Origin of the sequence: Mesorhizobium sp. M1A.F.Ca.IN.022.06.1.1, assembly GCF_003952605.1 — a bacterium.
Lineage (GTDB): Bacteria > Pseudomonadota > Alphaproteobacteria > Rhizobiales > Rhizobiaceae > Mesorhizobium.
Genome location: NZ_CP034455.1, coordinates 336,226 through 451,110 on the forward strand (window position 1 = coordinate 336,226; position 114,885 = coordinate 451,110).

General features: G+C 64.1%; 96 protein-coding genes and 3 pseudogenes (2 of these 99 cut by a window edge). 29 read left to right on the forward strand and 70 right to left on the reverse strand.

Annotation, left to right across the window (positions count from 1 at the left end; translation table 11 throughout):
• Positions 1-118, forward strand: the final stretch of a protein-coding gene (gene aztC / locus EJ078_RS01710; RefSeq protein ID WP_127215372.1) for a zinc ABC transporter substrate-binding protein AztC. The gene continues 824 nt to the left of window position 1, outside the view; the window shows 118 of its 942 coding nt (coding positions 825-942); its start codon lies off the left edge, out of view; it ends in the stop codon at positions 116-118.
• 144 nt (positions 119-262) lie between these two features.
• The gene (locus EJ078_RS01715) at positions 263-601 is read left to right on the forward strand and encodes a TIGR01244 family sulfur transferase (RefSeq protein ID WP_127215374.1); all 339 of its coding nucleotides are present in this window, start codon (positions 263-265) and stop codon (positions 599-601) included.
• A 77-nt stretch (positions 602-678) separates the two neighbouring features.
• Here EJ078_RS01715 and EJ078_RS01720 read toward each other — a convergent pair whose 3' ends face one another.
• Positions 679-1,146, reverse strand: coding sequence for an Lrp/AsnC family transcriptional regulator (locus EJ078_RS01720; protein ID WP_059187534.1), 468 nt, complete (start codon positions 1,144-1,146; stop codon positions 679-681).
• A 138-nt stretch (positions 1,147-1,284) separates the two neighbouring features.
• On the opposite strand from EJ078_RS01720, the gene hppD reads away from it, so the two are divergent.
• From hppD to EJ078_RS01735, 3 genes are all read left to right on the forward strand, one after another.
• Positions 1,285-2,400 carry a 4-hydroxyphenylpyruvate dioxygenase gene (gene hppD, locus EJ078_RS01725; RefSeq protein WP_127215371.1) on the forward strand — a complete coding sequence of 372 codons (1,116 nt, stop codon included), beginning with the start codon at positions 1,285-1,287 and terminating at the stop codon, positions 2,398-2,400.
• A gap of 66 nt (positions 2,401-2,466) precedes the next feature.
• Positions 2,467-2,694 carry a type II toxin-antitoxin system prevent-host-death family antitoxin gene (locus tag EJ078_RS01730; protein ID WP_095778578.1) on the forward strand — a complete coding sequence of 76 codons (228 nt, stop codon included), beginning with the start codon at positions 2,467-2,469 and terminating at the stop codon, positions 2,692-2,694.
• Positions 2,691-3,065, forward strand: a complete 375-nt coding sequence (locus EJ078_RS01735; RefSeq protein WP_067329839.1) for a type II toxin-antitoxin system VapC family toxin — start codon at positions 2,691-2,693, stop codon at positions 3,063-3,065. Before EJ078_RS01730 ends, EJ078_RS01735 begins: the two co-directional genes overlap by 4 nt.
• Here the strand turns inward: EJ078_RS01735 and EJ078_RS01740 are convergent.
• The 3 genes from EJ078_RS01740 to hmgA form a co-directional block, all read right to left on the reverse strand.
• Complete coding sequence (locus EJ078_RS01740; RefSeq protein WP_127215370.1) at positions 3,032-3,604, reverse strand: DinB family protein; 573 nt, start codon at positions 3,602-3,604, stop codon at positions 3,032-3,034. The genes EJ078_RS01735 and EJ078_RS01740 overlap by 34 nt on opposite strands.
• A gap of 4 nt (positions 3,605-3,608) precedes the next feature.
• Positions 3,609-4,634, reverse strand: coding sequence for a fumarylacetoacetate hydrolase family protein (locus EJ078_RS01745; RefSeq protein WP_127215369.1), 1,026 nt, complete (start codon positions 4,632-4,634; stop codon positions 3,609-3,611).
• A gap of 106 nt (positions 4,635-4,740) precedes the next feature.
• Positions 4,741-6,054, reverse strand: a complete 1,314-nt coding sequence (hmgA, locus tag EJ078_RS01750) for a homogentisate 1,2-dioxygenase (protein ID WP_127847437.1) — start codon at positions 6,052-6,054, stop codon at positions 4,741-4,743.
• Between the two features lie 135 nt (positions 6,055-6,189).
• Between hmgA and EJ078_RS01755 the strand changes: the two are divergent.
• Positions 6,190-6,632 (forward strand): annotated as a pseudogene (locus EJ078_RS01755) (MarR family transcriptional regulator).
• A gap of 81 nt (positions 6,633-6,713) precedes the next feature.
• Here EJ078_RS01755 and tdh read toward each other — a convergent pair.
• The 3 genes from tdh to EJ078_RS01770 are packed head-to-tail and all read right to left on the reverse strand — an operon-like array spanning position 6,714 to position 9,447.
• Positions 6,714-7,748, reverse strand: a complete 1,035-nt coding sequence (gene tdh, locus EJ078_RS01760; RefSeq protein WP_067329829.1) for an L-threonine 3-dehydrogenase — start codon at positions 7,746-7,748, stop codon at positions 6,714-6,716.
• 40 nt (positions 7,749-7,788) lie between these two features.
• Positions 7,789-8,232: an SRPBCC family protein gene (locus EJ078_RS01765; protein WP_127215367.1), complete on the reverse strand. Its 444-nt coding sequence runs from the start codon at positions 8,230-8,232 to the stop codon at positions 7,789-7,791.
• 27 nt (positions 8,233-8,259) lie between these two features.
• Positions 8,260-9,447, reverse strand: a complete 1,188-nt coding sequence (locus tag EJ078_RS01770) for a glycine C-acetyltransferase (protein WP_208721053.1) — start codon at positions 9,445-9,447, stop codon at positions 8,260-8,262.
• 300 nt (positions 9,448-9,747) lie between these two features.
• Between EJ078_RS01770 and EJ078_RS01775 the strand changes: the two genes are divergently transcribed.
• On the forward strand, positions 9,748-11,817 hold the full coding sequence (locus tag EJ078_RS01775; RefSeq protein WP_127403962.1) for an EAL domain-containing protein: 2,070 nt from the start codon (positions 9,748-9,750) through the stop codon (positions 11,815-11,817).
• Here EJ078_RS01775 and EJ078_RS01780 read toward each other — a convergent pair.
• Entirely contained in the window at positions 11,814-12,242 is a 429-nt protein-coding gene (locus EJ078_RS01780) for a MarR family winged helix-turn-helix transcriptional regulator (RefSeq protein WP_095783187.1), read from the reverse strand. The two genes, EJ078_RS01775 and EJ078_RS01780, sit on opposite strands and share 4 nt — an antisense overlap.
• 169 nt (positions 12,243-12,411) lie before the next feature.
• Between EJ078_RS01780 and EJ078_RS01785 the strand changes: the two genes are divergently transcribed.
• Positions 12,412-12,819 (forward strand): hypothetical protein, encoded by a 408-nt coding sequence (locus EJ078_RS01785; RefSeq protein ID WP_127215364.1) that lies wholly within the window; start codon positions 12,412-12,414, stop codon positions 12,817-12,819.
• 123 nt (positions 12,820-12,942) lie between these two features.
• Here the strand turns inward: EJ078_RS01785 and EJ078_RS01790 are convergent, their stop codons facing one another.
• Positions 12,943-13,680 (reverse strand): HD domain-containing protein, encoded by a 738-nt coding sequence (locus EJ078_RS01790; protein WP_127215363.1) that lies wholly within the window; start codon positions 13,678-13,680, stop codon positions 12,943-12,945.
• Positions 13,681-13,784: 104 nt separating this feature from the next.
• A complete protein-coding gene (locus tag EJ078_RS01795; protein ID WP_127403961.1) occupies positions 13,785-15,830 on the reverse strand; it encodes an NADH:flavin oxidoreductase in 2,046 nt (681 codons plus the stop codon).
• 199 nt (positions 15,831-16,029) lie between these two features.
• On the opposite strand from EJ078_RS01795, the gene queF reads away from it, so the two are divergent.
• On the forward strand, positions 16,030-16,491 hold the full coding sequence (gene queF, locus EJ078_RS01800) for a preQ(1) synthase (protein ID WP_067330169.1): 462 nt from the start codon (positions 16,030-16,032) through the stop codon (positions 16,489-16,491).
• Positions 16,492-16,709: 218 nt separating this feature from the next.
• Here the strand turns inward: queF and EJ078_RS01805 are convergent, their stop codons facing one another.
• The 4 genes from EJ078_RS01805 to EJ078_RS01820 all read right to left on the reverse strand — a co-directional run bounded on the left by EJ078_RS01805 (position 16,710) and on the right by EJ078_RS01820 (position 20,784).
• Complete coding sequence (locus EJ078_RS01805) at positions 16,710-17,297, reverse strand: hypothetical protein (protein ID WP_127241729.1); 588 nt, start codon at positions 17,295-17,297, stop codon at positions 16,710-16,712.
• A 4-nt stretch (positions 17,298-17,301) separates the two neighbouring features.
• The gene (locus EJ078_RS01810; RefSeq protein WP_067000473.1) at positions 17,302-17,775 is read right to left on the reverse strand and encodes a DUF3828 domain-containing protein; all 474 of its coding nucleotides are present in this window, start codon (positions 17,773-17,775) and stop codon (positions 17,302-17,304) included.
• 100 nt (positions 17,776-17,875) lie between these two features.
• Positions 17,876-19,525: an ABC transporter substrate-binding protein gene (locus EJ078_RS01815; RefSeq protein ID WP_067329806.1), complete on the reverse strand. Its 1,650-nt coding sequence runs from the start codon at positions 19,523-19,525 to the stop codon at positions 17,876-17,878.
• A 218-nt stretch (positions 19,526-19,743) separates the two neighbouring features.
• Positions 19,744-20,784: a proline racemase family protein gene (locus tag EJ078_RS01820; RefSeq protein WP_127217213.1), complete on the reverse strand. Its 1,041-nt coding sequence runs from the start codon at positions 20,782-20,784 to the stop codon at positions 19,744-19,746.
• A gap of 247 nt (positions 20,785-21,031) precedes the next feature.
• Here EJ078_RS01820 and EJ078_RS01825 point away from each other — a divergent pair, with 247 nt between their 5' ends.
• On the forward strand, positions 21,032-21,715 hold the full coding sequence (locus EJ078_RS01825; RefSeq protein WP_127217214.1) for a GntR family transcriptional regulator: 684 nt from the start codon (positions 21,032-21,034) through the stop codon (positions 21,713-21,715).
• 52 nt (positions 21,716-21,767) lie between these two features.
• Here the strand turns inward: EJ078_RS01825 and EJ078_RS30785 are convergent.
• Positions 21,768-23,317 (reverse strand): annotated as a pseudogene (locus EJ078_RS30785) (trimethylamine methyltransferase family protein).
• Positions 23,318-23,407: 90 nt separating this feature from the next.
• Between EJ078_RS30785 and EJ078_RS01835 the strand changes: the two are divergent.
• Entirely contained in the window at positions 23,408-24,310 is a 903-nt protein-coding gene (locus EJ078_RS01835; RefSeq protein ID WP_067000463.1) for a LysR substrate-binding domain-containing protein, read from the forward strand.
• 45 nt (positions 24,311-24,355) lie between these two features.
• Positions 24,356-26,233, forward strand: a complete 1,878-nt coding sequence (mutL, locus tag EJ078_RS01840; RefSeq protein WP_127847438.1) for a DNA mismatch repair endonuclease MutL — start codon at positions 24,356-24,358, stop codon at positions 26,231-26,233.
• Positions 26,234-26,405: 172 nt separating this feature from the next.
• Here the strand turns inward: mutL and EJ078_RS01845 are convergent, their stop codons facing one another.
• Positions 26,406-27,299 carry a DMT family transporter gene (locus EJ078_RS01845; RefSeq protein ID WP_127404271.1) on the reverse strand — a complete coding sequence of 298 codons (894 nt, stop codon included), beginning with the start codon at positions 27,297-27,299 and terminating at the stop codon, positions 26,406-26,408.
• Positions 27,300-27,389: 90 nt separating this feature from the next.
• Here EJ078_RS01845 and EJ078_RS01850 point away from each other — a divergent pair, with 90 nt between their 5' ends.
• The gene (locus EJ078_RS01850) at positions 27,390-28,316 is read left to right on the forward strand and encodes a LysR family transcriptional regulator (RefSeq protein ID WP_127404272.1); all 927 of its coding nucleotides are present in this window, start codon (positions 27,390-27,392) and stop codon (positions 28,314-28,316) included.
• Between the two features lie 10 nt (positions 28,317-28,326).
• Here the strand turns inward: EJ078_RS01850 and EJ078_RS01855 are convergent, their stop codons facing one another.
• The gene (locus tag EJ078_RS01855; protein WP_127240473.1) at positions 28,327-28,908 is read right to left on the reverse strand and encodes a hypothetical protein; all 582 of its coding nucleotides are present in this window, start codon (positions 28,906-28,908) and stop codon (positions 28,327-28,329) included.
• A gap of 113 nt (positions 28,909-29,021) precedes the next feature.
• Between EJ078_RS01855 and EJ078_RS01860 the strand changes: the two genes are divergently transcribed.
• Positions 29,022-29,255: a DUF2093 domain-containing protein gene (locus EJ078_RS01860; protein WP_067000947.1), complete on the forward strand. Its 234-nt coding sequence runs from the start codon at positions 29,022-29,024 to the stop codon at positions 29,253-29,255.
• Positions 29,256-29,441: 186 nt separating this feature from the next.
• Here the strand turns inward: EJ078_RS01860 and lpxK are convergent, their stop codons facing one another.
• The 7 genes from lpxK to epmA form a co-directional block, all read right to left on the reverse strand.
• Positions 29,442-30,479, reverse strand: a complete 1,038-nt coding sequence (gene lpxK / locus EJ078_RS01865) for a tetraacyldisaccharide 4'-kinase (RefSeq protein ID WP_127404274.1) — start codon at positions 30,477-30,479, stop codon at positions 29,442-29,444.
• 62 nt (positions 30,480-30,541) lie between these two features.
• Positions 30,542-31,858 (reverse strand): lipid IV(A) 3-deoxy-D-manno-octulosonic acid transferase, encoded by a 1,317-nt coding sequence (waaA, locus tag EJ078_RS01870; protein ID WP_095801204.1) that lies wholly within the window; start codon positions 31,856-31,858, stop codon positions 30,542-30,544.
• Positions 31,855-32,631, reverse strand: a complete 777-nt coding sequence (locus tag EJ078_RS01875; RefSeq protein ID WP_127217313.1) for a lysophospholipid acyltransferase family protein — start codon at positions 32,629-32,631, stop codon at positions 31,855-31,857. Before EJ078_RS01875 ends, waaA begins: the two co-directional genes overlap by 4 nt.
• A gap of 5 nt (positions 32,632-32,636) precedes the next feature.
• Entirely contained in the window at positions 32,637-32,882 is a 246-nt protein-coding gene (locus EJ078_RS01880; protein WP_040973997.1) for a DUF4170 domain-containing protein, read from the reverse strand.
• A 75-nt stretch (positions 32,883-32,957) separates the two neighbouring features.
• On the reverse strand, positions 32,958-33,752 hold the full coding sequence (locus tag EJ078_RS01885; RefSeq protein WP_127403889.1) for a 3'(2'),5'-bisphosphate nucleotidase CysQ: 795 nt from the start codon (positions 33,750-33,752) through the stop codon (positions 32,958-32,960).
• 1 nt (position 33,753) lies between these two features.
• Positions 33,754-35,097: a TldD/PmbA family protein gene (locus EJ078_RS01890; protein ID WP_067329776.1), complete on the reverse strand. Its 1,344-nt coding sequence runs from the start codon at positions 35,095-35,097 to the stop codon at positions 33,754-33,756.
• Between the two features lie 218 nt (positions 35,098-35,315).
• Complete coding sequence (gene epmA / locus EJ078_RS01895; protein ID WP_127215900.1) at positions 35,316-36,359, reverse strand: EF-P lysine aminoacylase EpmA; 1,044 nt, start codon at positions 36,357-36,359, stop codon at positions 35,316-35,318.
• Positions 36,360-36,488: 129 nt separating this feature from the next.
• On the opposite strand from epmA, the gene efp reads away from it, so the two are divergent.
• A complete protein-coding gene (efp, locus tag EJ078_RS01900; protein WP_210212263.1) occupies positions 36,489-37,058 on the forward strand; it encodes an elongation factor P in 570 nt (189 codons plus the stop codon).
• A 196-nt stretch (positions 37,059-37,254) separates the two neighbouring features.
• On the opposite strand, the gene EJ078_RS01905 is transcribed toward efp, so the two are convergent.
• The 7 genes from EJ078_RS01905 to EJ078_RS01940 all read right to left on the reverse strand — a co-directional run bounded on the left by EJ078_RS01905 (position 37,255) and on the right by EJ078_RS01940 (position 45,247).
• Complete coding sequence (locus EJ078_RS01905) at positions 37,255-38,499, reverse strand: response regulator (protein ID WP_245457086.1); 1,245 nt, start codon at positions 38,497-38,499, stop codon at positions 37,255-37,257.
• Positions 38,417-38,782, reverse strand: coding sequence for a response regulator (locus EJ078_RS01910; RefSeq protein WP_095783172.1), 366 nt, complete (start codon positions 38,780-38,782; stop codon positions 38,417-38,419). Before EJ078_RS01910 ends, EJ078_RS01905 begins: the two co-directional genes overlap by 83 nt.
• Positions 38,779-41,433, reverse strand: a complete 2,655-nt coding sequence (locus tag EJ078_RS01915; RefSeq protein ID WP_164757347.1) for a GAF domain-containing protein — start codon at positions 41,431-41,433, stop codon at positions 38,779-38,781. Before EJ078_RS01915 ends, EJ078_RS01910 begins: the two co-directional genes overlap by 4 nt.
• The gene (locus EJ078_RS01920; protein WP_164750505.1) at positions 41,399-41,959 is read right to left on the reverse strand and encodes an SCO family protein; all 561 of its coding nucleotides are present in this window, start codon (positions 41,957-41,959) and stop codon (positions 41,399-41,401) included. Before EJ078_RS01920 ends, EJ078_RS01915 begins: the two co-directional genes overlap by 35 nt.
• A gap of 20 nt (positions 41,960-41,979) precedes the next feature.
• Positions 41,980-42,987 carry an ABC transporter substrate-binding protein gene (locus tag EJ078_RS01925; RefSeq protein WP_127215904.1) on the reverse strand — a complete coding sequence of 336 codons (1,008 nt, stop codon included), beginning with the start codon at positions 42,985-42,987 and terminating at the stop codon, positions 41,980-41,982.
• 46 nt (positions 42,988-43,033) lie between these two features.
• Positions 43,034-44,053, reverse strand: a complete 1,020-nt coding sequence (locus tag EJ078_RS01930) for an ABC transporter substrate-binding protein (RefSeq protein WP_127215905.1) — start codon at positions 44,051-44,053, stop codon at positions 43,034-43,036.
• 528 nt (positions 44,054-44,581) lie between these two features.
• On the reverse strand, positions 44,582-45,247 hold the full coding sequence (locus EJ078_RS01940) for a metalloregulator ArsR/SmtB family transcription factor (RefSeq protein WP_127215906.1): 666 nt from the start codon (positions 45,245-45,247) through the stop codon (positions 44,582-44,584).
• A 99-nt stretch (positions 45,248-45,346) separates the two neighbouring features.
• Between EJ078_RS01940 and EJ078_RS01945 the strand changes: the two genes are divergently transcribed.
• From EJ078_RS01945 to EJ078_RS01955, 3 genes are all read left to right on the forward strand, one after another.
• Positions 45,347-46,078, forward strand: a complete 732-nt coding sequence (locus EJ078_RS01945) for an MBL fold metallo-hydrolase (protein WP_127215907.1) — start codon at positions 45,347-45,349, stop codon at positions 46,076-46,078.
• A complete protein-coding gene (locus EJ078_RS01950; RefSeq protein ID WP_127215908.1) occupies positions 46,066-47,307 on the forward strand; it encodes an MFS transporter in 1,242 nt (413 codons plus the stop codon). The genes EJ078_RS01945 and EJ078_RS01950 overlap by 13 nt, the downstream gene beginning before the upstream one ends.
• A gap of 113 nt (positions 47,308-47,420) precedes the next feature.
• Positions 47,421-48,509, forward strand: a complete 1,089-nt coding sequence (locus EJ078_RS01955; protein ID WP_127215909.1) for an acyltransferase family protein — start codon at positions 47,421-47,423, stop codon at positions 48,507-48,509.
• A 39-nt stretch (positions 48,510-48,548) separates the two neighbouring features.
• Here the strand turns inward: EJ078_RS01955 and EJ078_RS01960 are convergent, their stop codons facing one another.
• Complete coding sequence (locus EJ078_RS01960) at positions 48,549-49,187, reverse strand: PQQ-binding-like beta-propeller repeat protein (protein WP_095801191.1); 639 nt, start codon at positions 49,185-49,187, stop codon at positions 48,549-48,551.
• Positions 49,188-49,218: 31 nt separating this feature from the next.
• Positions 49,219-50,439, reverse strand: coding sequence for a helix-turn-helix domain-containing protein (locus EJ078_RS01965; RefSeq protein WP_127403891.1), 1,221 nt, complete (start codon positions 50,437-50,439; stop codon positions 49,219-49,221).
• 135 nt (positions 50,440-50,574) lie between these two features.
• Between EJ078_RS01965 and EJ078_RS01970 the strand changes: the two genes are divergently transcribed.
• Entirely contained in the window at positions 50,575-51,324 is a 750-nt protein-coding gene (locus EJ078_RS01970) for a DUF899 family protein (protein WP_067329733.1), read from the forward strand.
• A gap of 76 nt (positions 51,325-51,400) precedes the next feature.
• Positions 51,401-51,730 (forward strand): hypothetical protein, encoded by a 330-nt coding sequence (locus EJ078_RS01975; protein WP_245322385.1) that lies wholly within the window; start codon positions 51,401-51,403, stop codon positions 51,728-51,730.
• A 4-nt stretch (positions 51,731-51,734) separates the two neighbouring features.
• Here the strand turns inward: EJ078_RS01975 and EJ078_RS01980 are convergent, their stop codons facing one another.
• A complete protein-coding gene (locus EJ078_RS01980; RefSeq protein WP_245459062.1) occupies positions 51,735-52,121 on the reverse strand; it encodes a response regulator in 387 nt (128 codons plus the stop codon).
• Between the two features lie 40 nt (positions 52,122-52,161).
• Entirely contained in the window at positions 52,162-54,840 is a 2,679-nt protein-coding gene (locus tag EJ078_RS01985) for a PAS domain S-box protein (RefSeq protein WP_208721055.1), read from the reverse strand.
• A 276-nt stretch (positions 54,841-55,116) separates the two neighbouring features.
• Between EJ078_RS01985 and EJ078_RS01990 the strand changes: the two genes are divergently transcribed.
• Complete coding sequence (locus tag EJ078_RS01990; RefSeq protein ID WP_127404280.1) at positions 55,117-56,574, forward strand: phospholipase D-like domain-containing protein; 1,458 nt, start codon at positions 55,117-55,119, stop codon at positions 56,572-56,574.
• A 25-nt stretch (positions 56,575-56,599) separates the two neighbouring features.
• Positions 56,600-57,400 (forward strand): endonuclease/exonuclease/phosphatase family protein, encoded by an 801-nt coding sequence (locus EJ078_RS01995; protein WP_082954104.1) that lies wholly within the window; start codon positions 56,600-56,602, stop codon positions 57,398-57,400.
• Positions 57,401-57,410: 10 nt separating this feature from the next.
• On the opposite strand, the gene EJ078_RS02000 is transcribed toward EJ078_RS01995, so the two are convergent.
• The 6 genes from EJ078_RS02000 to EJ078_RS02025 all read right to left on the reverse strand — a co-directional run bounded on the left by EJ078_RS02000 (position 57,411) and on the right by EJ078_RS02025 (position 65,861).
• Positions 57,411-59,408 carry a glycoside hydrolase family 127 protein gene (locus tag EJ078_RS02000; protein WP_127217094.1) on the reverse strand — a complete coding sequence of 666 codons (1,998 nt, stop codon included), beginning with the start codon at positions 59,406-59,408 and terminating at the stop codon, positions 57,411-57,413.
• Between the two features lie 27 nt (positions 59,409-59,435).
• Positions 59,436-60,293, reverse strand: a complete 858-nt coding sequence (locus EJ078_RS02005; protein ID WP_127217093.1) for a carbohydrate ABC transporter permease — start codon at positions 60,291-60,293, stop codon at positions 59,436-59,438.
• On the reverse strand, positions 60,293-61,216 hold the full coding sequence (locus EJ078_RS02010) for a sugar ABC transporter permease (RefSeq protein ID WP_095801185.1): 924 nt from the start codon (positions 61,214-61,216) through the stop codon (positions 60,293-60,295). Before EJ078_RS02010 ends, EJ078_RS02005 begins: the two co-directional genes overlap by 1 nt.
• Positions 61,217-61,701: 485 nt before the next feature.
• Positions 61,702-62,949: a sugar ABC transporter substrate-binding protein gene (locus EJ078_RS02015; protein ID WP_095824811.1), complete on the reverse strand. Its 1,248-nt coding sequence runs from the start codon at positions 62,947-62,949 to the stop codon at positions 61,702-61,704.
• Between the two features lie 65 nt (positions 62,950-63,014).
• On the reverse strand, positions 63,015-64,070 hold the full coding sequence (locus EJ078_RS02020) for a LacI family DNA-binding transcriptional regulator (protein ID WP_127216515.1): 1,056 nt from the start codon (positions 64,068-64,070) through the stop codon (positions 63,015-63,017).
• 321 nt (positions 64,071-64,391) lie between these two features.
• The gene (locus tag EJ078_RS02025) at positions 64,392-65,861 is read right to left on the reverse strand and encodes an NAD-dependent succinate-semialdehyde dehydrogenase (RefSeq protein ID WP_245457138.1); all 1,470 of its coding nucleotides are present in this window, start codon (positions 65,859-65,861) and stop codon (positions 64,392-64,394) included.
• A gap of 164 nt (positions 65,862-66,025) precedes the next feature.
• Here EJ078_RS02025 and EJ078_RS02030 point away from each other — a divergent pair, with 164 nt between their 5' ends.
• Entirely contained in the window at positions 66,026-66,700 is a 675-nt protein-coding gene (locus EJ078_RS02030) for an FCD domain-containing protein (RefSeq protein ID WP_095783156.1), read from the forward strand.
• 185 nt (positions 66,701-66,885) lie between these two features.
• Here the strand turns inward: EJ078_RS02030 and EJ078_RS02035 are convergent, their stop codons facing one another.
• The 6 genes from EJ078_RS02035 to EJ078_RS02060 are packed head-to-tail and all read right to left on the reverse strand — an operon-like array spanning position 66,886 to position 71,923.
• The gene (locus tag EJ078_RS02035; protein ID WP_067329705.1) at positions 66,886-68,217 is read right to left on the reverse strand and encodes an FAD-binding oxidoreductase; all 1,332 of its coding nucleotides are present in this window, start codon (positions 68,215-68,217) and stop codon (positions 66,886-66,888) included.
• A gap of 47 nt (positions 68,218-68,264) precedes the next feature.
• Complete coding sequence (locus tag EJ078_RS02040) at positions 68,265-68,618, reverse strand: cupin domain-containing protein (protein ID WP_127216513.1); 354 nt, start codon at positions 68,616-68,618, stop codon at positions 68,265-68,267.
• The gene (locus EJ078_RS02045) at positions 68,606-69,325 is read right to left on the reverse strand and encodes an ABC transporter permease subunit (protein ID WP_067329696.1); all 720 of its coding nucleotides are present in this window, start codon (positions 69,323-69,325) and stop codon (positions 68,606-68,608) included. The genes EJ078_RS02040 and EJ078_RS02045 overlap by 13 nt, the downstream gene beginning before the upstream one ends.
• Position 69,326: 1 nt before the next feature.
• A complete protein-coding gene (locus EJ078_RS02050; protein ID WP_127216512.1) occupies positions 69,327-70,040 on the reverse strand; it encodes an ABC transporter permease subunit in 714 nt (237 codons plus the stop codon).
• Between the two features lie 54 nt (positions 70,041-70,094).
• On the reverse strand, positions 70,095-70,913 hold the full coding sequence (locus EJ078_RS02055) for a transporter substrate-binding domain-containing protein (RefSeq protein ID WP_127216511.1): 819 nt from the start codon (positions 70,911-70,913) through the stop codon (positions 70,095-70,097).
• A gap of 41 nt (positions 70,914-70,954) precedes the next feature.
• A complete protein-coding gene (locus tag EJ078_RS02060) occupies positions 70,955-71,923 on the reverse strand; it encodes an amino acid ABC transporter ATP-binding protein (protein ID WP_275955131.1) in 969 nt (322 codons plus the stop codon).
• A 468-nt stretch (positions 71,924-72,391) separates the two neighbouring features.
• On the opposite strand from EJ078_RS02060, the gene EJ078_RS02065 reads away from it, so the two are divergent.
• Positions 72,392-73,471, forward strand: coding sequence for a mechanosensitive ion channel family protein (locus EJ078_RS02065; protein WP_127404239.1), 1,080 nt, complete (start codon positions 72,392-72,394; stop codon positions 73,469-73,471).
• A gap of 49 nt (positions 73,472-73,520) precedes the next feature.
• Here the strand turns inward: EJ078_RS02065 and EJ078_RS02070 are convergent, their stop codons facing one another.
• Together EJ078_RS02070 and EJ078_RS02075 are read right to left on the reverse strand one after the other, a co-directional pair.
• Positions 73,521-75,293 carry an SLC13 family permease gene (locus EJ078_RS02070; RefSeq protein WP_208721056.1) on the reverse strand — a complete coding sequence of 591 codons (1,773 nt, stop codon included), beginning with the start codon at positions 75,291-75,293 and terminating at the stop codon, positions 73,521-73,523.
• 157 nt (positions 75,294-75,450) lie between these two features.
• The gene (locus tag EJ078_RS02075) at positions 75,451-76,098 is read right to left on the reverse strand and encodes a class I SAM-dependent methyltransferase (RefSeq protein ID WP_127239982.1); all 648 of its coding nucleotides are present in this window, start codon (positions 76,096-76,098) and stop codon (positions 75,451-75,453) included.
• A 199-nt stretch (positions 76,099-76,297) separates the two neighbouring features.
• Here EJ078_RS02075 and EJ078_RS02080 point away from each other — a divergent pair, with 199 nt between their 5' ends.
• On the forward strand, positions 76,298-76,549 hold the full coding sequence (locus tag EJ078_RS02080; protein WP_281060670.1) for an Hpt domain-containing protein: 252 nt from the start codon (positions 76,298-76,300) through the stop codon (positions 76,547-76,549).
• A gap of 15 nt (positions 76,550-76,564) precedes the next feature.
• Here the strand turns inward: EJ078_RS02080 and EJ078_RS02085 are convergent, their stop codons facing one another.
• The 14 genes from EJ078_RS02085 to EJ078_RS02150 form a co-directional block, all read right to left on the reverse strand.
• Positions 76,565-77,992 carry a glycosyltransferase family 2 protein gene (locus tag EJ078_RS02085; RefSeq protein ID WP_164750416.1) on the reverse strand — a complete coding sequence of 476 codons (1,428 nt, stop codon included), beginning with the start codon at positions 77,990-77,992 and terminating at the stop codon, positions 76,565-76,567.
• Positions 77,989-79,026: a HEAT repeat domain-containing protein gene (locus EJ078_RS02090; RefSeq protein ID WP_127215107.1), complete on the reverse strand. Its 1,038-nt coding sequence runs from the start codon at positions 79,024-79,026 to the stop codon at positions 77,989-77,991. The genes EJ078_RS02085 and EJ078_RS02090 overlap by 4 nt, the downstream gene beginning before the upstream one ends.
• 2 nt (positions 79,027-79,028) lie before the next feature.
• Positions 79,029-80,777, reverse strand: a complete 1,749-nt coding sequence (locus tag EJ078_RS02095; RefSeq protein ID WP_127215106.1) for a YaiO family outer membrane beta-barrel protein — start codon at positions 80,775-80,777, stop codon at positions 79,029-79,031.
• Positions 80,777-81,169: a response regulator gene (locus EJ078_RS02100; RefSeq protein ID WP_127215110.1), complete on the reverse strand. Its 393-nt coding sequence runs from the start codon at positions 81,167-81,169 to the stop codon at positions 80,777-80,779. Before EJ078_RS02100 ends, EJ078_RS02095 begins: the two co-directional genes overlap by 1 nt.
• A gap of 183 nt (positions 81,170-81,352) precedes the next feature.
• The gene (locus EJ078_RS02105; protein ID WP_082980640.1) at positions 81,353-81,739 is read right to left on the reverse strand and encodes a response regulator; all 387 of its coding nucleotides are present in this window, start codon (positions 81,737-81,739) and stop codon (positions 81,353-81,355) included.
• Positions 81,740-81,744: 5 nt separating this feature from the next.
• Entirely contained in the window at positions 81,745-84,186 is a 2,442-nt protein-coding gene (locus EJ078_RS02110; protein WP_127215105.1) for an ATP-binding protein, read from the reverse strand.
• 491 nt (positions 84,187-84,677) lie between these two features.
• Positions 84,678-86,018: an HlyD family type I secretion periplasmic adaptor subunit gene (locus tag EJ078_RS02115; protein WP_127215104.1), complete on the reverse strand. Its 1,341-nt coding sequence runs from the start codon at positions 86,016-86,018 to the stop codon at positions 84,678-84,680.
• Positions 86,015-87,715 carry a type I secretion system permease/ATPase gene (locus EJ078_RS02120; RefSeq protein ID WP_127215103.1) on the reverse strand — a complete coding sequence of 567 codons (1,701 nt, stop codon included), beginning with the start codon at positions 87,713-87,715 and terminating at the stop codon, positions 86,015-86,017. Before EJ078_RS02120 ends, EJ078_RS02115 begins: the two co-directional genes overlap by 4 nt.
• Positions 87,716-87,892: 177 nt before the next feature.
• Positions 87,893-94,333 (reverse strand): VCBS domain-containing protein, encoded by a 6,441-nt coding sequence (locus EJ078_RS02125; protein WP_208721057.1) that lies wholly within the window; start codon positions 94,331-94,333, stop codon positions 87,893-87,895.
• A gap of 413 nt (positions 94,334-94,746) precedes the next feature.
• On the reverse strand, positions 94,747-95,598 hold the full coding sequence (locus EJ078_RS02130) for a patatin-like phospholipase family protein (RefSeq protein ID WP_127215101.1): 852 nt from the start codon (positions 95,596-95,598) through the stop codon (positions 94,747-94,749).
• On the reverse strand, positions 95,595-96,920 hold the full coding sequence (locus tag EJ078_RS02135; RefSeq protein WP_245307551.1) for a pitrilysin family protein: 1,326 nt from the start codon (positions 96,918-96,920) through the stop codon (positions 95,595-95,597). Before EJ078_RS02135 ends, EJ078_RS02130 begins: the two co-directional genes overlap by 4 nt.
• Before the next feature lie 209 nt (positions 96,921-97,129).
• Positions 97,130-98,491: a pitrilysin family protein gene (locus EJ078_RS02140; protein ID WP_208721058.1), complete on the reverse strand. Its 1,362-nt coding sequence runs from the start codon at positions 98,489-98,491 to the stop codon at positions 97,130-97,132.
• Positions 98,492-98,615: 124 nt separating this feature from the next.
• Positions 98,616-99,170 carry a 16S rRNA (guanine(966)-N(2))-methyltransferase RsmD gene (rsmD, locus tag EJ078_RS02145; RefSeq protein ID WP_067325125.1) on the reverse strand — a complete coding sequence of 185 codons (555 nt, stop codon included), beginning with the start codon at positions 99,168-99,170 and terminating at the stop codon, positions 98,616-98,618.
• Positions 99,151-101,229 carry a pseudouridine synthase gene (locus tag EJ078_RS02150; RefSeq protein ID WP_127216137.1) on the reverse strand — a complete coding sequence of 693 codons (2,079 nt, stop codon included), beginning with the start codon at positions 101,227-101,229 and terminating at the stop codon, positions 99,151-99,153. Before EJ078_RS02150 ends, rsmD begins: the two co-directional genes overlap by 20 nt.
• A gap of 181 nt (positions 101,230-101,410) precedes the next feature.
• Between EJ078_RS02150 and EJ078_RS02155 the strand changes: the two genes are divergently transcribed.
• Complete coding sequence (locus tag EJ078_RS02155; RefSeq protein WP_066996659.1) at positions 101,411-101,872, forward strand: nucleoside deaminase; 462 nt, start codon at positions 101,411-101,413, stop codon at positions 101,870-101,872.
• Between the two features lie 92 nt (positions 101,873-101,964).
• On the opposite strand, the gene EJ078_RS02160 is transcribed toward EJ078_RS02155, so the two are convergent.
• The 5 genes from EJ078_RS02160 to EJ078_RS02180 form a co-directional block, all read right to left on the reverse strand.
• Positions 101,965-102,642, reverse strand: coding sequence for a hypothetical protein (locus tag EJ078_RS02160; protein ID WP_208721059.1), 678 nt, complete (start codon positions 102,640-102,642; stop codon positions 101,965-101,967).
• A gap of 247 nt (positions 102,643-102,889) precedes the next feature.
• A complete protein-coding gene (ileS, locus tag EJ078_RS02165) occupies positions 102,890-105,874 on the reverse strand; it encodes an isoleucine--tRNA ligase (protein ID WP_206518432.1) in 2,985 nt (994 codons plus the stop codon).
• Positions 105,875-106,126: 252 nt separating this feature from the next.
• Positions 106,127-106,924: a MipA/OmpV family protein gene (locus EJ078_RS02170; protein ID WP_095778378.1), complete on the reverse strand. Its 798-nt coding sequence runs from the start codon at positions 106,922-106,924 to the stop codon at positions 106,127-106,129.
• 135 nt (positions 106,925-107,059) lie between these two features.
• Positions 107,060-107,272 (reverse strand): hypothetical protein, encoded by a 213-nt coding sequence (locus EJ078_RS02175; protein WP_066996644.1) that lies wholly within the window; start codon positions 107,270-107,272, stop codon positions 107,060-107,062.
• A gap of 23 nt (positions 107,273-107,295) precedes the next feature.
• Complete coding sequence (locus EJ078_RS02180) at positions 107,296-108,846, reverse strand: acid phosphatase (protein ID WP_245457103.1); 1,551 nt, start codon at positions 108,844-108,846, stop codon at positions 107,296-107,298.
• A 143-nt stretch (positions 108,847-108,989) separates the two neighbouring features.
• Between EJ078_RS02180 and EJ078_RS02185 the strand changes: the two genes are divergently transcribed.
• Positions 108,990-109,544 (forward strand): HdeD family acid-resistance protein, encoded by a 555-nt coding sequence (locus tag EJ078_RS02185; RefSeq protein WP_095801162.1) that lies wholly within the window; start codon positions 108,990-108,992, stop codon positions 109,542-109,544.
• A 181-nt stretch (positions 109,545-109,725) separates the two neighbouring features.
• Here EJ078_RS02185 and EJ078_RS02190 read toward each other — a convergent pair whose 3' ends face one another.
• Together EJ078_RS02190 and EJ078_RS02195 are read right to left on the reverse strand one after the other, a co-directional pair.
• Positions 109,726-110,709 carry a bifunctional riboflavin kinase/FAD synthetase gene (locus EJ078_RS02190; RefSeq protein WP_127216135.1) on the reverse strand — a complete coding sequence of 328 codons (984 nt, stop codon included), beginning with the start codon at positions 110,707-110,709 and terminating at the stop codon, positions 109,726-109,728.
• Positions 110,710-110,756: 47 nt separating this feature from the next.
• Positions 110,757-111,617 (reverse strand): TIGR01459 family HAD-type hydrolase, encoded by an 861-nt coding sequence (locus tag EJ078_RS02195; RefSeq protein ID WP_127403377.1) that lies wholly within the window; start codon positions 111,615-111,617, stop codon positions 110,757-110,759.
• A gap of 298 nt (positions 111,618-111,915) precedes the next feature.
• On the opposite strand from EJ078_RS02195, the gene EJ078_RS02200 reads away from it, so the two are divergent.
• A complete protein-coding gene (locus EJ078_RS02200) occupies positions 111,916-113,877 on the forward strand; it encodes a pilus assembly protein (protein ID WP_127217242.1) in 1,962 nt (653 codons plus the stop codon).
• A 26-nt stretch (positions 113,878-113,903) separates the two neighbouring features.
• Positions 113,904-114,885 (forward strand): annotated as a pseudogene (locus EJ078_RS02205) (pilus assembly protein) (it continues 991 nt past the right edge of the window).

Below are 114,885 nucleotides of genomic sequence, written 5' to 3' on the forward strand. Positions count from 1 at the left end.
GGTCGGCGGCACGCTCTATTCCGATGCGCTGTCGCCGCCCGACGGCCCGGCCTCGACTTATATCGACATGATGCACAACAACATCGAGCAGTTCAAAGGCGCGCTGCTCGGAAGCTAAGCGGCATCATCCAACCGGGCTAAAATCGGCCCGGTTGGATTTTCCGCCCCGCACTCTCTATTTGGCAGAGAGATCCGGTGCTACGGATTGCCGCCAATGCCGCGCGGTGGCATGACTGCGGCCAAGGATTGCGAGGACGACGCTATGGAATACCGCCAGATCAGCGAAGACTATTCGGTCTCGGGGCAGATCCAACCCGAGGACATCGTTGCCATCAAGGACGCCGGCTTCAAGAGCGTCATCTGCAACCGGCCGGACGACGAGCAGCCCGGCCAGCCCTCTGCCGACAGCGTCAAGGCGGCCGCGGAAGCTGCGGGGCTCGGCTTCCGCTACATCCCGGTGATCAGCGGCCAGCTCACCATGGACAATGTCGAGGATCAGGCCGAGGCGCTCGACGAGCTCGAAGGCCCAGTCTTCGCCTATTGCCGCTCCGGCGCGCGCTGCACCAACCTCTATGGGCTGATCCAGCAGCAGCGGGGGTGAAAGCTTGCGCATTGGCGAGAGCCAATTCCGCAGGTTCGCGTTCCGTCGCCGTCGCATCCAACAAAGATCTCCGCAAACTAAATCGGCAGCGCGCCGGTCTCTTTCAACGTTTCCAGCACGATCGCTGTCTTGACGTGCTGCACCGATTCATGCGGCAGCAGCACGCCGTTGACGAACTCGGAAAGCGATTTGAGATCGGGCGTCACCACCTTCAGGATGTAATCCATCTCGCCGGTCAGCGCGTGCGCTTCCTGCACCTCGGGTAGCCGCGCCACCAGCTCGCCGAAGCGGCGGGCATTGTCGCGGTTGTGGGTGGCCAAGGTCACCGAAATCACATTGACCAGCGAAAAGCCGAGACGGTCGCGGTCGAGCACGGCGCGATAGCCCCTGATATAGCCATCTTCCTCCAGCCGCTGGCGGCGGCGCGAGCATTGCGAGGCCGACAGGTTCACACGCTCCGAAAGGTCGTTGTTGGTGAGCCGCGCATCGCCCTGCAGGAGCGCCAGTATCTTGCGGTCAAATTGATCAAGGCGCGCATCATCCATGATTTTCTCCCCAATCATGCACAATCTACGCACATGATGGGCATTCCAGGCGGTTGAATGCAAGCACCATGCAGCCGTCCAGCGTTATTATGGTGAAAACTGGCCAAGCACGGCCGCACCAGTTTTCGGAGGACTGCCATGGGCCCCTTCCCGCATGACGCCCCGCCCGCCAAGATCAGCAAGGCGAATCCCGCCGGCACCGACGGCTTCGAATTCGTTGAGTTCGCGCATTCAGACCCGGCAAAACTCGCCGAGCTCTTTGCCCGCATGGGCTATGTCGCGGTGGCGAAGCACCGCACCAAGGACATTACCGTCTGGCGCCAGGGCGACATCAACTATGTCGTCAATGCCGAGCCAGGCTCGCATGCGATGAAATTCGTCGAAAAGCACGGCCCCTGCGCCGCCTCGATGGCGTGGCGCGTGGTCGATGCGAAGCATGCCTTCGACCATGCCGTGTCGAAGGGTGCTGTGCCCTATGAGGGCACCGACAAGGCGCTCGACGCGCCTGCAATCGTCGGCATCGGCGGATCGCTCCTCTATTTCATCGAAACCTATGGCGACAAGGGCTCGGCTTACGATGCCGAGTTCGAGTGGTTGGGCGAGCGCAATCCAAAACCCGACGGCGTCGGCTTCTACTATCTCGACCACCTGACCCACAATGTCTATCGCGGCAACATGGACAAGTGGTGGGATTTCTACCGTGACCTGTTCGGCTTCAAGCAGATCCATTTCTTCGACATCGACGGCAGGATCACCGGACTGGTCAGCCGGGCGATCACCTCGCCCTGCGGCAAGATTCGCATTCCGCTCAACGAGTCCAAGGACGAAACCAGCCAGATCGCCGAGTATTTGAAGAAGTACAATGGCGAGGGCATCCAGCACATTGCCGTCGGTACGGACGCGATCTACGATGCCACCGACAAGCTCGCCGCCAACGGGCTGAAGTTCATGCCCGGCCCGCCCGACACCTATTACGAGATGTCGCATGAGCGCGTGCACGGCCATGACGAGCCGATCGAGCGCATGAAGAAGCACGGCATCCTGATCGACGGCGAAGGCGTCGTCGACGGCGGTATGACCAAGATCTTGCTGCAGATCTTCTCGAAGACGGTGATCGGGCCGATCTTCTTCGAATTTATCCAAAGGAAGGGCGACGAAGGTTTTGGCGAAGGGAATTTCCGCGCGCTGTTCGAATCGATCGAGCAGGACCAGATCAAGCGGGGCGTGATCAAGCTGGATGGCAGGGCGGCGTAGCGCCTCCTTAAGCTTGGTTGCGGCCCGACCGATTATGACCTAAATTATGGTCAGAAAGGTCTAGCAATGAACGTTCCGATGGCGAAAGCGAAGGCCCAGCTCTCTGAGTTGGTGAAGCGTGCTCAAGCTGGTGAAGAGATCCATCTGACCCGGCACGGAGAGATCGTGGCGACCTTGAGCGCTCCCGCCCGGCCTGGCGGGAGCAAAGGGTTGTTCGGGGCTTTGAAAGGCCAGATTCGCATTTCGGATGATTTCGATGAACTCGGTCCCGAATGGGACGAGTACATCAAATGAGCCGCAAATATCTGGTCGATACCCATATTCTGCTTTGGGTTCTCAACGCGGATTCACGCCTTTCGGATCACCATCGTGACATCTTCCTTGCCGGCGAAGATGTCATCGTCAGCGCCATTTCCGTGGCAGAAATCGCCATCAAAAAATCGCTCGGCAAGGTCACGTTCGCAGGCAATATATCGGAAATCTTGCGGTCGAACGGTATTCCGATCCTCAGTGTGAACGAACTACACGCAGAACGGCTCGAGCATCTGCCGCTCCACCATCGCGATCCCTTCGACCGCCAGCTCATTGCACAAGCGCAAATTGAAGGCCTTACGTTGATTTCAGCGGACCGTCATTTTTCAGCGTATGATGTCACGCTGGCCTGATCCGCAATCCCCAGCCGCTCGACTTCCGCCTGCCTGAGCTTCAGATCATAATCGAGCAAAAACTCATCCAATTGCGGTGGGGAGACCGAGGTGCCCGACAGCATCGCGTGCACTTGGCCGCGATGGTGGATGTCGTGCAGGAAGACATGGGCGAGGATGTCGCCGATCTTTTCGGGGATCATGCCGTCCTCGCGTCGATCGGTGAGGACGCGGCGGTCGAGATCAAGCTCGGACAGGCTGTCGCAGAAAGCGACAAGTCTTCGGTCGAAGTCGGCCTGCGCTTCCGCCAGGCTTGACGCATCGTCAAACGGTATGAAGTCGTCATAGGCCGCAGCACCGAGGCCGCCACCGGTCAGAAAATCGAGATAGAGACGATCGACCGCAAGGATGTGGTTGAGCGTCTCCTTGATCGAGGGAAAGAAACTGGTTCGACCCGCCTCGAACTCGCCGGGCTGAAGCTCCAGCACGGCGCGGTAGAGCCGGTCGTTCGACCACAAATTGTTGCGCGCCATCCGGCGCAGGTGCTCGAGCAAGGTCACCCTTTCAGGTTCCTTTCTCCCCCTCGTATTTCTCGACCTTCTGCTCGATGGCGCCGAAGATCGAATGGCCGGCCTTGTCCTTCATCTCGATCCGCACCGTGTCGCCGAAGCGCAGGAACGGTGTCTTCGGCTCGCCGCTCTCGATGGTCTCGATCATGCGCAGTTCGGCGATGCAGGAATAGCCGGCGCCGCCTGCCGCGACCGGCTTGCCTGGCCCATCATTCAGCTTATTGGAGACGGTGCCGGAGCCGATGATGGCGCCGGCGGCGAGCGGCCGCGTTTTCGCGGCATGCACAATCAAGGCCGGGAAATCAAAGGTCATATCGATGCCGGCATTGGCACGGCCGAACGGTCTGCCGTTGAGATCGGCGAGCAGCGGCAGGCTGACCTTGCCGCCGTCCCAGGCATCACCAAGCTCGTCCGGCGTCACCGCGACCGGCGAGAAAGCAGAAGACGGCTTCGAGTGGAAGAAGCCGAAGCCTTTTGCCAGTTCCGGCCCTGTGATGGCGCGAAGCGTCACATCGTTGACCAGCATGATGAGGCGGATGGCCTCGCGCGCCTCAACCAGCCCGGCGCCCATCGGCACATCGCCGACGATGACGGCAACTTCCGCCTCCATGTCGATGCCGAAGGCTTCGTCGGCCATGCGGATCGGATCGCGCGGCGCAAGGAAGGAGTCCGAGCCGCCCTGGTAGATCAGCGGATCTGTCCAGAAACTCGCCGGCATCTCGGCGCCGCGCGCCTTCCGCACCAGCTCGACATGGTTCACATAGGCGGAGCCGTCCGCCCATTGATAGGCGCGCGGCAGCGGCGAATGGGCGTCATGCTCGTGAAAGCGGGCCGAGGGCACCGCGTTGGTCTCGAGCGATTCCGCCATCGCCGCCAGATGCGGCGCCAAGCGCTCCCAATTGTCGAGCGCAGCCTGCAGCGTCGGCACCAGGAAAGAGGCGTCGGTGAACCGCGTCAGATCGCGCGAGACCACGACCAGTTTCCCGTCGCGCGTCCCGTTCTTCAAAGTGGCAAGCTTCATGCGGTTTCCTCTCCTCGCGGGCTTTGTGCCGCTCGTCCCACAACAAGGCCGTCGCGAGTGATCGTCAAGCCACCCGCCGATCTTTTCCTGACTCTGACCTCACCAATCAGGACCAGTCGCCTTCCGGCGTGCCGTTGAAGCGCTTCTTCAGGTCGGCCCAGCAGTCGATGTAGTTCGCCTGCAAGGTGTCGAGTTCGGCGGCGTAGCGCGTCAGCATCTGCGGAAAGCGCGTCTCGAACATGAAGGCCATGGTGTTGTCGAGCTTGACCGGTTTCAAGTCGGCGCGGGTGGCCTTCTCAAAGCCGGAGGCGTCGGGCCCGTGCGCCAGCATCTGGTTATGCAGGCTGATGCCGCCCGGGACAAAACCTTCCTCCTTGGCATCGTACTGGCCGTGGATCAGGCCCATGAACTCGCTCATGATGTTGCGGTGGTACCAGGGCGGCCGGAAAGTGTTTTCGGCCACTAGCCAGCGCGGCGGGAAGATGACGAAGTCGACATTGGCCGTACCCTCCTCGCCGCTCGGCGCCGTCAGCACGGTGAAGATCGACGGGTCCGGGTGATCGAAGAGGATCGCGCCGACCGGCGAAAACGTCGCCAGATCATATTTATAGGGCGCGTAGTTACCGTGCCAGGCGACGACGTCGAGCGGCGAATGGCCAAGCTCGGTGACGTGGAAAGTGCCGCACCATTTGACGATCAGCCGACATGGCGTCTCCTTCTCCTGGAACCACGCGCAGGGAGTCTTGAAGTCGCGCGGATTGGCTAGGCAATTGGCGCCGATCGGGCCGCGGTCGGGCATGGTGAATTTTGCCCCGTAGTTCTCGCAGACATAGCCGCGCGCCTCCTTGTCGGCGAGCTCGACCTTGAAGACGAGGCCGCGCGGCAGCACCGCGATCTCGCCGGGGCGAAGCTCGATGACGCCCATCTCGGTGACAAAGCGCAGCGTGCCGACCTGCGGCACGATCATGAGTTCGCCGTCGGCATTGAAGAAATGGTCGTCGACCATCGAGCGGTTGGCGACATAGACATGCGCCGCCATGCCGGACTGGCCGACCGCGTCGCCGGCGGTGGTCATGGTGCGCATGCCGGAGATGAAGTCGGTCGGCTCGGTCGGGATCGGAACAGGGTTCCATCGGTATTGGCCGAGCGCCAGCTCGTGGTCGCCGACGTTGGGCGCCGTCTTCCACATGGGATAGCTCGCGCCCTTGAAGCGGCCGGTGTGTTTCACGCTTGGACGGATGCGGTAAAGCCAGGAGCGCTCGTTGGTGCCGCGCGGCGCGGTGAAGGGCGAGCCCGAAAGCTGCTCGGCATAGAGCCCGTAGGCCGGCCGCTGCGGCGAGTTGCGGCCCTGCGGCAGCGATCCCGGCAGCGTCTCGGTCTCAAAATCATTGCCGAAGCCCGGCATATAGGAAAAGGCCATCCGATCCTCCCTGATCCCGGGCTGCCGCCCTCAGCGTTGAGGAAGGCTTTCCGGTGATGTTGACCAAACTGGTTTCATTTGTAACCATCGAAAATGTAACTATCAACGCCGAACCCCGCATCGATGGTGCGCCAAATGAAACCGGAAATTCTCGAGCTAGAAAACTTCCTGCCCTACCGGCTCTACCGGCTGGCCGACACCGTGAGCCGCGAATTCTCGCGCATCTACAAGGAGCGCCACGGTCTGACGCGGCCGGAATGGCGCACGCTCTCAGGCCTCGGGCAGCGCGGGATGATGACGGCGACGGAACTCGGCGAGCAGTCGGCCATGCACAAGACCAAGGTGTCGCGCGCGGTCGCCGAGCTCGAACGCCGGCGCTGGCTGACAAGAGCGCCGGACGAGAACGACCGCCGCGTCGAGCATCTGACGCTGACCAAGGCGGGGCTCGCCGCTTACCGGGAAATGGTGCCGCTGGCGAAGGCGTTTGAAAGGGAGCTGCTGGCGAGGCTGAGCGAGGAAGAGAGAGCGGCGATTGTCAGGGGGTGGCAGCACTGGAAGAGGCTTTATCTTCTTCGTAGCGATCCTTCACACCCCTCTGTCCGGCAGGCCAAAGAGGGAGCTGTCCCGCAGCATTGCCAGGATGCTGCTTCAACCAAACCCTACCAGTCCATCACCACTTTGCCGGAACTGCCGCTGCGCATCGCATCGAACCCAACCTGGAAATCGTCGATGCCGATGCGATGCGTGATCAGACCCGAGACATCCAGCGGCCCCTGCACCAGGGCGATCATCTTGTACCAGGTCTCGAACATCTCGCGGCCGTAGATGCCTTTGAGATGCAGCATCTTGAAGATGACCTTGTTCCAGTCGATTTCGAAACCGGTCGGCGCGATGCCGAGGATGGCGATCTTGCCGCCATTGTTCATGGTGTCGATCATGTCGCGGAAGGCGGGCGCGGCGCCCGACATCTCCAGCCCGACGTCAAAACCTTCGGTCATGCCGAGTGCCGGCATCACGTCGCGCAGCTTCTCCTTCGAGGCGTCGACGACATGCTGAACGCCAAGCTTGCGCGCCAGATCCAGCCGGACGGGATTGATGTCGGTGATGACCACCTTCCTGGCGCCGACACACTGCGCGACCAGCGCGCCCATGATGCCGATCGGGCCGGCGCCGGTGACCAGCACATCCTCGCCGACCAGGTCGAAGGACAGTGCGGTGTGGACGGCATTGCCTAATGGGTCGAAGATCGCTGCGATCTCGTCCGGCACGTCGTCGGGGATCGGCACGACATTGTGCTGCGGGATCGCTACATACTCGCCAAAGGCGCCGGGCCGGTTGACACCGACGCCGAGCGTATTGCGGCAGAGATGCCCTCGCCCCGCGCGGCAGTTGCGGCAGTGGCCGCAGACGATGTGGCCCTCGCCCGAGACGCGCTGTCCGACCTTGTATTCGGTGACGGCCGCGCCGAAATCCGCGACGGTGCCGACGAATTCATGGCCGGTCACCATCGGCACCGGCACGGTCTTCTGCGCCCACTGGTCCCAATTGTAGATGTGGACGTCGGTGCCGCAGATCGCGGTCTTCCTGACCTTGATCAGCACGTCGTTGGGGCCGATTTCCGGCACCGGCACTTCTTCCATCCAGATGCCCGGCTCGGCCTTGGCCTTCACCAGCGCCTTCATCATGTTGGACATCGAACACTCCCCAGAAAATCTTCCCCGTCCTGACGGATCATCAACCTGCCGCTTCCAGGATGTTCTTCAGCCGCAGCAGATCGCGGTCGGTCGAACGCCGGACAGCCACGGCTATGAGCGGGGTCATGAGACGGGAAAAGCCGGCCGGCGAGCCGCGATTCCGAAGCGTCATATGCGTGCGGCCCTCGCCGGAATCCCGCCATGTGTAACTCGTCTCCATCGGAAAAGGCCCTTCGGCGGTTCGCATTACAAGCCGTTCGCCCTGCACGAATTCGACAATTTCGTAGGTGTAGACAAGCCGTCGCCCGAGGAACTGGGCTACGAAGGCAATTCTCGAGCCCACCCTGGGCGGCCGCGGCGTCTTCCATTCCACCGACTTGATGTTGACGTACCAGCGCGGAACATTGTCCGGAGCGGAAGAAAAGGCGGCGACGTCCGCGCGCGGCCTGGCGATCTCGATACTGCTCGTCACATCGATCGCCATGGCCCACTTCCATTGCCGGCGGTAGCGTCAAGCGATTACACCCAGTTCCTTCCCGACCTCGCCGAACGCCTCGACGGCGCGATCGATATCGGCGCCGGAGTGCGCCGCCGACATCTGGGTGCGAATGCGCGCCTGGCCTTTCGGCACCACCGGGAACGAAAAACCGATGACGTAGATGCCGCGCTTCAGCATGCGGGCCGCCATCTCCTGCGCAAGAGCGGCGTCGCCCAGCATCACCGGGATTATCGGATGATCGGCGCCGGCAAGCGTAAAGCCGAGCTTGCCCATTTGAGACCGAAAGCGTTCCGCATTGGTATATAGGCGGCGGCGCAGCGCATCGCCATTGCGGATCAGCTCGAAGGCTTTCAGCGAGGCGCCGGCGATCGCCGGCATCAGCGTGTTTGAGAAAAGATAGGGCCGCGAGCGCTGGCGCAGCCAGTCGACCACCTGTTTCTTCCCCGCAGTATAGCCGCCGGACGCGCCGCCCAGCGCCTTGCCGAGCGTGCCTGTGATGATGTCCACCCTGCCCTCGACGCCGCAGTGCTCGGCCGAGCCGCGGCCGTTCTTGCCGACGAAGCCAACGGCATGGCTGTCGTCGACCATGACCATGGCGTCGTATTTCTCGGCGAGGTCGCAGACTCCTTGCAGGTTGGCGATGATGCCGTCCATCGAGAACACGCCGTCGGTGGCGATCAGCCGGAAGCGGCGGTCCTTCGCCTCCTTCAGCCGCGCCTCGAGGTCGGCCATGTCGTTGTTGGCGTAGCGGAAGCGCTTGGCCTTGGAGAGCCGCACCCCGTCGATGATCGAGGCGTGGTTCAGCGCGTCCGAGATGACGGCGTCCTCCTCGCCGAGCAGCGTCTCGAACAGGCCGCCATTGGCGTCGAAGCAGGAGCCGTAGAGAATGGTGTCGTCCATGCCAAGGAAGGATGAGATGGTGGCTTCGAGCTCTTTGTGTTCTTCCTGGGTGCCGCAGATGAAGCGCACCGACGCCATGCCGTAGCCGTAGCGGTCGAGCGCCTGCTTCGCCGCATCGCGCAGCTCGGGGCTGTCGGCGAGGCCGAGATAGTTGTTGGCGCAGAAATTCAGCACCTTCTGGCCGGCAACCTCGATCAGGGCCGACTGCGTGGAGGAAATCACCCGCTCGGACTTGTAGAGCCCGGCCGATTTCAGGCCTTCAAGCTCGCTGTAGATGTGGGAGAGAAACGCTGCGCTCATCGTATGGCCCTATTTTGTTTGATGCGGACTGTCGCGCTGCGGACAAGAAAAATCCATCGCAAAAACGACCGCTTCGGTGGCGTTGTGCAAGCCGCGCCGCAGCTCCTTCAGCGCAGCCGGACAAGGATGTGTTCAAATGCGACGATCTGCGAAAGGACATAATAACCATCCTGTCAGCTTTGTCGCGCCGCCGGCTCCGGCACCGTGCCGGTTTGCCGAGCTGTTAACCCTTTCACGTCAAGGGTTCTGGCGCCGCATATTCATGGCAGGAATCCGTCGATCGGGAGGGGTCACTCAGTTATGTCGCAGCAGCCGGTGCACAGCGTTTCGCGCAAGCTGATTCTGCTGATCAAGAGCGGCTACTGGCTGGCCTTGCTGATCATCGCCGCCATGGTGATGGCTTCCTTCATCCTGCTGCAGCAGTTGATGGCGCAGCAGCAGCACAATGACGCACTGCTCAACATCGTCTCCACGCAGAAAGCGCTGTCGCAGCGCATCGTTTTCCTGGCCAGCGCGACCGGTGCCGCCCCGCGCGACAAGCAGCCGGCGCTGGTCACCGCGCTCAAGCAGGCAACGGGCGAGTTCGAGACCAATTACGACCGGCTGCTCAAGGAGACCGGCGCCGATCCGCTATCGCCGTCACGCAACGATCCGCAATCGATCGAATATGTGCTGTTTAGCAAGCCGTTCCATCTCGACTATTTCTCGGTCGGCCTTATCGCCAACGGCGATCGACTGGTTTCATCATTTGCATCCCAGCTTGGCATGCAAAGCGACGGCTATAAGGGCGGCGGCGAGCGCGTCGGCCTCGACGCCTCAGTCGCCAATGCGACTTTGTCCGGCTATGCCGCGCTCGGCCAGCGCATCAGCGCCTTCGCCACCGAGCGGTCGGATGAGATGCTCAGCCTGCACCGCACGCTGTTCTTTGCCACCATCGGCGTCATCGTGCTGGTCGCGCTATTCATCTTCCGGCCGATGTCCAAGGCCATCCTGCGCAAGACGCATGAACTGGTCGACGCCCGCAATTCGATGGCCTTCATCGCCGTGCATGACGGCCTGACCGGCCTGCACAACCGCACCTTCCTCACCGATCATTTCGACACGCTGATCAAGGGCGCGCATCGTCGCCGCGAGCGGCTGGCGGTGATCCAACTCGACCTCGACCGCTTCAAGCAGATCAACGACACGCTGGGGCATGCGGCGGGCGACTATGTGCTTGTCGTCACCGCGCAACGCATGCGCGATTCCTGCCGCGCATCGGATCTTTGCGCCCGTCTCGGCGGCGACGAGTTCGTGATGATCCTCAACGGCGCCGGCAGCACCGAGGACATCCATGCACTAGCCAAGCGCATCATCGCCAACATCAACGAGCCGATCACCTTCCAGGGCACGACCATAATGCCTGGCGCCAGCGCCGGCATCGCCGTCTATCCAGTCGACGCCGACAACGCGCAGGACCTGCTCGTCCATGCCGATCTCGCCCTCTATTCGGCCAAGAAGCTCGGCGGCGGCAGCTTCTCCTTCTTCTCCGAAGAGCTGCGGCTCGAGCTCGACTACCGCAAGCAGCTCGAGCAGGACATCCGCACGGCGATCGCGGAAAAGACCTTCGAGGTCTATTTCCAGCCTCAAGTGTCGCTCACCAGCGGCAAGATCAGCGGTATCGAAGCACTGGTGCGCTGGAAGCACGCCACGCGCGGCATGATCTCGCCCGGCGAATTCATCCCGGTGGCGGAGAAGTGCGGCTTCATGCCGGATATCGGCCGCATCGTCATCAGCAAGGCGATCAACGAAGCCGCCGAATGGGATCGCGCCGGCATCGATTTCGGACGCATCGCCGTCAATGTCTCGGGCACCGAGCTGCGCGAGCCGGATTTCGACAATTTCCTGTTCGGAACGCTGGAGCGAGCCGGGCTTGCGCCGCAGAAGCTGTCGCTGGAAATCGTTGAATCCGTCATCCTCGACGACGAGAAGACCGGCATCGCCGCCAAGCTCAGGCATATCCGCGCGGCGGGCGTCCATCTTGAGCTCGACGATTTCGGCACGGGCTATGCTTCACTCAGCCATGTCAACCCGAACGAGATCGATCGGCTGAAGATTGACCGCCGCTTCGTCCAGAACATCAACGAGAACGGCGACAACACCAAGATCGTGCGCGCCATCACCGAGCTTGCCCGCGGGCTCGGCATCTCGATCGTCGCCGAGGGCGCGGAAACGGAGGCCGAGCTCGACTCGCTGATGGCGATCGGCTGCGACCAGGTGCAGGGCTATTCGATCGCCTTCCCGATGCCGCAGGACAAGGCGCGCGAATGGCTTACCGCGCGCAGCCCGAAGAAGGCGAAGCTCAAGGTGCTGCAGGGCAGCCGGGCCTAACCTCCCACATTCGCCCGAAGCGCCGCCAGCACCTCGGCGAATTCCGCAAGCCGGTCGTCCGGCAGCCCAGCTCTCAGCCTTTTGTCGAAGGCGACGGCCTCGAGGCGCAACTTCTCGAACAGCGCTTCGCCGGTTTCGGTCAGCGCCACCTGATGCACCCTGCGGTTCTGCGGATCGCGGCGGCGCGTCAGCAGCCCTTGCGCCTCCATGGCGTTGAGGTGATGCGTCAGCGTCGCGCCCTGGATGCCGATCATGCCGGCAAGCTCGCGCTGGTTGGCCAGTTCCTTCGACTTGACCGAGAGCAAGGTCACCCAGACCGGCAGCGTTCCGCCGACCTCCACCAAGGCAGCGTCAAAGGCCTGCGCCACCAGTTTGGCGGTGCGCGCGAGATTCATGCCGATGGGCGGGCGATCAAATGGCGTCATGGCTGGACCCTAAAACAAGCAACGGGTTGGCGAAGCTTCGCATGAAGCGTTGACATCTAACTGTTAGATATCTAACTTTGTCTTATTAACGTTGTCGGACCCAGCCGATAGGCAAACCCGACAGGCAAAGCGTCACACCGGTGGCGGGGCGAACGAGAGGAATGCAGTCATGCAATATGTCTACATCGTCGTCATCGGCCTGCATGTTATGGCCGGCGTCTTCTGGGCCGGCACGACCATTGCGGTTGCCCGTGATCCGGAGATCAAGGCGGAGCGCTTTATCCGGCCGCAACTCGGCGCCTCCGGCATGGTCTTCTTGACCGGTCTGCTGCTCTGGTATTTCTTCCACGAAGGCGCTTTCGGCCCGATGGAAATAGTGCTGGCGCTGGGCATTGCGACGGCGCTGATCGCCGCCGGCGTGCAGGGCGCCCTGGTCGCCTCTTCCAGCAGGCGATTGGCCGGTGCCGATGCGGCGACGCAAACGCAGTTGCGCGCGAAAATGACCAAAAGCGAACGCCTCGCCGGCGGGCTGCTGGTCATCACCGTATTGTGCATGGCCACGGCCAGGATGTTCTGACCCCTCAACGGCTCGCGCGGTACCGGTGCAGGCCGGCGGCCGCGCGCGGCGCACCGGACCAACGCGGCAGGTGGCTCTCCTTGCAGGTCCGGTGCGTTTCCGTGGTGCGGCCGTCACCGGGCATCAGATCACCTCAACGGAACCGCCGCGTAGTTTTTCCCGTCGCAGCTTTATATAGGTCCGCATATTCGGCGCGATGCGAAAACCTTCCAGCCTGACGTCCTGAAGCGCTGCCGCCCAGCCAAGCGCTTCATAACGGCCGCCATATGTTTCGATCGTCGCGGCGAGATCCTCGCGGCCCAGTTGCCTGGCCAGGATGGCGCAGGCCGCGACCCGCGTTTCGATCGAGCGGCCATATTTGGGTGCGAATGCCAAGCCGCCGTCGGCGAGGTCGTCGACCTCGTGCGCAAGCTGCAGGAACAGGATGTCCTCATCGCCGGCCGGCACGCCCTCCTGCAGAAGGCGCTCGGGGTCGCCGGTGTCGAATTTCATGGCGCCGACGCGGGCGACGAGGCCTTCAGCCCTCGGCCCGATCCGCGCCTCCAGCCATTTCCGGTGCGCCTCGCTGCGCCTGCTGGACCTGCCGTCCGGATACTGGCCGCTGTCATAGGCAGCGTGGAACATCGCCGCGAGGACGAAGTCGAGATCCCGTTCGAAATGCGCCACCGACGAGGCGGCGCCTATCGCATGGCAGATGAAGGGCCGTCCCGACTTTCGATAGCGGCCGTTGAACATCGCGCACGCCACGCGATAGGCCTTCTGCACGCGTAGAAGATCGCCCAACGAGTGCCCGGACTCGTGCAATTGGATATAGAGCGCCGTATTGGTCTGGCGCGGAACGAACAGATCTTTTCCGGTCAAGCAAGCCCCCGACTATGCGACCCGGGTTGCAGCCCTCCGAATCCGCGCCCGAAAATTGCAAATAAGATCTGTCAGGTCTAGCCTACCCATTGGAGGACCGAGGTTCAGATCCGGATGCCGAACCTGATGCCGTCATAGATGGCGGCGTGGATGTTGCGCGAGGCGACTGCGTCGCCGATGCGGAACAGAACAAAGCCGCCTTCCGGATTGCGTGGCGGAAAAATGTCGCCGCCGCTTACCAGCCGCTCGTAGTCGACCGCGCCGCCATTCTTCGACAGCGGCTTCAGCGCGAGGTAGAGATCGTCGAGCGGCGCGGTGCCATGCTCGACGACCACCTGGTCGACGCGCCGCTCGCCGCGCCAGCCATCGGCGAAGTCCGACGCCAACTCGGCGATGAGCTGGTTACCCTCGCGTCGCACCGAGCGCAGACGGGTGTTGATGGTGACGGTGACGCCTTTCTCATGGAAAGCGCGCATATAGGGCACGTGGTTCAGGCCGCCCATTTCCGGCGCGAAGAAGCGCTCCGGTGAGACCAGTTCGAGCTTCGAGCCGCTGTTGGCAATCAATTCCGCCGCGCCCATGCCCTGATGGCCGCCATTGTCGTCATAGAGCAGCACGTTCTCGGCCGGCTTGACACTGCCGGCCATAATGTCCCAGCTCGAGGTGACGAGATTGTCGCCCGCTGCCAGCGGCGGGTTCTGCGGCAGGCCGCCGGTGGCGACAATCACCACATCCGGCGCCAGTGCCAGGACATCGTCCTTTTCGGCCCATGTGTCGTAGCGGATCTCGACGCCGAGGCGATCGAGCTCGGCAAGCCGCCAGTCGATGATGCCGATCAGTTCCTTGCGGCGGGGATTTTGCGTCGCGAGCCGCACCTGGCCGCCGGCCTGGCTGGACGCTTCGAGGACCACCACCTGATGGCCCCGTTCGGCGGCGACACGCGCGGCTTCCAGACCGCCCGCCCCGGCTCCGACGACCACCACCCGCCTCTTCGGCCCTTCGCTTTTCGCGATGACATGCGGGATCGTCGCTTCGCGGCCGGTGGCGGCGTTGTGGACGCAGAGCGCCTCACCGCCTTCATAGATGCGATCGAGGCAGTAGGTGGCGCCGACGCAAGGCCGGATCTCGTGCTCGCGCCCTTCCATCACTTTCCTGATGATATGCGGATCGGCGATATGGGCGCGCGTCATGCCGACCATGTCGAGCTTGCCGGAGGCGATCGCATGACGCGCGGTCGCGACATCGGAGATCCGCGCCGCGTGGAAAGTCGGGAATTTCGTCGCCGCCCTCACCTCGCCGGCGAAATCGAGATGCGGCGACGAGCGCATGCCGGTCACCGGGATGACCTTGGTCAGCGCCGCGTCGGTCTCGATCGAGCCGCGGATGATGTTGAGGAAATCGACCTTGCCGGAGCCAGCCAGACGTTTCGCGATCTCGACGCCCTCCTCCTTCGACAGGCCTTTTTCGAAATCCTCGTCGGCGACCATGCGGATGCCGACGACGAATTTCTCGCCGACCGCGGCGCGAACCGCATCCAGCACCATGTTGGTGAAGCGCAGCCGGTTGTCGAGCGAGCCGCCGAAATCATCGTCGCGATGGTTGGTGGCGGGCGACCAGAAGCCGTCCATCAGATGGCCGTAGGATTCGAATTCGATGCCGTCGAGGCCGGCCGCCTGGCAGCGCTGGGCGGCGGAAGCATAATCGGCAACGATGCGCTCGATGTCCCAGTCCTCGATGGTCTTGGGAAAGGCGCGATGCGCCGGCTCGCGCACCGGCGAGGCGGAAAGCACCGGCAGCCAGTCGGCCTTGTTCCAGCCGGTGCGGCGACCGAGATGGGTGATCTGGATCATGACCTTGCAGTCATGCTCATGACAGGCATCCGCAAGTTCGGCGAGCCACGGCACGATGGCGTCGTCATAGACATGCAGGTTGCCGAAGGCGGCCGGGCTGTCGCGTGACACGATGGCAGAGCCCGCTGTCATCGTCAGCGCCATGCCGCCCTTGGCCTTCTCGGCGTGGTAGAGCCGGTAGCGCTCCTTCGGCATGCCGTCCTCGGAATAAGCCGGCTCATGGCTGGTCGACATCACCCGGTTCTTCAGCGTCAGGTGCTTGAGCGGATAAGGTTGGAGAAGCGGGTCGTTGCTGGTCATCGTCTTCCTGCCGTATCAAATTGCGCGGGCGCTGCTCCCGCTTCCATTTCACGCATCGGATTCATCCGAAAACCGCTGCGCGGCTTTCGCTCCAATGCTAATGAGCCGCCAAACACGCCGGGTCCGTTCGATCGCGGCGCACTTTCAACTGATTGCACCTGCCGCCCTTGCAATCATCGGCGGCAGCGAGGAGCCATCGATGACCGACGCCAAAAACCTGACCCAGCTCGGCAAACACGTCGAGACGCCGCAGAGTCCCGAACAGGCAGTCCTGGAAACCGTGCCGTTCGAGCGAGGCGACGGCCCGCCCGCGATCGTGCGCTTCACCTGCCCGGAATTCACCTCGCTCTGCCCGGTCACCGGCCAGCCCGACTTCGCCCACATCGTCATCGACTACGCGCCCGACAAGACGCTGGTGGAATCGAAGTCGCTGAAGCTGTTCATGACCTCGTTCCGCAACCATGGCGCCTTTCACGAGGAATGCACCGTCATGATCGGCCGCCGCATCGTCGAAGCGACCAAGCCGCTCTGGCTGCGCGTCGGCGGCTACTGGTTCCCGCGGGGCGGCATCCCCATCGACGTCTTCTGGCAGACCGGCGCGCCGCCCGAAGGCGCCTGGCTGCCCGACACCGGGGTCGCGCCATATCGCGGGCGCGGGTGAAATTTGTTGCGAAAGGCTGGCGGGACAGCGCCCCCCTCTGTCCTGCCGGACATCTCCCCCACTTGGAGGGAGATCGGACATCACCCCGGCTTTCGCCAATCTCCATCGTGGCAAAGTAGGCGGGTCGCCGAAGCTGCCAATCTTCCCCCTTGTGGGGGAGATGGCCGGCAGGCCAGAGGGGGGCGCGAAGGATCGCCGGCGCCGAAGTTCAATCATATTCATTCGCACTGGTACTGGCTGAGCGCCCATTCGCCGGTGACCGACAGGAGGTCGGAGATCTTCCAGTCGCCGCCGACCTTCTTCAGCTTCCATTCGAGACGGTGCTGGTGGCCTTCGACGACGAAGACGACCACCACCTTGGCCTCGTCACCATTGATCGCTTCGATGGTGCGCAGGCTCTTGTCGATGGCGAGCTTGTCGTAATCGGCATTGTCGAGCGCCATGTTGGGATCGAGGCACTCGCCCTGACCCGAGGCGCGCAGCGCGTCGGCTTTGTCGAGTACGCTCTTCGCCGGATCGCTGAAGTTCTTGCGCTGGCTGGGGTCCAATTCCAGCCCGAGATGCTCGTAGAAGGGCTTCACCACCGCCGTCGGCGATCCGGGCAGGACGGGCGCAGCTGGCGCCGGTTCGGCCAGCTTGCTTTCAGGCGTTGTGGCCGGCGCCGACTTCTCGATCGCCGGCGCATTGTCGCCAGAGGACGCGTTCGGCGGCGGCGAGCCGAACAGTCCTTGCCCGTAGGCGCCGCCGTTCAGCCCCGCGGTCAGCATCGACAAGCTCGACAGCGCGAGGACCAGACGCCGAAGCACGGCGTCACTCCGTCGAGGAGCCGCATTCCAGCGCGCTGAGCGTCCAGTCGCTGGTTTTGGAAGTGATGTCGGCGATCTTCCACTTGCCGTCCACTTTCTTCAGCGACCACACCATTTCGCGTTTGGAGTCATCGCCTTCCGGGAAAAGATTGAAGCTTGCCGTCACCTCGGCGGTGTCGCCATTGACGGCCTCGGCAAGCTTCAGCGTCTTCGACACGGTCTTCTGGTCGAAATCCTGGGCGTCGAGGCCTGGGTCGAAGTCGATGCAGGATACCTCGTCGGGCTTCTCCTTGCGGGCCTTGTCGTTGGCTTCGAAGAGCTTGGTGACCGGCTCGGTGAAGCGGTCGCGGTATTTCGCGTCCGCCTCGAACTTCACTTCAGGCACATAGAAGAACTTCACGGCGTTGGAAGCCGGCCCGGCGAGTGCCGCGGCAGGCAAGGCGATCGAGATGGCAACTGCCAGCATCATCGGTCTCATGCAGGATCTCCGGATGGTCGGCGGCGTGGTGGCACGATCACCACCACGCATCCTGCATATCGGCTTTTTCACGGCGCATGAAGTCCTTGCGCTGCGCGCCTTAAGCTTCCAGCCAGACGTTCTGGAAGTCCATTTGATAGGTCTGGTGCATGGCGTAGTTCTTCACCTTCTTGTTCATGTGGCAGTAGAGCTTCTGCCAGAACGGCTGGATGATGACGCCGGAGTCCTGCAGGATCTGCTCGACGTCCTTCATCACCTCCTTGCGCTTGGCGACGTCGATCTGCGACAGCGCCTCCTTGAGCTTGGCGTCGAAATCCGGGTTCGAGAACGCGGTCTCGTTCCAGGCCTCGCCGGTACGGTAGCCCAGCGCCAGCACCTGCACGCCGAGCGGGCGCATGTACCAGATGGTCATGGAATAAGGATATTTCGTCCAGTCGTTCCAGAAGGTCGAACCGGGCAGCACCGTGCGCTTCACCTTGATCCCGGCATCGCGCAACTGGCCGGCGATCGCGTCGCCGGTGTTCTTCTGCCATTCGTCCTCGACCGTGATCAGCTCGTGCTCGAAGTCGGCCTGCCCGGCGTCGGCCATCAGCTTCTTGGCGCCCGCCGCGTCCCGTTCCTTCTTCGGCAGCGGGTAATATTCCGGATGGATCGGGCTGACATGGTGGTTCTCGCCGACCGTGCCGCGGCCGGCGTAGCCGAGCTGCATGACCTGGTTGTTGTCGACCGCCATCTGCAGCGCATTGCGCACCCGTTTGTCATCGTAAGGCTTGTGGGTGATGTTGGTGCGCGCAACGAGCGTGGTCGCCGTCGCGACTTCCGATTTCACCAGCTCCATCTTGTCTAGGGGGTCGATGAAGTCGGCCGGCGTCTCGAAATCGAGATCGATCTCGCCGGAATCGAAGGCATTCAGCGTGGCGTTGAAGTCGGTGCCGTAGTCGATGAACTCGACCCCGTCGAGCGGCGCTTCGCCGCCCCACCACTTGCCGTTCTCGCGGCGCTTGACCACGGCTTTCTGGCCCACATCGTAAGACACCAGCTCGAAAGCGCCGGTGCCGATCGGCTTCTTGATCGGATCGGCGCCATCCTTGTCGAAGTTGCGATGCACGACCAGCGCCGGATAGTCGGTGAAGCCCGGGATGATCGCGATATCGGCTTCGGACAGCTTCAGCTTGACCGTATGGTCATCGACCTTGGTGATCGCGCCATCCCTTGCCTTGCCGGTCTTGGCGTCGACCAGCGCGCCGACGCGGGCGGCCATGGAATTGCCGGAAGCCCCCTTCTCGCACCAGCGATTGAGGTTGAAGACGACGTCATCGGCGTTGAAGGCATCGCCGTTGTTCCAGGTGACGCCTTTGCGCAGATGCAGCGTGTATTCGGTGGCGTCGTCGTTGACGTCCCAGCTTTCGAGCAGCACCGGCTCGAAGGTGAACTGGTGCGTGTAGCGCACGAGCGGCTCCAGCCAGGTGCGGGTGACGTTCGCCATCTCCGTCCAGTCATAGGTGCGCGGGTCCTTCTGCGCCTTGACCGACATCGCGACATGCAGCGTTCCGCCTTTCTTCGGCTCTTGCGCCAGGGCTTTTGTCGGCGCGGCAAGGCCAATCATGCCATAGGCGAACGCCGTCGACGCGCCGAAGGCGCTTGCCAGCGCCAGGAATTCGCGCCGGTCCACGCGGCCCGCGCGCGCTTCTTTAGCCATCGCCTCGATGGCGGCAGGAACGCGATCACCGTTGCTTTTGAAGATTGTCATTTTTTCCTCCCATGTTGCGAAACATTGGCCATCCTGGTGCACTTTTTTTCAGCTGTAGATGGCGCCTGCAGCGTGAGCGTGCGTCCAGACGCTGCCTTGCCTGAGATAGTGAGAACTCGCTCCATCCTGCGGCATTTCGAATATCGTATACGAGCCTTGTTGAGCGTCAAGCTTCTTGGGGCATGAGCTGGAGAAAGATGCCGGGCGAAGAACCACCTTCACACCTTCGCACGCTTCATCGGCCAGGTGTCCGCCACGCGATAGCCCGCCGGCCAAGGATCTTCAGGATCCAGCATGTGCTGATGGATGCCGGTGATCCAACCGCGACCGCTGATCTGGGGGCGTATTGCGGGCATACCGACAACCTGCGTGGTGCCGAGAATCTTGCCGTGAAATTCTGACCCGATGATGGACACACCGGTGAAGCAATCCTCGGCTGTCATTTGACCCTTCGCGTGCAAGAGCGCCATGCGGGCCGACACCGCCGTTCCGGTCGGCGATCGGTCGAGCTTGCCAGGTTTTATCGAAACGACCGATTTTGCGCGGAGGCGGTTGCCATCCTGGGTGATGGCGCCGGCAAAAAGACAGAACGAATGGTGGCGCCAATCGGGACGCTCAGGGTGGGAGAACGCCATTTGTCGATTGGCCGCATCGGTGATGCGCACCCCAAGTTCGGCGAGATCACGAGCCTCGTCGGTTTCAAGCGCTAACCCTAGGGCAGGTGCGTCCACGACGACGAAACTGTCGCCTCCATAGGCCGTGTCGACCGTGATGGTACCGAGGCCATCGACCTCAAGCGGCACACCGACCCTGTTGGCGAATGATGGTACGTTTTCGACCGTGATGCGCTGGGCTTTTCCTCCGGCACAGTCGGCCCGCACGCGTACCAGACCGCCCGGCGCCTCGAGCACCATTTCGGTTACCGGCTCCTGCATGGGGATGATCCCGGTGTCCAGAATTACCGTCGACACGCAGATCGAATTGGAGCCGGACATCGGGGGCGTATCTTCCGGTTCCATTATGATCCAAGCCATCTGCGCATCGGGATGCTTCGGAGGGACCAGAAGGTTGACGTGCCGGAAGACGCCGCCGCGCGGTTCGTTAAGAACGAAGTTACGAAGTCGGTTGTCTTCTGCGATCCATTTGCGCTGGTCCCAGACAGTGGCTCCCGGCGGAGGAGACACCCCGCCAACGATGACATCCCCGACTTCGCCCTCCGCGTGGCAGGAAACAACATGGATGACTTTCGTGCTTCGCATTCGGGAGTCCCCAGAGCCGCGGCTTCCAATTGGATATCGTATACGATCTTCGGCTCTCGTCAAGGCTCGATTGAGGGGAAATGCGCCAGTCGCTGCTGATCGGCCGGGCTCAAAAGAACCCACGCCGGACGGCATCTCAGGCCATGCAGACACTCGGGTTGAGCAGAATCGCGAGCGTATTTGATCGCGAACATCGTCTACGATATCTATGTTTGCAGATCTGACGCTCCGTGCGGAGACTCTACACGTGCCATTTGCATTTGCCGACATTCCCGATTTGGGTGCCGCCCCCACCGCTTCCGACGTGGTTTTGAAGTTCATCCGCGGAGCAATCATATCCGGGTCGCTTGATGAGGGCGAACCGATCAGGCAAGACGACGTCGCCCGCATGTTCAACATCAGCAAGATTCCGGTGCGCGAAGCTTTGAAGCGGCTCGAGGCAGAGGGATTCGTGGCATTTCAGCGAAACAAGGGCGCAATTGTCGCCAGCATGTCGGAACCGGAGATCGTGCAGATTTTCGAGGTCCGAGCGATGCTGGAATCGAACGCAATTCGGCTTTCCCTCCCCCACATGAACGAGAAGACCTTCGATAAGGCGCAAGCAAGTTGCGACTCCTTTGCGAAGGAAACCGACGTCGGCCGCTGGGTGGAACTAAATTGGGAGTTCCATTCCAGTCTTTATCTAGACGCCGGGCGACCATATCTCCTCCGCATGATCCGGTCGGTTAACGATCGCATCGAACGCTATCTGCGAGTTCAGCTGACGATTTCCGGCGGTCATGAGCTTGCGGATCGAGAACATCGCGAAATCCTGGCCGCCTGCCGCGCTGGCGAGACCGAACAGGCCGCAAAGTTGGTCTACGATCATATTATGAACGCCTGTCAATCGCTTCAGAAACACCTTGCGATCGGCAAGGTGCGCGCTGGCTGAGCCACTGGCTTGCTGTCAGTCACGATTGCCGACGGCCTTTGCCCATATTTTGTCAACTAACGGTATCAGGCAGCTTTTCCTCGCGCCGCGCGATCAAATCCTTGAGACCTTCGGCGATGCCGTCGTCGAGCTTCGGCTCCTGGTAGTCGGCGAGCATGTTGCGCGCCCTTTCGCGGCCGCGCGTGTCGTGATCCTTCGCGCCCTCGGCTGTCCATTGTTCGAAGGAATTGAAGTCCATGATGCTCGGCATGAAGAAGGCGCGCTCGAAATGCTCGAGCGTGTGCTGCGTGCCGAGAAAATGCCCTTGCGGACCGACCTCGCGGACCGCCGCCATGGCCTCCTTGAAATCGTCGAAGGGAACGCCGCCGGCATATTTGTACCAACCGACGAGCTGTTCGCAGTCGGTGGCGAATTTCGAATAGCCGCAGGTAAGGCCGGCTTCAAGCCAGCCGGCGGAGTGCCAGATGTAATTGGCGCCGGCGAGGATCGCGGCATGCATAAGCATGTTCGCCTCGTAGCCGGCCTGGGCGTCGTTGAGCTTGGAGCCGACGTGGAAGCCCGAGGTGCGCCACGGCAGTTTGTATTTCCGCGCCAGCGCACCCATCAGATACATCATCTGCGCGGCCTCCGGCGTGCCCCCATCGGGGCGCCGGTCTTCATGTCGACGGTCACCATGAACTGGCCATAGATCTGCGGCGAGCCGGGACGGATGAGCTGGGTGAAGGCCACACCGGCGAGCGCCTCGGCATTCACCTGCGCGACCGCGCCGACGGCGGAGGCCGAGGTCGAGGCGCCGCAGAGCGCAAACGGTGCCAGGATCAGCGGCTGGTTGTGGCGGGCATAGACCCGCATGGCGTCGAGCATGGTGGCGTCCCACACCAGCGGCGAATTGCAATTGGTGATCGCCACCAGCACCGGATTGTCGCGCACGAACTCCTCGCCGAACACGATCGCAGCCATCGCCATCGTGTCTTCGGCCCGCTCCTTCGACGTCACGATGCCCATGAACGGCTTGTCGGAGTGCTTGAGCGCCGAATGAATGATGTGGAGGTGCCGCTTCGGCACCGGGATCTCCATCGGCTCGCAGATGATCGAGCTCGACGAATGCAGCGTCGGCGCCATGTAGGCGAGCTTGTGGAAATTGTTGAGGTCGTTAAGCGTGCCGTAACGCCGCTTGTTGTCGAGGTCGCGCACATAAGGCGCGCCATACATCGGCACGAAGATCGAGTTCTTGCCGCCGACGCGAACCGTTCGCTCGGGGTTGCGCGCATTGAGCGTGAATTCCGGCGGGACCTTCGAGACGAGCTCCATCAGCAGCGCGCGATCGATGCGGACGCGTGTGTCCTTGACGTCGGCACCCGCCGCCTTCCAAAGCGCGATCGCTTCGTCGTCGCGGAACTCGCAGCCAACCTCCTCGAGGATTTTGAGCGACTCCTCGTGGATCAGCTCCACCGCCTCGTCGGGCACGATCTCATAGGCTGGAATCTGGCGAACGAGCGTCGGGAAAGACGCGACCGGCGCGCTTCTCAGCGCCTTGCGCCCAAGGCGGCCGCCGCCGCGACGGTGGGTCGGCTCAGTCAATTCAGCGGCCAGTGCGTTCATGTTGTCTCCTTCATCCCGCCCGACCAAGTTAGCGACACGAAATATGGATGTGACGCTGGAAAATCCTGATCTCTTGTATAAGCTGCGCTTATGCGAAGCCTGCGCCACCTCCTGCCCTCGGCCGGCAGCCTCGTCGTCTTCGAGGCGGCAGGCCGGCTGTCGAGCTTCACCGCGGCCGGGCGCGAGCTCGGCATGACCCAGGCGGCCGTCTCCTATGCGGTGCGCGGACTGGAGGAACAGCTCGGCGCCAAGCTGTTTCAGCGCCGCCACCGCCAGGTGCTCCTGACCGAGGCCGGCGAGCGCTTCCACGCGGACGTCTCGCTGGGGCTGTCGCATATCCGCAAATCTGCCGAGGACCTTCGCCTGCAGGCGACCGGCGGCCATGTCACCCTTGCGGCCTCGACCGCCTTCGGCTCGTTCTGGATGATGCCGCGCCTGCAGCAGTTCCGCGACCAACTGCCGGGCATCGATCTGCGCATCCAGACCGCCGACCGCGACCTCGACATCATTGCGGAGGGTATTCCGCTCGGCGTGCGCGGCGGTGTGCCGCGCGACTGGCCGGACTATCACTCGCTGTCGCTGTCCGACGAAGAGATCTTCCCCGTCGCGGGACCGAGCTATCTCGCCAAATTCGGCATGCCGAAGACGGTCGAGGAACTGGCCACGCACCGGCTGATCCATCTCGAGGAGCCCTATCGCGAGGCGCCGAACTGGGACGAATGGTTCGCGTCGGCCGGAACCAGCCTGCGCAATGCCGAGCGCGGCCTGCGCATCAACGACTATGCCCTGGTGATCCAGGCGGTGATGGAAGGGCAAGGCATCTCGCTTGGCTGGCGGCATCTGGTCGAGCGGCTGGTGGCATCAGGGCTGCTGGTGCCGGTGACCGACCATGTGATGAGGACCGGCATCGGCTTCCACGTCATCTGGCCGAAGAACCGCGAGCTCAGCGACAACGCGCGCAAGGTCAGGGACTGGCTGGTGGCGCAGGCATGAAGTAGCCCCTCCCCCACACCGTTCGAATCCGCCTATAATCCTCGGATGCCCATTCGCCAGCTTTCCGAAACGATGATCAACCAGATCGCCGCCGGCGAGGTCATCGAGCGTCCCGCAAGCGTGGTGAAGGAGTTGGTCGAGAATGCGCTCGACGCCGGCGCGTCGCGCGTCGAGATCGTCACCGCCGGCGGCGGGCTCTCGCTCATCCGCGTCACCGATGACGGCTCGGGCATTCCCGAGCGCGAACTGGCGCTGGCAGTTGCCCGACACTGCACGTCGAAGCTGTCGGACGATATCCACGACATCCGCTCACTCGGATTCCGCGGCGAGGCGTTGCCGTCGATCGGCTCGGTGGCCAGGCTTTCGATCCGCTCGCGCACGGCCGCCGGCGACAGCGCGGCCGAGATCAGCATCGAGGGCGGCCGGGTGTCGGCCGTCAAGCCGGCGGCGGCCAACCGCGGCACGACCGTCGAAGTGCGCGACCTGTTCTTCGCCACGCCGGCACGGCTCAAATTCATGAAGGGCGAGCGCGCCGAATGCTCGGCCACCGGCGACGTGGTGAAGCGCATCGCCATCGCCTTCCCCGCCGTGCGCTTCACGCTTGCCGGTTCCGACCGCTCGACGCTGGAGCTGCCGGCGACCGGCGGCACGCCGGAGGGCCGGCTCGCCCGCATCGCGCAAGTGATGGGCGCCGACTTTCCCGACAATGCCATTGCCATCGATGCCATGCGCGACGGCGTGCATCTTGCCGGTCATGTCTCGATCCCTTCCTACACCCGCGCCAACGCGCTGCAGCAATATGCCTATGTCAACGGCCGGCCGGTGCGCGACAAGCTGATCGCCGGCGCGATCCGCGGCGCTTTCGCCGACGTGCTGCCGCGCGACCGGCATGCGGTGACCGTGCTGTTCCTTTCGCTCGATCCGGCAGCCGTCGACGTCAACGTCCACCCGGCCAAGGCCGATGTGCGCTTCCGCGATCCGGGCCTGGTGCGCGGGTTGATTGTCGGCGCCATCCGCGAGGCGATGGCCGGCGCCGGCATCCGGGCCGCGACCACCGGCGCGGCCGGCATGATGGCGGCTTTCCGGCCCGGCGCGGCGTCCTATTCGCATCCCGGACCGGCCAATGGCCACCGCAGCTATGAGGCCGCTTTTCGCGCCTCCGGCTCCAGCTTCGACCACGGTTCGAATTTGGCGCGCTCGCCGCAGCGGCCGCTCGACATGGGCGAAGCGCGGCCGGCGCGAGGCGGCTTCGCCGAGAACGATCAGGCTGCCTTCGACACCGGGCCGCTGGCAAGCGCCGACGCGCGGGCGGGCATCGCCGAGCCGGCCGAGGCGCTGCTCGGCACGGTGCTGGGCGCGGCGCGCGCTCAGGTGCATGAGAACTATATCGTCGCCCAAACCCGGGACTCGCTGATCATCGTCGACCAGCATGCCGCACATGAGCGGCTGGTCTACGAGGCCTTGAAGCACGCGCTGCACTCTCGCGCCGTGCCTTCGCAGATGCTGCTTTTGCCCGAGATCGTCGACCTTCCGGAAGAGGATGCCGAACGGCTGGCGATGCATTCCGAGACACTGGCCAAATTCGGCCTCGGCCTGGAGCGCTTCGGCCCGGGCGCGGTGGCGGTGCGCGAGACGCCGTCGATGCTCGGCGAAACCAATGTGCAGCAACTGGTGCGTGACCTCGCCGACGAGATCGCCGACAACGACACGGTCGAGACGCTGAAGGAACGGCTGGACAGAATAGCCGCGACCATGGCCTGCCACGGCTCGGTGCGCTCGGGCCGCCTGCTCAAGGCCGAAGAGATGAACGCGCTGCTGCGCCAAATGGAGGCGACGCCCGGCTCCGGCACCTGCAACCATGGCAGGCCGACCTATATCGAGCTGAAACTCGCCGACATTGAAAGATTGTTCGGGCGAAGGTGAGCGCACCAAAGCCCTCACCCAGCCTCCGCTTCACTTCCGCTGACTTCTCCCGATGGGAGAGGAGACCTTCAGCGCCAGCACCAACCTGTTCTCGTGGCCGCGTAGCGGCCAGATAAAGGTCCGCTCGAGGCGGCGCTTTTCTTGAGTCAGGAACCGGCCTCAACCCTTTGACTTACCGCTTCAAATTCACCACGATCACACCGCCGAGCGCCAGCGCGCCGCCGAGCATGCCGAAGAGTGTCGGCACTTCGCCGAGCCAGAAGAAACCGATCAGAGCGGAGGTCGGCGAGACCAGATAGAGGAAGTTCGAGGCGCGCGCGGCCGGCAGGCGCGACAGCGCGGTGGCCCAGGCGGCGTAGGCGATCAGGCTGGGCACAATGCCCAGATAGATGGCGGCGCCGAGGCCGGCCATGTCGGCGACCGCGGCCTGCGAAAACGCTTCCGCCAGGAAGGGCGACAGGCAGAGCGCGCCGAGCACCATGTTGGAAGCGGCGATCGTCAGCGGATGGTGGCGGGCAAAGAGCGGCTTCTGGACGATGGTGTTGACGGCCGAGCAAAGGGCGGAGCCCAGCACCAGCAGCGCGCCGGTGTTGAAATGCAGGCCATGGCCGTCCGCCACCGCGATGATGCCGATGCCGGCAAACGAGATCACCGTGCCGAACCAGGCCATGCCGGAAAAGCGCTCGCCGAGCAGCGCCATGGCCATGATGGCCGTGAAGATCGGGCTGACATTGATGATGAAGCCGGCGGCGCCCGCCGAGACGGTGAGCTCGCCGAAATTGAGCATGGCGGTGTAGAGCGCGACGAAGATGGCACCGCCGAAGCCGAAACGCCACAGCTCATCGATCCTCGGCACCGCCGGACGCTTGACCGCAAGGAAGATCGCTGCCGGGACGGCCGCGATGGCGAAGCGCAGCGCCCCGAGCTCCAGCGGCTGGAAGGCGGCGAGGCCAGCGCGGATCGCCGGGAAGGCAGACGCCCAGCCGACCACCGTCAGCGCCACCGCGATCGCGGCCGTGGTTTCCATGCGCTGTGTCTCATTCAACGTGCCGGTGTAAGCGCTCATTGCCGAATCCTCGTCTCTCAGTGCCACAGAGAGAGAAAACGCCATTGCCCGCCGATTGACAAACGAGCAATTCGAGGGTCAGCTGTGAGCATGCCTCACAGCTCTGACCAGCTATTGCCGCTCGAGACTTTGCGCGCCTTCGACGCGGCGGCGCGGACCGGAAGCTTTTCCGCGGCGGCCGAAAGGCTCAACCTCACCCATGGCGCGGTCAGCCGTCAGATCGCCAAGCTGGAGGACTGGCTCGGGCTCAAGGTGTTCGAGCGCAATGCGCGCGGCGTCACGCTGACCAATGAGGGCAACCGGCTGCACCTGCGCACCACCGAGGCCTTCGCGCTGATCTCGGTCAATTCCGATCGCTGGGTCGAGCCGCGCGGCACCGCGGTGGTGCGGCTGGCTTCGATCCCTTCGGTCAGCGGCCTTTGGCTGATGCCGCGCATGGCGGCGCTCGAAAACAACCCGACCCGGCTGCGCATCGTGCTCGACGTCGACAACCGCCAGGCGGACCTTGCCGACGAAGGCATCGACCTTTCGGTGCGCTGCGGGCGCGGCCGCATCCCGGGCCGCGTCTCGGTGCAGCTTTTCGAGGAGCACATTTTCCCGATCGCCTCGCCGGAGCTGGCGAAGGAGATCGGGCAAGGCGACCCGGCTCGGCTGCTCAAATTCCCGCTGATCAACGATTCCGACGCGTCCGCCTGGCGCGCCTGGTTCGCGGCACAGGAGGTCGATTATCGCCCGCGCCCGCAGGACCGGCGTTTCGAGGACTACAATCTGGTGCTCGACGCGGCGGCGCATGGGCTCGGCATCGCGCTGGCGCGGCCGCCGCTGACGGCAGACCAGTTGAAGTCGGGCCGGATTGTTCCCGTTGACGAGCGGGTCGCGCTCAATCCGGTGTCCTACTGGCTCGACCGCCCGGTCGGCCGGCCGCGCGCGGCCGCCGCCGATCTCGCCCGACGCATCGCCGAACAGGCGGGGCTGGCGCCGGAGAAGCTCGAAGCCTTCCTGCAGGACGAGGACTAGATCGCTCGGATCAGCGAAGCAGCATCAGCACGATCGTGGCGGTCGCAGCCGAGACGACGGCCGTCACGATCGATATCATCCACAGCGGCGTCTGGCCGGGTTCGGATCGCGGGGCATGGCCGGGGCTGCGAACGCCGCCGCGCGGCGGCGCATTGGCGTTGGCCGCTACCAGCACTCCGGACGCAAGCACCGGCGAGAACGAAGAGGGCGCCGCCACGACCCTTGCGGTGCCATCGGCGGCCGGCGGTGGAACCTGGGGCAGCGCCCGCGAAAGCTGATCGGCGTCAGCCGCCGACCTGCCAACCGGAGACTTCGTCGAGGCGCCATCAGGGCCGGCATCGGATTCCAGGACGGCTCTGTAGGCGTTCTCGATCTCGGCCGAGGACAGACGCTGAGTTGGTCGAGCGGCCGGCAACGTGCCGTTCAGCGCCTGCGCGGCCACTTGTGCGGAGGACACGACGGAGGGCGCCGGCGGCTGGACGAGCGCCTTGACCAGCGCCGCGGTCGCAGGTTCGGCCTTGGGCGACGGCACCGGCTGCGGCGCCAGCGCCTCTTTCAGCAGCGACGTCACGCTGGCATTGGTGATGTCCATGGCGCTTCCCGACAACCATTGTGCCAACCGGCATACTACATGAGCATTGCGCCAAGCTTGACCTTGCCTTCGATTTGTGGCGATTGAACCCCTATGAACCTATGCGCCATTCCATGATGAACCGTTTTGAAGGCCCCGGCGGCAAGGAAGCGCGCATCCGCTATCTCGACGGCGACTTCCAGGTGACGAGCCCCGGCGCGTTCGTGCGCTGCGCGGTGACCGGCGAGAGCATCCCGCTGGACGAGCTCAAATACTGGAGCGTCGCCAGGCAGGAGCCATATGTGAACGCGGCAGCGTCGCTGCGGCGTGAGATCGAGGCGCATCCGGAGCTGCGCAAGCGGGGGTAGAACCCCCACTTCGTCATCCCAGGTCGGAGCAGGAGCGAAGCGGCGTCGCGGAGATCATGGACCGTGAGCGCGCAGCAGTGCTCCGACGGCTGAGAATCGCTTACCGCGATCGCGTACCTCTTGGCTTTGCTGCACTTCGCCGACTGCGGCTTGGATCCTATGGCCTGCGCTCCGCTTCGCGTCGCGCTAGGCTAAGGACGGTCTCATCTTGCGCTGCCGCCATGCATCCAGCGTCTCATTGATGATGCGCTCCGGCACGTGGTCGATCTCGAACACGGCGTCGATCTCAAGCACGTCGAGCTGCTCCAGGAAGCCGGCGGGTGCGGCGCCGTGGCGAAGCCGCGCGGCATCCTTTGCCGTGGTGACAAGCCGAAGCCCCTCGCGCTTGGCAAGCGCCGCCAGATCGGCAAGCTCGTCCGCGGCGTAGAAATGATGGTCGGGAAAAGCGCGCGACAGCGCGACCTCGCCGCCGGCGCCGCGCAGCGTATCGAAGAATTTTTCCGGATGGCCGATGCCGGCAAAGGCAAGGAAGCGCCCGCCGGCAAAGCGCGCCGGGTTCGCCGGCTCGACATGGGCCAAAAAGATCGGCCGGCCGGCGCGCGCCGCCTGGCGTACCACCGTGTCGGCCGCGCTCCCCTCGCCCATCTTCAGCAAGCCGCCGGTGAACACCAGCTGATCAACGATCTTTGCCCGGAGCGGCCCGCCCGGAATGACGCGGCCATTGCCGATGCCGAAACGCGCATCGACCACGACCAGCGCGTAGTCGATATGGATGCGCGCCGACTGGAAACCGTCATCCATGATCAGCAAGTCGCAGCCATGCTCTGCCATCAGCAGTTTGGCGCCGGCGGCGCGGTTGGCCGTCACCGCGACCGGCGCATGTTCGGCAAGCAGCAGCGGCTCGTCGCCGACATGCTTGGCCGCGTCGTGATGCGCATCGACGACATGCGGCTTGGCGAAGGAACCGCCATGGCCGCGCGACAGGAAGCCGGGCGTGAGCTGCATGCGCTTTGCCTGTTTAGCCAGCGCGATGGCGACCGGCGTCTTGCCGCTGCCGCCAACGGTGAAGTTGCCGACGCACAGCACAGGTGCCGCGACCTTCTCGCGCGGCGCGTGCCGCATGCGGCGCCCAGCCACCATTCCATACATCGCGGACACCGGCGAAAGCGCCAGCACGCGCCAGTCCGGCTTTTCCCACCAGAAGGGCGGCGCTTCGCTGGTCATGGCGCGACTTCCATGGCGCATGACCCTTTCCAAAGATCGGATCCGAGTTTTTGGGCCATGCGCTAGCGCCCGTTGGCGCCTTTCAGGCGCGCCTTGACGACCAGCGGCTGGATGTAGGGTTCGAGCGACTTCAGCGTGCGCTGAAGCGCGCCGCGCATCTCATCGACGGTCGCTGCACCCGCCGCCATCATCTCGTGGCGCACCGCCTCGTTGCTCAAAAGGAAATTGACGGCGCCGGCCAGCATGTCGCGGTCGCGCACCAGCTTGGCGCCGCCGCGATCGAGCAGGCGCTGATAGGCTTCGCGGAAATTCTGCACGTTGCGGCCGGCCAGCACCGCCGTGTCGAGCATCGCCGGCTCCAGCGGGTTCTGGCCGCCCTCGGAGGTCAGCGAGCGGCCGACGAAGGCGATCTCGGTCAGCCTTAGATAAAGTCCCATCTCGCCGATCGTGTCGCCGAGCAGGATATCGGTGTCGGGCGTGATGCGGTCGCCCTTGCTGCGGCGCGCGACCTTCAGCCCCATGCCGGAGATCTGCGCGGCCAGCGCGTCCGCGCGGTCGGGATGGCGGGGCACGACGATGGTCAACAGTCCAGGGTGGCGCTTGTGCAAGGTCGCATGGACTTCTGCCGCGGCGACCTCCTCCCCGTCATGGGTCGAGATCGCCGCCCAGGTCGGGCGCAAGCCGATCTGGCGCTGCAGGATCGCCAGCGCCCGCTCGTCGACCGGCGGCGGGTTGGTGTCCACCTTGAGATTGCCGGAAACGGTCACCGGCCGGGCGCCGAGGACGCGGAACCGCTCGCCGTCGACATCCGACTGGGCAACGACATGGGCAAGATTCTCGAACAGCGCCTCGGCGACGCCGGCGCGCTTCTTCCACGACCGGAAGGAACGGTCCGACAGCCGCCCGTTGACCAGGACCTGCGGCACGTTGCGCGCGCCGAGTTCCAGGATGGTCATCGGCCAGATCTCCGATTCGGCTATGATGGCCAGCTCCGGCAGCCAGTGATCGAGGAAGCGGCTTACCGCGGGCTTGAGGTCGAGCGGCACATATTGGTGGATGATGCGACTGCCAAGCCGCTCGTCGGCGACCTTGGCCGAGGTCACGGTGCCGGTCGTCAGCACGATGTTGACGCCGTAATCGAGAATGCTTTCGACCAGCGGCACGACGGCGATCGTCTCGCCGACGCTCGCGGCGTGAATCCAGATCACCGGTCCTTCCGGACGCGGACGGCCGGCGACGCCGTAGCGCTCGCGACGGCGAACGCGGTCTTCCTTGCCGCGCGAGGCGCGCCAGGCGACATAGGGTCCGATCAGCGGATAGGCGACGGCCCCGGCGTAACGATAGGCGGTCAGGGCCGCGCGCGCCCAGCGCTCGCTCATTTGTCGCCGTCCACGAGGCGGTAGGCCTCGGCGGTCGCGGCGTTGAGCGAGGCGGTGACTTCCTGGCGCTTGCGCTCCATCTCGGCGTCGTCGGCGTTGGCCGGCACGAAGACCGGCTGTCCGACAATAACGGCGGAGCGGCCGAACGGCAGGTTGATGGTGGTCTTGTCCCAGCTCTTTTCCAGCACCTTGCGGCGGCTGGTGGCGATCGCCGAGGGCAGGATCGGGCGCCCGGAAAGCCTGGCCAAAAGCACGATGCCCAGCCCCGCGTCGCGCGGCGTGCCATGCGGAATGTCGGCGATCATCGCGACATTCTTGCCGGCCACCAGCGCTTTCTTGAGCGCAATCAAGGCTTTCGCGCCGCCTTTGTCGAGATGCCTCGAACTGTCGCGGCCACCCGAGCCGCGCACCGCCTCGATGCCGAATCTGTTCAGCATCAGCGCGTTGAGCTCGGCGTCGGCACTGCGCGAGACCATGGCGACCAGCGGCCGGCCCTTGGGATAATAAGCCGGCGTCAAGAGATGCTGGCCATGCCACAGCGCGATGATGCCCGGTTCGAGATGCGCATAGGCGCCGCCGGCGACCTGCGTCGACCCTTTCACCAGCGGGCTGGTGATGCGAATCAGCCGCACGAACCAGGCGAACAGGCTAGCGATGAAATTCTTGACGAATCGCGACTGGGCGAGCGGCTCTCGGATGCGGCGCCACAGCGTGCGAGTCCCGCCCCGCCCGGCGGCACGCCCCGTCGCTCCTTTCACCGCTTCATGTTCCATCGATGTCAACCGGCTGCCTTTGTTTCCGGGTCGAGCAACCGGTGCAGGTGAACGACGAAATAGCGCATATGGGCATTGTCGACGCTGGCCTGCGCCTTCGCCTTCCACGCGGCGTGCGCCGATTGATAGTCGGGGTAGATGCCGACGATGTCGAGCGCATCCAGATCACGGAACTCGGTTCCACCCAGCTTTTTCAGCTCGCCGCCGAACACCAGGTGCAAAAGCTGTTTCTTTCCGTCTTCCACGGCCATGCCGATCCTTCGCAGATTCATGAATTTTGTGAAACGTTTAGACCAAAGCCGCCGATTTTGAAACCGTGGGCCGACTCACCCTTGGTCAGCTCCGGCAATGACGCCGGCCAGGACACCCAGCAGTTCGCCGCTGCCGGCGGCGAGCGCGCCATGGTTGATCACCTCGCCGGCATAGCGCGGCGGCTTGCCGGTACGGTCGAGCAAGGCGCCGCCCGATTCGCGGAGGATAAGGTCGGCGGCGGCGATGTCCCAGTCATGCGCGTTGGGCTTGACGAAGGTCGCGTCGAGCTTGCCGTTGGCGATCATCGCCAGCCGGTAGGCGAGCGAGGGTATGTAAGCGACGCGGCGCATCCGGGCTTGCCAGGAAGCGGGCATGCGCTCGACCAGCGGCTTCGGCCCGCCGATCTCGACGGTATCGCCGAGTTGGCGGACCTGGATGCGCTTGCCGTTGAGGAACGCGCCCTCGCCCGGCAGCGCCCAATAGGTCTCGCGCTTGGCCGGACATTCGAGCACGCCGGCCAGCGAGCGGCCATCCTCGACCACGGCGACGCTGACGCACCAGGAATGCAGGCCATCGAGAAAGCCGCGCGTGCCATCGATAGGGTCGACGACGAAAGTGCGGCGGGCCGACAGCCTGGCATGATCGTCGGCGGTTTCTTCGGACAGCCAGCCATAATTCGGCCGCGCCTTGAGCAGGGTCTCGCGCAGATAGGCGTCGGCCGCATGGTCGGCTTCGCTGACCGGCGAGGTCCCGCCCTTCATCCACACCTGGGGGTTTTGACCGAAATAGCGCATGGCGATGGTGCCCGCCTCCCGGGCGGCGTCGCGCAGCAGAGCAAGGTCTTCGTGCGTCTCGGCTGAGATGACCATGTCAGGCGCCGGCAAGGGTCATCCCCTCGATCAGCAGCGTCGGCGCGGCAGTGCCGAAATTGCGGTCGAGATCGCTCGCCGGCACCATGTTGAGGAACATGGTCTTCAAATTGGAGGCGATCGTCACCTCGGCCACCGGATAGGCAAGCGCGCCGTTCTCGATCCAGAAGCCGGAGGCGCCACGGCTGTATTCGCCGGTCACCATGTCGACGCCCTGGCCGAAGACCTCGGTGACGTAGAAGCCGCGCTGCAGCGAGGCGATCAGCTCCTCCGGCGCGCGATCGCCGGGCTCGATGGCCAGATTGGTCGAGGACGGCGAAACCGAAGAGCCGCTGCGCGAGCCACGGCCGTTGGTGACGAGACCAAGCTCGCGCGCGGCCGAGGTCGACAGGAACCAGTGGTTGAGCACGCCTCTGTCGACCATCAACAGCTTGTCGCCCTCGACGCCTTCGCCGTCGAAGGGCCGCGACGCCTGGCCGCGACGCCGCAGCGGCTCGTCGGTGACGGTGATCGCGCTTGAGGCTACCTGCTTTCCCATCATGTCGCGCAGGAAGCTGGTCTTGCGCGCCACCGCGGCGCCGTTGATGGCGCCGGCGAGATGGCCGGCAATGCCGCGCGCCACACGCGGGTCGAACACGACGTCGACCGGGCCGGTCGCCGCCTTGCGGGCGCCGAGGCGACGCACGGCGCGTTCACCGGCCTTGCGGCCGATCTCCTCCGGCGCGTCGAGATCGGCGAAATGCTGGCGCGAGGAGAATTCATAGTCGCGTTCCATCGCCGTGCCTTGGCCTGCAATGACGCTGGTCGAGCGCGAAAAGCGCGACGCGACATATTGGCCGACAAAGCCATGCGAGGTCGCAAGCACCAGGCCGCCAAGGCCGGCGCTGGCGCTGCTGCCGGAGGAATTGGTGACGCCCTTGACGGCAAGGGCCGCCGCTTCCGCTGCCAGCGCCGCCTCCTTGAGCTGATCGGCCGACACCTCAGTCGGATCGAAGAGGTCGAGATCACGCAAATTGCGGGCGAGCAGCGCCGGGTCGGCAAGGCCCTGGAACGGATCCTCGGGGGAGACTCTCGCCATGGCGACGGCGCGCTCGGCAAGCGCCTTCGGGTCGGAGGCGGCGGTGGCCGAGACGCTCGCCACGCGCTGGCCGACGAAGACGCGCAGCGACACGTCCTCGCTTTCCGACGATTCGGTGCCTTCGACTTTGCCCAGCCGCACCGACACGCCGGCCGAACGGCCGCGCACGGCGACCGCGTCGGCGGCGTCCGCCCCGGCGCGCTTGGCCGCCTCGACGAGCGCCGCGACGCGGCCGGTCAGTTTCCCTGCGTCGAGCGTGTTGGTCATGGTTAGTCCTGTTTGTTCAAGCTGTGCGGGAGGGCAGATGCTGCCGCACATCCATGGATGCCGGGCCGCCATCTCTGGAAGCCCGCACAATCGTCTTGGATGCTGCTGCACCATCTATTGTTCCACCACCGCTTGTGCAATGGCGGATGCGGCAATCTCAAGGCAATCGCGGCCCTTCGCAGCGCACTGCCTCGCCGCAACCGCGTGAACAGTGCGGATTAGCCGGCCACCGGCGCCCAGATCACATCTTCAATCCTGGCGGCGCCGGTTGCCAGCATCACCAGCCGGTCGAAGCCGAGGGCCGAGCCGCTCGCCTGCGGCATGATGGCAAGCGCGGTGAGGAAATCCTCGTCCAGCGGATAGCGCTCGCCATAGATGCGCTCCTTCTCGTCCATCTCGGCGACGAAGCGGCGGCGCTGCTCGGCCGGATCGGTGAGCTCGCCAAACGCATTGGCGAGCTCGACGCCGCAGCAGTAGAGCTCGAAGCGTTCGGCGACGCGCGGGTCCTCCGCGCTCGGCCGGGCAAGGGCCGCCTCGGAGACTGGATAGCCATAGAGGATTGTCGCCCGTCCCTGCCCCAGCGCCGGCTCGACCTTTTCCACCATCACGCGGCTGAACAGGTCGGCCCAATTGTCGTCGGGCGCGGTGCGCAGGCCGGCGCGGACCAGGCCCTGGTGGAGCGCTTCGCGGTCGGTGCTGCCGTCGGCGCCGACGGTCGCCAGCAGATCGATGCCGGCATGGCGCATGAATGCTTCCGCCACGCTCAGCCGCTCCGGCTCGGCGAAGGGATCGGCCTCGCGGCCACGAAACCGAAAGCTTTTGGCCCCGGCCTTCGCCGCGGCGAGCGCCAGAAATTCGGCGCAGTCGGCCATCAGGCGCTCATAGGCCTCGCCGACGCGGTACCATTCGAGCATGGTGAATTCGGGATGATGCAGCGGCCCACGCTCGCGGTTTCGGTAAACGGAGCCCAGGCTGAAGATGCGCTTCTCGCCGGCGGCAAGCAGCTTCTTGCAGGCGAATTCCGGCGAGGTGTGAAGGTATAACGGCTGGCGCGACGCGTCCGGCGCGATCGCCTCGGTGGCGAAGGCCGCAAGGTGCGCCTCGTTGCCGGGCGAAACCTGCAGGGCGGCCGTCGTCACCTCAACGAAATCGCGCTCCGCGAACCAACCGCGCAAGGCGGCGGCAATGGCGTTGCGCGCCATCAGCCTTGGCCGGCGGTCGGCATGAACATGCGGCGTCCACCATCGCGAAGCGGCGGTCATGGGCGGGAAAATCGCCGAGGAGGCTGGCGGTTCGACGCAAGATGCGCTACGGCGCACGCGATGGCCGCCGTCGGCGCTTCGTGGGCAAAGACGCTTGCAGGCCGAAAAACTCGATTGGGATTGAATATCGTGGTCAAGGTCATCGCCAGTTCCTTACGCAAAGGCAACGTCGTCGATAAGGACGGCAAGCTCTATGTCATCCTCTTTGCCGAAAGCATCCACCCTGGCAAGGGCACGCCGGTGACGCAGCTCGACATGCGCCGCATCGGCGACGGGGTGAAGATCTCGGAGCGCTACCGCACGACCGAGATGGTCGAGCGCGCCTATGTCGAGGAGCGCGAGCACACCTTCCTCTATTCTGACGGCGAAGGCTTCCATTTCATGAACCCGGAAAGCTACGACCAGGTCGTGGCCTCAGAAAGCGTGGTCGGCGACATGGCGCCCTACCTGCAGGAAGGCATGGCGGTGCAGCTGGCGCAGTTCAACGGCGCGCCGATCTCGCTGACGCTGCCGCAGCGCGCTGTCTTCGAGGTGGTCGATACCGAGCCGGTCACCAAGGGCCAGACGGCGTCCTCGTCCTACAAGCCTGCGGTGCTCTCCAACGGCGTGCGCACGGCCGTGCCGCCGCACATCACGACCGGCACGCGCGTGGTGGTGATGACCGCCGACGGCTCCTATGTCGAGCGCGCCAAGGACTGAGGGTACAGCAGTCAACTATCACAGCTCGCCTGCGGCCAGGCGGGCCTATCGTCAGCACGGTTTGTCCGCCGTCTGGGCGTGAGGCCCTGACCCGAAGCGGATTTGCGGTTGCCGCGACGTGAACGGCAGATCCGCGCCGCGGCGCCGGTGGTTCGACGCACCGCATCTCTCGAACGAAGCCGGAGTGCGCTCAACGCTAGATTGGCCGACCGATCCACCGCACGATTTCATAGGCAGGCATCGGGCGGCGAAAGCCCTTCAGCGTCAGTTCGCCAACAGGAACGGATTCGACCAACGACTCGACAGCTCCGAGGACCCGTTGGCTAACAAGAATCTGGCGCGATTTGGCCTCCTCGCATAAACGGGCGGCATGGTTCGACACAGTGCCGATGACGGCATAGTCCGAGCGCTGATCAAAACCGATGCGCCCGATGGTTGCGTGGCCCCTGGCAATGCCGATCCCAAAGCCAAGCAAATAGTCCCGCTTGCGCCATCGCTCGGAATGCTCGTCAATCGCTTCGCGCATTGCGGCAGCCATCGAGACAGCTCTCTCGCTGTGGTCGGCACATGGCATTGGATCGTTGAAAACCACGACGATACCGTCGCCCACGAACCGCTCGAGCGTCCCCTCGTGACGGACGATTTGTTCGCCGAGACAGGAATGATACTCGGCCAGAACTGTCATGACTTCTTCGGGTTCGGCGGTCTCTGCGAACGCCGTGAAGCCGCGCAAATCGCAAAAGACAACCGTCACCTCGCGGCGGTGGCTCTGCAAGAGCGCATCTCCATTGCCCGCCGCAACGATGAGGTCGGCGACCTGTTCGGGCAGGAACCGCCTGAGCCGCGCCATTCGCTCGAGCTCCGTCACCTGGCCGGCGACGGTTTCCTCGAGCGAGCGGTTCCAGTCGGAAAGTTGCGCGGCTTGGTCCTCAAGGCGCTTGGCTTGGCTCGCGACAGTGTCGTGAAGCGCCTTCTGGCGCAACATCGAGCGCACCCGCGCCAGCAGCGCCCTGTGCTCGAAGGGCTTTGTCAGATAGTCGTCGCCACCGGCGTCCAGCCCCTCGACCACGTCGCGCATGTCGGCTTTCGCGGTGACCAGAATGACGGGGATCGATCGCAGCGAGTGATCCTGCTTGAGCATGCGGACCACACTGATGCCGTCGAGCTTCGGCATCATGATGTCGAGCAGGATCAGATCCGGCGTGAGTTCGCGGGCTTTCGCAAACCCCTCTTCACCATCGGCGGCGGTTACAACTTCATAGCCATTCGCCTCGAGACGCATGCGCAGGATCTCGAGGTTTTCCGGAGTATCGTCAACCGCGAGAATGCGAGGCGGATCGTGCAAGGTGTTGCCTCCCTCAAGAAAGGAAACCGCGAATCTCGGAAAGCAGCTGGCGTGGACTGAATGGCTTGGCAATGTAACCATCGCACCCAGCAGCAAGGGCTTTCGCCTTGTCGCCCGACAACGCGTAGGAGGTGACGGCGATAATCGGAATGTGCCGGAGCGCCGGGTCGGCCTTGATGCGGCGGGCCGCTTCATACCCGTCGATCACCGGGAGCTGAATGTCCATAAGGATCAGGTCTGGCCTGTGTGCTGCGGCTGCAGCGATGCCGGCGGCACCGTCCGCCGCCTCGATCAGTTCGTACTCGGTGGTGGCAATGAGATCGCGGATGATTTGGCGGTTGTCCTCGGTGTCTTCGACCATCAGGATTCGTTTGCTCATGCGGCCCTCACGTCCTCATTCATCCTGATCGGGACCTTCAGACGGAATGTCGACCCTGACCCGATCACGGACTCGACGTCTAAGGTTCCGCCATGCATTTCGGCGATGCGCTTCGAGATCGCCAGGCCAAGACCTGTGCCACCTTTCTGCCTGGTGCTGCTGTTGTCGACTTGCTGGAATTCTTCGAAGATGAGAGCCTGGTCTTTGGACGCAATGCCGGGACCGGTGTCTCGGACGGTGATCTCGAAGTTCCCATCGACCGCATCGGCAAGAATGTCGACTGCACCTGTTTCGGTGAACTTGACGGCATTGCCTGCGAGATTGAGCAGAATCTGCGTCAAACGGCGTTCGTCCCCACGGCCGATTGGAAGGTTCTCGGCAACAGTCGCTGAAAGCTCAAGACCCTTCGCCCGTGCCAGCGGCTCGACCGCCGTAAGGGTCGATCGGACAATCTGCGCGACGGAGTAGTCCTCGATCGCCAGCGTGAGCTGGCCGGCTTCGATCTTGGACAGGTCGAGCACGTCGTTGATGAGCCCGAGGAGGTGACGGCCGTTTGCCTGCACACGCGCGACGGTCGCCTTTGCCTTGTCCGGGAGTTCGCCATAGATGCCGTCGACCAGCAGTTCTGTGAAGCCCAGAACTGAATTGAGCGGTGTCCTGAGTTCGTGGCTCATATTCGCCAGGAACTGGGACTTGTGGCGGCTGGCTGCTTCCAGCTCCTCGCCTTTCTCCTCGATCTCGCGGAACAGCTTGGCATTCTGGATCGCGACCACCGATTGGGCTGCGAAGGTCTCCAACAGGTGAACAACTTGCTCATCGAAGGCGCCTGGCTTGTGGCGCCTGACGACCAATGCACCGACGATCTTGTTGGGCCTCAGCAGCGGAACGATCAGGATACCGCGATATCCGGCGTCGAGGATCGTCTTTCTCACAAGGAAGGATGAGGTTTCCTTGCTGAGGTCGGGAAATTGCACAGGCATGCACCGTCCAGGCGCGTCGCCAATACCCATATCGGCCAGCCCGATCGTCTGCTGCGAGACTGCGGCGATAAGCTCATCGCTCATCCCAAAGTTTGCGCGCGGACGGAATTGCTGCCGCGTGCTGCTGAACACGTAGATGGTGCCAGCATCAGTCGCCGACAACTGGACCGCCTTGGCGACGATCGTCTTCAGCACCGTGTCGAGATCCAGCGTCGAATTGACCGCCTTGCTCACTTCGCCAAGCGCCTCGAGCTCACCGACCGACGCCGCAAGCTCGCGCGTCCGTGCCTGCACCGCCTCGAAGAGCCGCGCATTTTCGATGGCGATCACGGCCTGGTCGGCGAATGTCTCGACGAGCGCGATCTCCTTGGGACTGAACGGTTGCGGTTCAGCCCTCGTCATGACGAATACGCCAACGAGATCACCTTCCCGCAACAGCGGGGCAGCGAGGACGGTGCGGAATCCGCCTGCCTCAGCGATCAAGGCGACGCGGTAGTCCGGATCAGCGGTCACGTCTTCGATTTGCACGATCCGCCGTTCTTCGATTACGCGCCCTACGGCGGAGCCTCGCCCAGCGGCAAGCGCTGGAAGTGGATTGGCGTCGACATAGGCACGGAAACTGGGCGGGTAGCCAAGCGTCGACACATAGCGGAATACGCCATCAAGCAACTGCACGATGCCACCCTTGTCGGCGCGACAGAGCCTGACAGCCGATTCCACCAGCGTATCGAGCACGACCTGTAGATCGAAGGTAGAGCGGCTGATGACCTTCAGAACGTCTGCAGTGGCTGTCTGCTGCTGAAGGGCTTCGTCGAGCTGCTGGGTGCGTGTCTCAATCTCCTGATACAAGCGCCCCAGCTGATCGGAGGTCTGGTTGACGTTAGCGGCGAGCACTCCAAGTTCGTCGCGATTGGCGACGGCAACCCGTTGGGCGAAGTCGCCGGCCGCTATCTGGCTGAGACGCGTCTCGATCTTCTTGACCGGTTCGATCAACGACCAGGAGATGATGTAACCGAGCCCCAACGCCAGCAGGATACTGCCTACGGCAAACGAAACCACGATCAGTCTGGACGTGCCGTACGCACCCTCGGTCGTTTCGATGGCCGCCACCATGTCGGCTTCGGCCATGTTGACCAGCTGGTTTGTCAGCCGCTCGAGGCGATCAGCCGACGGTATGATTTCATCAAGCTGGACCTTGCGCGCCTCCTCGGTACGGCCGGCGCGGACAAGCTCTGCCACGTGCGTCACCCCGGCCGTCAGTCGTTCGTACTCTTGCCTGACCTGGCCAAGCACTTCCACCTCGGCTTTGGCGACGAACTCCATGCGTTCGAGGTCGTAGCCGAACTGATTGAGCTGGCGCAGCGCCGTATCCAGCATCCGGTCGTCCTGTAGCAACAGGGCGGTGGAGATGCCGTAGAGCTGGGTGGTCGTATCGTGCTGTACTTGGCGGTAGGCCGCGATCCTGCGCTGCAGCTTGATCAGCTCGTTGGTCTGATCGTTGACCCCACTCAGCATCTGCAACCCGACGGCCCCGAGCACGATCAGCAGGCCGACGATCGACAGGAACGCGATCAAGAGCTTGGTCTGGACGCGCGCCGGCAGCCGGGCAACCCAGCCAACGAGCCAGTTCGTTATGCTATTTGGTTTCGTCCAAGAGGCCGAGAAGGTCACCCCGGAACTCCTCCAAGTCGAACCGGACGCCAAGATATTGTACTCGCAAGATGCCATTCGGGTCTACGAGCGAGGTCAACAAGGTATGGTCGACTTCACCGTTGGCCGCCTGCTTCGCGAAGACCCCATATTTCCGTCCAACCTCATGGACAATCGCCGGATCGCCGGTAAGAAACGACCAGCCCTTCAGATCGGCGCCAAAATTCTGCGCATATTCCTTCAAAACATCGGACGTATCGCGCTTCGGGTCGACGGTGATCGAAATGAAGGCGATCTTGGGTCCGAACGCACTACCCAACTTTTCCTGCACGCTGGCCATCTGGGCGGTCAGCATGGGACAGACGTCGGTACAGTGCGTATAGATGAATGCAATGGCGATCGCCTTGCCGCGAAAGTCGTGCAGCGAGACGCGCTCCCGGTCCTGCGACGTCAGCGTAAAGTCCGGAGCCGGTCCGATTGCCGGCAATCGCTCATCGTGCTGCGCATCATGCGCCTGCGCTGGCCCGGCCACCAGCGCCAGCAGCAAGATACGGGCTGCCAACCCGCTCACGTCTTGAGCTCACGCTTCAGCTGCTCCAGGAATCGCCAGTCTGTTCCCTCGGCGATGATCTGCTGTGGGCTCGACTTGATCATGCCCGTCTCCTGCATGCGCAGCGCGTAGAAGCGCATCGAGGCTTCGGCATCGTAGTCCCGCCATACGTCGTACCGCGTGTCGCTCAGCGTTTGCAGCGCGATTTCGTAGCTGGGGACGAAACCTCGATCGACCATTTGCGCTGCACTCCATGCGGGATCCGAAATGCATAGGTCGGCGCCCTTGAGGATGGCCCTGAGCACGCGCTTGGTCGCCACCGGGTATCTGTTCACGTAGTCCGCAGCGGCCGAGGTCATGCAGCAGAAGTGCTGCGACCAAGGGCGATCGAGGGTCGTGTTGAGGATCGTGTGGCCGATTTTCTTGGCGCGCAGTTGCTGCGTCTCCGGAGGCGTGAAGAGATATGCATCGAACTTTCCGTCGGCGAAGGCTTCCACCGGCTTGCTTTCCTCGACCCATTCGATGTCGTTGACGGGATCCAGGCCAATATAGGCGGCCATCAGGGCGACCAGCACGCGCGACGGCGCATGGATGTCATGCATGCCTACCCGTTTGCCCTTGAGGTCCGGGATGCCTTGGATGCTGTCGTTGGCGATCAGCTCGAGGCACCCGGAATGCAGACCGCCAAGCACCCTGATTGGCACGCCCGCGTCGATCGACGCGACATGGACCGGCGCGTAGTTCATGCTGAAATCCGTGTCGCCGCGCGCAATCCACACCGCCTGATCGACTTTTTCGTCGCCCTGCACGTAGCGGACGTCGGTGAAGCCCTCCGCTTTGAGGAACTCTCCGGCCAGGTACATGCCTGCCCAGCAGTAGGCACCATCGATCCACCGCGGCAAGCGAACGGAGGTCGTTTCAGGGAGTGCCTCGGCCCAAGCGTCAGTCGTTGTGCCGATGAGAGCTGAAGCGCCTGCTGCCGCAGCTCCGGCCATGAAGTGGCGACGGTTCTGGATGATTTGCATGGGGTTCTCCCTCGCGTGGTAAATGGGCACGCGGCTGGCCGCCTAGTCAGGTCTTCAGCTCGTGCTTCAGTTCGTTGAAGAAACGCCAGTCGGTGCCTTGGGCCAACAGCTTCTGGGGGGTGCTCTTCAGCATCCCGACCTCGTGGAGACGCAGGGCGTAGAAGCGCAGGGTGTCCTCAGCGCTATACTCACGCCAACCGTAGGGGATCGCCTTCATGACCTGGAGGGCATGGCCATAGCGCTTAGTATAACCCTGCTGCACCAAGAACTGGGCGGACTGCTCGGGCTCGCTGGCGCAGAAATCCGCCGCTTTCAAGATGGCGCGGAGGGCGCGTTTGGTGGCCACCGGATGCGTACGGACGAACTCCCGCTCCCCAGCCAACATACAACAGAAGTATTGCGACCAGGGCCGGTCCACGGTGCTGCTGATCACCACATGGCCGATCTGCTGCTCCCGCATCTCCTGCGGCTCGGGGGGAAAGCCCAAATAGGCATCGATCTTCCCCTCACTCAGGAGCCGGATGGACTCGGGTCCCGGATGCATGACGAAGTGTATGTCCTTATGGAGGTCCAGGCCGACATACGCCGTCATAGTGGCGAGAAAGACGTATCGGCTGGAATCTAGCGCTGGCACGGCCACGGTCTTCCCCTTGAGATCGCGGATCGACTGGATGCGATCGGTCCCGAACAGTTCAAAGCAGCCGACGTGGAGGCCTGCCAGGATGACGATGGGATCCCCCGCCTCCAGGCGGAGAAGGAGCGGGGCGGCGAAATGCGCACTGAGGTCGGCTTCACCGGAGGCGAGGGCCGGCGCGATGTCTGCCGTCCCCTCTCTTTGGAGGTAGTGCACCTCGGTGAACCCTTCGCTGCGCAACAGTTCTTCGGCTACATACTGGGGGGCCTGACAGATGCTGGGAACCCGGACGAGCCGGATCCGCGTCGTCTCAGGCGGTGGCTCCGCAGCGGCGCGCCTGGGGTGCCAGCCCAGAAGCCCCGCTGCCCCCGCCAGCGTAATCCCACGCAGGAACCTCCGTCGGCTGAACCGTCTGGGATATACGGTATGCATGGGAACCTCCTTTCCAGATGGTGGCCAGTGCGACACTGAGAACGCTGACCCGTGGATGCTGTGTTGTGCACAGTCGGCCGTACCTGCATGGCGGGCTCTGGGCTTGCCGCTTGCTCACATCTTCAGCTCTCGCTCCAGCGGCGGTTCCGCATGGAGTGACCTCGGAAGGACGACGACACCGGCAGCGCCTGCCAGGGCAGCACCGGCTAGGAATCGTCGGCGGGTTTGCGTGATCTGCTGCATCGGAACGCTCCCATTCCGAATTGCGAAGGGCAATTCTGGCCGGAACCGAGCAAAAGAGGTTTCGACAGAGGCAGGTGGTCTTGTGGGCGCGACGAGTGGTGTGGATGCTAGCGCCCAGTCCGGTGCGGGAGTCTTGCGCTCTCAGTCGCCGGCTCATTTATTAGCAACCGACGATATGTCACGATACGCCCAATTTGCGTCGGCTGCGAGCCCAAAACTTGCTCGCGCCTCTTGCCCCAGAACCGCTGCCCATTTTTGGGCGACATGCATTTGTTAGCGACACCGTCAGGCCGCCATTTCCACCGGCAGACCAGCGGCTTTCCATTCCGGCATGCCGTCCTCGAGGCGGCGCGCGGAATGGCCAAGCGAGCGCAGCGCGGCCACCGCCTCGAAGGACATCACGCACCAGGGGCCGCGGCAGTAGGCGACGATTTCCCGGCCGGGGTCGGCACCGTGGGACCAGGCCTTTACTTCTCCGAGGGGAACATTGACCGCGCCGGGCACGTGGCCAAGCGCAAACTCGTCCGCCGGGCGGACGTCGATCAGCGTCACCAGCCCGTCGCGCATCAGCGCCTGAAGCTCGCAGCGCGTGACCGGCTGTATGTCGTCACGTGCCTCGAAACAGTCGCGCACAATGCGATCGACCTCAGCAAGCTGCCGCTCGGCAATGCCGCGCACCGCGGCAAAGGCCGACAGCACGCTCGCATCGCTCAGCGAATAGCGCACGTATTTGCCGTCGCGTTCGGCCGAGACGATGCCGGCGCGGCGCAGCGCCTGCAGATGCTGGGAGATGTTGGCGATCGGCTGGCCGAGCTTCGCAGCAAGCGCCTCGACGCTGCGCGAGCCTTGGGCCAAATGCTCGATCAGTTCCAGGCGCAGCGGATTGCCGAGCGCCTTGGCGACGATCGCGAACTGTTCGTACAGCGCCAGCTTCGGATTGCGGATTGACATCGACCTTTCTGCGACCCATCGTCGTTCAATGTAATTATTGAATGATGGTTTCGACCTGCCGTCAAGCCAAGCGACCCGCAGTTGCCCGGAGGGAAAGCGATGATCCTCAGACAGTTCCTGCACACCGACCCGGTCGCCGCCTCCTATTTGTTCGGCTGCGGCGGCAAGGCGTCTGCTGCCGTGGTCGATCCGGTCGGCGAGATCGCGCCCTATGTCGAGGCGGCGCGCGCGACTGGCATGCGCATCCTCTATGTCGTCGACACGCATATCCACGCCGACCATATCTCGGCAGGCCGTGCGCTCGCCGAAGCGACGGGCGCCGAATACGTGCTGTTCGAAGGCGCCGAGGCGGGCTTCCCGTTCCGCCCCGTGAAGGACGGCGAGGTGCTGGAGCTCGGCAATGTGACGGCGACCGTGATGCACACGCCCGGCCACACGCCGGAGCATCTGAGCCTTTTAGTCACCGACCGAACGCGATCGACCGAACCGTGGTTCGTACTCACCGGTCACACGCTGATGGTTGGCGATCTCGGTCGCACCGAGCTTGCTTCGAGCGCCGAGGACGGAGCCCGCGCGCTCTATGCCAGCGTGCGCCGGCTGAAGGAATTGCCCGATCACATCGAGGTGCTGCCGGGCGCCTATTCCGGCTCGGTGTGCGGCCGCTCGCTCAGCGGCAAGCCGACATCGACCATCGGCTTTGAGCGGCGCTTCAACAAGGCCTTTCGCATCGAGGACGTCGACCAGTTCATCGCCGCCATGACCGCCGACATCCCTCCCCCGCCGCCGGACGCGGCCCGGACCCGCGCCGCCAACGCCGGATCGCGATCGTGAGCGCAACGGCGCCTGCCGTCGCGCTCGGCCTCAAGGCCAACTGGAAACAGTTCGCGCTGCTGGTGCTGATCAACGCCTTTGTCGGCGGCATGGTCGGCATCGAGCGAACCGTCGTGCCGCTGATCGGCGCGGAGGAATTCCACGTTGCTTCCACGACGCTCGTCACCTCCTTCATCGTGAGCTTCGGCGTGGTTAAGGCCTGCGCCAATCTCGTCTCCGGCCAGCTTGCCGACACGTGGGATCGCAAGCGCGTGCTGATCCTCGGCTGGCTGTTCGGCCTGCCGGTGCCCTTCATGATCATCTGGGCGCCGAGCTGGGGGTGGATCGTTGCCGCCAACGCGCTGCTCGGCATCAACCAGGGACTTGCATGGTCGATGACCGTCATCATGAAGGTCGACCTGGTCGGGCCCAAATCGCGCGGGCTCGCCGTCGGCCTCAACGAGTTCGCCGGCTACCTCGCCGTCGGCGTCACCGCATTTCTGACCGGCTATCTGGCCAGCCGCTACGGGCTGCGCCCGGTCCCGATCTATCTCGGCATCGGCTATGCGATCCTGGGTGCCGCGCTCTCGGTGCTTCTGGTGCGCGACACGCGCGAGCATGTGCGGCTGGAACTGGCCAACCATCAGAAAGCTGTCTCCCCGCTCGCCTTCCGCGAGATCTTCATGCTGACTTCCTTCCGCGACCGCAACCTGTTCGCGGCCTCGCAGGCGGGCCTGGTCAACAATCTCAACGACGGCATGAGCTGGGGGCTGTTTCCGCTCTTCTTCGTCGCCAACGGGCTCGGCGTCGAGCGCATCGGCATCCTCAAGGCGGTCTATCCCGCCGTCTGGGGCATCTTACAGGTCGCAACCGGGCCATTGAGCGACCGTTGGGGCCGCAAGGGCCTGATCGTCGCCGGCATGTGGGTGCAGGCTGCCGGCCTTCTGCTCACCGCCATGACGCGCGACTTCGGCTGGTGGCTGCTGGCGAGCCTCCTGCTCGGCCTGGGCACGGCGATGGTCTATCCAAGCCTGATCGCGGCGGTATCGGACGCATCGCATCCGTCCTGGCGGGCGCGCTCGCTCAGCGTCTATCGCTTCTGGCGCGATCTCGGCTACGCAATCGGAGCGCTGTCGGCGGGCCTCATCGCCGACTTCTTCGGCTTCGCCGCGGCGATCGCGGCGATCGCGGCGCTGACCTTCCTCTCGGGTGTAATCGTGGCGGTGGCGATGCGAGAGACCAGCCGCTGACCCGGCTCCGAGCTCCAGCCCGACAGCGCCGCGTTTACGATATCCGAAGCTTCATGCTGCTAGAGACGCGCCTGTCCAGTACTATGGCGCTGGGTGCCTTTGCGGGGTTTTTCATGAACATTTCGACGCGCATGCCGTGGGTGGACACGGCAAAAGGTCTTTCGATCATCCTGGTGGTGATGATGTATTCCGCCTACAACACCGGCGAATATACCGGCGGCGTCGGCTTCCTGCATTATGTCATCGGCTTCGCGACCCCGTTCCGGATGCCGGAATTCTTCCTGATCTCGGGGCTCTTCCTGTCGCAGGTGATCGACCGGCCTTGGCGGCGCTATATCGACCGGCGCGTCGTCCACTACCTCTATTTCTATGTCCTGTGGGCGGTCATCTCGATCGGGCTGAAGATCGGCATCTTCAGCCGCGATCCCGCCGGCATGCTGCATGACCTCGCCGTGGCTGTCGTCCAGCCCTATGGCGTGCTGTGGTTCATCTACATGCTGGCCGTGTTCGGCCTCGTGGCGCGCATCCTGCGCGAGCTAGGCGTGCCGCACTGGATCGTCATCTCGGCTGCCGCCGCGCTGCAGATGTGGGCACCGCATTCGGACAGCTATGCGCTCACGCAATTCGCCGCCTATTTCGTGTTCTTCTATCTCGGCTTCGTCATGGCGCCGCTGGTGTTCCGGCTGGTCGCGTGGACGCAAGCTCGTCCGGCGATCGCCGCTGCCGGGCTGATCGTGTGGGCCATCGTCAACGGCCTGCTCGTCTACTCGCCGGGCTACGCCGTCGAGCCGGTCGGCATGCAGATGGGCCTGGCGGCATGGCCGCCGCTGCATCTTACGCTGGCCGTCGCCGGCGCGGTGGCGCTCTGCGTCGCCGGCGGCTTCCTGTCGAAATTCGCCGCGATGGAATGGCTGCGCTGGCTCGGCGAGCATTCGCTGGTCGTCTATGTCGCCTTCACGATCCCGATGTCGATCTTCCGCGGGATCATGCTGGCAAGCGGCCTTCTGACCGATACCGGCATGCTCAGCCTCGCGGTGCTGCTCGTCTCGGTCATCAGCCCGGTCATTCTCTACTTCATCGTCAAGCGCACCGGCTTCGGAACCTTCCTGTTCGAGCGACCGGCCTGGGCGCATGTCGACAGACCGACTGCCGGCCAGATGTCCGACAAGGCTATTGCGCGGCCCGCGCGCGAGGCGGCCTGAGGCCGGCTGTTTCGTCTCGGCAAGCCGCCGGCGTGCCGGCTACTTGCCATCATGTCCGGGACGTCGCACGGCCTTGATCTTGCCGCTGCTGCCGCCTCCGCAGAAGAAGCAGCCGCGGCCATCGGATTCCAGTCCCGACACGCCGGAGGGCATCGCCAGCTCCTGCAGCACATCGCCCGTCTCGGGGTCGATGCGCAAGAGATCGCCCTCCTCCCCTTCCCAGGTGGCATGCCAGAGCTCGCCGTCGACCCAGGTGACGCCGGTGACGACGCGCTTCGACTCGATGGTGCGGATCACCTTGCCCGTTTCAGGATCGATCTGATGGATCTTGTGGGCCCTGTATTCGCCGACCCAGAGCGAGCCCTCGGCCCAGGCAAGCCCAGAGTCGCCGCCATTGCCGGGCGCGGGAATGGTGGCGACGACCTTGCCTGTCTTCGGGTCCACCTTGTGGATGCGGTCCTCGCCGATCTGGTAGAGATGCTCGCCGTCGAAGGCGGTCCCGGCATGCGAGGCGACGTCGATCGACTGCACGATCGCGCCGCTCTCCGGGTCAAGCGCCTTCAGCTTGTCGCCGGTGGCGAACCAGACATTCTTGCCGTCATAGGTGACGCCATTGATGCGCTCGGCATCCGGAAAGGGGCCGTATTCGCGCAGGATCTCGGCAGCGGCTCGTTTCATTTTCGATCTCCATTCGAACAATGGCCGCAGACTAGTCGCTCGGCAGCGGACCCGGGAGTAACAAGACAGTCGGGAATCCGGTCACCGGCGGCGTCATCCAGCGGCGCGCCCTGCCGCGGCCGACCGCCTGCACCTTGTTGTCGGCCGAAAGCGCTTCCAGCGCCCGCTGCACGGTGCGCGGGCTGGCGCCGAGCGCGATCGCCAGCGCCGAGCTCGACCAGGACTCGCCGTCGGCGAGGAAGGCGAGCACTGCGCCATGCTCCTCCTCGACAGGCGGCGCCAGCACCACGACCTCGGCTGCGGTCAGCGGCGTTAACGCAAAACCGGCGGCCGTCGCGTTGATTTCCGCCAGCGCGTTCATTTCGGCGCGCAGCCGGCCCATCTCGACCCTGAGCCGCGCACGATGCGATTCATCGGCGTGCCTGGCGCGGAAGGCGCGCTTCAGCAGCGCCTCCCGCGACGCATCCGCGGGCCAGGCCTCGGCCAGCGTGCGCGCCAGCGCAAACAGCACCGGCCGCGTCGCCAGCGACACTACGGTGTCGGCTTTGCGCACGACATTGCGGCAGGCATCGACGACGAGGGCGCCTGAGGTGAGCAGCGCCTCGACTTCGTCGAGCTGCAGCGGCATCTCCGTGCCCTTCGACACGAGCCGCGCGACGGGCGTGTTCAGCACCAGCGACGCGCTTTCGACCTCCGCCTTCAGCGCCGGGATATTGGCTTCGTAGGCCGCGAGCGCGGCCCGGCCGAGCGCGGCGCGCGCGGCCCTCGTCCGCAGGCGCCTGACCGCGATGCCCGCGGCCGCGAGCTCATGCGCGACGCGTGCGACCGGCGGCAACGGTCCCGGATCGAAGCCGGCAAGCAGCCGCTCGGCCTCGTCGAGCCGGCCGATCAGGATGAGGCGGCGCGCTTCGAGGCTGCCGGCATAGGCGGCGTTGACCCGATCGCCATGCGCGGCAAGCGTCGTGCGGGCGGCTCGCAACGCTTTGTCCGGCCAGCCGAGATCGCGCGAGACCAGCGCGATCTCGGCCTCGGCGACGACGCAGCGGGCGCGCGCCACCGCCTCTTTCGGGCTGAAGGCGCGGGCGGCGCTCTTCAGCAACGCCTTGGCCTTGGCGAAGTCGCCGAGCTGCGCCATCGCGATGCCGCGCAGCGCCAGCGCGGGGGCGTCGTCGCGCAACGCGACGCGCTTCAGGGCGCCCAGCGGATCACCGGTCGCGAGCGCGCGGCCGGCGGCATTGATCATCGAGTCCATGCAATGCCCGCCCCGATGCCCCCTTCCGGGTCTGCCGGATCAAATCGCGTCACACTTGTAACTCTCACCATCGCGCCGTCCGGCTGTAAGTTTCCCTTGTCACCCCCAACCAAACGCAAGAACGGGACAAGAGCAATGACCCAACACATGAAGACACCACCGGTCGTTTCGCCGGAAGCCTGGGAAGGCGCGTATGAAGAAATGCTGGTGAAGGAAAAGGCGCTCACCCGCGCCCGCGACGCGCTGGCTGCGGAACGCCGCCGCATGCCGTGGATGCCTGTCGAGAAGGACTATGTGTTCGAAGGCCCAAACGGCAAGGCAAGCCTGCTCGACCTCTTCGAAGGCCGCCGGCAACTGGTCATCTACCGCGCCTTCTTCGAGCCCGGCGTCTATGGCTGGCCGGAGCACGCCTGCCGCGGCTGCTCGCTCGGCGCCGACATGGTCGGCAACCTCGCCCATCTCAACGCCCGCGACACTACGCTTGCCTATGCGTCCCGGGCGCCGCAGGCCGACATTCAGCGTCTGAAGCAGCGGATGGACTGGAAGATGCCCTGGTACACCATCACCGACAGCTGGGACAAGGATTTCGGCGTCGACGAATGGCACGGCCACAACGTCTTCATCCATGACGGAAACCGTATCTTCCGCACCTATTTCGTCAACAACCGCGGCGACGAGGCGTTCGGCACGGTGTGGAGCTATCTCGACGTCACCCCGCTCGGCCGCCAGGAGGTGTGGGAGGATTCGCCCGAGGGCTATCCGCAGACCCAGACCTACAAGTGGTGGAACTGGCACGACAACTATGAGGAAGGCGCCGCGCCCGACCAGCGATGGGTCGAGGTCTCGGATGCCGGCGAAGCGGCGTTTCGCAACAAGAACGCCTGAACGCGAAGCGACTCTGGCGGCGTCGCCCGCGCCGCCAGAGCCGAACTTTCCTGAGAGCAGTTGGAAGGTGGAGATCATGAGCATCGACAATCCCACCCCTCGCCCGGCAGGCCTGAGCGGATTCGGCCTGGCCGACTGGTTATGTCTCGCGGCGGCGCCGACCTTTGCCGTCATGGCGTTGCTCACGGCCGCCGGTAGCGGACCGGACGCGATGTGCATGTCCGGGCCCGGAGCCTCCGTGCTCAGCGGCATGGCGCCGATGTATTTCCTGATGGCTGCCTTCCACCTCGCGCCCTGGCTGCGGCTGCTCGCCAGAGGGGCGGCGGATTCGGCGTTTCAACCTGCCGACGAGCTGCCGGACCTAAGCGCGGAGCGGATGGCTGAGAGCAGGGATGCCGGCGTGTAGGGCTTTACCAGCCAGCCCAGCGGCTCCGCTGGCGCTGCCCGGGCGCGGACGTCGGAATCGGAATGCGCCGTCGCAAAACCGACCGCAAACCGTAAATTCGAAACAACTCCAGGGCAGTTTGAATTCCATCCATGGCGCCGGACAGCCGGATATCCATCACAACCAGATCAGGCCGGTCCGCAGCTGCGCTATCGAGCGCTTCCTCGCCCGAGCCAACGACCACGACCTCGAAACCGGCCGCGGTCAGAGTGCTCTCCATCTCGAGGGAGATGAGAAAATCGTCCTCGACGACCAAGATCCGCGTGGGCAATGCGGCGGCCACAGGTTCGGCCGACGCGGCTTTCGTTGGGATTGGCCGACGGCGTCCGTGTGGGGCAGCAAGCTCGGTCATCGAGAGCCATCCAGGAACTGAAGAAGAGCCGGCAAGAGCTTCATGAGAACCGAATGCTGCAGCGCGTCTTCGGTTCCTTGGTAACGACAAGCTTGCCGTGCAGCTGCCGCGCCAAGCCCTGAACCAGCTTCAATCCGGACGAACGGTCGCGGACCGAAGCCAGGTCAAAGCCGGGACCGCTGTCTTCGACGAATACCTGGAAGCCGTCGACATCGCGCCGAAGCCCGACCCGGATTGTGCCGGCTCCGTCGGGAGTTCCATATTTTATGGCGTTGGTCAGAAGCTCGTTCAGGATCAGCGCCAGCGGCATTGCAACGTCATTCGAAAGCTTTGCATCATCAGCCTCGAACTCAACCGCGACTTCCTTCGGGAAGGTCTGCTTTATTGTCCCGCAAACCGCAAGCAAGAAACCCTTCGCGTTGAACTGCGTCGAATCGACCGTCTCGTACAGGACCTGCTGAGCAGCGGCCATGGCCGCGACGCGGTTGCCGGCTTCACGCAAGATTTCTCTCGCTTGCGGGTTCGCTGCCCGTTGACCCGCCAAGCTCAGCAGTGACTGCAGCATCTGCATGTTGTTCTTCACACGATGATTGAGCTCATTGAAGAGCAGCCGCTGCTGTGTTTCGGCCTGTTTGCGTTCGCTGATATCGACCAGCATGTTGATGCCGCCGACGATCTTGCCATCTTCATCGCGCAGCGGCGTCGGATACGGGATGAAGGGAATGCGCACGCCGTCCGGGCGCTCGGCGACGGCTTCAGCGTTGCGTATCGGACGCCCCTCCTTCAGGGCGACCGCCATCGGGCACTGGTCGTGACGAAGCGGGCTTCCGTCCGGCCAGAACAGTTTCCACGTCACGCACCACTTATCCTTGCCGATCTGCGGAACGCGCCCGGAAAGCTCGACGGCCGCCTCGTTGAAAAAGGTTATCGTGCCGTCGGCATCCGTCGTGTAGATCGCCGCCGGAATTGCCGCCAGCAGGTCGCGCAGCTGACGCTCGCTCGCCCGCAGCTTGGCTTCAGCCATCTTTTGGTCGGTGATGTCGCGCGCAATCTTCGAGGCGCCGATGATGCGGCCCTGGCTGTTGCGGATCGGCGAAATCGTCAGGGAAATATCGACGAGATTGCCGTCCTTGCGGCGACGCACCGTTTCGAAGTGATCGACGTTTTCGCCGCTGCTGATGCGCCTGATGATCTCCGGCTCCTCGCCCAGCCGGTCATCGGGGATGATCATCGTGATGTGCCTGCCGATCGCCTCGTCGGCCGTGAAGCCGAACAGCCGCTCCGCGCTGGCATTCCATGAGGCGATAATGCCGTTGAGGTCCTTGCTGATGATCGCGTCGTGAGAGGATTCGACAACGGCCACGAGCTGATTTGCCGCGCGTTCCGTCGTCTGGCGGGCGGTCTCGAGCCGTACGCGGTCGACCGCGAAGCCGAGTTGTCCGGCCACTGTCAGCGCAAAACGAAGCTCGGACTCCACGAAATCGTGCGGATGATCGTAATAGGACATGAACTTGCCGAGCAGCTGACCGCGCACCGAGATCGGAATGAAAGCCAGCGCTGCAATGCCTTCGTCCCGCACAGCCGCCTTGAGGTCGTCCGGCAATCCGCTTTGCTCGACGTCGGCAATAGCGATCGGTTCGGGATCGCGTGTGTCGCGCGACCAGGGGGAATGGCCTTCGACGGCCGTTCTGTAAGCTTGCGACAGGCCTCGCGAGGCGGCAAATCTGAGGAAGCCGGTGTTGTCGAAGAAGAGTATGGAGGCCCGGTCCGCACCCAATGCGCGAATGATGGTGCTGAGGGCTATCTCGTGAACCTCGCCGAGATTCGCCGCGCGCTGAAGGCTGTCCGTGAATTCGTAAAGCGCCGCCTGCTGCTCCAGATGCCGGACGAGCGCGGCCTCGGCCTTCTTGCGGGCGGTGATATCCTGCTGGACGCGCACCGCATACAAGAAGCGGCCTTCGGAGTCCCTTACGCTCGAGGACGTGACCGCGACCCAGACTCTTGCCCCGTCCTTGCGGATGAAGCGCTTTTCGTGCCGGTAGCTGTCGATCTCGCCTCGCACCTGACGCTCGAACTGACGCAGGTCCGCATCGACATTCTCCGCCAGAGTGGCATCGAACACCGACCTGCCGACAAGTTCATCGGCGGAATAGCCGAGCAGGTCGGCCAGGTAGCCGTTGACGCGCCCGAGTTCGCCCTTCGCGTTGACTTCAGCGATGCCAATCGCCGCATGCTGGTAAGTTGCAGCGAGCCGCTGCTCCTGTTGCCCAATGATCTCATCGCTCAGACGCCGGTCCGTGACGTCATGGAAACAGTTGATGGCTCCGACGACCCGACCGTCCTCGTCTTCGATCGGTTCGATGTGGACCATCACCCATATCGCCGTGCCGTCCGGCCGCTCGAGCTTTCCTTCAACCCCCCTGACGGGAATGCCGGTTCGCAGCACCGCGGCCATCGGGGTTTGGGCGCGCGCGATCTGCCGTCCATCGAGATAGAGCCTGTGGGATCCGCAATAGAGTTCGCTGTCCGAGCCAAGCAAGGGCGTTCGCCCCCACAAATCGGCAGCGCGCTTGTTGAACCAAAGCAATCGGCCTTGCGCGTCGCAAGCGTAGATCGCAATGGGCAGCGTCTCGATGAAGTCGGGCGGGATTTGCAGGGCGACGGCGTCCTGCGGGGTACGGATAAACCCCTCGGTTCCTTGAAGGCTTTCGATGCGCATCTCCCAATCCCGCTCGGCAACGAAAAGCCAAACGCATCGGATCGCCGAAGGTTCCCGCGTGAGATCCGACACTTCGGCATCGAGGCGGGTGCGGACATAACTGCGATCTCGTCCTGCCTGCTGGACCCATTTTCGCACAGAGGCGCCGAGCGTCCGAACGACCGGTCACACCTGGCGGATCCGCTCCTGCAATCGGGTGGAAGAGCTCCATGCGAGTCCACATTGCCCTGACCTGGCGCATTGCCTTCCGCGTCGGCTCGCACAATAGTCGGGCCGATGTTCGAGGCGGTAGCGAGTCACTGGCAGACGCTTATCCTTCTCCTGTCGTTGGCGATGGCGGCGGTCGGCATCGTCCATGCCATCATGACGAAGGAAGACGTGCGCGCCGCCACGGGGTGGGTCGGCGTGATGCTTCTGTCGCCCTTCCTCGGCGCGATCATCTACGCCATCGCCGGCATCAACCGCATCCGCCGCGCGACGATCAGCGCCATGCGGCCCAGCGCCGGTTCGGCGGATGAGGGGCACAATCGCGACGTCGCCGTCGAAGCCTTGATCGAGGCCCAATTCGGCCAGCGCTTCGTCGGATTGAAGACACTGGGCGACAGGGTGGCGCGGCGTCCGCTGACTTCGGGAAACATGATCGCCGTGCTCGAGACCGGCGACGAGGCCTATATGGCGATGTGCCGGGCGATCGACGGCGCGCAAAAGAGCGTGCTTCTCGAAACTTACATCTTCGACAACGACGCCGTCGGACAGATGTTCGCGCAGTCGCTCTCCGCCGCGGTCAAACGCGGCGTTGCCGTGCGCGTGCTGATCGATGCCGTCGGCGTGCGCTATTCGGTACCCAGCATCCTGAAGCAGCTCAGGGAGTCCAACGTCGCCGTCGATCTCTTCAACGGCAACATCGTCATGGGCTTGAGACTTCCTTATGCGAATCTCAGAACCCACAGGAAGGTCCTGGTCATCGACGCGACGGTGGCGTTTACCGGAGGCATGAACATCCGCAAGGGGTTCTCGGCCGAATTCGCCGGTTCCGACAGCTCCAGGGACACGCATTTCGAGGTCACCGGGCCGGTGGTGGCCGACCTGTTCTCAGTCGCCGCCGAGGACTGGCGCTTCGCCAGCAACGAGGCGCTGAAGGGCGACGCCTGGCAGGTCGAGCGAACCGCCCCGCCGCCCGGCCAGCCGATGCTGGTCAGAGCCGTGGCGACAGGACCGGATGCCGCGAACGAAACCAACCACAAGCTGCTGATGGGTGCGTTTTCGGTCGCCCGCAAATCGATCCGCATCATGTCGCCCTATTTCCTGCCGGACCGCGAGCTGATCAGCGCGCTGACCACGGCCGGCGCGCGCGGTGTCGAGATCGACATCGTGGTGCCGGCGGTGAACAACCTTTTCCTCGTCGACCGCGCCATGACGGCACAATTCGACCAGGTGCTGAAGCATTATTGCCGGGTGTGGCGGCACGAAGGCCCCTTCGATCACTCGAAACTTATGGCAATCGACGGCGCGTGGGCTTATGTCGGCTCGTCCAATCTCGACGCCCGGTCGCTCAGGCTGAATTTCGAGATCGACATGGAGGTCCTGGATGCCAACTTCGCCCGGGCGATCGAGGCGCGTATCGACGCGGCGATCGCGTCGGCGAAACCGGTGACACTCGAGATGCTGAGGGCCAGAGCCTTCGTCATTCGTGTCCTCGACCGATTGCTGTGGCTGGGATCGCCCTATCTGTAGGCAAGGAAGACGAGCAGCAGGAACCATGGAGAGAAACGGACGCACCCTCCCCGAAACCGTGCTCCTGTCGATCCGCGGCAGAAAGATGCGGAAAGCGAAAGCCACGGCGCCGAAACGGGTCGGCGGCGCCGAGATGGTGGTCGCCTCCTACAACGTCCACAAATGCATCGGCACCGACCGCAAGTTCGACCCCGAGCGGACCGCGCGCGTCATCCGCGAGATCAGCCCCGATGTGATCGCGCTGCAGGAGGCCGACAACCGCTTCGGCGACCGCGCCGGACTGCTCGACCTCAACCGCCTCGAAATCGAAACGGGGCTGGTGCCGGTGCCGGTCACCGGAAACGGCAAGGCACATGGCTGGCGCGGCAACGTGCTTCTGTTCAAGCGCGGCACGGTGCGCGACGTGCACCAGATCAAGCTGCCCGGCCTTGAGCCGCGCGGGGCGCTGGTCGCCGAGATCGACCTCGACGAGAACCGGACGCTGCGCGTGATCGCCGCGCATCTCGGTCTGTTGCGCCGCTCGCGCTCGGAACAGGCCCGCGTCGTGCTCGACATCATGAGCAGCGCGGACGAAAGGCCGACGCTCCTGCTCGGCGACCTCAACGAATGGCGGCTGGGCAACCGCTCCGCGCTCAACACGCTGCACACCACCTTCGGCCCCTCGCTGCCCGCCGTGCCCACCTTTCCGTCGGGCCTGCCGGTGCTGGCGCTCGACCGGATCATGGGCAACCGCGACGGCATGGTGTCGGCGGTGGAAGCGCATGACACGCCGTTGTCGCGCGTGGCGTCCGACCACCTGCCGCTCACGGCTTACGTGCATCTATAGGAAGAGTAGCTCACCCTTCCCTGAGCCAGACCAGCATCTCGCCGGGATCGCGGTTGTCCCAGGCGAAGTAAGGAATCGCCTTGAGCGTCGTCTCTTCGGTTTCCGGCGGCTCGGGACGGTAGAGATCGCCGCCCCAGTTCTTCGCCTCGGCCCGGCTGCCGGTCGCCGAAAGCGTGACGATACCGCCGAGCAGGTTCGGCTCTTTGTGGGCCTCCAGCCTGGCCGTGCGCGGCAGCGCAATTCGGTGCAGGCCACCGCCATTGTCGGTCTCCTCGACGCAGTAGATCAGCGGGCCGCGCGACAGCGCGACGCGGCCGATGTCCTGCCGCACCTCCGGATTGGCGAAGAGGCGCGCCATCGGCATTTCGAGGTCGAGCTCGACGCGGTCGCCCTTTTGCCATTCACGGCGGATCGCGGCATAGCCGTCGACCGTGGAGGCATCGAGATCGAGCGTGTTGCCGTTCAGCTTCAGCGCCGCGTTGCGGCACCAGGCGGGTATGCGCAGGTAAAGCGTGAATTCCAGCGGTGTCTGTGCCCCGATCTCGATCGAGACCGCGCCGTCCCAGGGATAGTTGCTGGTCTGGACCAGGCTGACGGGCCGGCCGGCGATCTCGAAGCGTGCAGTGGAGTCGCCATAGAGATGCACGGCCAGCGCATCGTCGGCGAGGCCGTAGAAATAGCTGCCGATCGAAGCCACCATGCGGCCGATATTGGGCGGGCAGCAGGGGCAGCGGTGCCATTTCCAGCGGTGGTGGCCGCCGCGGCTCTCCAGCGGGTTCTCGTAGAAGAACAGCGAGCCGTCGAGCGACAGGCCCGAGATCGAGCCGTTGTAGAGCGCCCGCTCCATCATGTCGGCATAACGGCGGTTCGGGCCCATGCCCAGCATGCGGCTCGCCCAGAACACCAGGCCGACCGAGGCGCAGGTCTCGGCATAGGCGGTTTCGTTGGGCAGGTCGTAGTCGCTGGTGAAACCTTCATTGTGGGCCGACGGCCCGAGGCCGCCGGTGACATAGAGGCTCTTCGTGGTCAGATCGTCCCACAGCCTGTCGAGCGCCGCGCGCAAGCTGTCGTCGCCATATTCGGTGGCAATGTCGGCCATGCCGGAGAAGAGGTACATCGCCCGCACAGCGTGGCCGACGACCTTGTCCTGCTCGCGCACCGGCTTGTGCGACTGATTGTATTCGTAGGTCTTGAAATGATAGGCCTTCGGGTCGGCGCCGCGGGCGCGCGCCTCCTCGTCGAAATAATGCGGCTGCTGGCCGCGCTGGTCGATGAAGTACTTCGCCAGATCCATGTACTTTTTCTCGCCCGTCGCGCGCGCGAGCTTCACCAGCGCCAGCTCGATCTCCTCATGGCCGCAATAGCCTTTTTTCTTGCCGGGCTCCGGGCCGAACATCGAGGCGATGTGGTCGGCGTAGCGGCTCATGATGTCGAGCAGCTTGCGCTTGCCCGTCGCCTGAAAGTAGGCGACGGCGCCCTCGATCAGATGGCCGGCGCAGTAGAGCTCGTGGCAGTCGCGCAGGTTCGTCCAGCGCAGACCCGGCTGGATGCGCTGGTACCAGCTCGAGAGATAACCGTCCTCCTGCTGCAGCTTGCCGTACATGTCGATGACGGCATCGATCTTCTTCTCCAGCTCCGGATTGCGGCGCCGGTAAAGCGAATAGGCGGCGGTCTCGATGGTCTTGCCCCAGTCGGAATCCCAGAACATCTGGGTCGTCACCGTCGAGCCGGTGAACTCGGCGCCCTGCGCGTCGGCCTCGTCGGGCGACGGCGAATGGAACGGAATGACGACGCCGGGCGACGGCCGGTCGGGATCGATCTGCTCCAGCATGCGCGCCTCGACGCAGCGGTCGTAGAGAATGCCGGCGGTCTTGGCGGCGACGGCGTCGACACGGTCGCCCCAGAAGCCGCGGACATCGACCTGCGGCACGGGCAGCGGCCGGAAGGCAAGCTTCGGCTTCGCGGTCGCGGCTGCCCGGGCTGCGGTGGCGGATTGTGCTGCGGTCATAGCGTCACTCCATTCGAATGCGGGAAATCATTTGACGGCCCCGGCCATCAGGCCGCGGATGTAGAAGCGCTGCAGCGCCAGGAACAGGATCAGGCAGGGCACCATCATCACCGTGACGCCCGCCTGCACCGCGCCCCAATCGATGGCGCCGAAGCGGCCGGACTGGAGCGCGGTCATCATCACCGGCAGGGTGAATTTCGACTGGTCGGTCATCAGCACGAGCGCGGCCAGGAACTCGTTCCAGGCGCCGAGGAAAGCGAAGAGCGCAATGGTGACGACGCCCGGCCAGACCAGCGGCAGCATCACCTTGACCAGCATGGTGACATTGTTGGCGCCATCCATGCGCGCCGCCTCCTCGATCTCGCGCGGCACGGCATCGAAGGCGTTGCGCATCATGAAGATCGAGAAGGGAAGCTGCAGCGTGACGTAGACGCAGACCAGGCCGGTCAGCGTGTTGTGCAGACCGAGTTTCGTCAGCACCAGGAAGATCGGCGTCAGGATCGACTGGAACGGGATCATGATCGTCGACAGGATGAGGATGAAGAAGAAGTCCCGGAACGGGAAGCGGAAGCGCGAGAAGCCGTAGCCGGCGAGCACGCTGACCAGCACAGAGAGCAATACCGTCATTACCGAAACATAGATGCTGTTCTGCGCCGAGGCCCAAAGCCCGTCGCCGAAAGTGTTCAGCGTCTGATAGTTCTCGACCGAGAAGCCGGCGGTCGGCCAGGGCGGCAGCGGCGGCTGGCGCGCTTCCTGCGCCGGCTTGAAGGTGGAGAGCACCGTCCACACGATCGGCCCCAAAAACAGCACCGAGGCGATGATGCCGGTGGAATGCCTGGCGAGGCTGAAGGCCGCCTTGCGGTGCTGCGACATCGCCTCGGCCATCAGTCGAGCCCCTCGGGCTTGCGCAGCAGCCAGAGCTGGATGAGGCTGAGCGCCACCAGGATGACCAGCAGCACCATGGAAAGTGCCGCGCCGTAGCCGAGCTTGAACGAGACGAAGGACTGGTTGAAGATCCAGTAGACCGCCGTCAGCGTCTGGTTGCGCGGGCCGCCGCGCAGGATGATGTAGAACTGGTCGAAGGCGAGGATCGAGCCCGCGACCGACAGGATCAGCGCCAGCGCCAAGGTGCGGCGCATCAGCGGCAGGGTGATCGCCCTGAAGCGGGCGAACGGCCCTGCCCCATCGATGACGGCGGCCTCCTGCAGGTCCTGCGGGATCGACTGCAGGCCGGTCATCAGGATGATCATGGTGAAGCCGGCCACTTTCCAGACCACCATGGCGATGATCGACCAGAAGGCCGGCTGGAAGGTGGCGAGAAGATTGACCTTCCTCTCGGTCAGGCCGAGGTCGTAAGCGGCCGGGCTGAACAGGCCGGAATCGACGTTCAGCAGCCACGACCACAGCAGGCTTGCGGAAGCAAAGCCCACCACCGCCGGCATGAAGAAGGCTGTGCGGTAGAGATTGGTGAGCGGGCGCGGCCGCTCGATGAAGATCGCCAGCGGGAAGGCGACGGCGAAGATCGCGATGGTGACGATCAGCGTGTAGTAGAAGGTGAATTTGAGCGCGTTCCAGAAGCGCGTGTCGCGCAGGATGGCAAAGTAATTGTCGAGGCCGATGAAAGCGTGCTCGCCCATCAGCGGCCAGTTGTGCAGCGACATCCACGCCGTCATGCCGAGCGGGATGACGAAGAAGACGGTGACGAAGGCGACGGCCGGCAGGACATAGAGCAGGCCCACCCATTGCCGGCGGCTGACGCCGATGCGTCTGGCTCGGGCGGGCGCGTGGGTTGCGGCGATGGAGGTCATGGCTGAGCTCCCCCTTCTCCCTTGTGGGGTGAGCAGCCGGTTCACCGAAGGTGAATTCATCGTGCCAGTGGCACGATGAAAGGCCGGCGAACGCCGGGACGCTGCGAAGCAGCGGGGACCCGGCCGGGGGTGGATCGGCCACCGCCCGGCCCTTCGCAGGCTCAGGGCGTTCGAAGCTCGAAAAGCCAAGCAATTGGCTTTTCGTCCGCTGCGCGGACCGCTTCTCACCCCACAAGGGGAGAAGAGGGAGCGAACCTCGCGGCGCCTCAACTTGGCGATGATGATGAGTGAGCTTTCTCAACGCGATAATCCTGCCATTTAGCGCGGCGTCCCCCTCCCCCTTGAGGGGAGGGTCCGGCCGAAGGCCGGGGGTGGGATCCGCTGTGAAGTGCGCCTACGGGGAGATAGCGTCGGCGTACTTCGCGGGCGACCCCACCCGGACCTGCGGTCCGACCTCCCCTCGAGGGGAGGTTTAGGGCCGCGCGTTACTTCTGCGGCGCCTGGTCGATGATCGACTGCATGGTCTCCTGGGCATTGGCGATGGCGCCGTCGACATCGTCGCCGAAGAAGACCTCGTTGACCATCTGCGTCCACGGCCCGTTGGCGGAGTTGATCAGGTCGTTGAACACCACCGAATAGGGCGTGCGGCCCTTGGCCATCGCCTCGGCCGCCACCTGGTAGCGCGGATCGAGGTCCTTGAGCGCCTCCTTGGCGATGTCGCCGCGCACCGGAAGGCTACCATATTTGGCGAGGATGGTCTGGCCCTCGAGCGAGTAGGCGAAGTCCAGAAACTCCTTCACCACGGCGATCTTCTTGGTGCCCTTGGTGACGACGAAATTGTCGCCGCCGGCGAAGGACGACCAGCCGCCATCCTTGCCCGGCAGGAAGGTGATGCCGTAGTCGATATCAGGGTATTGCGTGTTGAGCGCGCCGATGGCGAAGGCGCCGGACGGCGAGAGGCCGATCTTGCCGCCGGCAAAGGCGGCGAAGAAGTTGGCGCCGGTGTCGGTCTGCGCACCCTCGGGCACCAGCCCTTTCTTGACCATCGAGCGGTAGAGGTCGATCGCGCCGCGCAGCTGCGGGCTATCGAGCGTCGCCTTGGAGCCGTCCTCGGAGAGGATGTCGCCGCCCGACGCCCAGACCAGCGGCGTGAAGGTGAAGATGTTGCAGCCGCCGCAATTGCCGGAGAAGTAGAAGCCCTTGATGTCGCCGCCGAGCGCATTGACCTTTTCGGCGTCGGCCTCGATCTCGGCCCAGGTCTTCGGCCCCTTTTCCGGGTCGAGCCCGGCCTGCTTGAACAGCTTCTTGTTCCAGATCAGCACCGAAGAATCGGCCGAGAACGGCAGGCCGTAGATGCGGCCCTTATAGGTGCCGGTCTTCACATGCGCCGGCGAGAGGCTCGAAAAATAGGGCAAGGATTTCGCCCAGTCGGTGATGTCCTCGAGCTGGCCGGCGGCGGCGAAGGATGGCGTGTAGATCAGGTCGAGCGACAGCGCATCGGGCGCGGTGCCACCGGCTGCGGCCGCGCCATATTTCGGGATGATCTCGGCGTTCGGGATGATGTCGAGCTTGATCTGGTCCTTATGCGCTTTGTTGAAGGCGTCGACGATGCGCGGCATGAAATTCGAGCCGTCGGCGCGCACCCAGATGTTGGCGGTCTCGGCGGACGCCGCCTGCAGGCCGCCGCCGATCACGGCCGCGGCCAGGGCCAGCTTGGCAAACATGGTTTTCACGGTATTCCTCCTCATGGTTCTCCTCCCAGTTTGGCCGTTGCGCGACGGCCGTTTCGTTCGATGCCTCAGCCGCCCGGCGGACGGCCGCATGACTGACGCACCACCAGCCGGCACGGCAGTTTCCTGATGCCCGGCGCGGCCGGCTGGCCGCCCACGAGCGAAAGCAGAGCGAGCCCGGCCTCGCGGCCGAGCGCTGAAAGGTTCATGTCGACCGAGGTCAGCGGCGGGCGCGTCGCCTCGGCCACGATCTCCCAATTGTCGAAGCCGATGACGCCGACATCGTCGGGCACGCGGATGCCGCGCTCGCGCAGCGCGTCGATGACGCCGCGCGCGATCTGGTCGTTGCCGCAGAAGACGGCATCGGGCCAGCCTCTCCTGCCCCGGCCGTTGCCGAACAGTTTCGCCACCGCATCGTGCCCCCAGGCTTCCGACCAGGCGCCGAGCAGCGGCTCGCCGACCGGCAGGCCATGCGCCTCGAGCACTTCCCGGTAAGCCTCGGCCCGCGCGTGCACCACGGCGAAGCCCGCCGGTCCGGTGACATGGGCGATGCGGCGGCGCCCGAGCCGCAAAAAATGCTCGACCGCCAGCCGCGCGCCGCCGGCATCGTCGGAGACCAGGCCGACCGCGCCGGCATACGGCTGAGTGAAGGCATAGACGACCGGAATGCGCAAATTGGAGAGATCGATCGGCAGATGGCGGTCGATGCGCTTTCCCGTGGCGATGATGCCGTCGACGCGCTTGTCGAGCATGGCCTCGACATGCAGTTGGCCGAGCCGCGTGTCGTCCTCGACATTGCACAGGAACACCGAAACGCCATTGTCGACCAGCGCATCCGAAACGCCGGCCATCAGCGGCAGCGAGAAGCGGCCATAGGTATCGTTGGTAAGCAGGCCGACGGTGAAGGAGCGCTTGCGCAGCAGGCTCTGCGCCAGGTGGTTCGGCCGGAAGCCGAGACGCTGCGCCACCTCACGAATGCGCTCGCGCGTCTCGGCGGTCATCCGCCCCTGCCCGTTCAGCGCCTTCGACGCCGTCGCCACGCTGACGCCGGCCGCAGCCGCCACCTCGCGCAGCGTGACCGGCGGCTTGGCGGAAACTGGCGCTGGCTCGGCGTCGGAAGACATAGTTCGAGGCGCATCCCTAAGTTGGGAAAAGGTTTTCCCTTATCGTCCTGCGCGAAGATGACGGGTGAGGTCAGCGGACGCGGGGCGATTTGGGAAAAGGTTTTCTCAAAGGGAGATTAGGCGAAGGTGGCGGCGTTGGCAAGGGGAAAGGACTCGACGCGGCTGCTCGCCCAATCGTTGACGTGCGTGGGATATCATAAGTTCCAGTCTCAAAGAACCGGAAGGGCCCGCAAGCAGACTTGTCGGTTTCCCAGAAGTAGCTAGCGTAAACCTGCACGACCGATATGTGGCGCAACTCGGCGGAGAAGCGATTTTGCGGTTTTACCAGTTGGTCGCGATGTATTTTGGTTGGAGATATTCAAGCAGGCCGTGATGCCCTCCCTCGCGGCCGAGCCCGCTTTGCTTCATCCCCCCGAACGGCGCTGCCGGGTCCGAAACTAGGCCACGATTGACGCCGACCATTCCACTTTCGATGCGTTCGGCGACCCTCAGGGCGCGTCTGAGATCACTACTGTAGACGTAGGATATGAGGCCATACTCCGTGTCGTTCGCCAGCCGGACAGCCTCGTCTTCCGTATCGAAGGGCGTGACCGCTGCGACCGGCCCAAAGATCTCTTCCTTCGCGATGTCGGAATCGGGGGAAACGTCAGCTAGGACTGTCGGAGGATAGAAGAAGCCCTCGCCAGGCCGCGGTTTGCCGCCCGTTTCGATACGCGCCCCACGGGCAACGGCATCCTTCAGCAAGCGATCAACCTTCTCCACGGCCGTCGCGGTAATAAGGGGCCCGAGCTGGGTCGTCGCTTGAAGACCCGGCCCCACTGAAAGCGACGACATTTCCTGGGTAAGCCGGCGGACAAAAGCGTCGTAAATGCCGCGCTGCACATAGAAGCGATTCGCCGCAGTGCAGGCTTCTCCGCCGTTGCGCATCTTGGCGACCATGGCGCCTGCCACGGCATCGTCCAGATCCGCATCATCGAACACGATGAAAGGAGCGTTGCCGCCGAGTTCCATGGAACAGCTGATGACCCGGTTGGCGGCCTCACGCAACAGGATGCGCCCAACGGCGGTCGAACCCGTGAATGACAGTTTGCGCACCCGACTGTCGTGCAGCATCGCGCTCACCACAGGCCCCGCGGCCGTGGTCGTCACGATGTTGACGGCACCTTCGGGCAAACCGGCTTCCATGAGGATCGCACCGATCGCCAACGCGGTCAGTGGAGTCTCAGCCGCCGGCTTCAGTACGCACGTGCAACCCGCCGCGAGCGCTGGGGCGATTTTGCGGGTCGCCATGGCCGCAGGGAAATTCCAGGGCGTGACGAGAACGGCGATGCCAATCGGCTGGTATTGAACCAGGATTCGGTTTGCACCGCCCGGCGCGTGGCCGATGTCGCCGAGAGTACGCACCCCCTCCTCGGCGTACCATCGGAAAAACTCCGCGGCATAGGTTACCTCTGCGCGAGCGTCTGGGAGGGCCTTGCCGTTCTCCAGAGATATCAGTTGCGCCAGCCATTCGGCACGATCGAGCATGAGCCGATGGCAGCGCATCAGCATGTCCGATCGCCGGCGTGAGGGGGTTTGCCTCCACATAGTCGCAGAAGCCTCCGCAGCATCGATCGCCCGGATTGCGTCGGCGACTGCGCCGTCTGCGACAGACGCGATCGTGAGCCCGTTGGATGGATCGGCGACATCAAACCGATTGCCGCCGGTTGCACTTGTCCATTTGCCGCCCACCAGCAGATCCACAGGAGCGCTTGCAATGATAGCCGCAGCATCCGCGCAAAACGATTCGATATCCCTTGCTGTCTGACTCACACCCATCCTCTCGCGGCTTTAGAAAACATGCGCAACCAGTCTGTCGATTGCTGGAACCAATATGAAATTGGTATTGCAACCGGTGTCAATATAGATCAAATTGGTTGCAGAGAAATCCGCCCGTTTCTTAGTGGAGTGGCCGCATGACCGTCGTTTTGAGGGATTTCATCGAGGCGGCTGGATTGCAGCCAGGCGACCGGCTGCCACCCGAGCGCGATCTGGCGCTCAAGCTAGGTTTACCCCGCACGGCCCTCCGGCGCATGCTGGCTGAGATGGAGCAAGAGGGGCGCCTGCTTCGCCATGTCGGGCGTGGCACTTTCGTCGCCGAGCGAGGGGCAACTGCCAGCGCTCCGTATCGCGCACACGACGCCTCCCGGAAGGAACTGTGGACCTATCCCGCTGAGGTCTTCGAAGCACGATTAATCATCGAGCCGAAGGTGGCGGCGCTCGCGGCGTTGCGGGCGACCCCCTATGAAACTGAAGAGATGCACAAGGTCATCCAGCATGGCAGTACCGCCGCGACGCTGGCGGAGTTCGAGCGTTGGGACGCCGCGTTCCATCAACTGGTAGTGGTGGCGGCCCGCAATGGATTGCTGGCCTCGCTCTACGAAGGTATTCACTCGCTTCGGGCGGGGCGTCTTTGGGGGCGCATGAAAGAGCTGTCACTGACGAAAGAGCGTATGCAGGAGTATACGGCTCATCATCGCGCGATCTTACAGGCGATCACTGACCGCGATGGTGGGCAGGCCGAACAAAGAATGCATAGCCATATCTTGACCGCGAGAGCCAACATACTCGGATCGGAGACAATGGGGTGAGTAGGCCTCATCGCCAAAGATTTGAGATTGCCGAACCGAGCGGAATGGCGCGTTCGAACGCTAATCGCCTGTCGTTCTATTCAAGGCGGGGCATTTGACACTGTTTTCACGACGGACGCGGTGCGCGCCATCCAGACAAGATGAGTTCCTGTACCCGGCGGGCCCGTCCCCAAGGAAGAGCAACGTTATCGCCTCTTTGCTTCGGGCTGGCGACGGCGCATCGCACGTTTATCCCGCCATTCGTAAAGGGAATAGACAAGCGGGATGAACCATGGCTTGCCGCGGTAAAACGGCACGGCCTTCGGAGCGGGGTCGAAATCGAAGGCGGACTGTGCCTTTTCGGTTTCGCCGAGGATCTTGAAGGCGGCCTTCTTGCCCAGCCAGCGGGCCCAGACCACTCCGGAGCCGCAGAAGCCGGTGGCGTAAACCGTATCGCCCGAGGTGAAAATCCGAGGCACCATGTCGCGATGCATGGCGACCTGGCCAAACCAACTATGCGTCAGGCCGACGCCCCTCAGTTCGGGGAAAATTCGGCCAAGTTCGCTGCGCAAATGGGTGGTCGGCGCCAGCGCGTCACCCGCCGTGGTGCCGTCCCTGCCGCCGAAGAGGATGCGCGATCCGTCCGCCGAAGGGCGATAGTAATAGCTGAGCTGGCGCATATCGCCATACATCATGCGCTTCGGCATCAACTGGTCCATCACGCCTTCTGCCAATGGCTCGGTAGCGATGATGCGGCTGCGCACCGGCACAATACGGCGTCGCAGCCAAGGATCGAAGCCGTCGGTATAGGCATCCGTGCAGATCAGCACCTTCCTGGCGAGAACGTCACCGCGCGACGTCCTCACACGGACCCCGCCGGCCTCGGCGATGGTTCCCGTAACGGCTGTGTTCTCATGGATTACCGCTCCGGTTGCCATTGCCACCCGTATAATACCCGCAAGCAGCTTGGCCGGATGCAGGCCACCGGTATCCATCCGCACGAATCCACCCGTGTAGAAATCCGTCCCGATATAGGTCGGCACGTCCAACCGGCCAACGGGATGAGCCTCGATGCCCAGAAAGCGCCGCAGTAGATCGGCGGAGCGGCTGAGTTCGTCGCATTCATCAGCGTTGATCGCGCCGACGAACAGGCCGGAGAGATGGAAGTCACACTCCACCTTCTCCTCGTTCAGAAAGGCCCACAGGTCTTCCCGTGCGGCCTTTCCCTCCATCAGGATCTCGGTGGCGCGGGCCTCGCCGAATCTTCTGATCAATTCCTTGCGCCCGGGTCGAATGCTCCCGCTCGCCATGCCGCCATTACGACTGGAAGCCGCCTGCCCCAGCGACTGGCGATCGAAAAGCTGAACACTGCGACCGGCACGAGCAAGCTCGATGGCCGCCGAAAGTCCTGCATAGCCTCCCCCAACGATCGCCACGTCGCATCTGGAGGCGACCCGGCGGACTGGGAGGGGAGAGAAGGTGCAATCCTCCCACCAATAGGGCGTGGATTTGAAGGGGCCAGCGGGATCGGCGGTCATGGGAACATACCAGCTTTTGGTCGGACCGGCGGGCAAGCGCAAACCGGTCAATCACGTAAGACCCAGAGTTTGCGCGTGGTTTCGATGGCACGCCATACGCCGGTGAATCCCGGATGCATGACGAAGGCGTCGCCAGCCGCGATGCGGCGCGGCGGGCAGCCATCCTCAGTGAGTTCGGAGACACCCGAAAGGATGTAGCAGAACTCGAAAGTCTCGCCCTTAATCGAACGATAGGCGCCAGGCGTGACCTCCCAGACCCCTGCCTTCACGGCGCCGTCTGCGGTCTGGGCGATATCCCAGCTCAGAAAACGTGGATCGCCCTCCACAAGGCGGTCGGGCAGAGGCTGCCCTTCGCGTGGGCGCGGAAGAACATTCTGGTCGATGAACGTCAACTTGGACATAGGGATGTGGCCTTTCTGCGCGTTGAACGCCGTTCGAACCAAAGTTGCCGCTCCAAAAGCTTCAAGGCAGTCAGTCCGACGACATTGAGGGTGAGGTAGAAGACGGAGGTGATGATGAAGATGTCCATAATGGCGAAGGTTTCGCTCATCAGGCGTTTGGCCCAACCGGTGATTTCGAGCACAGCGATGGTCGAAGCGAGGCTGGATTCTTTGACGATGATGGCAACCTCACTGCTGTAGGATGGCAGCGCTTGTCGCAAAGCCAGCGGGAACTTGATCCGGCGCAAGATAATCCAAGGCGACATGCCGCAGGCTTCCGCCGCCTCGATCAGCCCGCGCGGCAGGGATAAAAACGCGGTTCGAAAGATTTCGGCTGTGTAGGCACCGGTGTTCAACAGGACCGCGAGAATGGCTGCGTGCAGGCCGTCGCCGATCAGCCACCAAATCACCGGGTTGGAGCGAAAGAACCCGACCTGCCCTAATCCGTAGTAGATCACGAATATCTGCACCAGCATGGGCGTGCCGCGAAAGACGGCGCAATAGGCGTCGGCCGCCGTGCAAACCAAGCGATTGCGCGAAGTGCGCGCGAGCGCCACCAGGATGCCGAATGGCAGTCCTAAGCCCACGCCGAACACCGAGATCAGAAGCGTTGTCTTTGCGCCGGTGAGAAGGAACGGAATCGCATAGGCAATAATGGTGAAATCCATTCTAACCTCCGCTGAAGCCGCGATTGATATGGCGCTCAGCCAGGCCGAACAGGGTCTGGCTGACTGCTGTCATGGCGAAGAACAGCGAGGCAGCGATGCAGTAAAAGAGAAGTGGCGAGCGCGTGATGCCCGCCGCGATAGCCGCCATACGCATGAGTTCCTGCATGCCGACGATGGAAACGAGTGAAGTATCCTTGATCGTCATCTGCCAGACATTGTTGATCCCGCCGAGAGCAAGTCTCAACGCGAGCGGCAACGTGATTCTGAAAAAGGCGACCGATCGAGGCAACGCCAAAGATTTCGCGGCTTCAAGAAGACCGTTGGGAACGGCTTCCAAAGCGCCTCGCATCACCTCGATCGAATAGGCGCAGGAAATGGTCGCGATGGCGAGGATGCCGATAATGGACGGGTAGGCACTTTCAGCCATGTCTCGGTAGCCGAAGGCAACGGCTATCTTCTGCACCCAGTCGACAGAGCCAAAGAACAGGAGATAGATCACAAGAAGACCCGGCACGCCGCGGACGACGATGCTGTAGACATCGATCATCTGGGACAGCACCCGGACCCGCTGCCAGCGCGCTATGGCAAACGGGACGGCTGCGATCAACCCGATCATCATGCCGACCAGCCCGATGCAAATCGTCACGAAGGCGCCGCGCAGCAAAGCGAGTCCCCAGCCCTGCTCCACAACCAGCAACCAGATAGTTTCAAACATGGATGACACCCGTCGGGCCGCCGCGGGCTGCGACGGCCAGTTGTTGCGAGAGGATCACTTCTTGCACGGAATGGTGTAGTCGTCCTTGAACCACTTGAGGGAAGACTCCTTGATCTTACCTCCATCGATCATGTTGCAGAGCGCGGCATCTACCTTAGCCTTGAGTTGGGCATTCCCCTTGCGCATACCGACACCCATGCCGTGGCCGAGGGTTTCAGGATCGCTCATCGCCGTAATCTTCACATCGATCTTCGTGAAGTTGGCGCCGTCCGGTGTAGCGAGGAAATCCATCCAGGTCGGGGAGTCGCCGAAAGCGGCATCCAGGCGGCCAGCCGCAAGATCAGCGGTCTGCTGAGTGGTGGCATCATAAGTCTTGAGATCGGCGCTGGTCGCCCGCTTGCCGATGAATTTGGCATAGGTCGTGCCTGTCACGACGCCGACACTCTTTCCCGCGAGCGCCTTTTCGATCTCCTCGAGACTCTTGAGCCCGGCAAGAGCGGAATCTTTGGGGACTACGAAATAGAGCGGGGTGGTGGCGTACGGGATGGAGTAGTCGATCTTCTTCTGGCGCTCGGCAGTGATGCCAAGGCCGGAAATGATCACGTCGAAGCGGTCGCTATCCATGGAGGGAACCAGCGAACTGAAAGCCTGCACCACGAATTTGCACTTCATCTTGAGTTCGGCGCAGATACCGTTGGCAACGTCGGCGTCGAAGCCGGTGACGTTTCCGTTGGCGTCGGCCATGCTGAACAGCGGCGCGTCCCCTTCCGTGCCGACGCGTAGGACGCCTTCCTCGGCGCGCGCGGCACCGGCTGCGGCGGCGAGCATGAAACCGGATACGAAAATCGAACGAAACGTTTGAACTGAAAGCATGAGTGTTACCCCTTTTCTTGTTCTGCTGAAGAAAACCGCGATCACGCGGCGGCTGGCATGACGCTGGAGAGAAACCGTTTCACCGCCTCCGAGGCAGGGTTGCGAAACAACTCTTCCGGCGCATCGTCCTGCTCAAGGATACCTTTGCGCAGGAATATCATCCGGCTCGACACGTCGCGCGCAAACCGCATTTCATGGGTGACGAGAAGGATGGTCGCCCCCTCTTCGGCCAGCGTGCGGATCACCTTCAGCACCTCGCCCACGAGTTCCGGATCGAGCGCGGATGTGGGCTCGTCAAAAAGCATGATCTTTGGTCGCATCGCCAGCACCCGTGCGATCGCCACGCGCTGTTGTTGACCGCCTGAAAGCTGACTGGGATAGCGGTCGCGGAATTCGGCCATCCCCACCTTGGAAAGCGCCGAAAGCGCCATATCCTCGGCCTCCCGCCTTCCTTTCCCGAGCACGTAGACGAGCGCCTCTGTCACGTTGCCGATCACGGTCCGGTGCGGCCAGAGATTGAAGTTCTGGAACACCATGCCAGTCCGCTGGCGAAAGAGCCGGATCTTCGCGCGGTTGGTGATTTCGCTCTTGCCCGGTCGATTGGTGGTGATGGAGATTGCGTCGCCCATCACCTCGATCCTCCCTGAGGTCGGCGTCTCCAGAAAATTTATGCAGCGCAACAACGTGCTCTTTCCCGAGCCAGACGCGCCGATAAGGGATATGACCTCCCCTTCCGCCATCTGGAAAGTGACGTCGTTAAGGATCCTGACCGCGCCGAAATTCTTACTGAGTTCATGGACCTTTAGAACCGGGGCCGTGTCACGGCGTCTTCGGTTCCATTCAGATCGCACCTTCTCAACATGGGGCTGGCCCCGGCTGTCCATCGTCTGCGCGAGTTCGTTAAGTGTTAGGCGACTGTGACCATCGCTCCCACTTTCGTCGGTGACGGCGCCGTCTATGGCGCTCCTCCTCGAAACGGTTCGATATCCCTTGCTGTCAGTCACGTTCATCGGCTCGCTGCCTCTAGCAACTATTTGAAACCAATCTCGGGATTCTTAGGACCAATATGACATTGGTATCGCAACCGGTGTCAAGATAGATCAAATTGGTTGCGAGAAAAATCTACAGGAACAGCTTACATTTGGCGCGTCGGATCCAATTCGCGGAATGAAGATCATCGCAGATAATCCGCCCCTCGCCCGGCCTCAGGCGAACATAGACTCGCCTATCGCTTCCTAAACAGAATGTCGCTCCGCCGGGCCGCCCACGCGTCGCCGCCGGCGCCGAGCCCGCGCCAGCGGCAATAAGGGACGGCGGCGCCAGGTGACGGGTCGGCAGCGGTCGGGGAACCCGATCCGGTTCGAGCACGTCCACATAGCGACCAGATCCCACGCGCCGGCAAGCGCCTCCTCTCAATACCGCCGTCGCGGAACGATTAGCCGCTGCTCGATGTTGATGCGACATCGGATGGCGAATCCATGGAACGGCGCGACAAGGAACAGGAGAACCTTTCCCGGCTGGAACGGGCCGCGCAGCGGACTGCCGATCCGAAAACGATCCAGCAGCAGGCGAAAAAGCCCGCGGAAAAGTTCCGCTTCAGCTTCCGCAAGGAAGACCTCTGGTGGACGGCTGGCTTCGCTGCCGCTGCCTTGCTGCTCTTTGCCGTCCAGCTTCTCATCAATTGGCGCTCGGAATGGTTTGAGGCGCCTTTGCGCGCTCGCGTGCTGAATTATGTCTGGGGCGGCCTTCTCATTTTCGTCATGCTGACGATAGCGAACATCGTCGAAGTCTTTCTCATCGGCCGAATTCCCAATCGCGTTTCGCGTTTCAACCTGAAGCGAATTTTCCGGTTGGTCGTCGTGGTCGCCGTCGTCTTCGTGGCCATCTCGGTTCTGTTCGTGAACTGGTACGCCGCCGTCGTTTCGCTCGGCCTGATTTCGCTGACGCTCGGCTTTGCGCTGCAGATGCCGATCTCCAGTTTCATCGCCTGGATCTATATACTGGCCAGGGCGCCTTATCGCGTCGGCGACCGGATTCGCATCGGCGATGCCCATGGCGATGTCATCGACGTCAGCTATCTCGACACGACGTTGTGGGAATTCGGCGGCGAACATCTTTGGACCGATCATCCGAGCGGACGCGTCATCAAGTTCCCCAACTCCACCGTGTTCGACACGCCGGTCTTCAACTATTCCTGGCCGCTGTTTCCCTATGTCTGGAACGAGATCAAGTTCCAGCTCGCCTACGACAGCGACCTGGAATTCGTGGCGAAAACCATGCGAGAGGTCGTGGACGAGCAGATCGGCGACATCATGAGCCAGAAGGTGAAGGTCTATAAGGACATCCTGTCGAAAACGCCGGTGGACGAGCTGCAAGTGAAGGAGCATCCGGTGGTTCATTTTCGCGTCAGCGAAAATACCTGGCTCGAAGCCATCGTGCGCTACCTCGTGCCGCCGAAGGAAGCGGGCCGCACCAAAACACGCTTGATCAAGGAAATGCTGGCGCGAATGAATGCAGAACCCGATCGCGTGCTGTTTCCAAAGAGCAATTTGCGGTGAACTTTTTGGCTTTTGTACAGCCAAGTCGTTCGTATCCGTCCATGGCCTGTCAGTTCATTGGCCAGACGATCGCCAGCATCGGCACGGCAACAATGACGACAAGGAACGACAGCGGCAGCCCCAGACGCGGATAGTCGCTGAAACGATAGCCTCCCGGGCCCATGACAAGGGTGTTGCATTGGTGCCCGATCGGCGTGAGGAAGTCGCAGCCGGCGCCGATGGCGACAGCCATCAGAAAGGCTTCCGGCCTGTAGCCCAGATCGGCGGCGAATTCCGACGCGACGGGCGCCATGACAAGCACGGTGGCGGCATTGTTGAGGAATGGCGTCACGGCCATGGCGGCAACGAGGATCAGCGTCAGTGCGCCGGGCGCCGGAAGAATGGTCCCGAACCTGGCAAGCTCCGCGGCGACCAATGCGGTTGCTCCCGTAGTGCGCAGCGAATCGCTCACCGGGATGAGAATGGCGAGCATCACGAGGATTGGGCCATCCAGCGATTGGTAGACGTCGCGGAGCGGGATGACCTTGAAAAGCACTATCCCGACCGCGGCCGCAAAGAAAGCGACGGGAACCGGGAGCAGACCAACGGCAGTGGTGAGCATGGCAAGGGCGAGGATTGCCACGGGCACGATACCCTTGCGAACGCTGCCAAGAAGGATGGGCCTTTCCGCCAGCGGCAGGCAGCCTAGTCCGCGCAGTGTCTCGGGCATTGTGGTTGCATTGCCCTGCAGCACGACGACGTCGCCGAGCCTTAGCTCGACCTTGGCGAGCCTGCGGTCGAGGCGCTGACCGCGACGGCTGACAGCCAGGAGGTTGACGTTGAAGCGATCGTAGAGGGCAAGTCGCTGAGCCGTCCAGCCGATCAAGGGCGAGCTTTCGCCAATGACGGCCTCGATAGCGACCATCTCGCTGGTGGTGACCTCTTCATTCACCCGATCGCCCGTGACGCTGAGCTTGCCTTGCGAGACAAGGCGATCCAGCGCTGCCGGGTCGCCTTCGAGCAACAGGATGTCGTTCACCTTAAGGACGGCATCGGGCAGCGGCGTCATCCGCATCGTGCGATTGCGCAGGATCGACGTCACGACGGCATCGCCTCCGGCAAGCTTGATGACGTCGGCGACGGTTTTCCCGAGCACGGTGGAATCGCCGACAACTCGCGCCTCTGTAAGGTAGTCCTTGATGTCGAGGGCTTCATTCAGCGCCCCGCCGAGCTTTTCGCGCACCGGCAACAGCCAATAGAAAGACAGCAGAAAGATCATTCCGGCGGCGGCGGCGGCCGCTCCAACAGGCGCGAAGTCGAACATTGTGAACGCCGTTCCGGTCAGCTGCTCTCGCACCCGGGAGACAACAATGTTCGGGGACGTGCCCACCTGCGTCATGAGACCGCCGAGCAATGACCCGAATGCCATGGGCATCAGAAATATCGATGGCGAGGTGCCGGACCGGCGCGCGAACTGAAAGGCGATCGGGATCATGATCGCCAGCGCGCCTATATTCTTGACGAAGGCAGACAGGCACGTCACCACGATCACCAGCAGCGCCAGTTGCGAGCGAACTCCCGACAATTTCGGAGCAAAGCGCGCGATGGCGAGTTCCATGATGCCCGATCGCGCTATGCCTGCGCTCACCAGCAGAGCACTGCCGACAATGATCACGATATCGTCGCTAAACCCGCTGAAGGCTTTGTCGAACGGCACAATCCCGACGGCGAGGGCGAGCAACAGCGCCGCGGCAGCGACGAGATCATAGCGATAGCGGCCCCATACGAACGCTGCCATCATCACGAAGGTGACGGCGAACGACAGGATTTGCGGCATCGTCATGTCTTCGGCTGCTCCGCAAGCGGCTGATCAGAACGCCCAGACTGCTCCTTTGTTGCTTTGGCCCCGACGGTCTTGGGCTGCTGGCGGAGCTGAAGGCCATCGCGCATGAGCGCGGTCCCCTCGCCCGGCTCTGCCCTCGCGCGCGGGCGAAATTGCCCTATCGCTTGCTGAAGAAGCCGGACAGAATGTTCGGGCCGGCTTCGCCGGGCCGCAGCCTGATGCCGTCCTCGAAGCAGTTCAGCGTCACGCATTCGAAGCCGCTGTGGGCGAGCAACGCCACCAGCGAGTCACGGTCGAAGTGGTGCAAATGCTCGTTGGGGAGACGCATACGCCAGGTTCGGAACCAGGCGTCGCCGTCGGCGCCGAGCTCGCGCCAGCGGCAGTACGGGACGGCGACGGCCAGGTGCCGGGTCTGCAGGCGGCCGAGGAAACCCAGATCCGGGATGTGTTCGAGCACGTCGAACATGGCGACCAGATCCCAGGAACTGGCCAGCGCTTCCTCCCAACCGACAAAGCGGACCCCCGCGGGCAGCGGGAACTCGGCGATGTCGTAGCCGGCGCAATCGGCGACCCCGGTTATCTTCGCGGCTTCGATGAAGGTGCCGGTGCCGTACCCAATCTCCAGCACCGAGCGGGGGATCGCGCCGGTCAATCCCAGCACCCAGCCAAGCCGCTGATATCCGAGCTTGATGGTCCGGTCGCTCAGGTCCTCGTAATAGGAAATATATTGCTTGTCGTATTTGATCGGCGTGAAGTCGATCTGGTGGATCACGCCAAATCGGTCCACCTCGTAATTGTCCAACATCAGCGTGCTGCCCTCCGGATTCCCATTCCTTATACGGCGGCGCTAAACGCAGCGTAACTGGCGGGGCCGGCGACGCAGCCAAGCAAGGCGACAGATGAGCGACAGGTAGCCCCACTCGCCATTCCGCTTCGCCCCGCTTTCTGCTTCAATATCTCCTCATTCTCGGGAGAATCTCCATCTCAACCGATCCCTTGGCCCCCTGCGCCAACGTTTCCTCACCCGCTGCGCCTCTCAGCTCGCTGAGCTGCAGGCGGCGCGCGAGGCGCTGCCCGGCTCCGACCTGACCAAGCTCGCGCATTCGCTCGCCGGCGCGGCCGGCACTTTCGGCTTTGCGGAGATCAGCGTGCGGGCGTCAGAGCTGGAAACGCTGCTCATCGAGCAGGCGGAAGGCGGCGATGTCCGCGCGGCGCTCGATGCCTTAATCGGGGAGATCGAGCGGACGCTGGCCTGACGGCACCCGCCGGGCTCACTTCTTGGCGGCGCCGAGGCCGGTCCTGGTCATCTCGCCCCAGCCCTGGTTGCCGCGCAAGAATTGCCACCAGCCTTTCACGCGCCAGAAATTGTTGAGCTGGCGGTAGCCGAAATTCTCGACCACGGCGGCCGCCGTCAGAACGGCGAGATCCCTGGCGCGCGGAAAGCGCTGCAGCTCGGCCTCTTCCAGGATGAGCGAGCAGACGCTGACGCAGACGCCATAGGTGAAGATCAGCGAAGTGAAGGCCAGGAGATATTCGGCCGACAGGATGCCGAGCAGCCAGAAGGCCGGGATCAGGATATAGCCCAGCACCTCCGCCACCGGCCCCATCACATCGACGATGAAGATGTGGCCGAAGCCGAGGAAGCCGACGCGGCCATAGCGCGGGTTCAAGAACATGGCGCGGTAGCGGAAGAAGCATTCGAGCGCTCCGCGCTGCCAGCGCGTGCGCTGCCTCGCCAGAACGCTCAGCGTTTCCGGCGCCTCGGTCCAGCACACCGGCTCGGGAATGAACTGAACGCGGTATTTGCGCTTCTTGTCGCGCATGTGGCGGTGCAGCTTGATCACAAGGTCGAGGTCCTCGCCCATCGAGCCCTTGGTGAAGCCGCCCACCGCCACCACTTCGGCACGGCGGAACATGCCGAAGGCGCCGGAAACCAGCATCAGCGTGTTGACGCTGCTCCAGGCAAGCCTGGCCATCAGGAAGGCGCGCAGATATTCGACCACCTGGAAGAGCGGCAGCAGGCGGCTCGGCAAATGGACCTCGCGCACCCTGCCGGCCTCGATCTTCGAGCCGTTGGCGATGCGGATCGTGCCTCCGACGGCGATGGTGCGCTCGGGATCGTCGATGAAGGGCTGGGCGGCGCGCATCAGCGCGTCGGGCTCGAGGATGGAATCGCCGTCGATCACACAGAAGAGCGGCGCGCGGCAGACATTGATGCCGGCATTCTGCGCGTCCGCCTTGCCGCCATTCTCCTTGTCGACCACGAACAGCCGCTCGGTCATCGGCGAGGAATAGAGCCCGCGGATCGGCTTGTGCGCCAGCGCGTCCTCGTAGGGACGATGGAACTTCACCAGCTTGAAGCCCTCGATCAGGCGCTGCAAGGTCTGGTCCTTCGAGCCGTCATTGACGACGATGACCTCGAAATTCGGATATTCGAGCGCCAGCATGGAATGGACGCTCTCCACCACATTCACTTCCTCGTTATAGGCCGGCACCAGAAGCGCGATCGGCGGCGCGACCTCGCCGTAGCGCTGCCAGAGCAGCGCCGAGCGCGCCACCGGCGGGCGCTTGGACAGCGCATAGCCGGCGAGGACGAGCTGCAGCAGACAGATCGTCGTCTGCGCCAGCCCCGCCGCGATGATGAACCAGGACAGGATGGTGGCGGCAAGGACGATCTCGTCGCTCCAGTCGGCAATCATGCGGCCGGCCCCTCGGCAAGAATGAGCGAGGCGGTGCGCTGGCTGCGCGAGACCTCGCTGTCGGCAATCTGGCGCAGCAGCCGCTCGCCCGGCTGGCCGAAGGAGCGCAGCGCTTTGGCGGCGGCATAGCGCACGTTCCAGACCTCGTCGTCCAGCAGCCTGGACAGCGGCGGGGCAAGTTCGGGAAGGCCGAGGCGTCCCGCGGACTCGGCGGCGGCGGCGCGCACGTCCCAGTCGTCGTTTGCCATCGCGCTCGTCAGGATCGCCGGCGCATCGGCGTGTCCGGTGAGGCCCAGCGCGCGCAGCGCCGCGGCGACAACCTCGGGCGAGGCATCGCCGGCCAAGCCGGCGAAGAAGGCGGCAAAGCCGAAGCCGCCGGCGCGGGCGAGCGCGTCGATCGCGGCCGCCCTGATGAAGGGCACGGCGTCGACGCGCGATGCATGGATCGCAAGCTCGTTGAAGCGCGTGCGCGGAAAGCGCCTGAACAGTTCGATCAGGCGCCGCGAGCGCTGTCCCGCCACGCCTATCTTGTCCAGCGCGACGCCGAGCAGGGGCAGGCTGCCGAGATCGCAAAGCGCGATGGCGGCGGCGATCCTGACTTCGCGCGAGCGGTCCTGGTCCAGCGCCGAAAGCAGGCTAGCCGTCGCATTCTGCGACCCCAGCGCCGCCAGCATCTCGGCCGCGTGGATGCGTTCGGCCACATTTCCCCGTTCCAGCTGGCTGCCGACGAGGGCCGGCAGGCCGCATTCGTTGAAGGCGACAAGCACGTCGTCACGCTCCTCGCCGCGCAGCAGCGAAACGAACTCGAAGCCGGCCTCGATGGCCACGCCCGGCGGCACCGAAAGAATGGCCGTTTTCAGCGTCTGGCGGTCGCGGTCTTCGGTGAAGGCGATCAGCGCCGTCAGAAGCTGGCGCCGCTGTCCGGCTCTGGCGGCGTCCCGGCGCTCCCGCAGCAAGCGGCGCGCGATCAAAAACAGCATGATCACCAGGGAGAGCGCGCTGAGCAGTATGGAGAGATTCCAGACGTACCACATGGTCAGAACCGCGCGGTCAGCCCGAGCCCGAATATGCTTCGGTCGAATGTCGGGCGTTGTTCATGCGCGATGCTGGCGCGCAGCGTCAGCGGATCGCTGACGTCGACGGAGAAGCCGCCAAAGACGGTGCGTGTCGGCACCAGCGTGCCGTCAGAGATTTCGGGGGCGTCGGCATAGCCGCCGAAGAGATTGACATGCGGTGTCACCGCGAGGTCGGCGCGAAGCACATAGCCGTCCGCGCGCGTCCCGATATCGTCCTCGGCATGCACCCAGCGGGCGGAAAGCCCCAGACGGCCGTCGAGGAGATAGCCCTGCAGCCAGGGCTGGATGCTGGTGACGTCGGCGTCGGCGAAATTGTCGTAGCGGGCGTCGACGTTGAGCGACAGCGGGCCGAAGACCTTCGACGGCGCCACGACCTGCCACGAAGCGCCGGCCCCGGTCGAATAGCGCGCCAGAAAGTCGGCATCCGGCGTCGCCGCGGCCAGCGCATAGGCGGAGAAGGCCGGCGAGAAGGCCTGGTCGACGCGGCCCTCGATCTGGACGTCGGTGTTGCCGAAGCGGGTGGCGAGCCGCGTGCGGCCGGAGATCGTCGTTTGGGGCGATAGCCGATAGGAAAGGCCGGCCGAACTGTCGGTCCAGTCGCCAAGCCCGTCGGTGAGATCGCTCACCTCGCTGCCGAGGTCGAGCCGCCATTTGCGCGGCGGCGGCGCGGCCAGCCTTTGCTCGATATCGGCCAAACCCGGCTCGATGGCGAGCGCCTGGCCGTAAGCCTGCCGCGCGGCCTCGTCGTCGCCCTCGGCACGGCGCACGTCGCCGAGCCCGACCAGCGCCTCGGCATTGCGCGGATCGAGCGCCAGCGCGCGCTGCAACGATTGCCCGGCCCGCTGGTAGTCGGCCTCGAGCAAGGCGATTCTCGCATCAAGGTTGAGGGCCTCGACATTGTCCGGCGCTGAGGCCAGCACATCACCGACCAGGGCGCGGGCGCGCGGCGCGTCGCCCTGCCAGATCGCCAGGCGCACCTTGCCCAACCGAGCGTCGAGAAGGCCGGGCCTGATCGCAAGCGCCCGGTCGAAGAACCGCCCGGCCTCGTCGAAGCGCTGGGTGGAGCCGACAACGAGGCCGAGCGCGACCAGGGTGTCGGTGTTCCTGGGCGACAGCTTGAGCGCGCGGCGATAGGCGGTCTCGGCCTCGGCCGGCTTTCCCGCCGCCCGCAACCGCCTGCCCTGCTCCAACTGGATGGCGACGGGATCGGGCCGCCGGTGGGGCGGCTTCTTCGCCGGCGCCGCGGCAGCCGGAACCGGCTTCGCCTGGCTGGCCTGCTTGGCCTTGCGGATGTTCTCTAGAAGCGCTGCCGCGTCGGCATTGCCGGGCTCTGCCTCAGCGACCTTCTCGGCGAGCGGCAGCGCCGCATCCAGATTGCCGGAGCGGAATTCGACCTGGGCCATGCCGAAGCTCGCATCGCGATAGGCCGGGGCAAGGGAAAGCGCCCTGGAAAAGGCGTCGCGCGCCGCCGGCAGATCGTTGCGGCCGAGCTCGGCGAAGCCAAGCTGCACAAGAGCGTCGGCATTGTCAGCTTTCAACGCCAGCGCGCGCCGGAAAAGATCGGCGGCCTCGTCGAAATGCTGCGCCTGCCTGGCCTTGACGCCGGATGCGTAGAGCTCGTCGACAGTCTGCGCCAGCGCCGCGCCGGGAGCGGCGGCGATCGCCAGGATCAGGCATGCGGCAAAGGCTGAGCGCCGGCCGCGCCGCATCAGCGCTTCCCGCCCTTGCGGGCGATGAGACGCGCCAGCCGGGCCAGTAGCTCCTCGGGAATGAACGGCTTCACCAGATAATCGTCGGCGCCCTTCTCAAGCGCCGAAACGATGTCCTTCTCGGCCTTGCGGGCGGTCAGCATCACCACCGGAGTCTTCGACAGCACCGGGTCGCCCTTGATGCGCGCCAGCACCTCGATGCCGTCGGCCTTGGGCATCATCGCGTCGAGCACGATGATGTCGGGGCCGTCCTGCTCCGCCTTCGCCAGCGCCTCGGCGCCGTCCACCGCTTTGATGACCTCGTATCCCTTCGCCCTTAGCCTGAATTCGATCAGCTCAAGCAACAAGGGATCATCATCGCAGATCAGAACTCTTGCCTTCGCTCCATCCACCACCAGTCCTGCTCCGGTTCCGTCGCCCCCCGGAGTGATGACGCCGCGCGATCTTAGATAAAGCCGATTCGCGGCGGCCGCATTTCGACACAATCACTAGATGAATATTGGGCCATGGTATAGGAGCGGCAAACGCAAAACCGACCTTGCCGACAGGCATCTTTTGCGCGACTTTCTCGCCGGCTAAACCGGGCCGGAACGCCCCGAAAGCAGCCTTCTCACCTCGCCCGCAAGCGCCAGCGGGTCGAACGGCTTGGCGATCACTCCCACGGCTCCCATGGCGAGATAACGCTCCACCTCATGCGTCTGGGTGCGCGCCGTGATGAACGCCACCGGAATCGCGGCGGTCAGCGGCGAATCGGCCAGGCGCCTCAGTGTTTCCGGCCCGTCCATGTCCGGCATCATCACGTCGAGCAGGATGAGGTCAGGGCGCCAATCGGCGGCATCGGTCAGCGCTGCGATGCCCGAGGCGCTGGACCGCACCTCGAATTCCGGCTCGAGTTCCAGCGACATCTGGGCGATTTCGCGGATGTCGTCCTCGTCGTCCACATAGAGGATCCTTGCCGGCATAATCATCACTCCTTGGCACTGGAGGCGGGTCTGGCGCTATCGAGCGATGAGACCAACATGCTCCTGACCAGCCTGGCGACATCGATCTCCGACGCCTTGGTCTTGGTCATCATCGCCTGCACCCGGTCACCGAGGTTCTGATCCAACTCGGCCGCCGAGAACACGATGACTTGGGTTTCCAGCGGCAGATCGATGAGCAGATCCAGTCCCGATCCGTCGGGAAGCAGTATGTCCAGGATGACCAGGTCGAAGCGATGCTTTGCGACCGCCTTCCGCGCCTCCTGCAGCGTTTTGGCGGAAGCGATCAAGACGCCCGGACCGAGCCCCGCTGACATCACGGCAAGGACGCCCTCGTCGTCCTCGACGTGGAGGATCCTCGGCCTCCGCTCGACCTTGCTGGCGAGGATCTTGGCGAGAGCGGCGTGAAGGCGCCCCGAATCCACCGGCTTCTCCAGCCAGTCGACGATGCCGATGGCGGTTCCGTTCAGCGAGCGCCTGGCTTCGTCGGCGATGGCGGAGATGACGATGACCGAAATCTCGGAATTCACCGGCGAGACCCTGATGTCGTGGAAGAGCTTGATGCCGGATTCACCGGCCAGCTTGATGTCGAGGGTCAGCGCCACATAGTCGCGGGAGTTCAGGAGCGCTTTTGCGGTACCGATATCGGGGGCGACATCGCTGGAGAAGCCGTCGGCGTCGAGAAGCGCGGCGATCACCGCAGCGATGTCGGGCTCGTCCTCGCAGATGAGGACGCGCAGGCGGCCATCACGCTTTCGCGACCGGCGCTCGACCAAAACCGGCTTCTCGGCCTGTCTCTGCGCTTCGGCAAGATCGACGTGTAACGAGGTTCCCCTGCCTTCCTCGCTTTCGAAGGACACGGCGCCGCCGAGCTTTTCGACGATGGTCTTGACGATGCTCAGGCCCAGTCCGGTGCCCCCCTTCTTGCGGGTGCTGGAGGCATCGGCCTGCTCGAACTTGCCGAATATGCGGTTGCGGAACGCTTCCGGGATGCCGGCGCCTTCATCGATAACGGAGATGCGCAGCATGTCGCGCTCGCGACGCTGGAGCTTCACCATGACAGTGCCGCCGGGATCGGAGAACTTGATCGCATTCGACAGCAGGTTCGCCATCACCTGGTGCAGGCGATCGGGGTCGATATTGGCTTCGGCGCGCGGGGCATCGTCGACCAGGACGATGCGTATCCCGCTCTCGGCCATGTAATTGGAACTGGCGGCGATGGCCTGCTCCAGCACCGCACGCACGGGCATCTGCTTGATCTTGAAGGTGATGACGCCCGACTCGATCTTCTCCATGTCGAGAATGTCGTTGATGAGAAGAACCAGCCTTTCGCTGTTGTTGTGGGCGATGTTGACGAGGTTGGCGGCCTTGGGCGGCAGCTCGCCCGCGACGCCGGCTGCGATCAGGCCAAGCGAGCCGCGGATGGATGTCAGCGGCGTTCGCAGTTCGTGGCTGACCGTGGAAATGAAGTCGTTCTTGAGCTGGGCATTTCGCTTCTGCTCGGTGATGTCGCGATTGTAGGTGATGACGCCGACGATCTTGCCGGCCTCGTCGCGGAACGGCGCCTTCAGCGTGTAAAGCCAGCCCTGCCTGCCGTCAGGCAGGAGCGCGGGCTGATCGATGCGCAACGTCTGCCCGGCCTCCAGCGCGCCCAATTCATCCTGCCTGAAGCGCTCGGCCACGTCCTTGGGATAGAAATCGAAATCCGTCTTGCCGATAAGGTCCTCGACCGAGGCGGCGCGCACCAGTTCGGCGGTGGCTGGATTGGCCGCGATGAAGCGCCCCTCCGCATCCTTCACGTTGAGACTATCCGGCAGCTCGCGAACCATGGCACGGAATATCATGTTGGACATGGCGAGATCGCGTCGCCGCTGCTGCCGGTCGAGCAGCACGGCAATGATGAAGGTGCTCAGGAAGCGGAACAGGAGCGACGGCAACGTGCTCTGCTGCACGAAGCCGGTCACGACCTGCGAGGGAATGACCAGAAGCGTGATGAGCCCGGCCAGCGCGACCGACAGGCCGAGGCCGAGTATGTCGAACATGGTGCGCGAGCGGACCGCGACGATGTGGTGCCAGGCCAGACCGACGACGGCGGTGATCAGGATGCTCATGACGCCGACTTCGGCGCCCTGACCGCCCAGATGAAGACGATAGGCGATGGAGCCGGCAGCGGCGATGAACATCGCCGGCCATCCGCCGAAGAACGCGGCCGCTCCGATAAACGCGGCGCGCAGGTCGACGATGAAGCCGGAGACGGACAAGGCCGTCGCCATGGAAATGATCGCGCCCGCGCACATGACCACGCCCAAAAGCAGCGACTGTGCCCGCCGCGAGAGACGCCCGGTGAAATCCGCCACAAGGTCCCAGGCGACGATAAGGATGGAGACCAGGGCAAGATTGGCCAGCAGTGAGTGCCAGATCTCGGTCATGACTTTTCCGGCTCTGTTTTTTCCGACAAATACCGGCAAAACCTATCCGAGGTCTAAAGAGCGGGCGGGACCGGCCTAGTTTGCGGGGTGGTGAGCGCTTGGCGAAGGGCAGCGATCGACCGTCAAAGTGGCCTGATCGTGTCTGGCCTGCATCGCCCGTGGCCGAGCATTGTCGGGCAATGCTCAAGCTGCGCTCCACATCGAGGTTGCCGACGTTTTGTTGCTACACTGGCGACCGCTTCGGGCAGTAGGCCGATGAGCTTGCCGCCGGCTGCTAGGTGGGCCACATCAGCGGGCAAACTGCCACAACGACATGCAGATTCGGGCCTCGGCGACGGCCTGCGGCTGCTGGCCGCGGCAAGCCGCTGTTTCCGTCTACAAGCCGCTTGCACTGAAGCTGGTCTTTGCTGTGCCGTTCAGCAACGGCGTAGTGGCGCTGGAGTACCGACGCACAGAGCCGAAGAGCTGGCCCGAGGATTTCAGTCCGCGCGCTACTTCTGCCGGAAGGCCGTATGGAGCGACGTGGTCAGCGGCCCCAGAATGTAGTCCAGCGCGGTGCGTTCCTCGGTGACGATCATGACCTGCGCCGGCATGCCGGGATAGAGCTGGATCTGCGGCGCGGCGGCGAGTTCCTGCTGATTCACCGCCACGTCGGCAACGTAATAGGGAAAGCCGGTCTTGGCATCGGTAACGCGGTCCGCCGAGACGCGGGTGACGCGGCCGTGGATGACCGGCGTCGTGCGCTGCTTGTACGAGGTGAAGCGGACCTCGGCAGTCATATCGGCGCGCAGGCTGGATATGTCCTCGACCTTGACCTGCGCTTGAACGATCAGCGAATTCCTGGTCGGCACGATATCCAAAATGGTCTGGCCGGGCGCGACGATCGCGCCGGTCGAAAAGACGGTCAAGTCCATCACCTGGCCGTCATAGGGCGCGCGCACTTCGGCGCGGTCCACCGTGGCCTGTGCGGCAAACATCTTCGGCACCAGATCGGCAAGGTTCGACTGGGTGTCGATCAGCATGGCCGAAAGTTTTGCGCGACGCTCGTTGGTGAGCTGCGCGATCTGGCTTTCGAGTTCGGCCTTGCTCTGGCGATTTCCGGCGATCTCGCCGAGCGCCTGGTCGATCAGGCCCTGCAGTTCGGAGGCCGAGCGGTCGAGCTCCAGGATACGCGGCTTCGTCGTCAGTCCCGCCTTCAGCAGCTTGTTGAGGCTTGCCTTTTCGTCGATCGTCGACTTGAGCTGCGCGCGGAAGGATTCGACGCGCGCCTGCTTGCCATCGATCTGCTCGTCGAGCTCGGCGATGCGCTTCTGCAGGATCTGCCTGGCGCCGGCCATCGAGGCGCGCTGGCTCTCGAGGTCGGCAATCTGGTTGGCCATGGCGTCCTGCAGATAGGCCTGGTGCTCGGCGGTGATGTCGTTCGGGAAGGCAACCGCCTCATGGCCGTCCAGCTCGGCGCGGATGCGGGCATCGGTGGCGCGCAGCAGCGCATATTGCTGGGAATAGAGGTTGAATTCCGACCGGGCGCGGGTATCGTCGAGCAGCACCAGCACATCGCCGGCCTTGACGATGTCGCCATCCTTGACCCGGATTTCCTTCACCGTGCCGCCATCGAAATGCTGGACGCTCTTGCGGTTGCCTTCGACCTTCACCACCGCATCGGCAAGCACCGCGCCATTGAGCGGCGCGACCGCGGCCCAGCCGCCGAACACGCCGAAGAAGGCGGCGATGATGAGCAGGCCGATCCACACCGGTGCCCGGATCGAGTCCGCATTGGCGCCCGCATCTTCGGTGCCGGCGAGGTTGCGATAGGTAGCGGCGATATCGGTCATTGGGCCGCCACCGTGATCGGTGCCGCGCGCTGGTTGAGCAGCGCCACGATCTCGTTTCTCATGCCGAAGGCTTCGACCGCGCCATCCCGCAAGAGCAGGATCTTGTCGACATTGGCCAAAGTCGAGGGCCGGTGCGAGACGATTATCACCGTGCTGCCGCGACGCTTCAGCTCCAGCGCGCATTCGGCCAGGGCGCGATCGCCGTCGGCATCGAGATTGGAGCTCGGCTCGTCGAGCACGATGAGGTTCGGCAGGCCGAAGACGGCGCGGGCAAGCGCGATGCGCTGCCGGTAGCCGCCGGACAGCACCGCCCCGCCCTCGCCGATCTGCGTCTCGTAGCCTTGCGGCAGCCGGATAATCATCTCATGCACGCCGGCGAGCCGTGCCGCCTCGATCACCTCGCGGTCGACATCGGTCTTGAAGCGGCCGATATTGGCGGCCACCGTATCTGAAAACAGCTCGATGTCCTGCGGCAGGTAGCCGATATGGTCGCCGAGCGCCTCCCTTCCCCACTGCGTCATGTCGGCGCCATCGAGCCTGACCGTGCCGCGGCTCGGCTGCATGATGCCGGCTAGGTGACGCGCCAGCGTCGACTTGCCGGCGCCGGAAGGGCCGACGATGCCGAGCGCCTCGCCTGCTTCGAGCCGGAACGACACATCGCGCAGCAGCACCTTCTGTAGGCTGGGAATGGCGAAGCTCAACTGCTCGACGGCGACCTTGCCGGAGGGCTTCGGCAGGTTGAACGAGCGTCCGCCCTGCGCGCCGCCGTCCAGCAGCCTCTCGACCCTGCCAAGGGCGGCCCGCGCCAGGATCAGGCTGCGCCAGAGGCCGACGATCTGCTCGACCGGCTGCAGCCCCCTGCCCAGCAGCAGGCTGGCCGCAAACATCGAGCCGCCGGTGATCTGCCGCTCGATCACCAGATAGGCGCCGAGGCCGAGGATAAGCGACTGCATGGTGAGGCGCAGGAAGCGGATCAGCCCGGACATGACCGCTGCCCGGTCGCTCGCCCGCCCCTGCTGGCCGAGCGCCAGGCCGCGATCGCGCCCCCAGCGCCGGACGAGGCCGTCGATCATGCCCATGGCGCGGATGACTTCCGCGTTCCTGAGGCTCATTTCGGTGAAATTGTAGTTGGCCGTGGCAAGGTCGTTGGCCTGCTTCAGCGGCGCCCGCACGATATATTCGTTGAGCACCGCCATGGCGATCAGAAGCAGCGAGGAGCCCAACGCGAAGAAGCCGAGCCAGGGATGCAGGAGGAAGATGATGCCGATATAGATCGGCGACCAGGGCAGGTCGAACAGGGCATGGATACCGCTGCCGGTGATCACCTGCCGGAAGGTGTCGAAATCGCGGATCGGCTGGCTTGGCGAGGCACCCTGCGACGGGGTCTCGACGGAAGCCGCCAGGATCCTGGCCGAAAGCAGCCGGTCGAGCCGCGCGCTGGCGCGCGTCAGGATCGCGGCGCGCACGAGGTCCAGACCGGCGAGCGCCAGGAACGCCGCAAGCAGCACCAGCGTCAGCATCACCAGCGTCGTCTCGCTGCCGCTGGTGACCACCCGGTCGTAGATCTGCAGCATGTAGAGCGGCGACGCGAGGTAGAGCAGGTTGATCGCCAGGCTGAACACCGCCGCAAACAGGAAATAGCGGCGGCAGGCGCCAAGCGCTTCCCTGACGATTTTAGATTTGTTGTCGAGACTCAAAATACCCAGCGGCAGAACCGCCCCCTGTCAAACTGCATGCCCGGAACGATACTATTCCGGATCCCTCACCCGGCCACGCGATCCGCTCGTAAACCTGCCGTAAACCTTAATTCGTAAGCTGAATCCTGGGGTAGCGGGATACCAGGTGAGCCGCGCGGGCGCGGCTCACCTCTTTGTTTACAGCACGAAGTCGCTGGCCGTCAGTCCGAGGTTGACGCCGGTCAGCCTGATCTGAAAATCAGCCGTTGCGTTGCCGTCGACATCGACACGCACAATCGTGTTGCCGCCGCTTTCGGACCAGGTGATGCTGTTGGCGACGGTGTTCGCGTTCTGACCGCCGAACAGGAAGGCCTGATCGCCGCCGCTGCCGGTATTGGCATCGATCGATGACAGGTCGATCTTATCGACGGCATGGACGAAGTCGGTGATGGTGTCGTTTGCGGCGGTTGCGGGCGAATCCGCAACGGCTGAGCCATAGTAGAATGTATCTGCTCCCAGACCACCCGTAAGCGTGTCAGTGCCGGCCCCGCCGACAAGCTTGTCAATGCCATCGCCACCGTTGAGCGTGTCATTGCCGCTTTGGCCGAACAGCGTGTCGTTGCCCGCCATGCCGAGAATGATGTCTGCGCCGCCGTTGCCGTAGAGGACGTCATCGCCACCGTTGGCTCCGTTAAGCGCGTCGCTTGAATTGCCGTTGCTGCCAGTGATGACCTGGAACGTCTCACTATACTGGTACGGTGGTCCTGCGGGGTCGCCCACCTGGGTTGCCTGCACGGTGATGGAATAGGCCTTGCTCGGCGAAAGATCTCCGGAATTCAGCGTGCTGCCGGTGATCGAGAACAGCCCCGGGTCTGATTGCGAAGTGATGCTGTAGACGAAGCTGCCGGGGTCCGGATCGGTGGCGCTTAGTGTTCCGGTGAACTGGAACGAGCTGAAGTTCACATCCCCGGTGGTGGTGCTTGGTGTAAGCTGGATGTCAGTCGGAGCAAAGCGGGGTGCGCCGTCGTCAGCGCCATTAATGGTAATCGAGACCAGTTTCGCCGTGCCGTCCTCGGAGAAGACAGTAAAGCTGTCGCTCAAGGACTGGCTGCCGGTCAAGGCATTGACCGTCGGATTCGAGTTGTCGAGCGTGTAGGTCCAGACTCCCGCGGCGGTCACGGTGTAGCTGCCGTAGCCGAGCGCGCTGGCCGTCGCTGAATTGACGGCCTGGAAGGCGTCCGTACTGTTGTCGACATCAGCCGACAGAAGGTCCCCGGTGGCGGTCGGCGTGCCTCCGCCATTGGAGGTGCCCGCTTCGATGACGGTCCCCGCCGAGGTGCCGCTGATCACCGCGGCGTCGTTGGCGCCGTGGATGGTGATGTCTATCACCTGCTGCGTGCCGTCGACGGTCGAGACCGTCACCAGTTCATGCAGCGTGGTGTTCGCGCCGCTGCTGTTGAGCGCCTGAACGGTCGCATTGTTGTCGTCGAGCGTGTAGCTCCAGGCGCCGTTGGCATCGATCGAGAAAGTGCCATAGCTTTTGGCGACTGCGGCCTGCATGTTGAAGGTCGCGGGATTGTCCACGTCGGTCGCATTGAGGTCGCCCGAAGCGAAAGCATCGCCAGGTGTGCCGTTGGCGACGCCGCTCTTCTCCGTGACCGAAGCGTCCTGGGCGCCGTTGCCGGCGATGATGGCGGCATCGTTGGTGCCGGTGATCGAGATGGTGATCAGCTGGGGCGTGCCGTCCTCGGAATAGACGGTGAAGGAGTCGCTGAGCGGATCGCCGTCGTTGAGAGCGTCGACCGCCGGATTGGTGTCGTCGAGCGTGTAGGTCCAGTTGCCGGCAGCATCGATGGAGAAGCTGCCGTAGCCGGAGTCGCCATTGCCGCTGGCGGCCTGGAAGGCGTTGGCGGTGTTGTCGACGTCGCTTGCCGTCAGTGAGCCGGTCGCCGTCACCGGGGCGTCGGCGCCGTCCTCGTCGACCGCACCGCTGGTGGTGCCGACGATGATGGCGGCATCGTTGGTGCCGGTGATCGAGATGGTGATCAGCTGGGGCGTGCCGTCCTCGGAATAGACGGTGAAGGAGTCGCTGAGCGGATCGCCGTCGTTGAGAGCGTCGACCGCCGGATTGGTGTCGTCGAGCGTGTAGGTCCAGTTGCCGGCAGCATCGATGGAGAAGCTGCCGTAGCCGGAGTCGCCATTGCCGCTGGCGGCCTGGAAGACGTTGGCGGTGTTGTCGACGTCGCTTGCCGTCAGTGAGCCGGTCGCCGTCACCGGGGCGTCGGCGCCGTCCTCGTCGACCGCACCGCTGGTGGTGCCGGCGATGATGGCGGCATCGTTGGTGCCGGTGATCGAGATGGTGATCAGCTGGGGCGTGCCGTCCTCGGAATAGACGGTGAAGGAGTCGCTGAGCGGATCGCCGTCGTTGAGAGCGTCGACCGCCGGATTGGTGTCGTCGAGCGTGTAGGTCCAGTTGCCGGCAGCATCGATGGAGAAGCTGCCGTAGCCGGAGTCGCCATTGCCGCTGGCGGCCTGGAAGGCGTTGGCGGTGTTGTCGACGTCGCTTGCCGTCAGTGAGCCGGTCGCCGTCACCGGGGCGTCGGCGCCGTCCTCGTCGACCGCACCGCTGGTGGTGCCGGCGATGATGGCGGCATCGTTGGTGCCGGTGATCGAGATGGTGATCAGCTGGGGCGTGCCGTCCTCGGAATAGACGGTGAAGGAGTCGCTGAGCGGATCGCCGTCGTTGAGAGCGTCGACCGCCGGATTGGTGTCGTCGAGCGTGTAGGTCCAGTTGCCGGCAGCATCGATGGAGAAGCTGCCGTAGCCGGAGTCGCCATTGCCGCTGGCGGCCTGGAAGGCGTTGGCGGTGTTGTCGACGTCGCTTGCCGTCAGTGAGCCGGTCGCCGTCACCGGGGCGTCGGCGCCGTCCTCGTCGACCGCACCGCTGGTGGTGCCGACGATGATGGCGGCATCGTTGGTGCCGGTGATCGAGATGGTGATCAGCTGGGGCGTGCCGTCCTCGGAATAGACGGTGAAGGAGTCGCTGAGCGGATCGCCGTCGTTGAGAGCGTCGACCGCCGGATTGGTGTCGTCGAGCGTGTAGGTCCAGTTGCCGGCAGCATCGATGGAGAAGCTGCCGTAGCCGGAGTCGCCATTGCCGCTGGCGGCCTGGAAGGCGTTGGCGGTGTTGTCGACGTCGCTTGCCGTCAGTGAGCCGGTCGCCGTCACCGGGGCGTCGGCGCCGTCCTCGTCGACCGCACCGCTGGTGGTGCCGACGATGATGGCGGCATCGTTGGTGCCGGTGATCGAGATGGTGATCAGCTGGGGCGTGCCGTCCTCGGAATAGACGGTGAAGGAGTCGCTGAGCGGATCGCCGTCGTTGAGAGCGTCGACCGCCGGATTGGTGTCGTCGAGCGTGTAGGTCCAGTTGCCGGCAGCATCGATGGAGAAGCTGCCGTAGCCGGAGTCGCCATTGCCGCTGGCGGCCTGGAAGACGTTGGCGGTGTTGTCGACGTCGCTTGCCGTCAGTGAGCCGGTCGCCGTCACCGGGGCGTCGGCGCCGTCCTCGTCGACCGCACCGCTGGTGGTGCCGGCGATGATGGCGGCATCGTTGGTGCCGGTGATCGAGATGGTGATCAGCTGGGGCGTGCCGTCCTCGGAATAGACGGTGAAGGAGTCGCTGAGCGGATCGCCGTCGTTGAGAGCGTCGACCGCCGGATTGGTGTCGTCGAGCGTGTAGGTCCAGTTGCCGGCAGCATCGATGGAGAAGCTGCCGTAGCCGGAGTCGCCATTGCCGCTGGCGGCCTGGAAGGCGTTGGCGGTGTTGTCGACGTCGCTTGCCGTCAGTGAGCCGGTCGCCGTCACCGGGGCGTCGGCGCCGTCCTCGTCGACCGCACCGCTGGTGGTGCCGGCGATGATGGCGGCATCGTTGGTGCCGGTGATCGAGATGGTGATCAGCTGGGGCGTGCCGTCCTCGGAATAGACGGTGAAGGAGTCGCTGAGCGGATCGCCGTCGTTGAGAGCGTCGACCGCCGGATTGGTGTCGTCGAGCGTGTAGGTCCAGTTGCCGGCAGCATCGATGGAGAAGCTGCCGTAGCCGGAGTCGCCATTGCCGCTGGCGGCCTGGAAGGCGTTGGCGGTGTTGTCGACGTCGCTTGCCGTCAGTGAGCCGGTCGCCGTCACCGGGGCGTCGGCGCCGTCCTCGTCGACCGCACCGCTGGTGGTGCCGGCGATGATGGCGGCATCGTTGGTGCCGGTGATCGAGATGGTGATCAGCTGGGGCGTGCCGTCCTCGGAATAGACGGTGAAGGAGTCGCTGAGCGGATCGCCGTCGTTGAGAGCGTCGACCGCCGGATTGGTGTCGTCGAGCGTGTAGGTCCAGTTGCCGGCAGCATCGATGGAGAAGCTGCCGTAGCCGGAGTCGCCATTGCCGCTGGCGGCCTGGAAGACGTTGGCGGTGTTGTCGACGTCGCTTGCCGTCAGTGAGCCGGTCGCCGTCACCGGGGCGTCGGCGCCGTCCTCGTCGACCGCACCGCTGGTGGTGCCGGCGATGATGGCGGCATCGTTGGTGCCGGTGATCGAGATGGTGATCAGCTGGGGCGTGCCGTCCTCGGAATAGACGGTGAAGGAGTCGCTGAGCGGATCGCCGTCGTTGAGAGCGTCGACCGCCGGATTGGTGTCGTCGAGCGTGTAGGTCCAGTTGCCGGCAGCATCGATGGAGAAGCTGCCGTAGCCGGAGTCGCCATTGCCGCTGGCGGCCTGGAAGGCGTTGGCGGTGTTGTCGACGTCGCTTGCCGTCAGTGAGCCGGTCGCCGTCACCGGGGCGTCGGCGCCGTCCTCGTCGACCGCACCGCTGGTGGTGCCGGCGATGATGGCGGCATCGTTGGTGCCGGTGATCGAGATGGTGATCAGCTGGGGCGTGCCGTCCTCGGAATAGACGGTGAAGGAGTCGCTGAGCGGATCGCCGTCGTTGAGAGCGTCGACCGCCGGATTGGTGTCGTCGAGCGTGTAGGTCCAGTTGCCGGCAGCATCGATGGAGAAGCTGCCGTAGCCGGAGTCGCCATTGCCGCTGGCGGCCTGGAAGACGTTGGCGGTGTTGTCGACGTCGCTTGCCGTCAGTGAGCCGGTCGCCGTCACCGGGGCGTCGGCGCCGTCCTCGTCGACCGCACAGCTGGTGGTGCCGGCGATGATGGCGGCATCGTTGGTGCCGGTGATCGAGATGGTGATCAGCTGGGGCGTGCCGTCCTCGGAATAGACGGTGAAGGAGTCGCTGAGCGGATCGCCGTCGTTGAGAGCGTCGACCGCCGGATTGGTGTCGTCGAGCGTGTAGGTCCAGTTGCCGGCAGCATCGATGGAGAAGCTGCCGTAGCCGGAGTCGCCATTGCCGCTGGCGGCCTGGAAGACGTTGGCGGTGTTGTCGACGTCGCTTGCCGTCAGTGAGCCGGTCGCCGTCACCGGGGCGTCGGCGCCGTCCTCGTCGACCGCACCGCTGGTGGTGCCGGCGATGATGGCGGCATCGTTGGTGCCGTCGATGTTGATGGTCACCGAGGTGTGGGTGCCGTCGGCGCTGACCACGTCGAAGGTGTCGGTGTAGGTGGTGCCGGCGGCGAACTCGTTGTGCGCCGAGGAGGCCGTGTAGGTCCAGGCGCCGGCGGCATCGATGGCGAAGGTGCCGTAGGTCCCGACCGTGCCGGCCTGGGCGACGAAGGTCGCCGGGCTGTCGACATCCGAGATGGTCAGCTGGCCGCTGCTCGATATGTCGGCGGCCGCATCGGTCTCGGTCAGGTTCCTCACATCGGCCGACAGCACCGCGGCATCGTTGGTGCCGGTAATATTGACGACGATGTTGTAATTCGCCGTGCCATCCGCGGATGTCACGGTCAACGTGTCGGTGACATTCTGGCCCTGCGTCAGCGGGTCGGCAAGTGCCTGGTTCAGCGCGTAGGTCCACGCTCCCGTCGTCGCATCGAAAGTGAAGGTGCCGTACATGCCCTGGAGGCTCGGCGGTGCCTGAAAATGGTTCTGGCCGGCATCAACGTCCGAAATGATCAGCTGACCATGTGCGCCGGGGTCGCCGGGCGTGCCGTTGGCGACGCCGCCAGCTTCCACCACAGTCGTGTCCGCGCCCGGCGCCGCTGTGATGGTGGCGCCGTCATTGGTGCCTTGAATGTTGACCGAGACGCTCGCCCAGCTCAACGTTCCATTGCCGAGCTTGATTGCGTAGGTAAAAGTCTCGTTGATGTGGTCGCCGGCTCCGAGCGCCTGCAGGCTCGTGAAGCCGTGCTGCGCGAGATAACCGCTAAGGTTCATCTCGACCTTGCCGTTGTTGATGCGGATCAGCACGCCGCCGCCGATGTCTTCCCAGGCGGAGATGCCGGTTGCCTGCGCATCCTGGGTCGTCAGGTCGATCGGCGCGTATTGCTTCGTAGCCGTCGATGCGGACGTGCCGTCGTCGATCGAATAGAGGGTCTTGGCATTGCCGCCCAAATCATTCGCCAAAACGTCCAATAGGATGATGGATTGGGATGCGGACACGATGACCACGTTGTCTTCCGTGTAGTTGAAGACATCGCCCTGTGCCTGCGGCGTGTTGGAGAACGACGTCGTGGTGCCGCCGGCACCGGAGATTTGCGTAGCCATTATTTTCATCCCCCTGGCAGACGCGCTCCGCGCCTGCTCGTTGGCCGTCGGAGACGGCTGACTACCCCATGCCGAATGGATCGGCGCCCAGTCTTACGGGGAGAGGATCAGAATGTGCCATGCAACCAGGCGCAACCCGACGGTCCGGCCCGTGAACGGCCAGCCCAAAAGGCGATTCACAGACAGGTGGTGGCTCGATGGTGACGGCTACGACGGCGATAGATCGCCGCGTTGCTTTTCCCCTACCCCAGTAGCGCCGAAACTCGTTGTTGCCGGTCGGGAGATTATTCGCGCTACCCTATATATTAGGATAATGACAAAATGCGTACTTGTACGCAGACATGGATAAACTGCATCGCACAGGCAAATAGAACTCGGTCCTTCCACGTAGCGGATCAGGCCTGTCCCACCGCTCACACCGCCTTGCCGAGCTTGCCGCCGCGCTCGGCGACCGCCTTCTCGACGGCGCGCTTCAGCTCGTCCTTGATCTCGACGGTGTCGGCCATCAGCGTCTCGATCTTCAGGAAATCGAGCACGCGGTATTTCGAGACGGCCGGACGGATAAGAATATTCGGCGGGTGCTGCCGCAGCTTGTTGGCGATGATCGACTGCATCATCAGCTGCGTGGCGCCATACATGAGGTCGACCGTGGTCGGATGCTTGCGTTCGACGTCGCTCGGCGCCCCGACCACGTCGATGGCGATGATGATGTCGGCATCCTTCTCGACCAGGTCGAAGGGCACCGGGTTGTAGATGCCGCCATCGATCAGCAATCGGTCGTCGCGCATCACCGGGCGGAACACCGCCGGAATGGCGGCCGAGGCCGCCAGCGCCGATTGCAAATCGCCCTGCGAGAACACCGCGAGCTTGTGGCCGAAATAGTCGGTCGCCGTCACCTTGAGCGGAATCTTCAGCTCTTCGAAGGTCGCCGGAATGGCGTCAGGCAGGAAGGCCTTCAGGATGCGCTCGATATTGAACTGGCCGACGCGGATGCCGCCCTGCATGGCTTCCGCGATCGTGCCGGGCCGCGAGCGCCACATGCGCGCGGCCACCTCAGCGCGGCTGCCGAGGATCAAGCGGCTGTACTCGTGGATCTCCGCCCCTCGCATGCCGGCGGCCATGCCGGCGCCCATGATGGCGCCGATCGAGGAGCCGGCGATCGCAACCGGTTTTATCCCGAGCTCGTCCAACGCCTCGATGGCGTGGATATGCGCCAGCCCCCGCGCGCCGCCGCCGCCGAAGGCAACCGCGAAGGTCGGGCTCATCCCTTGCGGGCTCCCGCCACCTGCACCAGCGGCGGTCCGATCACCATTATCGCCGGGTCGGCCGACAGAAGCTTCCTTGCCGCCGCCTTGACGTCTGCAAGCGTCACCGCATTGATCAGCGCGGCGCGGCGCCTGATGTAGTCGATGCCGAGATCGTCGAGCTGCAGCTCGACCAGCGTCGCGGCAATGGAACTGGAGGAGTCGAGATTGTTGATGGCGTAGGCGCCGATCATGTATTTCTTGGTCGCCGCGAGCTCCTCCTCGGTCGGGCCGTTCTCGGCCATCTCCTTCACCACCTGACGCACAATGGCGAGCGTCTCGGCGGCGCGGTCGGAACGCGTCGCCGTCGTGACCAGCAGCGCGTTGGAATGCTCGTGATCGACGAGATCGGAGCTGACGCTATAGGCAAGGCCGCGCTTCTCGCGCACCTCCTCGTAAAGCCGCGACGTGAAAGTCGAGCCGCCGAGGATCTCGTTCATCAGCACGGCCGCGTAAAAATCGGGATCGCTCCGTTTGACGCCGGGCCAGGCAAGCTGCAGCGAGGTCTGCGGCAGATCGTAGTTCACTTCCAGCTGCTGGCCGAGCTTCAGCGACACGTCCGCCACCTGGGCCAGCGTCTGCGTCTGCGGCAGGTCGCCGAACACCTCGTCCAGCTTGCCGGAGAGCGTGGCGGCGTCGATGTCGCCCACCACCGCCACATGCAGGCCGGCGCGCGCGAAACTCGCTTTGCGAAAGGCCTTGAGGTCGGCGGCCGTTATGGTGGCCAGGCTCTCCTTCGTCCCCTCATCCGGCCGCGCATAGGGATGCTTGCCATAGATCGCGCGCAGCCAGCGCTGCTGGGCGATCGTGTTGGGGTCGCGCTCATTGGCGAGAATGCCCGAAAGCATCTGGGCGCGGATGCGGTCGATCGGCGCCTGGTCGAAGCGCGGGCTGTTCACCGCCAGCTTCAGCAGGCCGAACGCCTCGTCCTTTTGATCGGACAGCATGCGCATCGAGCCATAAAGGCCGTCGCGTGCAGCCTGAAAACTCATCTCGGCGCCGGCGTCGTCCAGCTTCGACTGGAAGGCCTCGCTGTCGAGGTCGCCGGCGCCCTCGTCGAACAGGCCGCTCATCAGATTGACCAGACCTTCCTTGCCGGCAGGGTCCTGCGCGGTGCCGCCGTCGAAGACGAAGCGGATGGCAACCAGCGGGATCGAATGGTCTTCCACCAGCCAGGCGGTGATGCCTTTCTTCGACTTCACCTCCTGGATGTTCATCTCCGCGTGGGCGGCCAGCGCCGGCAAGAGCAGGAAGAATAGGGCAAAGCAGAGGGTTGCGACGATACGGTAGACCCCACCTTCTCCCTTTGTGGGAGAAGGTGGATCGGCGCACAGCGCCGAGACGGAGGAGCATATCGCCCAGCTGGGGCGCCCCTCATCCGGCCGCTTCGCGTCCACCGCCCGGGGGCGAGCCACGGGTCTCGCCCCGTCCTTCGGACCCCACAAGGGGAGAAGGGAAGAAGCGCCCATTCGTCCGCGTTCCATGCTCATCATCAATTCCCCGCCTGTTGTTGCGGCAGGAGATAGCCGGTCGTCGAGCGGTCGAGCACCAGGTAGCGGGCGGCCGCGGCCTTGACCTCTGCGGCAGTGACCTTGCGGATGCGGTCGGGCCATTCCTCGACATCCTTCACGTTGCCGCCGGTGGCGAGGGTCGAGCCGTACATATTGGCCATGTCGTCCTGCTTGTCGCGAGCAAAGACCATCGAACGGACATAGCGGGTCTTGGCCCGCTCCAGCTCGTCACCGGTCACGCCGTCCTTGGCAATGCGCGCGACCTCGGCATCGACCGCCGCTTCGACATCGGAAAGCTTGGCGTCGCCGCGCGGCGAGCCATAGACGGTGAAGTTGGTGGCGTCGAGCATGGTGCCCTGAAAGAACGCGCCGGTCCCGGAGGCGATGCCCTGCTTCACCACCAGCTGCTGGTAGAGGCGGCTGCGGTTGTCGCCGCCCAGGATTTCGGCCAGGAGATCGAGCGCCTCCGCCTCGCCGGGCTTGGCGGTGTGATAGGACGGCACCACCCATTGCGTGGAAAAGCTCGGCACCGAGACGCGCGCATCGGTCAGCGTCACGGTGCGCTTGGTGTTCTGCTCCGGCTCGACCGGGCGGATGCGCGCCCGCAGGTCCGGCCCGCGCGCCACCTTTCCGTAAGTCCTTTCGGCCATTGCCTTCACCGCGTCCGGATCGACGTCGCCGGCGACGATCACCACGGCGTTGTTCGGCCGGTAGAAGGTGTCGTAGAACGCCTTGGCATCCTCGCGGTTCAATTGCTCCATCTCCTGCATCCAGCCGATCACCGGAATGCGGTAGGGCTGGTTCTGCCAGAGCGTCGCGTCGACCTCCTCGTCCAGCACTGCCTGCGGATCGTTGTCGATGCGCGAGCGGCGCTCTTCCAGGATAACGTCGCGCTCGGTCTTGATGACATCGTCGGTGAGGACGAGGTTGCGCATGCGGTCGGCCTCGAACCCCATCATCTCCTCGAGCGCCGAAGGCGGCACCGTCTCATGGAAGGCGGTGTAGTCGTAGGAGGTGAAGGCGTTGTTCGAGCCGCCGATGTCGGCCACGGCGCGGTCGAACTCGCCGGCTGCGTGGTTGCTCGTAGCCTTGAACATCAGATGCTCAAAGAAATGCGCGATGCCGGATTTGCCGGGCGGCTCGTCGGCGCTGCCGATCTTGTACCATACCATATGAGTGACGATCGGGGCGCGATGGTCCGGAATGACGACGACTTCCAGGCCGTTCTCGAGCAGGAAATCCTTGACCGCGGCTTCGTCGGCGGCGCGTGCCGGAGCCTGCGCCGCGAACGCCAGCGCGCCGGCAAGGAATGCTGCGCGCAGGCCTCTGGTGTTCAATGTCATCAAATGCTCCGGTTTCGGTCGCGCGACGATAGAAAAGGTTCCATGGCGAGGCAAAGTGATTTGTTCGTCATTTTCGAGGCGCGTGCGTCATTTCCTTTCCCTTGCGGGAGAAGGGACGTGCCCCTCACCCCACCTCGACAAACCGGATCACCGTGTCGCCATAGCCGCGCTCGTCCACCACGGAAAAACCGGCGCCCGGTTCGAACGGCGCGGACGCCGCCTCCTCGACCACGCAGAGCGCGCCGGGCAGGAGCCAGCCGCCGGCTTTTGCCGAGCGCAGCGCGCGCTCGCCGAGGCCCTTGCCATAGGGCGGGTCGGCAAAGACCAGGCCGAAGGGCGACAGCGTGCCGGCTTCGCCCAAATGGGTCGCGTCGCGGCGGAAGATTTTGGTCCGCCCGGTGAGCCCGAAGGCCTCGACATTGTCGCGGATCAGCCCGCGCCCTTCCGCCGATTCCTCGATGAAGACGCAGTAGGGGGCGCCGCGCGACAGCGCCTCCAGCCCGAGCGCGCCGGTGCCGGCGAAGAGATCGAGCACACGGCCGCCTTCGAGCTTTTCGGCATAGCGATGCGCAAGCACGTTGAACACCGCCTCGCGGGTGCGATCGGTGGTCGGACGGATGGCATTGGAACGCGGCGTCGCCAGCGGACGCCCGCGAAACTCACCGCCGACGATCCGCATTGCCACCCCTCGGCCCCTTCGGACCGCGCGGCCTGTCGCCGCCGCTTCCCTCCGGCCGATCGTCTCTTGGCTTGCCGAACGGCGTGCCCTTGCCGCCCGGCCTGAACGACGCCTTCCGCGCCTTCGCTTCCGCGGCCTTCGCGGCGTCGGCCTCCGCCCTGCCCTTGCCGATGGGACGCGCGCCCGGCGCCATCCAGACATTGGCCTTGCGCTGGCCGGGCGGTTCGATCGGCCGCGGTTCGCCTTTCTTGCCGCCGGCCTTGCCGCCGAAGCCGCGCTCGGACTTACCGAAGCCGCGCTCGGATTTGTCGAAGCCAGACTTGTCGAAGCGAGACTGGGGACCGCGTTCGCCGAAGGCTCGCTCGGGCTTCGTCGAAAGCTTGCTCAGCGCCTCGTCGCGGCTGCCCTCACGGCGCTTGCGGGCCTTGATCAGCCCGCCCTCGCCGATCGGCCGGCGGTCGCCCTCGCGCGTGAATTTCGGCCGCTCGTCCTCATCGCGGCGCGGCTCGCTGCGTCGCACCGGCTTGTTGGAGAACGGTTTTTGGATCTCGGCGTCGAAATTGGCGCCGGACTCTTCAACCAGCCGCTCGCCGAGCTGCTCGCGCAGCGTGCGGCCCTTGATTTCCAGCACGTGGCCCTCGGGCAGCTCGTTGAGCTGGAACGGCCCGTAGGAGATGCGGATCAGCCGCGTCACCTCCAGCCCCAACGCGCCGAGGATGTTCTTGACCTCGCGGTTCTTGCCTTCGCGCAGGCCGATCGTCAGCCAGGCATTGCTGCCCTGCTCGCGGTCGAGCGAGGCCTCGACCGAGCCGTAGAAGACGCCGTCGACGGCAATGCCGTCGCGCAGGGCGGTGAGCTTGCTCTCCTCGACCTTGCCGTGGACGCGCACGCGATAGCGCCGCAGCCATCCGGTGGCCGGCAGTTCGAGCACCCGCGACAGCCCGCCGTCATTGGTCAGCAGCAGCAGCCCTTCGGTGTTGATGTCGAGGCGGCCCACGGTCATCAGCCGCGGCAGATCGGCCGGCAGCACGTTGAAGACGGTCTTGCGGCCTTCGGGATCGCGGTTGGTGGTGACCACGCCTGCCGGCTTGTGGAACAGGAACAGCCTTGTGCGCTCGATCGGCGGGATCTCCGTGCCGTCGAGATGGATGACGTCGTCGGGCATGACGTTGAGGGCCGGCGACGACAGCACCTTGCCGTTGACCTTGACGCGGCCGGCGGCGATGAGTTCCTCGGCGTCGCGGCGCGAGGCGATGCCGGCGCGCGCCAGCCGCTTGGCGATGCGCTCGCCGGCCTCCGGCGCTGCTTCTGAGGGCCGCGGGCGCGGCTTGAAGCCGCCTTCCGGCTTTCTCGCGGCGCTGTCGCGCGGCGCTCGATCGGCGAAATCCCGCTTCGGGCGCTGCGCGAAGTCGCCTCCGTCTTCGCGCTGCGGCCGGTCGGCCAAGTCGCGCTTGGGCCGATCGCCGAAATCCCGCTTAGGCCGATCGCCGAAGTCGCGCTTGGGGCGATCGAAGCGCCGTTCGGCGCGTTCGCCTTCGGCGGCCATCGGCCGGTCGCCGCGCGGCGTGTAGGGCTTGCGCCCTTCGCGCTTGTCGAAGGGTTTGCCGTCGCGCGGCGGACCTTTGCGGAACGGTCGTTCGCCACGCTCTCCACCTTCGCCCCCGTCACGAGGCTTATAGCTGCGTTTGAAATCGCGGCGCTCGCCTTCCGCGGCCGCTGGCCGATCGCCACGTGGCGTATAGGGCTTGCGGGCGCCATCGCGTTTTTCGAACGGCTTTCCCTCGGGGCGCGGTCCTTTGCGGAACGGTCGTTCTCCGCGTTCCGCGCCCTCGACGGCGCGCGGCTTGTAGCTGCGCTTGAAATCGCGCGCGGGGCGCTCGCCATCGGCGGCCATCGGCCTGTCGTCACGCTGCGTGTAAGGCTTGCGCGCGCCATCGCGCTTCTCGAAGGGCTTGCCCTGCGAACGCGCTCCCTGGCGGAACGGCTTGTCGCCGCGCGGCGTCGGTTTCGATCCGCCTTTGCCCGGCCCTTTGCGTGATGATTTCTTGTCGTCGTCCATATGGATCTTGCTCTTCTTGGACTGCCGCGGCGTACGCGCCCGGTCGGACACGTTATGCAGGCAGTGTCATCTTGATTTGCGCATGCAGCAGCGCGGCAAAAACCGATTCCGGTTTTCAGGGTCACGCGCTAGATAACAGGATCACCGTCGGGTGGCGAGGAGTAATCGGAATGCAAAGCGCGTGAAGCGGCCGGATTTCATGGCTTTGGCGCTCAAGGAAGCCGAAGCGGCCGCAAGCCGGGGCGAAGTGCCGGTCGGCGCAGTGATCGCCAACGGCAACATTGTCGTGGCCAAGGCCGGCAACCGCACGCGCGAGCTGGCCGATCCGACTGCGCATGCCGAAATGCTGGCGATCCGCGAAGCCTGCCGGCAACTCGCCAGCGAGCGGCTTACCGGTCACGATCTCTATGTGACGCTCGAGCCCTGCGCCATGTGCGCCGGCGCCATTTCGTTCGCGAGACTCCGCCGGCTCTATTTCGGCGCGGCCGACGAGAAGGGCGGCGCGGTGGTCAACGGCGTGCGCTTCTTCGCCTCGCCCACCTGCCACCACGCGCCGGACGTCTATTCCGGCTTGGGCGAAAGCGAAGCGGCCCTCATCCTGAAGGAGTTCTTTCGCGAGAGGCGGAATGGCAGTGAATGGTGAATAATTGACGCAAGCAGTGAGTAGCAAAGAAGCAGGTCGTGAGTAGTGAGCAACAGAGACCTATTCGCTATTCGCTATTCGCTATTCGCCACTTACAGCCCCAGCCAGTCAAACCAGCCGCCGCCCTTCTTGCCTTCCGCCTGCGCCTTGAGCCGGCGCTCCTTCTTGTACTCGTCCTCGCCGAGCTCGTTTTGCGGCGCGGTGTCGGCGGCCTGACGATAGGCAAGCGGCGGCTCGCTCAAATACTTGCGGACATTGGGATTGCCCTGCTTCTGCACCGCGAGGCGGCGCTGGATCTCGGCGGTTCGGGTCGCGCTGGAATCGTCCGGCGACCAGCGCGGCGGATGGCTGGATGCAGAATCGGCCAAAGCCTTCTTCACCGCCACCGGGTCGGTCTGAACGTCCTCGACCGCTTCCGGCTGGTAGTTCGGGTCGTTCTGGTGGGCGGTCGCGTCGGCGCGAATGCGGGCGCGGCGCGCCTCGGGCGATTCGGGCCAGTCGGCGCTCGCCGTCTGGATGCTCTCCTGCGGTGGCGGCAGAGTTTCCTTCTGTCCCGGCGCAGGCTTCACCAGGTCCGGGCGCGGCTTATAGTCGATAGGATCGCGGCGCTTCGGCGTGATCGCGATGGCGCCCGAAACGTCGTCGGCGAGTTGCTCGGCGGCGGTCTTGTCGGTTCCGTAGGTCGGAGAGCCGACGCAGCCCGACATGGCTATGGCCGATGCCACAAGCGGCGCCAGCAGCGCGGCGCGCGCAAACGTTCTTTCGGTCATGCCAAAAAGTCCCACTTTAAAGCCTTTCGGTCGCCACCGGCCACAGGGGCGCGGTCCCCTTCTTCCCCGCGTTTGCGATGGAAATCCGGCGACAATTTGTCTGCCGGAGTGTCGCGTGTTTACCTCAACCACTTGTCAAGGGCAACGCGCGGGCGAATTTGCGCCGCCCGGCGTGGCACTTTTGCACTTATTTCATGGGTGCATATCGTTAGCCCAAAACCGCTGCGCACTCTTGGGCGACATGCACCTACAAACGCCCGAGCGCCCTCAGTTCACGCAGCACGGCAGCATCGCGGGCCGAGACATCGTGAAATTCCGGATCCTGCCCGACATCGGCCGTGTAGCGCCAGGAGCGCGCGCATTTGACCAGACCGCGATCCTGGGCCTTCTCGACGACGACCGCGACGCCCTTGACGTCATCCAGCGTGAAAGCGCCTTGCGGCGCCTTGCCATGGCTGATGACCAGATCGCTGGTGATCGCCATCTCGGCCATGTCGACATCGGCGATGGCTGCTTCCAGCGCCGCATCGTCGATGGTGACCACCGGCACGGCTTCCAGCGAGGAGCCGATCAGTTTATCGGCGCGCGCGATCTCGAGCGCGCCGGTGACGACGCGGCGCACCTGCCGGATCTTGCGCCATTTCTCGGCCAGCGCCTCGTTCCTCCAGTTATCCGGAATGGCCGGGAACTGGTCGAGATGCACCGAGGCGGCTTCGGGGTGACGGTCGAGCCAGGCCTCTTCCATCGTGAAAGGCAGCATCGGTGCCAGCCACTTCACCAGGCATTCGAAGAGATGGCGCACGACCTGCACTGCCGCCTTGCGGCGCAAGCTGGACGGCGCGTCGCAGTAGAGCGCGTCCTTGCGGATGTCGAAATAGAAGGCCGAAAGCTCCACCACCATGAAGTCGAGCAGCGCGCGGGTGATGCGCTTGAACTCGAAGGCGTCGTAGCCCTGGCGCACCGCCTCGTCGAGTTCGGACAGCCGGTGCAGCATCAGCCGCTCCAGCTCCGGCATCTTGTCCAGCGGCACGTCCTCGCCATCATCATGGGCGAGCGTGCCCAGCATCCAGCGAATGGTGTTCCTCAGCTTGCGGTAGGCGTCGATATTGGTCTGCAGCACGTTCTTGCCGAGCCGCTGGTCTTCCCAGTAGTCGGTCGTCACCACCCAGAGCCGCAGGATATCGGCGCCAGACTGTTTTATCACGTCCTGCGGCACGACCGTGTTGCCGAGGGACTTCGACATCTTGCGGCCTTCCTCGTCCATGGTGAAGCCATGGGTGATGACCGACTCGTAAGGCGCCCTGCCCCTCGTCCCGCAGCTTTCGAGCAGCGAGGAGTGGAACCAGCCGCGATGCTGGTCGGAGCCTTCGAGATAGACGTCGGCCGGCCATTTGAGGTCGGGCCGATCCTCCAGCGTGAAGACATGCGTCGAGCCGGAATCGAACCAGACGTCGAGGATGTCCGTCACCTGGTGCCATTTCGAGGCGTCGTGGTTGCCGAGGAAGCGCTCCTTGGCGCCCGGCGCGAACCATGCGTCGGCGCCCTCCTGCTCGAAGGCGTCCATGATGCGCTGGTTGACCGCCTCGTCCTTCAGCACATTGCCGTCGGCATCGGCGAAGACGGCGATCGGCACGCCCCAGGCACGCTGGCGCGACAGCACCCAGTCGGGGCGCTCCTCGATCATGGCGCGGATGCGGTTCTGGCCGGCCGCCGGCACGAAGCGCGTGTCGTCGATCGCCTGCAGCGCGCGGCTGCGCAGCGTCGTGCCGTCGCCGAGGTCCTTGTCCATATAGACGAACCATTGCGGCGTGTTGCGGAAGATGACGGGCTTCTTCGAGCGCCAGGAATGCGGATAGCTGTGCTTCAGCCGGCCGCGCGCGAACAGCGCGTTGCGCTTGATCAGTTCCTCGATCACCGCCTGGTTCGCGTTCCCCTTCTTGCCGTTGTCGTCGATGACGCGCGCGGGGCCGCCCTCGCGGTCCGGGCCGAAGCCCGGCGCGTCCTTGGTGAAGAAGCCGGCATCGTCGACCGGGAACGGGATCGAGGTGTCGACGCCGCGCTTGATGAGTTCGGCCACCGCATCCATCCAGGCATCGAAGTCCTCGCGGCCGTGGCTGGGCGCGGTGTGCACGAAGCCGGTGCCGGCATCGTCGGTGACGTGCTCGCCGGCGATCATCGGCACGGGGAACTCGTAGCCGCCGCCCAGTCCTCTGAAAGGATGCGAAAGCGTAAGACTTGCAAGCTGTTCAGGGGAGACGTTGTGAAGCCGGTTCAAGGTGACCTTGGCTTTGGAAGCGGCGTCCTCCGCCAGCGCGTCGGCGAAGATCAGCTTCTCGCCGGGCTGCGGCCCGAAGCTGTTCTCGGCCGCGGTCACTTCGTAGAGGCCATAGGCGATGCGCGGCGAAAAGCTGACAGCGCGATTGCCGGGCAGCGTCCAGGGCGTCGTCGTCCAGATGACGACATGCGCCTCCAGCAGGTCGAGTGCCGTCCCATTCAGCGCCGGCGCGGCATCGGCGGCATCGACCGGCCGGGCAAGGCTCGCCACCGGGAACTTCGCCCAGATCGTGTCGCTCTCATAGTCCTGGTATTCGACCTCGGCCTCGGCGAGCGCGGTGCGCTCGACCACGCTCCACATCACCGGCTTCGAGCCGCGATAGAGCTGGCCGGATATGGCGAATTTCAAAAGCTCGCCGGCGATCCGCGCTTCGGCGTGATAGGCCATGGTCGTATAGGGATTGTCGAAATCTCCGATGACGCCGAGCCGCTGGAACTCGTCGCCCTGCACCTTGATCCAATGGGCGGCGAAATCGCGGCATTCCCTGCGGAACTCGTTGACCGGCACCTCGTCCTTGTTCTTGCCCTTGGCCCGGTACTGTTCCTCGATCTTCCACTCGATCGGCAGGCCATGGCAGTCCCAGCCAGGCACGTAATTGGCGTCGTAGCCGCGCATCTGGAAGGAGCGGTTGATGACGTCCTTGAGGATCTTGTTCAGGGCGTGGCCGATATGGATGTTGCCATTGGCATAGGGCGGCCCGTCATGCAGCACGAATTTCTCTCGGCCGGCGGCTTCATCGCGCAGCTTGCGGTAAAGCTCCATGTCCTGCCAGCGCCTGACCAGGCCGGGCTCCTTCTCGGGCAGGCCGGCGCGCATCGGGAAATTGGTCTGCGGCAGGTAAAGCGTTTTGGAATAGTCGATGGTTTCAGCAGTATCGGTCACGGGGGTGTCGGTCATTGGTCTGCCATGTGCATTGCCCGTTGGCAAAATAGCTCGGGCGTTGAACTATCATCATCTGGAAAAAGCGCGAGGGGGCCGCGCGCAAAAGTCCCGGCGGCTCCGGCGGCGCTCAGGCCACCCGGAACACCGGGCCCGTAATTCGTATCGCGATCGCAAAAAGGCGCGAAAAGCTCGTCATGGCGTGGCTTTTAGCGGATGCCGCGGCAGGAATAAAGCGCGGATTTCAAGCCAAAGCGCCGGTATTTTGACTTACATCGAGAAATTGAAACGGTAGGTGGTCGACACGCCAACGGTCCACTGATCGCGGTCGCCGCGCTCCTTGACCAGACTGGAATCGGCCGCCGGCCCCATCAGGCGGGAATATTCGGTGAAGACGCTGGCCGTCATCGGCTCGGTCACTTTCCAGGTGATCGCGCCGCCGAGCCCGGTCGACTTCAGCCCGCCGCCCGGATGGTATTCGCTGAGGCCCGAGGCCGCAGCTTCCGTGGCGTTGACGCCGTAATAGGCGTCGAAATAACCGGCCGAGGCGAAGGAGACACGGGGGCCGCCGGAAATGCGGACGGTCGGGGTGACGTCGTAGAAGGCGTCCGCCGCGATGTCGGCGACGAAGCCGTTATGGGCGCGGATGCCGTGTCTGAGCTCCGCCCGAGCCCGCACCCAATCCAGCGGATAGAATTCGAAGAAGCCGCCGACCTCGCCGCCCCAGCGCACCGGATCAAGGCCTTGCAATTCGTCCTTGCTGGAACGCGAGAACAGGAACTTGCCGGTCAAGCCGGCGCGCACGCTGCCGTCGTCGATCAGCGCCAGCGAGATGTTGTCGTTGCGCGAGGTGAAACGCGCCTCCGGCCCTGCCTTGCCGAGCGAGATGATGGGCTGGGCGCTCAGCATATATTTCTTGCCGCCCTCGAAATTCGGGGCAACGAGACCGGTGGCGCCGAGCGTCAGGTACCAGTCGCCGGAAATCCAGCTCCCCTCGCCGGCCTGGGCAGAGGTGACGGCCATCAGGCCAGAGGCGAGAACCAGCGGAATCGTCCCGACAATACGCATCGTCAACCCTTACGCGAAACAGGCCGGCAGGAACACCGGGCAGCGCAGAAGGCATGGCGTCAGTGCGGTAAATTTTGACTTAAGATCCGTAACAGAGACGGCGCGGACCGCCAGCATGGAGATCGGCCGCCCGGCTCAGCTGCCGCGCGGCGCGTGCGACATGTCCAGCAGCTTGGCCACGGCCTTCGAGCCCTTCCCCGCGACGCGTGCCGATCCGTCGTCACCCACCTCAACGGTGGCGCCGCTGGAGAAGCTAAGCGACCAACCATCACCTTTGGCGTTGCGGCGGCGGTCGGTGAGCTCGATGCCGGCAGCCGTGACCAGCGCGACGATCCGGTCGGCGTCCATGTTGGTCCTCCGAAAACGCGCCCTCAATTCAGGTCAAGCCCGCCGGTAAGATCGCCGAGCGGCGGCTCGCCATGCGCGGCTACGGCCTTGTCGCGAACCACGATGCCGTGCAGGACCGGCAATTCGAAACGCTCGGTGATGAAGCGCAGGATCGACGTCGTGTCATAAGGGGTATGATCGACATAGCCGCGCTTGGCGAAAGGCGAAATGATGATCGCGGGAATGCGCGTGCCCGGTCCCCAGCGGTCCCCCTTGGGCGGTGCGACGTGATCCCAGATGCCGCCGTTCTCATCATAGGTGACGACGACCAGCATGTGCGGCCATTGCGGGCTCTTTTCCAGATGAGCCACGACATCGGCGATATGTCGGTCGCCGGCCTGGATGTCGGCATAGCCGGAGTGCTCGTTGAGATTGCCCTGCGGCTTATAGAAAGAGACCTGCGGCAGGGTGCCGTCGTCGATGGCCTGGATGAAGCTCGCGCCAGCCAACCCGGCGTCGCGCAGATGTTCGCGCCTGGCCTCGGTGCCCGGAGCGTAATTGGCGTAATAGTTGAACGGCTGATGATGATATTGGAAGTTCGGGATCGGTGTTTTGTTGCCGTGGTCGAGCGTGTACTGCCAGGCTCCGGAATACCACGCCCAGCTTATGTGCTTGAGGCTGAGCATGTCGCCGATGGTCGGTTCCGTCTGCGGCGGCAGCGTGGTGGGCTTGGTAGGATCCGCGAGCAGCCGATCGCCGCCGGGCGCCGGATCGTTGCCGCTCGGCTGATATGGCGGCTGCATGGTGTTCACCGCGTAGAAATCCGGCGTCAGGTTGCCGTCGGAGACGAATTTCGGGATCCCGTCGCGCGCCGATTTCGGCGAATTGTCGGCGATCTTCAGCGCTGTGCCGCTAGCGTCCGTCACCGCGATCGACGGCTTGGCCGGGCTCTTGTCGGCATTCGCGTAGTACGGCGCGCAGGCGCAGATCAGCCACTGGTGATTGAAGAAGGAGCCGCCGAAGCCGCCCATGAAGAAATGGTCAGCGAGCACGTATTTTTGCGCAATGGCCCACATATCGGTCTTGGAGGCGTCCCAGTTGCTCATCGGCATCGCGCCTGAATCGGCCCAGGCGACGAACATGTCGTTCTTGCCACCGTTGATCTGCATCTGGTTCTGGTAAAAGCGATGCCACAGATCATGCGTCACGACGCTGAGCGGCACGTTGAACCCTTTTGGGTCGTTCACCGTGAACGGTTCGTTCGGAAGGTGCTCGGTCATTGCCTGCGTCACCGGCGGCGTGACGCCCTTGGCGGTCAGCCCGTCCCAGACCGGCGGCAGCTCTGACAGGACCGAGCCGTCACGGTCGCGCTGCTGCAAGCTTTCCTTGCTCGCCTTGTCGATGCCCTCGGCACCCGGAAAATGGCCATAGAGATTATCGAAGGCGCGGTTCTCGGCGAAGATGACGACCACCGTCTCTATCTTGGCGATGCCGTCCGGCGGATCGCCGGGCTGCGCCGCGAAGGCGGGAGGCGAAGCGACAGTGGACAGGGCGAGAGCCGAGGGAAACAGGGCGAGCCCATAGGATCGCTTCATCGCCGTACCTCCATTGCGCAAAGTCAAATGACACCAGCTTCGGTGCATCTTGGCAATAGCCACCGCGCTGGACGGGTGATCACATCGGGATTACCTTCCTTCAACCGCAGGATGCGCGGCGAACTCTGCAGGGAGACGAAGCCATGAGCTTGCAAGGCAATACCCTGGAAGACGCGATCGGACGCACGCGCGACAAATGGGGATGGTTCGTGGCGCTCGGCGTGCTGCTGCTGATTTTCGGCGGCATCGCCTTCGGCAATCTCTTCATCGCCACCGTCGCTTCGGTCTATGTCGTCGGCTGGCTGATGCTGATGGGGGGCGTCATCGAGATCATCCATGCTTTCGGCGTCAAGACCTGGGGGCGCTTCTTCTACTGGTTGCTCAGTGGCCTGCTCTATGCCGTCGCCGGCTTTTTCGCCTTCTACAACCCACTGCTCGCCTCGGCGGTGCTGACGTTTCTGCTCGCCGTCGCGCTCATTGCTTCCGGGCTGCTGAGGGCCTGGGTCGCCTGGAACCACCGGCCGCAGCAAGGCTGGGGATGGCTGCTGGCAGCCGCGATCATCACCATCCTGCTTGGCCTGATCATCGCCATGGGCTGGCCGGTCAACAGCCTGTGGGTGCTCGGCATGTTCCTGGCCGTCGACCTAGTCTTCCAAGGCTGGAGCTTCATTGCCACCGGGCTGGCGCTCAAGCGGTAGGGAACTCGACCTTCGCGATCGGCCGAAGCCTGCCCAACATGGTCATCCCAGAGCGAAGCTCCGTCGCGAAGACCCTGGGATGACGACATGAGAGGGCGTTTCGCCAATCGCCAAGGTTTGCAATCTGCTAGCCGGACGCAGGCGCTTTGACGCTTCTCTTCGCCACCGCGCCTTCCAGACCTCAGAAACAGATGGCGGCGTCCAGCTCCGATAGCGGACGCACACCTGCGAGCAGCGCCCTCGCCTCGGCCTCGTCGCGCTTCATCTGCGCGACCAGCGCATCGAGCCCATCGAATTTGAGCTCGGGGCGCAGATAGCCGAAGAACGACACCTGGCAGATCTCGCCATAGAGATCGCCGGAGAAATCGAAGACATAGGTTTCGAGCAGCGGCACGCCATTATCGTCGACGGTCGGCCGGCGGCCGAAGCTGGCGACGCCGTCATGGAGCGTGCCATCGGCGCGGCGCAAGCGGACGGCGTAAATGCCTTCCTTCAGAGTGGCTTCCGGCGAAAGCTTCATATTGGCGGTCGGAAAGCCAAGCGTGCGGCCGAGCTGCTGGCCGGCGATCACCTCGCTCTCGACGGTGAAGCGATAGCCGAGCAGGCCGGCTGCTTCCCCGACCTTGCCTTCGCAAAGCAGGGCGCGGATGCGGCTGGACGAGACGACCTCGGCACCTTCGTCGCGGAAGGCGTCGACCAGCGTGACGCCGAAGCCGTGGCGTTCGCCGGCCGCCATCAGGAAAGCCGGGCCGCCCTGGCGGTCCTTGCCGAAGTGGAAGTCGAAACCGGTGACGGCATGGCTGACGCCCAGCCTGATTTCCAGCACATCGGTCACGAATGCCTCGGCCGAGAGCGAGGCGAAGTCGCGCGTGAACGGCTGCTCGACGAGGGCGGCAAAGCCGAGCCTGGCCAGGAGCCGCGCCTTCATCGGCGGCGGCGTCAGCACGAAGAGCGGCACGTCCGGCCTGAACACCTTGCGCGGGTGCGGCTCGAAGGTGAGCACCAGGGCCGGCACGCGGCGGCGGCCGGCTTCGGCCAGCGCCCGTTCCAGCACCGACAGATGGCCGCGGTGGACGCCGTCGAAATTGCCGATCGCCACGACGCCGCCGCGCAGATGCCCGGGCAACGGCGTGACCGCCGAAATGCGTTGGAAATCGTGCGTCATGTCGACCTGCGTGATGTCGGGGCGCCCGTCATGGTCCGGCTTCCCGCCTATTGCAGCCGCGGGATGACGGCGACCGGGCGATAACCGTGCGTCGTGAGGAATCCCGCCAGCCTTTCGGGATCCGGCCGCAGCGGGTCGCCATAGTCGCGCGCATGAATCCCGCCCGAGACATAGAGCACGTCGAACCCGTTGTCGGCCGCACCCTTGACGTCGGTCATCATGCCATCGCCGATGGCGAGAACCTGTTTGCGCTCGGCCGCGTGGCCGAGCAGCCCGGCGACCTCCTTCATGGCGAGGTTGTAGATCGGCGCGAAAGGCTTGCCGGCGATCAGCGTGCGGCCGCCAAGCTGCGCGTAGTCGCGCGCCAGCGCGCCGGCACACCAGATGGTGCGCTCGCCGCGCTCGACCACGATGTCGGGGTTGGCGCAGATGAAGGGCAGGTTGCGGGCACGCAGCCGCTGCAGCAGTTCCGCGTATTCGGCGGGCTTCTCCACCTCGTCGTCATAGAACCCGGTGCAGACGACGCCGGAGGCTTCGAATTCCTCCACGAGTTCGACGTCCAAGCCGTCATAGAGGGTGAAGTCGCGCTCGGGCCCGATGTGGAAGATCTTCCTCGGACCCTCGGCGATCAAGTCGCGCGTGACGTCGCCCGAGGTGACGACACGGTCGTAGGCTTCAGCCGGAACGCCGATCGCATGCATCTGCGCAACGACGTCGGCGCTGCGCCGCGGCGAATTGGTGATCAGCACCACCGGCACTTTTGCCGCGCGCGCCCGGGCAAGCGCCTCCGCGGCGACGGGGAAGTGCCATTCGCCATTGTGCACCACGCCCCACACGTCGCACAGGATGGCCGCGTAGTTTTCCGTCAGATCGGTGAGCGAAGCTATGATGTTTGGCGAGTCCGCCATGCCGTTATCCTGAGACTGGTCTAGGCAAAGCCGCGACAGCCATCCTTTTGGTTCGGAGGCCGCCACGGCCGGTCCCGCATAACCGAAGCGCTCCATCCTGTCACCAGCTTTCGCCATCGCCGCCGGGACGAGCCGCGACCACGCCCGTTCGGAAGCGCAGGGTTAACACGCCGTCAAAATGGCGGTGCGTGCTTGAACGTTTCGGGCAAGCTGAAATTTAAGGATCTATGACCATGGTAGCACCGAACTAGGACCATAGTCGTATACTGGTATGGGTCTTTTGCGGGGGCTGAGCGCAATGATCGGCAGATTTATAGGCGACAAGCGGGGCAACTACGCCCTGTTGACAGTCATCACGATGGTGCCGCTGATGGGTGCCGTGGCACTGGCCGTCGATTTTACGGAACTGGTTAGAGAGAAGCAGGAGACGCTCAACGCCCTAGATGCTGCTGGGGTCGCGACAGCGCAACAGATCGTCAGCGGAGCGAGCGACGCGGACGCGAGGGCCTACGCCAAGCAGTTCTTCGAGGCCAATCTCAGGCACGTGTCTCCGGCCAACACGACGCTGACCGTCACGCTGCCCAACAACAATGCCGGCGGCGGCACCCTGGTCCTGGAGGCGTCCCTGAAATATCACCCCTATTTCCTGCCGGCGGCGGCGATGCTGCTCGGCGGGACTGCGGGCGACCACGTAGTCAATGTTTCGGCGAGGTCGGAAATCCGACTTAAGAACACGCTGGAAGTGGCGCTCGTGCTGGATAATTCCGGATCGATGTCGACCCTGGGCTCGGGAACCGGGCAGAAGCGTATTGACCTGCTAAAAGCCGCCGCCAAGCAGTTGGTCGACACGCTGGCGCTGCAGGCCCAGCAGATGAAGCAGATCTCCAAGCCAGTGCAGTTCTCGCTGGTTCCGTTCTCTGCCTCGGTCAATGTCGGGCCGACGCATGACGGCGACAGCTGGATGGATCAAGATGGTATCTCCCCGGTCCAGCACGAGAATTTCGACTGGACGACGATGAGCGCCGCCAACGATCCGAACAAGTACGCCGAGAAGGTCAATGGCGCCTGGTACAAACGCGGTGACGGTTGGGGCGATACCAAGGGTGAGCCCCTGACCCGCTTCAGCCTTTATGCCGACATGACCGTGGAATCGGGTCGCGAAGAGGTGCCGAACTCAAAGCAGTACATCTGCGACGCGTACAACAAAAAGGGCAAATGCACCGACGGACATTGGACTGACCCGCAATATGTCTACACTACCAGCCGCTATGCGAGTTGGCAGGGGTGCGTCGAAGCGAGGCCTTATCCCTACAACGACGACGACACGACGCCGACCACGTCCAATCCTGCGACGCTCTTTGTGCCCATGTTCGCTCCGGACGAGCCCGGCACGCTGTGGCGCGACTTCAACCGCGACGGCACGAATGATGTCAACAGCTTGAGCTACGGCTACGAGAACAATTGGTGGGCAGACTGGCCTTATTCATTAAACCCAACCGCGGTTCAGCGGCAATCGGACATGCGGAAGTACTTTCTGGTGAAGCCTTACGGTTCGACTTCGGCCGGTGCCGGTGACGGCCCGAACGCAGCCTGCACCACCAGTCCAATCACGCCCCTCAAGGACGTCACGGTGAGTGCGCAGAAGCAGCAACTGACTGACGCCATCAATGCTATGGCGCCAACTGGCAATATGAACGTACCCGAGGGGCTCGCCTGGGGCTGGCGGACAGTCTCAAGCAACGAGCCCTTCACCGAAGGTCGGCCAAACAACGAAAAGGGCAACGACAAGGTCGTAATCGTGCTGACCGACGGCGCCAATACCTACAGCGCGATCAGCGACGCCAGTTACGCCAACAACCGTTCCACCTATGCGGCCTATGGCTATACAGGCAAAGTCAATTCCGCACTGGCAAGCGTCACGCGCCTGTTCATGAATACGAGCACGGCGGTGCCTAAGACCACCTATACGGACGGCAACTACACCGCCGCGCTTGACGAACAGATGCAGACGCTATGCGCCAATGCCAAGGCGGCCGGGATCATGGTGATGACGGTCTCGCTCGATTTGGTTGACACCAAGGCGGACGAGAAGAAGGCCATGGCTGCGCTAAAGGCTTGCGCTTCCGACTCCCGCTTCCGCAGAGACCCTGCCGACCCGAGCAAGCCGGCGAAGCTATTCTGGAACTCGACCGGCGCCACGCTTTCTGACGACTTCAAGGCGATCGGCAACGAATTGTCGAACCTGCGCATCGTCAGTTGATCCGAAAGAGCAACCGCTTGCTGAAGATGCGCGAATTCTGGCTTCGCTTTTGCCGCGACCGGCGCGGCAACTATGCACTGATGACGGCGATCGCCATGGTGCCGCTGATGGGCGCCCTCGCAATCGCGGTCGACTTCACCGAACTCAACCGTCAGAAACAGATGGTGCTCAACGCGCTCGATGCGGCGAATTTTGCCGCCGCAAGGCGGTTGGCGGAAGGCGCCACCGACGACCAGATCAAGGCCTATGCCGTCGACTTCTTCAACGCCAACCTCAACACCATCGACCCCGCGGACGTAGCGCTCAACATCACCCTACCCACCAGCCAGGCCGGCGGCGGCTTGCTGACAATGAGCGCCACTCTTACCTACCATCCCTATTTCTATCCGGCTTCGGCAATGCTCGTCGGCGTCGACGAAGTCGACGCGAAAAAGCCCGTTGAGATCGAGATGAAGTCACAGGTGCGCTTGAAGAACACACTGGAAGTGGCGATGGTCTCGACAATTCGGGCTCGATGTCGACGAAAGGATCCGGCACGGGGCAGAAGCGCATCGACCTGCTCAAACAGGCCGCCAAGCAGTTGGTCGACACACTTGCGCAGCAGGCGGCGCAGATCAAGCAGATCGACAAGCCGGTCCAGTTCAGCCTGGTGCCCTTCGCGGCTTCGGTCAATGTCGGGCCCGATAACGACAACGCCTCCTGGATGGATGTCTACGGGCTGTCGCCGGTCGCCAACGAGAATTTCGACTGGTCGACGCTCAACGCCGCCGACAAGCACGCCCAGAAGATCAACGGCATCTGGTACAAGAACGGCACCGGCTGGGGGACCGAGGAAGGCCAGGCACTGACCCGCTTTTCGCTCTATCGCGACATGAAGGTGGTCACCAGCCACGAGCGCATCGTCGGCAGCAAGCGCGTCGTCTGCGACGAATACCGGTCCAACAACACCTGCAAGCGCAGCCACAACGAATACGACTACAACGACACCTACGGCCCGTTCGCGAGCTG

Coding starts and splice junctions, on each gene's coding strand:
- EJ078_RS01785 (WP_127215364.1), top strand. CDS start 12,412: ATGCAATATGTCTACATCGTCGTCATCGGCCTGCATGTTATGGCCGGC.
- EJ078_RS02030 (WP_095783156.1), top strand. CDS start 66,026: ATGACCGTCGTTTTGAGGGATTTCATCGAGGCGGCTGGATTGCAGCCA.
- EJ078_RS01735 (WP_067329839.1), top strand. CDS start 2,691: ATGAGCCGCAAATATCTGGTCGATACCCATATTCTGCTTTGGGTTCTC.
- EJ078_RS01945 (WP_127215907.1), top strand. CDS start 45,347: ATGATCCTCAGACAGTTCCTGCACACCGACCCGGTCGCCGCCTCCTAT.
- waaA (WP_095801204.1), bottom strand. CDS start 31,858: ATGAGCGAGCGCTGGGCGCGCGCGGCCCTGACCGCCTATCGTTACGCC.
- EJ078_RS02170 (WP_095778378.1), bottom strand. CDS start 106,924: ATGCGTATTGTCGGGACGATTCCGCTGGTTCTCGCCTCTGGCCTGATG.
- EJ078_RS02020 (WP_127216515.1), bottom strand. CDS start 64,070: ATGTCTTCCGACGCCGAGCCAGCGCCAGTTTCCGCCAAGCCGCCGGTC.
- EJ078_RS02195 (WP_127403377.1), bottom strand. CDS start 111,617: ATGGCGGACTCGCCAAACATCATAGCTTCGCTCACCGATCTGACGGAA.
- EJ078_RS02075 (WP_127239982.1), bottom strand. CDS start 76,098: ATGTTGGACAATTACGAGGTGGACCGATTTGGCGTGATCCACCAGATC.
- EJ078_RS01875 (WP_127217313.1), bottom strand. CDS start 32,631: ATGGAACATGAAGCGGTGAAAGGAGCGACGGGGCGTGCCGCCGGGCGG.
- epmA (WP_127215900.1), bottom strand. CDS start 36,359: ATGACCGCCGCTTCGCGATGGTGGACGCCGCATGTTCATGCCGACCGC.
- EJ078_RS02085 (WP_164750416.1), bottom strand. CDS start 77,992: ATGATTGCCGACTGGAGCGACGAGATCGTCCTTGCCGCCACCATCCTG.
- rsmD (WP_067325125.1), bottom strand. CDS start 99,170: ATGCGGATCGTCGGCGGTGAGTTTCGCGGGCGTCCGCTGGCGACGCCG.
- EJ078_RS02010 (WP_095801185.1), bottom strand. CDS start 61,216: ATGACCTCCATCGCCGCAACCCACGCGCCCGCCCGAGCCAGACGCATC.
- EJ078_RS02105 (WP_082980640.1), bottom strand. CDS start 81,739: ATGCCGGCAAGGATCCTCTATGTGGACGACGAGGACGACATCCGCGAA.
- queF (WP_067330169.1), top strand. CDS start 16,030: ATGACCGACGCCAAAAACCTGACCCAGCTCGGCAAACACGTCGAGACG.
- EJ078_RS01990 (WP_127404280.1), top strand. CDS start 55,117: ATGTTCGAGGCGGTAGCGAGTCACTGGCAGACGCTTATCCTTCTCCTG.
- EJ078_RS01980 (WP_245459062.1), bottom strand. CDS start 52,121: ATGACCGAGCTTGCTGCCCCACACGGACGCCGTCGGCCAATCCCAACG.
- EJ078_RS02200 (WP_127217242.1), top strand. CDS start 111,916: ATGATCGGCAGATTTATAGGCGACAAGCGGGGCAACTACGCCCTGTTG.
- EJ078_RS02180 (WP_245457103.1), bottom strand. CDS start 108,846: ATGAAGCGATCCTATGGGCTCGCCCTGTTTCCCTCGGCTCTCGCCCTG.
- EJ078_RS02070 (WP_208721056.1), bottom strand. CDS start 75,293: ATGACGATGCCGCAAATCCTGTCGTTCGCCGTCACCTTCGTGATGATG.
- EJ078_RS02040 (WP_127216513.1), bottom strand. CDS start 68,618: ATGTCCAAGTTGACGTTCATCGACCAGAATGTTCTTCCGCGCCCACGC.
- EJ078_RS01850 (WP_127404272.1), top strand. CDS start 27,390: ATGCCTCACAGCTCTGACCAGCTATTGCCGCTCGAGACTTTGCGCGCC.
- EJ078_RS02095 (WP_127215106.1), bottom strand. CDS start 80,777: ATGCGGCGCGGCCGGCGCTCAGCCTTTGCCGCATGCCTGATCCTGGCG.
- EJ078_RS02115 (WP_127215104.1), bottom strand. CDS start 86,018: ATGACCGATATCGCCGCTACCTATCGCAACCTCGCCGGCACCGAAGAT.
- EJ078_RS01970 (WP_067329733.1), top strand. CDS start 50,575: ATGACCCAACACATGAAGACACCACCGGTCGTTTCGCCGGAAGCCTGG.
- lpxK (WP_127404274.1), bottom strand. CDS start 30,479: ATGACCAGCGAAGCGCCGCCCTTCTGGTGGGAAAAGCCGGACTGGCGC.
- EJ078_RS01890 (WP_067329776.1), bottom strand. CDS start 35,097: ATGACCAACACGCTCGACGCAGGGAAACTGACCGGCCGCGTCGCGGCG.
- EJ078_RS01820 (WP_127217213.1), bottom strand. CDS start 20,784: ATGCGAAGCACGAAAGTCATCCATGTTGTTTCCTGCCACGCGGAGGGC.
- EJ078_RS02005 (WP_127217093.1), bottom strand. CDS start 60,293: ATGGCCGAGGCGATGTCGCAGCACCGCAAGGCGGCCTTCAGCCTCGCC.
- hppD (WP_127215371.1), top strand. CDS start 1,285: ATGGGCCCCTTCCCGCATGACGCCCCGCCCGCCAAGATCAGCAAGGCG.
- EJ078_RS01855 (WP_127240473.1), bottom strand. CDS start 28,908: ATGGACATCACCAATGCCAGCGTGACGTCGCTGCTGAAAGAGGCGCTG.
- EJ078_RS02055 (WP_127216511.1), bottom strand. CDS start 70,913: ATGCTTTCAGTTCAAACGTTTCGTTCGATTTTCGTATCCGGTTTCATG.
- EJ078_RS01985 (WP_208721055.1), bottom strand. CDS start 54,840: ATGCGCATCGAAAGCCTTCAAGGAACCGAGGGGTTTATCCGTACCCCG.
- EJ078_RS02045 (WP_067329696.1), bottom strand. CDS start 69,325: ATGGATTTCACCATTATTGCCTATGCGATTCCGTTCCTTCTCACCGGC.
- EJ078_RS01965 (WP_127403891.1), bottom strand. CDS start 50,439: ATGGACTCGATGATCAATGCCGCCGGCCGCGCGCTCGCGACCGGTGAT.
- EJ078_RS01720 (WP_059187534.1), bottom strand. CDS start 1,146: ATGGATGATGCGCGCCTTGATCAATTTGACCGCAAGATACTGGCGCTC.
- EJ078_RS01880 (WP_040973997.1), bottom strand. CDS start 32,882: ATGGCCGTGGAAGACGGAAAGAAACAGCTTTTGCACCTGGTGTTCGGC.
- EJ078_RS02090 (WP_127215107.1), bottom strand. CDS start 79,026: ATGTGGTACGTCTGGAATCTCTCCATACTGCTCAGCGCGCTCTCCCTG.
- EJ078_RS02060 (WP_275955131.1), bottom strand. CDS start 71,923: ATGAACGTGACTGACAGCAAGGGATATCGAACCGTTTCGAGGAGGAGC.
- EJ078_RS01815 (WP_067329806.1), bottom strand. CDS start 19,525: ATGACAATCTTCAAAAGCAACGGTGATCGCGTTCCTGCCGCCATCGAG.
- EJ078_RS01955 (WP_127215909.1), top strand. CDS start 47,421: ATGAACATTTCGACGCGCATGCCGTGGGTGGACACGGCAAAAGGTCTT.
- EJ078_RS01910 (WP_095783172.1), bottom strand. CDS start 38,782: ATGAGCAAACGAATCCTGATGGTCGAAGACACCGAGGACAACCGCCAA.
- EJ078_RS01860 (WP_067000947.1), top strand. CDS start 29,022: ATGATGAACCGTTTTGAAGGCCCCGGCGGCAAGGAAGCGCGCATCCGC.
- tdh (WP_067329829.1), bottom strand. CDS start 7,748: ATGTCCAACATGATGAAGGCGCTGGTGAAGGCCAAGGCCGAGCCGGGC.
- EJ078_RS02035 (WP_067329705.1), bottom strand. CDS start 68,217: ATGACCGCCGATCCCGCTGGCCCCTTCAAATCCACGCCCTATTGGTGG.
- EJ078_RS01715 (WP_127215374.1), top strand. CDS start 263: ATGGAATACCGCCAGATCAGCGAAGACTATTCGGTCTCGGGGCAGATC.
- EJ078_RS02150 (WP_127216137.1), bottom strand. CDS start 101,229: ATGGACGACGACAAGAAATCATCACGCAAAGGGCCGGGCAAAGGCGGA.
- EJ078_RS01995 (WP_082954104.1), top strand. CDS start 56,600: ATGGAGAGAAACGGACGCACCCTCCCCGAAACCGTGCTCCTGTCGATC.
- EJ078_RS02110 (WP_127215105.1), bottom strand. CDS start 84,186: ATGACCGAGATCTGGCACTCACTGCTGGCCAATCTTGCCCTGGTCTCC.
- EJ078_RS01925 (WP_127215904.1), bottom strand. CDS start 42,987: ATGCAAATCATCCAGAACCGTCGCCACTTCATGGCCGGAGCTGCGGCA.
- EJ078_RS02130 (WP_127215101.1), bottom strand. CDS start 95,598: ATGAGCCCGACCTTCGCGGTTGCCTTCGGCGGCGGCGGCGCGCGGGGG.
- EJ078_RS01960 (WP_095801191.1), bottom strand. CDS start 49,187: ATGAAACGAGCCGCTGCCGAGATCCTGCGCGAATACGGCCCCTTTCCG.
- ileS (WP_206518432.1), bottom strand. CDS start 105,874: ATGACCGACACCCCCGTGACCGATACTGCTGAAACCATCGACTATTCC.
- EJ078_RS02175 (WP_066996644.1), bottom strand. CDS start 107,272: ATGGACGCCGACCGGATCGTCGCGCTGGTCACGGCTGCCGGCATCGAG.
- hmgA (WP_127847437.1), bottom strand. CDS start 6,054: ATGGCCTTTTCCTATATGCCGGGCTTCGGCAATGATTTTGAGACCGAG.
- EJ078_RS01975 (WP_245322385.1), top strand. CDS start 51,401: ATGAGCATCGACAATCCCACCCCTCGCCCGGCAGGCCTGAGCGGATTC.
- EJ078_RS02140 (WP_208721058.1), bottom strand. CDS start 98,491: ATGACATTGAACACCAGAGGCCTGCGCGCAGCATTCCTTGCCGGCGCG.
- EJ078_RS02190 (WP_127216135.1), bottom strand. CDS start 110,709: ATGACGCACGATTTCCAACGCATTTCGGCGGTCACGCCGTTGCCCGGG.
- EJ078_RS02160 (WP_208721059.1), bottom strand. CDS start 102,642: ATGACCGAAAGAACGTTTGCGCGCGCCGCGCTGCTGGCGCCGCTTGTG.
- EJ078_RS02185 (WP_095801162.1), top strand. CDS start 108,990: ATGAGCTTGCAAGGCAATACCCTGGAAGACGCGATCGGACGCACGCGC.
- EJ078_RS01885 (WP_127403889.1), bottom strand. CDS start 33,752: ATGGTCATCTCAGCCGAGACGCACGAAGACCTTGCTCTGCTGCGCGAC.
- EJ078_RS01730 (WP_095778578.1), top strand. CDS start 2,467: ATGAACGTTCCGATGGCGAAAGCGAAGGCCCAGCTCTCTGAGTTGGTG.
- EJ078_RS01780 (WP_095783187.1), bottom strand. CDS start 12,242: ATGACGCCATTTGATCGCCCGCCCATCGGCATGAATCTCGCGCGCACC.
- EJ078_RS02000 (WP_127217094.1), bottom strand. CDS start 59,408: ATGACCGCAGCACAATCCGCCACCGCAGCCCGGGCAGCCGCGACCGCG.
- EJ078_RS01940 (WP_127215906.1), bottom strand. CDS start 45,247: ATGTCAATCCGCAATCCGAAGCTGGCGCTGTACGAACAGTTCGCGATC.
- EJ078_RS01765 (WP_127215367.1), bottom strand. CDS start 8,232: ATGGCGATCGATGTGACGAGCAGTATCGAGATCGCCAGGCCGCGCGCG.
- EJ078_RS01745 (WP_127215369.1), bottom strand. CDS start 4,634: ATGAAGCTTGCCACTTTGAAGAACGGGACGCGCGACGGGAAACTGGTC.
- EJ078_RS01775 (WP_127403962.1), top strand. CDS start 9,748: ATGTCGCAGCAGCCGGTGCACAGCGTTTCGCGCAAGCTGATTCTGCTG.
- EJ078_RS02065 (WP_127404239.1), top strand. CDS start 72,392: ATGGAACGGCGCGACAAGGAACAGGAGAACCTTTCCCGGCTGGAACGG.
- EJ078_RS02050 (WP_127216512.1), bottom strand. CDS start 70,040: ATGTTTGAAACTATCTGGTTGCTGGTTGTGGAGCAGGGCTGGGGACTC.
- EJ078_RS02125 (WP_208721057.1), bottom strand. CDS start 94,333: ATGGCTACGCAAATCTCCGGTGCCGGCGGCACCACGACGTCGTTCTCC.
- EJ078_RS01845 (WP_127404271.1), bottom strand. CDS start 27,299: ATGAGCGCTTACACCGGCACGTTGAATGAGACACAGCGCATGGAAACC.
- EJ078_RS01835 (WP_067000463.1), top strand. CDS start 23,408: ATGCGAAGCCTGCGCCACCTCCTGCCCTCGGCCGGCAGCCTCGTCGTC.
- EJ078_RS01770 (WP_208721053.1), bottom strand. CDS start 9,447: ATGAGCGCAGCGTTTCTCTCCCACATCTACAGCGAGCTTGAAGGCCTG.
- EJ078_RS01810 (WP_067000473.1), bottom strand. CDS start 17,775: ATGAGACCGATGATGCTGGCAGTTGCCATCTCGATCGCCTTGCCTGCC.
- mutL (WP_127847438.1), top strand. CDS start 24,356: ATGCCCATTCGCCAGCTTTCCGAAACGATGATCAACCAGATCGCCGCC.
- EJ078_RS01795 (WP_127403961.1), bottom strand. CDS start 15,830: ATGACCAGCAACGACCCGCTTCTCCAACCTTATCCGCTCAAGCACCTG.
- EJ078_RS01930 (WP_127215905.1), bottom strand. CDS start 44,053: ATGCATACCGTATATCCCAGACGGTTCAGCCGACGGAGGTTCCTGCGT.